General features: G+C 64.0%; 86 protein-coding genes and 2 tRNA genes (1 of these 88 running past the window's edge). 15 read left to right on the forward strand and 73 right to left on the reverse strand.

The genetic code is table 11. The features are described 5' to 3' along the window. Window positions 1–528: 528 nt before the first annotated feature. The 6 genes from ACW4LP_RS01755 to ilvD form a co-directional block, all read right to left on the reverse strand. Entirely contained in the window at window positions 529–2,286 is a 1,758-nt protein-coding gene (locus ACW4LP_RS01755; RefSeq protein ID WP_181815506.1) for an AAA family ATPase, read from the reverse strand. A gap of 96 nt (window positions 2,287–2,382) precedes the next feature. Continuing rightward, a complete protein-coding gene (gene tatA / locus ACW4LP_RS01760) occupies window positions 2,383–2,652 on the reverse strand; it encodes a twin-arginine translocase TatA/TatE family subunit (protein WP_455803410.1) in 270 nt (89 codons plus the stop codon). 262 nt (window positions 2,653–2,914) lie between these two features. Next, on the reverse strand, window positions 2,915–3,910 hold the full coding sequence (gene ilvC, locus ACW4LP_RS01765) for a ketol-acid reductoisomerase (RefSeq protein WP_114540279.1): 996 nt from the start codon (window positions 3,908–3,910) through the stop codon (window positions 2,915–2,917). 38 nt (window positions 3,911–3,948) lie between these two features. Beyond that, window positions 3,949–4,431 carry an acetolactate synthase small subunit gene (ilvN, locus tag ACW4LP_RS01770; RefSeq protein WP_022739987.1) on the reverse strand — a complete coding sequence of 161 codons (483 nt, stop codon included), beginning with the start codon at window positions 4,429–4,431 and terminating at the stop codon, window positions 3,949–3,951. Then, window positions 4,428–6,524 carry a biosynthetic-type acetolactate synthase large subunit gene (gene ilvB, locus ACW4LP_RS01775; protein ID WP_455803411.1) on the reverse strand — a complete coding sequence of 699 codons (2,097 nt, stop codon included), beginning with the start codon at window positions 6,522–6,524 and terminating at the stop codon, window positions 4,428–4,430. The genes ilvN and ilvB overlap by 4 nt, the downstream gene beginning before the upstream one ends. After that, a complete protein-coding gene (ilvD, locus tag ACW4LP_RS01780; protein ID WP_114540278.1) occupies window positions 6,521–8,191 on the reverse strand; it encodes a dihydroxy-acid dehydratase in 1,671 nt (556 codons plus the stop codon). Before ilvD ends, ilvB begins: the two co-directional genes overlap by 4 nt. Window positions 8,192–8,701: 510 nt before the next feature. On the opposite strand from ilvD, the gene ACW4LP_RS01785 reads away from it, so the two are divergent. Beyond that, window positions 8,702–9,727, forward strand: a complete 1,026-nt coding sequence (locus ACW4LP_RS01785; RefSeq protein ID WP_181815505.1) for a cysteine peptidase family C39 domain-containing protein — start codon at window positions 8,702–8,704, stop codon at window positions 9,725–9,727. A 69-nt stretch (window positions 9,728–9,796) separates the two neighbouring features. Beyond that, window positions 9,797–10,357: a gamma carbonic anhydrase family protein gene (locus tag ACW4LP_RS01790; RefSeq protein ID WP_114540276.1), complete on the forward strand. Its 561-nt coding sequence runs from the start codon at window positions 9,797–9,799 to the stop codon at window positions 10,355–10,357. Window positions 10,358–10,531: 174 nt separating this feature from the next. On the opposite strand, the gene ACW4LP_RS01795 is transcribed toward ACW4LP_RS01790, so the two are convergent. The 8 genes from ACW4LP_RS01795 to ACW4LP_RS01830 all read right to left on the reverse strand — a co-directional run bounded on the left by ACW4LP_RS01795 (window position 10,532) and on the right by ACW4LP_RS01830 (window position 19,028). After that, window positions 10,532–11,362, reverse strand: a complete 831-nt coding sequence (locus ACW4LP_RS01795) for a purine-nucleoside phosphorylase (protein WP_114540275.1) — start codon at window positions 11,360–11,362, stop codon at window positions 10,532–10,534. 14 nt (window positions 11,363–11,376) lie between these two features. Then, window positions 11,377–12,486 (reverse strand): N5-glutamine methyltransferase family protein, encoded by a 1,110-nt coding sequence (locus tag ACW4LP_RS01800; protein WP_114540274.1) that lies wholly within the window; start codon window positions 12,484–12,486, stop codon window positions 11,377–11,379. A 171-nt stretch (window positions 12,487–12,657) separates the two neighbouring features. After that, a complete protein-coding gene (gene prfA, locus ACW4LP_RS01805; RefSeq protein ID WP_241520733.1) occupies window positions 12,658–13,731 on the reverse strand; it encodes a peptide chain release factor 1 in 1,074 nt (357 codons plus the stop codon). A gap of 162 nt (window positions 13,732–13,893) precedes the next feature. Further along, window positions 13,894–14,289: a HepT-like ribonuclease domain-containing protein gene (locus tag ACW4LP_RS01810; protein ID WP_114540273.1), complete on the reverse strand. Its 396-nt coding sequence runs from the start codon at window positions 14,287–14,289 to the stop codon at window positions 13,894–13,896. Then, complete coding sequence (locus tag ACW4LP_RS01815) at window positions 14,286–14,582, reverse strand: nucleotidyltransferase family protein (protein ID WP_114540272.1); 297 nt, start codon at window positions 14,580–14,582, stop codon at window positions 14,286–14,288. Before ACW4LP_RS01815 ends, ACW4LP_RS01810 begins: the two co-directional genes overlap by 4 nt. A gap of 127 nt (window positions 14,583–14,709) precedes the next feature. Beyond that, window positions 14,710–15,561, reverse strand: coding sequence for a TorD/DmsD family molecular chaperone (locus ACW4LP_RS01820; protein WP_161127855.1), 852 nt, complete (start codon window positions 15,559–15,561; stop codon window positions 14,710–14,712). Between the two features lie 90 nt (window positions 15,562–15,651). Beyond that, on the reverse strand, window positions 15,652–16,230 hold the full coding sequence (locus ACW4LP_RS01825; protein WP_114540270.1) for a 4Fe-4S dicluster domain-containing protein: 579 nt from the start codon (window positions 16,228–16,230) through the stop codon (window positions 15,652–15,654). Between the two features lie 17 nt (window positions 16,231–16,247). Next, window positions 16,248–19,028, reverse strand: a complete 2,781-nt coding sequence (locus ACW4LP_RS01830) for a molybdopterin-containing oxidoreductase family protein (RefSeq protein ID WP_114540269.1) — start codon at window positions 19,026–19,028, stop codon at window positions 16,248–16,250. A gap of 411 nt (window positions 19,029–19,439) precedes the next feature. Between ACW4LP_RS01830 and ACW4LP_RS01835 the strand changes: the two genes are divergently transcribed. Continuing rightward, window positions 19,440–20,975, forward strand: coding sequence for a response regulator transcription factor (locus ACW4LP_RS01835; protein ID WP_114540268.1), 1,536 nt, complete (start codon window positions 19,440–19,442; stop codon window positions 20,973–20,975). 11 nt (window positions 20,976–20,986) lie between these two features. Here ACW4LP_RS01835 and ACW4LP_RS01840 read toward each other — a convergent pair whose 3' ends face one another. Then, entirely contained in the window at window positions 20,987–22,375 is a 1,389-nt protein-coding gene (locus ACW4LP_RS01840) for a cation:proton antiporter (protein WP_227069582.1), read from the reverse strand. A gap of 295 nt (window positions 22,376–22,670) precedes the next feature. Between ACW4LP_RS01840 and trxA the strand changes: the two genes are divergently transcribed. Both trxA and trxB read left to right on the forward strand, forming a co-directional pair. Then, entirely contained in the window at window positions 22,671–22,979 is a 309-nt protein-coding gene (gene trxA / locus ACW4LP_RS01845) for a thioredoxin (protein ID WP_114540266.1), read from the forward strand. 178 nt (window positions 22,980–23,157) lie between these two features. After that, window positions 23,158–24,168, forward strand: a complete 1,011-nt coding sequence (gene trxB, locus ACW4LP_RS01850; RefSeq protein ID WP_455803412.1) for a thioredoxin-disulfide reductase — start codon at window positions 23,158–23,160, stop codon at window positions 24,166–24,168. 90 nt (window positions 24,169–24,258) lie between these two features. Here the strand turns inward: trxB and panF are convergent, their stop codons facing one another. The 11 genes from panF to ACW4LP_RS01905 all read right to left on the reverse strand — a co-directional run bounded on the left by panF (window position 24,259) and on the right by ACW4LP_RS01905 (window position 37,847). Further along, window positions 24,259–25,743, reverse strand: a complete 1,485-nt coding sequence (gene panF, locus ACW4LP_RS01855; RefSeq protein ID WP_114540264.1) for a sodium/pantothenate symporter — start codon at window positions 25,741–25,743, stop codon at window positions 24,259–24,261. Then, window positions 25,736–26,062, reverse strand: coding sequence for a YhdT family protein (locus tag ACW4LP_RS01860; RefSeq protein WP_227069584.1), 327 nt, complete (start codon window positions 26,060–26,062; stop codon window positions 25,736–25,738). The genes panF and ACW4LP_RS01860 overlap by 8 nt, the downstream gene beginning before the upstream one ends. 155 nt (window positions 26,063–26,217) lie before the next feature. Next, window positions 26,218–28,137 carry a threonine--tRNA ligase gene (gene thrS, locus ACW4LP_RS01865; protein WP_114540263.1) on the reverse strand — a complete coding sequence of 640 codons (1,920 nt, stop codon included), beginning with the start codon at window positions 28,135–28,137 and terminating at the stop codon, window positions 26,218–26,220. 166 nt (window positions 28,138–28,303) lie between these two features. Next, window positions 28,304–28,807 carry a zinc ribbon domain-containing protein gene (locus tag ACW4LP_RS01870; RefSeq protein ID WP_022740006.1) on the reverse strand — a complete coding sequence of 168 codons (504 nt, stop codon included), beginning with the start codon at window positions 28,805–28,807 and terminating at the stop codon, window positions 28,304–28,306. A 153-nt stretch (window positions 28,808–28,960) separates the two neighbouring features. Beyond that, window positions 28,961–29,536 (reverse strand): hypothetical protein, encoded by a 576-nt coding sequence (locus tag ACW4LP_RS01875; RefSeq protein ID WP_415979157.1) that lies wholly within the window; start codon window positions 29,534–29,536, stop codon window positions 28,961–28,963. A 257-nt stretch (window positions 29,537–29,793) separates the two neighbouring features. Continuing rightward, complete coding sequence (locus tag ACW4LP_RS01880) at window positions 29,794–32,469, reverse strand: valine--tRNA ligase (RefSeq protein ID WP_455803413.1); 2,676 nt, start codon at window positions 32,467–32,469, stop codon at window positions 29,794–29,796. Window positions 32,470–32,581: 112 nt separating this feature from the next. Further along, window positions 32,582–33,979 (reverse strand): ATP-dependent Clp protease ATP-binding subunit ClpX, encoded by a 1,398-nt coding sequence (clpX, locus tag ACW4LP_RS01885; protein WP_022740009.1) that lies wholly within the window; start codon window positions 33,977–33,979, stop codon window positions 32,582–32,584. A gap of 6 nt (window positions 33,980–33,985) precedes the next feature. Beyond that, window positions 33,986–34,624 (reverse strand): ATP-dependent Clp endopeptidase proteolytic subunit ClpP, encoded by a 639-nt coding sequence (clpP, locus tag ACW4LP_RS01890; RefSeq protein WP_227069706.1) that lies wholly within the window; start codon window positions 34,622–34,624, stop codon window positions 33,986–33,988. A 166-nt stretch (window positions 34,625–34,790) separates the two neighbouring features. Beyond that, the gene (gene tig / locus ACW4LP_RS01895) at window positions 34,791–36,191 is read right to left on the reverse strand and encodes a trigger factor (RefSeq protein WP_227069597.1); all 1,401 of its coding nucleotides are present in this window, start codon (window positions 36,189–36,191) and stop codon (window positions 34,791–34,793) included. A gap of 264 nt (window positions 36,192–36,455) precedes the next feature. Next, window positions 36,456–36,992, reverse strand: a complete 537-nt coding sequence (locus ACW4LP_RS01900) for a hypothetical protein (RefSeq protein ID WP_022740012.1) — start codon at window positions 36,990–36,992, stop codon at window positions 36,456–36,458. 294 nt (window positions 36,993–37,286) lie between these two features. Beyond that, on the reverse strand, window positions 37,287–37,847 hold the full coding sequence (locus ACW4LP_RS01905; protein ID WP_161127847.1) for a hypothetical protein: 561 nt from the start codon (window positions 37,845–37,847) through the stop codon (window positions 37,287–37,289). A gap of 287 nt (window positions 37,848–38,134) precedes the next feature. Here ACW4LP_RS01905 and ACW4LP_RS01910 point away from each other — a divergent pair, with 287 nt between their 5' ends. Continuing rightward, complete coding sequence (locus tag ACW4LP_RS01910) at window positions 38,135–39,820, forward strand: MFS transporter (protein ID WP_415979151.1); 1,686 nt, start codon at window positions 38,135–38,137, stop codon at window positions 39,818–39,820. A 25-nt stretch (window positions 39,821–39,845) separates the two neighbouring features. Continuing rightward, complete coding sequence (locus tag ACW4LP_RS01915; RefSeq protein WP_302383247.1) at window positions 39,846–41,474, forward strand: amidohydrolase; 1,629 nt, start codon at window positions 39,846–39,848, stop codon at window positions 41,472–41,474. 168 nt (window positions 41,475–41,642) lie between these two features. On the opposite strand, the gene ACW4LP_RS01920 is transcribed toward ACW4LP_RS01915, so the two are convergent. After that, window positions 41,643–43,523, reverse strand: coding sequence for a BglG family transcription antiterminator (locus tag ACW4LP_RS01920; RefSeq protein WP_415979148.1), 1,881 nt, complete (start codon window positions 43,521–43,523; stop codon window positions 41,643–41,645). 221 nt (window positions 43,524–43,744) lie between these two features. Between ACW4LP_RS01920 and ACW4LP_RS01925 the strand changes: the two genes are divergently transcribed. Beyond that, entirely contained in the window at window positions 43,745–45,400 is a 1,656-nt protein-coding gene (locus ACW4LP_RS01925) for an MFS transporter (protein ID WP_302223215.1), read from the forward strand. A gap of 170 nt (window positions 45,401–45,570) precedes the next feature. Here the strand turns inward: ACW4LP_RS01925 and sstT are convergent, their stop codons facing one another. The 16 genes from sstT to ACW4LP_RS02005 all read right to left on the reverse strand — a co-directional run bounded on the left by sstT (window position 45,571) and on the right by ACW4LP_RS02005 (window position 61,471). Then, window positions 45,571–46,842, reverse strand: coding sequence for a serine/threonine transporter SstT (sstT, locus tag ACW4LP_RS01930; RefSeq protein WP_302223217.1), 1,272 nt, complete (start codon window positions 46,840–46,842; stop codon window positions 45,571–45,573). Window positions 46,843–46,922: 80 nt separating this feature from the next. Next, a tRNA-Leu gene (locus ACW4LP_RS01935) sits at window positions 46,923–47,008 on the reverse strand. A 163-nt stretch (window positions 47,009–47,171) separates the two neighbouring features. Beyond that, window positions 47,172–47,246, reverse strand: a tRNA-Asn gene (locus ACW4LP_RS01940). Window positions 47,247–47,340: 94 nt separating this feature from the next. Beyond that, window positions 47,341–49,512, reverse strand: coding sequence for a class I SAM-dependent methyltransferase (locus tag ACW4LP_RS01945; protein WP_455803414.1), 2,172 nt, complete (start codon window positions 49,510–49,512; stop codon window positions 47,341–47,343). A gap of 274 nt (window positions 49,513–49,786) precedes the next feature. After that, the gene (gene rpoD / locus ACW4LP_RS01950) at window positions 49,787–51,037 is read right to left on the reverse strand and encodes an RNA polymerase sigma factor RpoD (protein ID WP_442538807.1); all 1,251 of its coding nucleotides are present in this window, start codon (window positions 51,035–51,037) and stop codon (window positions 49,787–49,789) included. Between the two features lie 207 nt (window positions 51,038–51,244). After that, on the reverse strand, window positions 51,245–51,955 hold the full coding sequence (locus tag ACW4LP_RS01955) for a response regulator transcription factor (protein WP_227069605.1): 711 nt from the start codon (window positions 51,953–51,955) through the stop codon (window positions 51,245–51,247). After that, window positions 51,948–53,756: a c-type heme family protein gene (locus ACW4LP_RS01960; protein ID WP_455803415.1), complete on the reverse strand. Its 1,809-nt coding sequence runs from the start codon at window positions 53,754–53,756 to the stop codon at window positions 51,948–51,950. The genes ACW4LP_RS01955 and ACW4LP_RS01960 overlap by 8 nt, the downstream gene beginning before the upstream one ends. A gap of 144 nt (window positions 53,757–53,900) precedes the next feature. Further along, window positions 53,901–54,518: a 4Fe-4S dicluster domain-containing protein gene (locus ACW4LP_RS01965; RefSeq protein ID WP_114540515.1), complete on the reverse strand. Its 618-nt coding sequence runs from the start codon at window positions 54,516–54,518 to the stop codon at window positions 53,901–53,903. A gap of 11 nt (window positions 54,519–54,529) precedes the next feature. Then, the gene (locus ACW4LP_RS01970) at window positions 54,530–57,157 is read right to left on the reverse strand and encodes a DMSO/selenate family reductase complex A subunit (RefSeq protein WP_114540516.1); all 2,628 of its coding nucleotides are present in this window, start codon (window positions 57,155–57,157) and stop codon (window positions 54,530–54,532) included. Between the two features lie 166 nt (window positions 57,158–57,323). After that, window positions 57,324–57,779 carry a hypothetical protein gene (locus ACW4LP_RS01975; RefSeq protein ID WP_114540517.1) on the reverse strand — a complete coding sequence of 152 codons (456 nt, stop codon included), beginning with the start codon at window positions 57,777–57,779 and terminating at the stop codon, window positions 57,324–57,326. Continuing rightward, a complete protein-coding gene (locus ACW4LP_RS01980) occupies window positions 57,766–58,239 on the reverse strand; it encodes a DUF3990 domain-containing protein (protein ID WP_114540518.1) in 474 nt (157 codons plus the stop codon). The genes ACW4LP_RS01975 and ACW4LP_RS01980 overlap by 14 nt, the downstream gene beginning before the upstream one ends. Window positions 58,240–58,297: 58 nt before the next feature. Then, complete coding sequence (locus ACW4LP_RS01985) at window positions 58,298–59,032, reverse strand: hypothetical protein (RefSeq protein WP_147272723.1); 735 nt, start codon at window positions 59,030–59,032, stop codon at window positions 58,298–58,300. 96 nt (window positions 59,033–59,128) lie between these two features. Continuing rightward, window positions 59,129–59,911, reverse strand: a complete 783-nt coding sequence (locus ACW4LP_RS01990) for a hypothetical protein (protein ID WP_114540519.1) — start codon at window positions 59,909–59,911, stop codon at window positions 59,129–59,131. Beyond that, the gene (locus tag ACW4LP_RS01995; RefSeq protein ID WP_181869742.1) at window positions 59,863–60,624 is read right to left on the reverse strand and encodes a hypothetical protein; all 762 of its coding nucleotides are present in this window, start codon (window positions 60,622–60,624) and stop codon (window positions 59,863–59,865) included. Before ACW4LP_RS01995 ends, ACW4LP_RS01990 begins: the two co-directional genes overlap by 49 nt. Beyond that, on the reverse strand, window positions 60,603–61,199 hold the full coding sequence (locus tag ACW4LP_RS02000; RefSeq protein WP_181869747.1) for a leucine-rich repeat domain-containing protein: 597 nt from the start codon (window positions 61,197–61,199) through the stop codon (window positions 60,603–60,605). The genes ACW4LP_RS01995 and ACW4LP_RS02000 overlap by 22 nt, the downstream gene beginning before the upstream one ends. Then, window positions 61,154–61,471 (reverse strand): leucine-rich repeat domain-containing protein, encoded by a 318-nt coding sequence (locus ACW4LP_RS02005; protein WP_181869743.1) that lies wholly within the window; start codon window positions 61,469–61,471, stop codon window positions 61,154–61,156. Before ACW4LP_RS02005 ends, ACW4LP_RS02000 begins: the two co-directional genes overlap by 46 nt. 775 nt (window positions 61,472–62,246) lie before the next feature. Between ACW4LP_RS02005 and ACW4LP_RS02010 the strand changes: the two genes are divergently transcribed. Then, window positions 62,247–62,507, forward strand: a complete 261-nt coding sequence (locus tag ACW4LP_RS02010) for a hypothetical protein (RefSeq protein ID WP_114540523.1) — start codon at window positions 62,247–62,249, stop codon at window positions 62,505–62,507. A gap of 19 nt (window positions 62,508–62,526) precedes the next feature. Beyond that, a complete protein-coding gene (locus ACW4LP_RS02015; protein WP_114540524.1) occupies window positions 62,527–63,750 on the forward strand; it encodes a hypothetical protein in 1,224 nt (407 codons plus the stop codon). A 29-nt stretch (window positions 63,751–63,779) separates the two neighbouring features. Here ACW4LP_RS02015 and ACW4LP_RS02020 read toward each other — a convergent pair whose 3' ends face one another. From ACW4LP_RS02020 to ACW4LP_RS02050, 7 genes are all read right to left on the reverse strand, one after another. Then, window positions 63,780–64,760, reverse strand: a complete 981-nt coding sequence (locus ACW4LP_RS02020) for an FHA domain-containing protein (RefSeq protein ID WP_302012390.1) — start codon at window positions 64,758–64,760, stop codon at window positions 63,780–63,782. Further along, a complete protein-coding gene (locus ACW4LP_RS02025) occupies window positions 64,757–66,613 on the reverse strand; it encodes a protein kinase domain-containing protein (protein ID WP_227069629.1) in 1,857 nt (618 codons plus the stop codon). The genes ACW4LP_RS02020 and ACW4LP_RS02025 overlap by 4 nt, the downstream gene beginning before the upstream one ends. Next, a complete protein-coding gene (locus ACW4LP_RS02030) occupies window positions 66,610–67,767 on the reverse strand; it encodes a hypothetical protein (protein ID WP_455803416.1) in 1,158 nt (385 codons plus the stop codon). Before ACW4LP_RS02030 ends, ACW4LP_RS02025 begins: the two co-directional genes overlap by 4 nt. A 123-nt stretch (window positions 67,768–67,890) precedes the next feature. Continuing rightward, complete coding sequence (gene priA / locus ACW4LP_RS02035; RefSeq protein WP_114540527.1) at window positions 67,891–70,269, reverse strand: replication restart helicase PriA; 2,379 nt, start codon at window positions 70,267–70,269, stop codon at window positions 67,891–67,893. A 21-nt stretch (window positions 70,270–70,290) separates the two neighbouring features. Next, the gene (gene ybaK / locus ACW4LP_RS02040) at window positions 70,291–70,776 is read right to left on the reverse strand and encodes a Cys-tRNA(Pro) deacylase (protein WP_455803417.1); all 486 of its coding nucleotides are present in this window, start codon (window positions 70,774–70,776) and stop codon (window positions 70,291–70,293) included. Continuing rightward, on the reverse strand, window positions 70,776–71,702 hold the full coding sequence (locus ACW4LP_RS02045) for a lipoprotein intramolecular transacylase Lit (RefSeq protein ID WP_161128349.1): 927 nt from the start codon (window positions 71,700–71,702) through the stop codon (window positions 70,776–70,778). Before ACW4LP_RS02045 ends, ybaK begins: the two co-directional genes overlap by 1 nt. Next, entirely contained in the window at window positions 71,703–73,094 is a 1,392-nt protein-coding gene (locus tag ACW4LP_RS02050) for a circularly permuted type 2 ATP-grasp protein (RefSeq protein WP_114540530.1), read from the reverse strand. A gap of 288 nt (window positions 73,095–73,382) precedes the next feature. Here ACW4LP_RS02050 and ACW4LP_RS02055 point away from each other — a divergent pair, with 288 nt between their 5' ends. Further along, window positions 73,383–74,984, forward strand: a complete 1,602-nt coding sequence (locus ACW4LP_RS02055) for a radical SAM protein (protein WP_206604507.1) — start codon at window positions 73,383–73,385, stop codon at window positions 74,982–74,984. A gap of 190 nt (window positions 74,985–75,174) precedes the next feature. After that, window positions 75,175–76,443, forward strand: coding sequence for a methionine adenosyltransferase (gene metK / locus ACW4LP_RS02060; protein WP_455803418.1), 1,269 nt, complete (start codon window positions 75,175–75,177; stop codon window positions 76,441–76,443). 222 nt (window positions 76,444–76,665) lie between these two features. Here the strand turns inward: metK and ACW4LP_RS02065 are convergent, their stop codons facing one another. The 3 genes from ACW4LP_RS02065 to gltX all read right to left on the reverse strand — a co-directional run bounded on the left by ACW4LP_RS02065 (window position 76,666) and on the right by gltX (window position 80,163). Then, complete coding sequence (locus tag ACW4LP_RS02065; protein ID WP_455803419.1) at window positions 76,666–77,082, reverse strand: PaaI family thioesterase; 417 nt, start codon at window positions 77,080–77,082, stop codon at window positions 76,666–76,668. 144 nt (window positions 77,083–77,226) lie between these two features. Next, on the reverse strand, window positions 77,227–78,510 hold the full coding sequence (locus ACW4LP_RS02070; protein WP_455803420.1) for a hypothetical protein: 1,284 nt from the start codon (window positions 78,508–78,510) through the stop codon (window positions 77,227–77,229). A gap of 30 nt (window positions 78,511–78,540) precedes the next feature. Then, entirely contained in the window at window positions 78,541–80,163 is a 1,623-nt protein-coding gene (gltX, locus tag ACW4LP_RS02075) for a glutamate--tRNA ligase (RefSeq protein WP_455803421.1), read from the reverse strand. Window positions 80,164–80,479: 316 nt separating this feature from the next. Here gltX and ACW4LP_RS02080 point away from each other — a divergent pair, with 316 nt between their 5' ends. Then, the gene (locus tag ACW4LP_RS02080; RefSeq protein ID WP_455803422.1) at window positions 80,480–82,777 is read left to right on the forward strand and encodes a hypothetical protein; all 2,298 of its coding nucleotides are present in this window, start codon (window positions 80,480–80,482) and stop codon (window positions 82,775–82,777) included. 88 nt (window positions 82,778–82,865) lie between these two features. Here the strand turns inward: ACW4LP_RS02080 and ACW4LP_RS02085 are convergent, their stop codons facing one another. The 3 genes from ACW4LP_RS02085 to mfd all read right to left on the reverse strand — a co-directional run bounded on the left by ACW4LP_RS02085 (window position 82,866) and on the right by mfd (window position 88,628). Next, window positions 82,866–83,312, reverse strand: coding sequence for a hypothetical protein (locus ACW4LP_RS02085; RefSeq protein ID WP_161128343.1), 447 nt, complete (start codon window positions 83,310–83,312; stop codon window positions 82,866–82,868). Window positions 83,313–83,573: 261 nt separating this feature from the next. Continuing rightward, complete coding sequence (locus tag ACW4LP_RS02090) at window positions 83,574–84,593, reverse strand: EamA family transporter (RefSeq protein WP_302148455.1); 1,020 nt, start codon at window positions 84,591–84,593, stop codon at window positions 83,574–83,576. Window positions 84,594–84,752: 159 nt separating this feature from the next. Continuing rightward, complete coding sequence (gene mfd, locus ACW4LP_RS02095; RefSeq protein WP_451917797.1) at window positions 84,753–88,628, reverse strand: transcription-repair coupling factor; 3,876 nt, start codon at window positions 88,626–88,628, stop codon at window positions 84,753–84,755. 252 nt (window positions 88,629–88,880) lie between these two features. On the opposite strand from mfd, the gene nth reads away from it, so the two are divergent. Continuing rightward, complete coding sequence (nth, locus tag ACW4LP_RS02100) at window positions 88,881–89,543, forward strand: endonuclease III (RefSeq protein ID WP_278981949.1); 663 nt, start codon at window positions 88,881–88,883, stop codon at window positions 89,541–89,543. Window positions 89,544–89,613: 70 nt separating this feature from the next. On the opposite strand, the gene ACW4LP_RS02105 is transcribed toward nth, so the two are convergent. The 8 genes from ACW4LP_RS02105 to pheA form a co-directional block, all read right to left on the reverse strand. Beyond that, entirely contained in the window at window positions 89,614–90,114 is a 501-nt protein-coding gene (locus tag ACW4LP_RS02105; RefSeq protein ID WP_022740091.1) for a hydrogenase maturation protease, read from the reverse strand. 9 nt (window positions 90,115–90,123) lie between these two features. Continuing rightward, on the reverse strand, window positions 90,124–90,561 hold the full coding sequence (locus tag ACW4LP_RS02110) for a viscotoxin-A3 (RefSeq protein WP_161128455.1): 438 nt from the start codon (window positions 90,559–90,561) through the stop codon (window positions 90,124–90,126). Window positions 90,562–90,893: 332 nt separating this feature from the next. Continuing rightward, window positions 90,894–93,086 carry a YhgE/Pip domain-containing protein gene (locus ACW4LP_RS02115; protein ID WP_418911620.1) on the reverse strand — a complete coding sequence of 731 codons (2,193 nt, stop codon included), beginning with the start codon at window positions 93,084–93,086 and terminating at the stop codon, window positions 90,894–90,896. After that, window positions 93,079–95,730, reverse strand: a complete 2,652-nt coding sequence (locus tag ACW4LP_RS02120) for a YhgE/Pip domain-containing protein (RefSeq protein WP_173112714.1) — start codon at window positions 95,728–95,730, stop codon at window positions 93,079–93,081. The genes ACW4LP_RS02115 and ACW4LP_RS02120 overlap by 8 nt, the downstream gene beginning before the upstream one ends. A gap of 498 nt (window positions 95,731–96,228) precedes the next feature. After that, window positions 96,229–96,915 carry a cytochrome b/b6 domain-containing protein gene (locus ACW4LP_RS02125; protein ID WP_114540046.1) on the reverse strand — a complete coding sequence of 229 codons (687 nt, stop codon included), beginning with the start codon at window positions 96,913–96,915 and terminating at the stop codon, window positions 96,229–96,231. A 1-nt stretch (window position 96,916) separates the two neighbouring features. Further along, window positions 96,917–98,590: a nickel-dependent hydrogenase large subunit gene (locus tag ACW4LP_RS02130; RefSeq protein WP_022740096.1), complete on the reverse strand. Its 1,674-nt coding sequence runs from the start codon at window positions 98,588–98,590 to the stop codon at window positions 96,917–96,919. 17 nt (window positions 98,591–98,607) lie between these two features. Then, on the reverse strand, window positions 98,608–99,885 hold the full coding sequence (locus tag ACW4LP_RS02135; protein WP_455803423.1) for a hydrogenase small subunit: 1,278 nt from the start codon (window positions 99,883–99,885) through the stop codon (window positions 98,608–98,610). A 554-nt stretch (window positions 99,886–100,439) separates the two neighbouring features. After that, window positions 100,440–101,288: a prephenate dehydratase gene (pheA, locus tag ACW4LP_RS02140; RefSeq protein ID WP_114540044.1), complete on the reverse strand. Its 849-nt coding sequence runs from the start codon at window positions 101,286–101,288 to the stop codon at window positions 100,440–100,442. Between the two features lie 501 nt (window positions 101,289–101,789). On the opposite strand from pheA, the gene ACW4LP_RS02145 reads away from it, so the two are divergent. Next, the gene (locus ACW4LP_RS02145; RefSeq protein ID WP_161128419.1) at window positions 101,790–102,722 is read left to right on the forward strand and encodes a DUF559 domain-containing protein; all 933 of its coding nucleotides are present in this window, start codon (window positions 101,790–101,792) and stop codon (window positions 102,720–102,722) included. A gap of 330 nt (window positions 102,723–103,052) precedes the next feature. Here the strand turns inward: ACW4LP_RS02145 and ACW4LP_RS02150 are convergent, their stop codons facing one another. The 9 genes from ACW4LP_RS02150 to ACW4LP_RS02190 form a co-directional block, all read right to left on the reverse strand. Beyond that, window positions 103,053–103,694 carry a manganese efflux pump MntP gene (locus tag ACW4LP_RS02150; RefSeq protein ID WP_114548412.1) on the reverse strand — a complete coding sequence of 214 codons (642 nt, stop codon included), beginning with the start codon at window positions 103,692–103,694 and terminating at the stop codon, window positions 103,053–103,055. 18 nt (window positions 103,695–103,712) lie between these two features. Then, a complete protein-coding gene (locus ACW4LP_RS02155; RefSeq protein ID WP_331458085.1) occupies window positions 103,713–104,606 on the reverse strand; it encodes an HhH-GPD family protein in 894 nt (297 codons plus the stop codon). Between the two features lie 104 nt (window positions 104,607–104,710). Beyond that, entirely contained in the window at window positions 104,711–106,141 is a 1,431-nt protein-coding gene (locus ACW4LP_RS02160; protein WP_173112711.1) for an ATP-binding protein, read from the reverse strand. Between the two features lie 216 nt (window positions 106,142–106,357). Further along, window positions 106,358–107,215: an HAD family hydrolase gene (locus tag ACW4LP_RS02165; protein ID WP_225885456.1), complete on the reverse strand. Its 858-nt coding sequence runs from the start codon at window positions 107,213–107,215 to the stop codon at window positions 106,358–106,360. Between the two features lie 238 nt (window positions 107,216–107,453). Beyond that, window positions 107,454–109,253 carry an ABC transporter ATP-binding protein gene (locus tag ACW4LP_RS02170; RefSeq protein ID WP_231699619.1) on the reverse strand — a complete coding sequence of 600 codons (1,800 nt, stop codon included), beginning with the start codon at window positions 109,251–109,253 and terminating at the stop codon, window positions 107,454–107,456. Between the two features lie 104 nt (window positions 109,254–109,357). Next, window positions 109,358–111,163 carry an ABC transporter ATP-binding protein gene (locus ACW4LP_RS02175; protein WP_231699618.1) on the reverse strand — a complete coding sequence of 602 codons (1,806 nt, stop codon included), beginning with the start codon at window positions 111,161–111,163 and terminating at the stop codon, window positions 109,358–109,360. Window positions 111,164–111,182: 19 nt separating this feature from the next. Continuing rightward, entirely contained in the window at window positions 111,183–111,512 is a 330-nt protein-coding gene (locus tag ACW4LP_RS02180) for an AzlD domain-containing protein (protein WP_117285282.1), read from the reverse strand. Continuing rightward, a complete protein-coding gene (locus ACW4LP_RS02185) occupies window positions 111,509–112,297 on the reverse strand; it encodes an AzlC family ABC transporter permease (RefSeq protein WP_161128070.1) in 789 nt (262 codons plus the stop codon). The genes ACW4LP_RS02180 and ACW4LP_RS02185 overlap by 4 nt, the downstream gene beginning before the upstream one ends. A gap of 288 nt (window positions 112,298–112,585) precedes the next feature. After that, a protein-coding gene (locus ACW4LP_RS02190; RefSeq protein ID WP_455803424.1) for an SdrD B-like domain-containing protein crosses the window boundary here: on the reverse strand, window positions 112,586–115,343 show its final stretch. 9,305 nt of this gene lie beyond the right edge of the window; 2,758 of the gene's 12,063 nt are visible here — the last part of the coding sequence; the start codon falls outside the window, past its right edge; its stop codon occupies window positions 112,586–112,588.

Below are 115,343 nucleotides of genomic sequence, written 5' to 3' on the forward strand. Positions count from 1 at the left end.
CCTCCCGATTATCGGCGCTGCATGGAACAGGCATCGGCGCTGTGGACATACATCATCGGCGTAGCGTGGAACAGTCACCGCTCAGGCGTACCGTACGCAATCTTACGTGTTTTCAGAGTCACGCAAGATTCAATACTTCTAATGACATGTCGTATTTTAGTATAGTTGCGTCTTACTTTGACGCAGACGAATGATAACGGAAGCCAACATATCTGTTGATCTTCTAGTTTCTCGCATCAGATATCGCCCTGGCCTTTCCGACTGTGGTCCACAGACGACGCCACAAGGAAAACGAGCGATTTCGACTGATTGACTTTTCCAAGCCGTCACCCAACTACCACTTGCAGGATCAACGCATATGAACGAATCCTGCAGGCGGCTTCGTTCAACATTCACGCATTTGCATGGATTCTGCCTGGGAAACAGTGCCAATTCACCGTTTCTGAAATACCTGGTCGGAGCTACGGAAGATGCGCATGACAAAAAGGCTGACCAAGGTCAGCCCCTACGGGACAACTTCGAGAATTTTTAGTTGCGCATTTCCGCTACGGCGCGGGCGTGCTTACCGGAGAAGGCAACACCCCAGCGCACCGAAGGAACCCCAGCATCGATATATCCGCGGTCGGCAATTTGGACGAGGGCTTCTGCCGCCAGCGCTTCGAGCGTCTTTTTGTCTGCATCTTTCGCGTGCTTTACCTCTACGACGATAACGGGAGAGTCCGGCCGTTCAGGATTCACCACGATATCGGGACGGCCGTCGCCCGCTTCTCGGTTGGAGAGCGGATTGGCGTAGCCGGGCACGCCGAACAGGAGGCCCAGCATCAGCATGTGGTAACTGTTCTCGCGCACAAGATCGAAGAAGCTCGCCGAGTTCGCCAACACGCGCTCAAGCTCCGATTCCAGCACTTCCGCGTTCCCAGTCACCAGCGCCCGGTGCATATCCCGCAAATAGTCGCGGTTGCCCGCCATCTCGGCGAAGCGGTCGACGATCTCCTTGCGGTAGAGGCGCCCCACCTCGCGGTTGGGAATGCGGAGGCGCCGCATATACTCGGAGTCCCCGGGGAATGCCACGTCGTCGGTGGTGAGGTAGCCCGACAGGTACAGCATCGACCAGAGCGCCTCGGGCCGAATGCCCACATCGGGAAAGACCACGCCCAGATCGAGCGCCGCGTCCACAACGCCTCCCGGCTCGGCCAAGGCGAGCACTTGGGAAAAGGTGCGTCCGTCGGAGGCGCGCAGGGCGTCCCCCAGCACGCTGTTGCTGGAAGTGTTGCCCCAGTAGATATCCACGGCGCATCCACGGCTGAAGTAGTTCAACAGGCTCCAGGGGTTGTACACCTCGAGATTGCCGAAACGGTAGCCATCGTACCACTCCTTGGCCGCAGGCACTCCATCTTCTCGACCGAGGTAGCTCGCGAGCGCCTCCACATCGGCCTGGGTAAAGCCATAGCGCTCGTCAGAGGCCACGTTCAGGGAAGTGTTGACGTCCAAACTGTTCAGATCCGAGAAGATCGACTCCTTGGTGACGCGCTGCACGCCGGTGAGCACGGCGGCGAACAAAGCAGAATTATCTTTCAGCGCCCCAGTGAGCCAGCTCTTGAGAAAATCCACGATCTCCCGGTAATAGCCGTTGGTGTAACCGGCCATGACCGGAGCATCGTACTCGTCGATGAGCACGACCACCGGCGAATCGTGGTGCTTCATCAGAACTTGCGTGAGGAAAAGGAGGGAGGAACTCAATTCTCCTTCGGATGCCTCGCCTCGCGCCAAACACTCGAAAAGCTCTATCTCGTAGTCGCTTAGCGCTTCACTTTCTGCAAGATACCCGTGCCGTCTGCATTCAAGTCCCAGATTAGCCCGAATAGCTGACTCGAATTCCCGCCAGCTCGGGCTCTTCATATTGTTGAACGAGAAACGGATCACGGGATAAGCCTCGCAGTGGCGGCGATAGGCTCCCCCGTCGGCCTCCCAGATCTCAAGGCCCCGGAAGAGCCGCTCCGCATGCCCCGAGCCGATGTCGTTCGGGTTGGGGATCTCCAGGAAGCGCTGGAGCATGCTCAGGTTGAGCGACTTGCCGAAACGACGGGGCCGGCAGAACAGCGTCGCCACGGCCCCGCTGTCGAGCACATCGGCGATGAGCATCGACTTGTCGATGTAGACCTTGTTGCCCACCACGCTCTCGAACACGCTGTCGCCGATGGGCAGCCGCTTGCGACCGGCGAGGTCGGATACGCGCACATCGCCCACGCGGTAGATGCCGTCGTGCAAGATTCCTTCTTCAGCCATGGCGCTGCCCTTTCTCGTTTCCACTAGGGCCATTCTAGCGCAAAAGAAAGGGGCCGACGATGCGGCTCCCTTATCCATCAGGTATACGGGGTTTCCCTAGGCCTTCTTCTTGACGATCTTCTTGACCGTCTTCACCTCGGCCTCGCCGGCAGTGGCGTAGGCGACCTCGGGCTCGTCCTCGACGATCTCGATGATCTCCTCGACCTCTTCGTCGTCCTTCTTATCGAAGGCCATGCCCTCGCGCAGGCTCTTCACGGTCTTGCCGAGGGAGGCGCCGAGTTTGGGGAGGTTCTTCGGCCCGAAGATGAGCAGCACGACAACGAGGATGATAACGAGCTCAGGCACGCCCAGTCCGAGAATCTTCATAGTGGGTAATCTCCTTCTTTGCTTCGAAGCCGGCCGGGACACTCCTTGCGCCGCGCTTCACCGTTTTTTTCGTTTCGACGCCGCCCACTATGCCCCCTTCCAAGCCTCCTGCCTATCACGCAGACTCGTGATTTTGTCACGTGGCGAAGAAATTTCCCTGTCACACCTTTACGTGACAAAGCTCGTTTTCGCTGGTCAGAAGCTTACGCAAAAAAGGGCTGACCGAGGTCAGCCCCTACGGAACAACTATGGGAGATTTTTCCTACTCGTGGATCCAGCTGAACATGCCGCGGATGCGCTCGCCGGTCTTTTCGATCTCGTGGCTGTTGATGGCCTCGCGCTGCTCGATGAGCCACGCATGGCCGTTCTTGCAGTCGGCGACGAACTCCTCGGCGAAGGTGCCGTCCTGGATGCGGGCCAGAATCTCTCGCATGGCCTCGCGGCTCTGCTCGTTGATGACCTTCGGGCCCGCGTAGTACTCGCCGTACTCGGCGGTGTTGGAGATGGAGTAGTTCATGAAGTGGATGCCGCTCTCGTACATGAGGTCGACGATCATCTTCATCTCGTGGTAGCACTCGAAGTAGGCGAGCTCCGGCGGATAGCCCGCGTCCACCAAGGTCTCGAAGCCGGCCTTCACCAGCTCCACCAGGCCGCCGCAGAGCACGGCCTGCTCGCCGAAGAGGTCCTCCTCGGTCTCCTGGGCGAAGGTGGCCTTGATGACGCCGGCGCGCGCACCGCCCACGCCCCAGGCGTAGGACAGCGCGATATCCCACGCGTCGCCCGTGGCATCCTGGGCCACGCAGATGAGGTCCGGCACGCCGGAGCCCTCGGTGTACTGGCGGCGCACGATGTGACCGGGGCCCTTCGGCGCGCACATAATGACGTTCACGTCCTCAGGCGGGGTGATGTAGCCGTAGTGGACGTTGAAGCCGTGGGCGAAAGCGAGGGTGTCGCCGGTCTTCAAGTGCGGGGCGATGTAGGTCTCGTACACCTCGGGCTGCAGCTCGTCGGGCACGAGCACCATGATGAGGTCGGCCTCCTCGGCGGCCGTGGCCATGTCGGTGACGCGCAGGCCGGCCTCCTCGGCGGCCTCGATGGAGCGCGAGCCCTCGCGCAGGCCCACGCGCACGTCGCAGCCGGAGTCCTTGAGGTTCAGCGCGTGGGCATGACCCTGGGATCCGTAGCCGATGATGGCGATCTTCTTGTCCTTGATGATGTCGGGGTTGCAGTCCTGTTCGTAGTAGATGGTGACGGCCATGGGTTTTGGTTCCTTTCTCTTGTTGCCTTTTCTATTTCCTAATCGCGCGAGCTGCGGGAGAGGGCTACTTTGCCGGTGCGGACAGTTTCCTTGATGCCGTAGGCGCGCAGCAGATCCTCAAGGCCCCGAAGCTTCGCGTCGTCGCCGGTGGCCTCGATGGTGAGCGAGCTTTTGCCCACGTCCACGATCTTCGCGCGGAAGATGTTGGCGATCTCGATGATCTCACTGCGGCGCTCGGGCGCGGCATTCACCTTGAACAGCACCAGCTCGCGCTCGATGGCGCCCTCATCGGTGAGGTCGGTGATCTTGTGCACGCTGATGAGCTTGTGCAGCTGCTTGGTGATTTGCTCGTAGGCCACGTCGTCGGCGAGCACGATGGCGGTGACGCGCGAGAGGGTGGGGTCTTCGGTGGGGCCCACGGACAGCGATTCGATGTTGAAGCCGCGCCGGGAGATGAGGCCTGTCACACGGGACAGCACGCCGGGGCGGTTCTCAACCAGGACAGACAGAACGTGCTTCATCGCGCGCCCCCCTTCTCTTCGTCGCCGTCGCGGAACAGGGTCTTCCAGTCTTCGGGGCGCACGTCCACGGTGGAGCCGTCCTGACCCAAACGGGCGCCCGTGTCCTCGGGGTCTATCTCCCAGCGGCCGCCGAACTGGGCGTCCAGCTTGGCGCAGGGAGAGGTGGCGGCCGCCGCGCCGGCCGCGGCCGCCCGGGCCCGCAGAGAACCCGGGGCGGCGGGCACATCGGTGCGCACGGCGCCCACGGCCACGTCGATCGCCCCCATGACGTCGCCCAAGGCCGCCCCCGGCGCCACCATGGGATAGACGTTCTGATCGGGAGAAATGGCCACGTCCAAAAGGTAGGGCCCCGCTGCGGCCAGCATGCGCTCGATAGCAGCAGCGACCTCGCCGGGCGCCTCCACGCGCTCGCCCTCCCAGCCGTAGGCCTCCGCCAGCTTCACGAAGTCGGGCACGGGCGCAAGCAGCGTCTGAGAATAGCGCTTGTCGTAGAACAGCTTCTGCCATTGGTGGACCATGCCGAGGCAGCGGTTGTCCAGGATCATGACCTTCACGGGCACGCCGTTGATGGCGGCCGTGGCCATTTCCTGGGAGTTCATCTGGAACGACCCGTCGCCGGCGATGCAGACCACCGTGGCATCGGGGTTCGCCACCGCCGCTCCGATGGCGGCCGGGAAACCGAAGCCCATGGTGCCCAGACCCCCTGAGGAGAGGAAGGTGCGCGGGAACTCCCGGGGCAGGAACTGGTGCGCCCACATCTGGTGCTGGCCCACCTCGGTGGTGACGATGGAGGCCGCCGGATCCAGCTGGCGTCCCAGCTCGGCGATAACGAGCTCGGGGACGATCTCGTCGCTCTCCTCGTTCTCGGCCATGTTCGGGTGGTAGAACGGGTAGCGGGCGCGCCACGCGTCGATATCGGCGATCCACTGGTCGTCGCGCGGGGTGGCGCCGTCCTTCTCGAGCACCTCGAGCATGCCGGCGATGATGCCCTTCAAGTCGCCCACAATGGGCACATCGGCATCGCGGATCTTCCCGATCTCCGCCGGGTCGATGTCGATGTGCACGATCTTCGCGTTGGGGGCGAACTCGGTGACGCGCCCGGTGACCCGGTCGGAAAAGCGCGCGCCGGCGACGATGATGAGGTCGGCCTCGGTCATGGCCATGTTCGAGTACTTCGCCCCGTGCATGCCCACCGGCCCCAAATTCAGCGGATGGCTCGCGGGCACGCCGCCCTTGCCCATGAGGGTGACGACGGCGGGAATGCGCATCTTGTCCATGAGGGCCACAATCTCGTCGGTCGCCTCTGATGAAATGACGCCGCCGCCGACGTAGAGCAGAGGTTGTTCCGCCTCTTCCAGAAGGCGGCAGGCGGCGCGAATCTGCTTGGCGTTGCCGCGGTAGGTGGGCTTGTAGGAGGGCAGGTTCACCGCATCCGGGTACTCGAACACCATGGTCTCGCCAGCCACGTCGCTCGGGATGTCGATAAGCACGGGGCCTGGGCGCCCCGTGACGGCGATGTGGAAGGCCTCGCGGATGGTGCGGGTGAGCTCGTCGGTGGATTGCAGCAGATAGGAGTGCTTGACCACGGGCATCGTGATGCCCACGATGTCGGACTCTTGGAACGAGTCGGTGCCGATGACCCCCCGGCCCACCTGGCCGGTGATGACGACGAGGGGCACGGAGTCCATGTAGGCCGTGGCGATGCCGGTCACCGTGTTCGTGGCGCCCGGCCCCGAGGTGACGATGGCCACGCCGGCGCGCCCGGTGGAGCGGGCGTAGCCGTCGGCCATGTGCACGGCCCCCTGCTCGTGGCGGGCGAGCACGTGGGTGATCTGGTCGGAGTCGTACAGCGCGTCGTAGAGCTTGATGGCCTGGCCGCCCGGGTAGCCGAACACCGTCGTCACCCCCTCGGCCTCGAGGCTGGCGACGACGGCCTCGGCGCCAAGCATGGTGCGGCCCTGCTTGGCCGTGCGCGAGCCCGCACCCCGGGGCGCGCCTTGGGTGGCGGCGTTGCGCCGGACCGGCGTTGTCGGCTTGCCCTCGGCCGGCGTTGCCGCGCTTGCGGCTGCAGTGCTGTCGTTGATATCGCTCACAGGATGATCGCCCCCTTGTCAGCAGAAGTTACCAGTTTCGCGTACTTGGCCAACACGCCCGCATCGTGCTTGGGCGCCGGTGGCTCCCACGCCGCGCGCCGGCGCGCGAGCTCCTCGTCGCTCACGTTCAGCGTCAGCGCGCCGCCCTCGATGTCCACGGTGACGGAATCGCCCTCGCAGATGAGGGCGATGGGGCCGCCGGCCGCCGCCTCGGGGCTCACGTGCCCCACGGCCGGCCCCTTGGTGGCGCCGGAGAAGCGCCCGTCGGTGATCAGGGCCACCGAGGTGGAAAGCCCCATGCCGCAGATGGCCGAGGTGGGCGCGAGCATCTCGCGCATGCCCGGGCCTCCGGCCGGCCCCTCGTAGCGGATGACCACCACATCTCCCGGGACGATCGCGCCGCCGTTGATGGCCGCGCAGGCCGTCTCTTCCGAATCGAACACGCGGGCCGGCCCGGTGTGGCATAACATGGACGGATCCACCGCCGCCTTCTTCACCACCGAGCCGTCGGGCGCCAGGTTGCCGTAGAGCACCTTGAGGGCGCCCTGGGCGGAATAGGGGTTCTCGCCCGTGCGGCACACCTCGCCGTCGCCCGGGGGGCAGCATCTCGCCAGGTACTCGGGCAGAGGCCCCATGCAGGTGAGCGCGCTCTCGTCCAGCAGCCCCAACCGCCCCAGCTCCCCCATGACCGCCGGCACGCCGCCGGCACGGTACAGGTCGATGAGCGGGCGCGGGCCGGAGGGCGCGAGCTTCACCAAGTGCGGCGTGCGCGCGCTGGCTGCGTCCCAGTCGGCCATGGTGATGGGGCATCCCGCTGCGTTCGCGATGGCCGTCAGGTGCAGCACCGTGTTCGTGGAGCCGCCGAAGGCCATGTCGCATTCCATGGCGTTGCGCACGGCCGCCGCATTCAGAATGTCCTTGATGCGCACGTTATCGCGGAGCAGTTCCATCACCTTCATGCCCGCGCGCTTGGCCAGACGAATCCGCTCGGAGTAGACGGCCGGCACGGTGCCGTTGCCCGGAAGCGCGATGCCGAGCGCCTCGCACAGGCAGTTCATGGAGTTCGCCGTGAACATGCCCGAGCAGCTGCCGCAGGTGGGGCAGGCCGTGTCCTCGAGGGCGGCCAGCTCGTCTGCGGTCATGGTGCCGGCCGCCACCTTCCCCGCCCCGTCGAAGAGCGTGTTCAGATCGGTGGAGCCCTCCCCGTCCGGGCCCGTGCCGGGAAGCATGGGGCCGCCGGAGACGAACACCGTCGGCACGTTCGCCCGCAGCGCGCCCAAGATCATGCCGGGAACGATCTTGTCGCAGTTCGGGATGCACACCAGGCCATCGAAGGCGTGCCCCATGACGGCGCATTCCACGGAATCGGCGATGACCTCGCGCGATACGAGCGAGTAGTGCATGCCCTCATGGTTCATGGCGATACCGTCGCACACGCCGATGGTGGAAATTTCGAAGGGGACGCCACCGGCCATATAGATGCCGGCCTTCACGGCCTCGGCGATCTTGTCCAAGTGGGTGTGCCCGGGAATGACGTCGTTGCGCGAGCTCAGCACCGCGATGAAGGGGCGGTCCATCTCCTCGTCGGTGATGCCGTCCGCTTTGAGCAGGCTGCGGTGCGGCGCGCGCGCCACCCCTCGCTTGATCTGGTCGCTCCTCAGTTCCATAGGCCTCGCTTCCTCTCGCGCTGCGTCTCCAAATACACAAAAACCCGCTGCAAGATGCACCGGGCCGGAAAACGAGACAGCCGTGCGACGACGCGCACAGGGAGGCTCTACGACAGATAACGGTGTCGCCGGTCCGACGCTACTTGCCCCCTTCGGCCCGGCGGTAAGCCTGTCAACCGAAAGGTCGTTCGCACCGAACTGCTCAGAGGTGGCTGTTCGGGTCGCCCACCGCCTGCTCGCACCAACCGCAGGCTCTCTTCAGATGGGTTCGCCCCTACTTTTCCTCGTCAACGCATTTCATCGGTATTAACTTGGCTCGGGAGTTTAGCACTCCTGCGATCAATCGCAAGGCTTTTCGCTCATATTTCTACGGGAATCTGACGAAACGGGCACGGGCGGTGACAAATGGGCCGCGCCGCTGTGACGTTTGACGGTCCGTCATGGAAGCTGACCGGCCATTCCGTAGACTGTTCAGGAAAGGGAAACGTCTATTCAGGAGAGGATACGGCCATGAGCACCGCTACCGTCCATCGTCGCAAGCTGGCAACTACCGGGGCCGTCCCCTCGGGCGCCTCCGCAGCAAAGCCGAGGTCTCGCTCCCGCCGCCCTTCCATCATCGGCGACCCCCGAAGCACCGTTCCCGTTCGGTCGCAAGGTGCCGAGCAACCGACACGGGCCGTCCGCGCCGCTTCCCTGCACCCGCGCCCCGCTGCCGCGGGCAACTTCGTGCCCGATCCGGTCACCCTCGGGCTGACCGAGCGCGCCGAGCACCCCATGCTCACACCTTCGTTGCACGCCTTCCGCGCCTACGCCTCGAACCATCCGGAGTTCTCCGAGCTGAAGGCCCGGGGCCTCCTTCCCATGATGCGGGCCCACCAAGGATTGCGCCTGGCCATCTTCGGCGTCGCCGCCGCCTTGGTGCTGCTTCTCGTAGCGCTTCTGGTCTACTGGTGGCTCCTTCCGGCTCCCGCCGCCGCCGACTCCCCTTACGCCACCGCCGATGCCGGCGCGGCCCAGAGCACGGCCGTGGACCGGTGGGGGCAGGGCACGGTGCCCTCCCTGTACCAGAACGACGCCTCTTGGGCCGACGTCCCCTACGGCCAGGCCACGTTGGCTTCCACCGGGGCTGCTCCCGTGGCGCTGGCCATGGCTTACGTGGCCGCGACCGGTGACACCGAGTACACCCCCGTCGCGTTCGCCCAATGGGCCACCGATCACGACCTGACCGCCGCCGGCACCGACACCGTCGCCTCGTTCCTGCAACAGGCCGGCTCCGCGTTCGGCCTGGCCGTCGAGCCGGTGGAAGTTGACGCGCAGACGCTGCGGCGCGCCATCGTCTCGAATGTGCCCGTGCTCGTCGTCACCCAGCCCGGCACCTTCGCGCCGACAACCTCGGTGGTGGTGCTCGACGACATCGACAAGGACTCCCGCATCGTGCTGCACGACCCGACGAGCCCGAGCCGCTCGGCCAAGAGCTGGGCCTTCGACGACATCACCGACGCCGCCGCGCTCGCTTTCACGGTGCATGAGGCGTGATTTGTCCCTAGGAGAGCCGACGGCTATGGGCTAAAGTGGAAGGGAACAGCCCCTTCGAAAGGAAGCCCTATGGATTATCGTCAAGTTACCGTGCATCCCGAATCGCACATCGCCCCCAACGCCACATTGGTGGGCCATGTGGAAGTGGCCAAAGATGCCACGATCCTGTTCAATGCCACGCTGCGCGGCGATTACGGCAGCCGCATCGTCGTGGGCGAGGGCTCCAACGTGCAGGAGAACAGCTGCCTGCATCTCGATTACAACCAGGACTGCATCGTGGGCCGCGGCGTGACCATCGGCCACGGAGCTGTGGTGCATGGCTGCACCCTGGGCGACAACGTGCTCGTGGGCATGGGGGCCGTCGTCATGAACGGGGCCGTTATCGGCGCGAACTCGCTCGTGGCGGCCGGCGCCCTGGTGACCGAGGGCATGCAGGTGCCGGAAGGGTCGCTTGTGGTGGGCGTGCCGGCGAAGGTGCGCCGGGCGCTGACCGAGGAGGAAATCGCCGGCAACCGCGAGGCGGCCGAGGGCTACGCCGTCATCGGCCGCGACCTGGCCGAGCAGGGCATCCTCTACTGGGGCGCCGACATCCCCGCCGACGCGCGCACCATCGCCCTCGCGCGGGACTAGCTAGAGGCGGCGCACTGCCAGATGAGTCCGTAGGGGCTGACCTTGGTCAGCCCCTAATGCTCGAAAGCCGTAAAGGCTATCGCATTGGCGCCGATCATCTCGCGACAGGGGGGGGCGACCGAGGTCGCCCCCCTACAGATGGGCTTTCGCACTAGTTTTCACGAGCGAAACGCGCTATATCTCGCGAAGTATCCCTTCAATGAGCCGGCAGAAGTCGGCTTCTCTTGTTTGGGCCACCTCGTGCACCTCCTCGTCGGAGGGACTCGCGCCCTCCACCCCGCAGGCCATGTTGCTCACGAGCGAGATGCCGAGCACACGAAGGCCCACATGGCGCGCGGCGATGACCTCCTCGCATACGGACATGGCCACGGTGTCGGCGCCCCAAGAGCGGAACATCCGAATCTCCGCTGGCGTCTCGAAGGAGGGGCCGAGCAAGCCCAGGTACACGCCCTCCTGCACGGGAATGGCCAGCGCCTCGGCGGTCTGCCGGGCCAGCTGGCGCAGGGCCGGGTCGTAGGCATCCAACATCGAGAAGAACCGCGGGGCCATGGCGTCGGGCTCGGTGCCCGTGATGGGGTTGCGGCCCGTGAAATTCAGCTGGTCGGTCATGATGCAGAAATCGCCGACGCGGCAGCCCTCGTTGATGGCGCCGGCGGCATTGGTAGTGATGAGCATGTCCGCGCCGAGTGCCGCCATCAGCCACACGGGGAAGGCGACCTCTTGGGCGGTATAGCCCTCGTAGCCGTGGAGCCGCCCCTGCATGGCGAGCACCCGCCTGTCCCCGAGCGTGCCGGCCACGAAGCGCCCCACATGCCCGTTGGCCGTGGAGACGCCCATGCCGGGCACCTCGCCGAAGGGGACGAAGACGGGATCGGCGATGCGCTCGGCCAGAGGACCGAGCCCCGATCCCAAAATTAACCCGACTTCCGGCCGGAAAGCGCCCAGGCGCTCCTCCATCACCGCCTGGGCCTCATCCAGCGTCCCCCTCAGGTTTTCCAGAGCCATAGAGAATATCCTTCCTAGCGTTTCGCCACCAGTACGCGGGGTCTTCCCGTCAGATCGTCCACGATATGCACGTCGACGAATCCCGCTTGCTCGGCCACGGCACGGGCGGCGTCCATGTGCCCCTCGTACAGCTCGCAGGCGAGCACGCCGCCAGGCTTCAGGGCCCGGGCGGCCCACTGGGCGAGCGGCCGGAACAGATCGAGCCCGTCGGCGCCCCCGTTCAGGGCGAGCGTCGGCTCGAAATCGGCCACCTCGCGCGGAATGCCAGCCATAACGGCGGTGGGCACATAGGGCGGGTTGGAGACCACGGCGTCGAAGGTGCCCATGCGCTTCTCGCCGATGCCGGAGCCCAGCGAGCACTGCAGCACGGCCACGCGGTCGGCAAGCCCCAAGGCCTCGGTGTTTTCCTTGGCGAGCGCCACCGCCTCCGGCGCGACATCCGTGGCGATAACCCGCACATCCGGGTGCTCGTAGGCCAGCGAGCAGGCGATGCAACCGGATCCCGTGCACAGGTCGGCCACGAGAAGGCTTTTGCGAGTCTCATCCATGCCTGCAGACGAGGGGCGACCGAGGTCGCCCCCTACGGAGGAGTCCTCCGCAGCACCACTCGGTTCGGCTGCCGCATCAGCGTCGTCGTCATTCGCAGCCGAGGGGCGACCGAGGTCGCCCCCTACGGAGAGGGAAGCAGATTCCCCCGCCTCCTCCAGGGCCTTCTTCACGGCGGCGACAGCCTCGCGCTCCTGCTCGGCGGCCTCGGGGTTCCACGCCACGTCGCGGGGGCCGGGCGTCGGCAGCGCCGCAAGCACTTCGCTCACAAGCACCTCGGTCTCGGGCCGCGGGATGAGCACGCCGGGGCGCACCTTCACGGTGATGTGCCGAAAGGCCACTTCCCCGGTGATGTACTGCAGGGGCTCACCCGCGCCGCGCCGCCGCACATAGCCGCGCAGCACTCCCCGCTCGTCCTCCGAGAGCGGCCGGTCGAAATTGATGAACAGCTGGGTGCGCGAGAGCCCACAGGCCTCGGAGAGCAGCCACTGCGCCGAGAGCCGGGGATTCTCATCCCCTTTGTCGGCCAGGTACCCTTCAGTCCATTCCAGCGCTTTCTTTATCGTCCATTCAGACATCGGGTTAACGGCCTTTCAGTAGTGTAGAAGTCAGGCGCGGACAGGAGGCGATGGTGCCGCGCGCAGTTCATTCAATGGCATCCGTGAAAGCCGCAACCCTTTGCAAGCCCTGCCATTGAATGCTGTTTGAGCACGGTGCCGTCGCCTCCTGGCCGCGCCGTCAGGTTGAGGCTAAACAGCAGCTTCCAGCTTTTGCGCGCGGTCGGCGGCCTGCAAAGCCGTGATCACGTCCCCCAGGTTGTCGCCCAGAAGCACCCCGTTGTAGGTGGAGTTGAACCCGATGCGGTGGTCGGTCACGCGGTCCTGCGGCCCGTTGTAGGTGCGGATCTTCTCGGAGCGGTCGCCGGAGCCGATCTGCGCCACGCGCTCGGCGCCCTCGGCGGCCTGCTGCTCGGCGAGCATCTTCTCGTAGAGGCGGGCGCGCAGCACGGCCATAGCAGCGATCTTGTTCTGCAGCTGCGACTTCTGGTCCTGGGACTGCACCACGAGACCCGTGGGCAGGTGCGTGATGCGCACGGCGGAGTCGGTCGTATTCACGCACTGGCCACCCGGGCCGCCGGCGCGGTACACGTCGATGCGCAGGTCGCCCTCGTTGATCTCCACTTCCACCTCGTCGGCCTCGGGAAGGACGGCCACGGTGGCCGTGGAGGTGTGGATGCGCCCCTGGGACTCGGTCTTGGGCACGCGCTGCACGCGGTGCACGCCGGACTCGAACTTCATGACCGAGTACACGTGATCGCCCTTCACCTTGAACTGGATCTCCTTGAAGCCGCCGGCCTCGGAGGGCGAGGCGTCCATGGTCTCGGTCTTCCAGCCCTGGGCAGCGGCGAAGCGCTCGTACATCTTGTAGAGGTCGCCGGCGAAAATGGCGGCCTCGTCGCCGCCGGCCGCCGCGCGGATCTCCACGATGATGTCCTTTTCGTCGGCCGGATCGGCCGGGATGAGCATGAACTTGATGTCCTCCTCCAGCTGGGGCAACCGGCCCTCGATGGAGGCGATCTCCTCCTGGGCGAACTCCTTCATGTCGGCGTCGGAGAGCATCTCCTTGGCCGCTTCCAAATCGTCCATGGCCGCCACGTACTCGGCTGCCTTCTTGGCGAGCGGACCTTGGGAGGCGTATTCCTTGGCGAGCCGGTTGTACTCCTTCTGATCGGCGAGCACTGCCGGATCGCCCATCTTGGCCTGCAGCTCGTCATAAGCCTCGATGATCTTCTGGAGCTTCTCTTTCATATCAGTTTCCTGCATGGGTGCTTCCTTTGCGTGAAACGGTGTGGGTTAGAAAACGCCTTAAAGGCGCAACTTCGCATTGTAGCAGAAGGGACCGAAAGGGCCAGCCCTTCCCGTTCCAGCGTAACGCCCCGACAGCTCTTCGGCAGTCAAATTGCAACCAGCAGCCAATGTCGCGATTTAGCTGGTAACGTCTTCGTCGAAATCAGCTTCCTGGGGACCACTCTCCCCCTCGTCCAGCTCGGCAATAAGATCTCGCGCTTGAGCCACAAACGTCTCCAGCTCATCGAACAAAACAGAGGAGATGATCGACCAGTTGATTCCTTCATAATCATGAACAAGCCGATGACGCAATCCGGCAATTTGCGCGAACGGAACCTCTGGATGGGCATCGGCAAACTCGCGAGAGATGCAATTAGCCTGTTCACCGATGTTGTAGAGAGGCGTTGTCACCATCCATTGCATTTGGATGTCCGAGAGCAGCGTTTCAGGAGTTAGATCGCGTAGGGAGATCACGTTGAGAAGCTGATCCCCGACGGCTACGATGCGTTTCAGACGATAGCGGTCGGTTTTCATAAGAGCACCGCATCCCTCAGAACAGCGTCGCGGAAAGGGCCGGCATCGAGTTCAGAGAGCTCGAACACATCGACTTTTTTGCCCGAAAGCCGATGAAGATCCTCTGCCACGCCAAACACATTGAGGGGCCTGAAACCCGGGTTCCCTACAAGCAAGATGTCGATGTCGGAGGACGCATCTGCTTCATCGCGAGCATAGGACCCGAACAGGCTTGCCGAGCACATATCGTACTTCTCAAGCAAGGGTATGACCCACGAGCGAATTTGATCTGTTGTGAGCAAACCCGTTTCCATCGAAACATCCTCCTTTCGCTTGAGCCCCATTTTAGCAGATAAGAATACTTGGGACGTAACATCTCCGAACCAAAGAGAGGGACGGAGGCCATTCCGTCCCTCTCTTTAAGATGATGCTTGCAGCTATTTATGCGGTGGTTGGCACAAGCTCGTTGTCCTCCAGATGCGGCAAGCGCAAAGATTCCAAGCGATCCAATGCCCCTGTCCCATCTTCATGGGATGAGACCGCTGCGTTGCCATCCGTGCCACCCAAGGGCGCATCTCTATCCGTCGGAGCCACTTCCTCGGCAAGCCAGAGCGCGATGTTGTTCAAGCACTGACGGTCCGTCGAAACAAATGCCTCAGTAGTCTTGATCAGCTGCGGGTAAAGGCAAGGATCGCTCATTTTACGCACTTCTGCCGCAAATGAGGGGATCCATGCAAGCAGATGATCGTCGGCGAACTTCGCTTGCGCCTGCAGAAGCGTCACGAGCTCGCGCCAATCTCGCTTATCGAATGCCTCCATGGCATCTCGGGCAAGACACGACATGAAGGCCATTTCTAGCGCAATATGGTCGTCCGGCGTTCGCGGATAGCGCGCAGGAAGAACATTGAACCGACGGTAAAAGTCCCGAACGGCTAATGTCACTTCCGAAAGCAGGGAATGATCGCCAGAGCGATAGAAAGACTCAGACGGAACCACAAGCGCCTTCGGAAACCCGTAGAAGATTGCGACGTACTCGTCACCGCATAGCCCGAGAAAGCGTTGCCGCCTCTCATCATCTGCCAGCTCGCGACACAGTCTCTCAAGAAAGCCCTGGCATTTTTCGATCGTCTCGTCCTCTTGGGCGTAAATGCACAAGGCCTCCGAAGTATCAGAGCCGCCAAGCGCTTCCATCAACTCTTCAGTCGGCTCACCACCGTAAAGCTTGTGGAACAGCAGATAGAGATACGCCCTTGCAGATAGTATCTTTTCGCAAGAGTCCATTTCTTCCGTCATGGCACCTCCTGCCTCACTCATACCGAACATCAAATAACTCGCTCTCGACAGAGAGACGCGGGGCATAAAGACGCCCCGCGTCCGCGACTATTAGTAGGTCACCTCGCGATAACCGCTCTCGAGGGCAGCTTCACGCGACTTAATCAGCAGATTGGGTCCCGTCACGTCAGCGCTGGGAAGCACCGACACCTCCTGAACCAAATCGTCGCCATGGGCTAAACGCAGTTCATTCAAGTCACCGAACTCTAATGCGCGATAGGGACATGCGTCCACGCACACCGGCAAGTATCCGCCTTCCCGCAGAGCGTTGCAGGTATCGCACTTCACAACGAGGTTTTCTGCCTCGATGTACTGAGGTGCGCCATAGGGGCATACGTTCAGGCACGTTTGACAGCTGATGCACACATCATCGTCATGCAGCACAAGGCCGTCCTTGTTCTTGAACATAGCTCCCGTCGGACAATTTTCGACACATGCCGGTTTCTCGCAATGGTTGCAAGAAACGCTTGTGACGTACCCGGCCACCGAAGGAAAAGTGCCCGTTTGATAGCGATGCACCCTGCGAGGAGCGAACCCGACCTCGAAGAGGTCGAAACGATCTTGACACGCCGTGCGGCACGCGGCGCATCCGGAGCAACGCGTCATATCAAAGTAGAATCCCAGACTCATTTCCAGCCCTCCTTTCCTTACTGTTCCTCAATCTGGAAGATATCGCGCTCGCAATCGGGCGGCACGGGCTCTCCCTCGTACTTCTCAATATTGACGATACCGTTGTTGTAGCCGGACAATCCGGGCATGTAATTGCTACGAACTGCAGGGGTAAGGACATTGGCAGAACCGCCGCGGTCGATCCAATGCTCCGGATCCGACTCGTCGAGATCGAGGTTGCCAGCGCTCTCCGCCAGGCCCAGGCAACCGGGCATGACCCCCTCCATCAACGTGACGCGTCGCAAAATGCATCCGCCATCAGGATTCCAGATACGAGCCGTATCGCCTTCCTCCAACCCCTCCTTCTGAGCATCGACTGGATTGATGTAAAGGCTGTGGGGATACAGCTCCTTGCCGACAAGGCTCCAGTTGTCGGAGTGGCTGCCACGGGCCGGATGGAAAGTGAAGAACTGATAGGGATAATCGCCCTTGATCTGCTTGTCCCAATCGCTGAACGTCTTTTCGTACCCTATCGTAGGCTCGTAGTAGTTGGGGTAGGGCTTCATCGGTGTTTCAGGATCGACGAAGTCGGGCGTATTGAAATTGTCCGCTTTCAGCTGACTATAAATCTCCCACAGGCCACTTGCCGAAGGAAGAGGATTCGCGGCGGGGTCATCGATAAAGTCCTGATAGCAATAGCGCTTCGCGTAGGCATCGTCCTTCGAGCGAGGATATTGGTAACCGCCGTGCTCGACGAATTCCTCGAAATCGACCTCACCCTCTTGGGGCTCTAGTTCGACGCCGTGACGATCGATGGTGTCTTGAGTAATCGTCAGCAGCGTGTGCTCGGTCCCATCCTCATCTGTCGCGACACCACCGGCCATGCAATTGAAATAGCTCTGGATGGCATCCGTTGCAACAATCTCGTCGGGATCGAAACCCAGGCGCGCACCTATCTCCCTGGATATCCAATCGTCCGAGTGGCACTCCCACATGGGCTCGCACACGGGATAGTTGGCAGATACGAAGTCGACGCCATAGTAACGATTGACGGTGCCGCTCGGCCACGCATACTCCGCATGGTCGAAGCTGCCCTCCCATTTGGAAGGAACCGGCAGCACGATATCGCTGAATCGCGCGACCGTGGACGCATAAACGGCGTTGGTGAGAACGAACTCACAGTTCCTGTACACTTTCACCGCGTTGAACAAATCGATGCTCATCGAGAGGAAGTTGCGGCATCCGTTCCAGATGAATTTGACGTTGATGTCGTGCTCAACGCCACTGTTATAGGGATTCGGCGATTCCTGCTGGGAATGGGCACCGTAAGAGGTGTACTTCCCCTCAAGCATGTTGCGCCAATGCAGCGGCGCAGCGATCAAGTTGCGCCCAACCGAGGGGATGCCCGCGAGATTGACTCCTGGCTCGGCCTCGAACTTCAGGGGGTTCTGAATCGAAGACGCCGCGCGACCGCGTGCCCCAGTGTAGGCTTTAGTGACGTAGTTCATCGCTGTCAGGTTGTAGAACACGGCATTGCCCTGCTTGCCCATATGGCCGCCCATGAGCCCGATGGTATAGATCACCTGGGGATAGTTCTCCACACCGGTGCAACGCGCCGCAGCTGTGCCCGTCGCCAAAATTACGTTGTTCTGCTTGCTCATGATCGCGGCCATGTCCTTGATGTCCTGCTCAGGTGCACCGCAAATGAGGCTGGCCCACGCCGCTGTTTTGGGCGTGTCGTCGTACTCTCCCAACAGATATCCTTGGTAACATTCCTGGAGTTTGGCGTCGTCGGGCATGTTGTCCATCGTGAAGCCCTTGGTGTACTTGGCAAGGAACTCCCAATCGATGACATCGCCCGCGCTCTCGTCCAGCTTCACCATCTCGTAGGCGACACCGTTCCAAAACGCTGTATCAGTTCCGGGACGAACCGGGATCCACCGCGCTTCAAGTTGAGTAGCACCCTGGTTGTAGCAGGGCCCCACATAGACGAATTTCGCTCCCGCTTCTTTCGCAGCCGTCAGATAAGCGCCGGAGGCGTTCGCGGTAAACACGGGATCCGAGGACGCGAGAACGAAATAGTCGGCATATACCCAATCCTGGGGGTCGTCGCCCATGTAGTTTCCGTAAAAGGGCAGGCCCCACCAACTCGTATCCGCCTGCCATGTTCCACAGGAAATAGTGTCGTTGATCTCCACGTAACCACCCATGAGGTTCAGAACATTCTGAATCGAGCCGCCCATGCTGATAAAGCTGATGGTGCATGTGGGACCATAGGTTTCATATATACGTTTAATCTCCGAGGCGCAGAGGTCGAGCGCCTCATCCCAACTGATGCGCTCCCATTCGTCTTTGCCACGCATCTGGCCGTTCGAATTCTCTCCGCCGCCAGGCTGCCATCCCTTGCGCTTCATGGGATACTTGATGCGGCTGGGGCTGTATATCCACTCTCGAGCGACCTTGTAAGCGTGGCAGCTCCTCAGCTGGCGGTTGCAGTCATCCTCTTCAAAATAGTCAACGACCTTCCCCCGCACGGGGACGTTGTCGACCACATACTGGCACGGAGAACACGTGAGAGAGCAGCCCTTGGGGCAAGGAGCGCCCTGCCAACGGCCCCGGCCTTCTAGGATCGCCGTATCCGATTCGACGACATGCTCGTTCAAATCGGCGACATCTGCCTTTTCTCCCGTCGCGGATAAGCTTTCTGAACCACTTGGCGCGCAGCCGAAGGCCGCACCTGCCGCGGCCAATGCGGCCGCCGTGGCTCCGCTACGCAAGAAGCTGCGACGGCTGACGCTGGTACTACTTTTTGACGACATTGATCCTCCTCCTATTCGCACATTGACTTTCCCGGCAAAACATCTTCGAGCAAACGATCTCCTCTCTCTTGCGGCCGCCGCATCGTGAATGAGCGCCCGGCCTTGATCAAGGTTCGGAGCCGTCGGCGCACAGCACGCTTCAGGGCAATAAAAGGAGAAGGGAGGGGATTTGAGACTCAAAGCGGTATCTCCCGATGCGCCACTCGAACGATTTGCTCGTATCCGACAGCACCGAACTGGTTGGTCATGCTAAATCGAAACAGGAGGGCAGCCGGCCATGAAATTGGATACCTCGAGGTAAATCGCGTCTCGTGAAACATGGGATATTGCCCTTCGTGACGTCTTTCAGACACTTTGCGCAATCTCTTGCTGATCCCTTTCGTGCTAGGATAGCTTCAGAGGAGGATCCCGTTGAAACGCATCAAGTACATCACCGAAGCTTCTTTCAGCTTTGCTCTCATCATTGCTGCCAACTCTATGGCCGAATGGCATCCTTTTGTTCCGAATGCTGAAAGCGGTTTGCCCCATTTGCTCATGGAGCTTATAAGTCCTTTGACCTACTGCTTGACATGGATCCTATGCATGTTCATAGGCTTCTTCGCTCCTGCATCCGCAAAGGGCCCAGTTGCCTTCGGGGCGCTCGGTCTCATATATGCGAACATGGCCATCGTTCTCTTCCGGCAATGCGGATTCGAAATCCCCATTGAGGCAAACGTTGCGGGCACGATAGCGAACAACATTGGCGCGCCCCTGCTCTACCTATTGTGGGAACAATACTTTGCCAGCGAGGACGACGACCAGTGCATCGCCGACATACTGGTCGGTCGCGGACTTCCCGTTCTGCTCTTTGCTTTGCTAGGCCTTATATCGAGCAGCAGCCAAACGATGGGGCTGCGTGCGGTGATATTGCTTGTTGCGGCCGTCGCTTTGACCCGTTGCTACCGTTCGATGGACTGGAGCGCGCCGATGTACGCCGAGCGCCCGCTCGACCATCGGCGCACCTATCTCAATGTCATGGTCTTGTCATGGAAAAGCGCTTTGTGCATCGGCTCACTTGCCTTCCTGTACACGGTTTTAAGATCGGCGTTTACAAGTAGCAATAGCACCTTAAATGGAATATTGACTTATGCGCCACTGCTCGGAATGCTTGCAGCGTCCTTGGCCATCATGGCGCTATGGCAGCGCCGCTCCTTCTCTTTCAATGTCATACAGGTGTTCCGCTCGCTCTTTCCGTTCCTGCTCTGCCTATTTGCCGCCATTCCGCTATTCGCCACAGCGCTCCCTCAGATCACTTACGGCATCGCGTATGGAATCTTTTCTCTTCTGGTATCCATAGGAATGGTGCAGTGTTGCCAAACGTGCAAGAGAGATGGAGTAAGTCCTTTGTTTATGTTTGGATTCTATTTCGGCATTGTCAACGTTATACAGCTTCTCGGTTATGGCTTCAGCTCGATACTGAAGACCTATGCCTTCTTCGGACAATCGCATGGGTTCGTCATCGCTCTATCGGCCATGTTCGTCACGTCACTCGTTTTCTATTTAGTACGGGGCGATCTCGATTCGAAGACGACAGCATTCACGAATGCAGAGTTTATCGCCCTTAGCCATGTCCCCGATTCCGATTCTTGCCTGATCGTTTCAACCAATTCTCGGGACGCCTCCAGCAACCCCTATTGGGACAGGCTTGCGAAACAGTGCGCCAATACAGCAGCTCGTTTTCGTCTCACGGCGCGTGAAGCCGAGGTATTAGAACTGCTCGCCAGAGGGAACACCGTCCCTGCCATCGCCGAAAGTTTAGTCATATCCACCGGCACCGTGCAAACTCATTGCAAGCGGCTCTATGCGAAGATGGGCATTCATAAGAAGCAGGAGTTAATTGACATAGTCCGGTCCTCGACGGACTATGTCAAAGATCGATCGCCACAAAAGCCCCCGAAACCAAGGTAAATCAAAGACGATTAATGGCCGTCGTCCTCGGTGTCGGCTATGGTGCAGACGCCCCCGGGGCAGCGCTCGGTGAGGTCGAAGGTGTCGGCATGGCGCGCACCCGCTGCGGCCAGGCGCGCCTTCAGCTGGCGGTGCAGCTCGCGCTCGCGACGGCGGTGCTCGGCCAGAATATGGGCCACGGCGCGGGGCTGCTCGCGGATCTCATGCAGCGCCTCGCCCAGATCGGCATTAACCGAATGGGCCATGACGGAGGCGAGCAGCGGCATGAGGAACACCGTGACGCCGCCGGCGGCCACGAGCACGGAGGCGGTCTGCTGGCTCATGGCCTCGGCGGAGACGGCCACACTGGTGACGGCCACGATGATGGGAAGCGCCGTCGTGCAGTAGAAGGCGACGGTGAGCCGCTCGCGCACGTCCATGGTGCGCGACTCGCGTCCCGTGGAGAGGCCTACGAAGATGGGCAGCGCGCGCACGAACAGCAGAAGGAGGATGAACAGTCCCAAAAGCTCCGGCTCGGCACCGATAGCCCGCACGTCCACCTTCGCGCCGGAGACCACAAAGAACAGCGGCACGAGGAAGCCGTAGGCAATGGCGTTGTGCTTCATCTCCATGGTCTGGTCGCCCTGGGGGATGAGATAGCGCAGGATGAAGCCGGCGGCGAAGGCGCCGAGCACGATATCCAAATCGAAGACGGCGGAAACAGCCGTCAGGCCGATGAGCAGCAGATTCACCGAACGGATGACCATCTGCGTGTTGGTGTTGGCATTGGCAACGATGAACCGGTGCACGTAGCCGCCGATGCGCTCGGCGATCTTCGGCACGGCGGCGGCCGCCACGGCGATGGCGAGGAACGCGAGGAGGATGACCACTGTCTGCCAGGTGGCCCGGGTCGAGAGCAGAAGCGCCATGGCGATGATGGGAAGCAGCTCGCCCCAGGTGCCGTAGGCGATGATCTCGTTCCCCATCCGCGTGCCCAGGATGCCGCGCTCCTGCAGAATGGGCAGAAGCGTGCCCATGGCCGTGGTAGTGAGCGCGATGACCACGGCCAGGCCGTCCAGCTCGAAGGCCGACAGCGTCGGCCAAATGGCCACGACGACGAATGCGATGGCGAAGGTGACCGCCCAGGTAGCAGCTCCGCGCTTCCCCTCCGTACCGGTGAGGTTCTTCGGCGATATCTCGTAGCCGGCGAGAAGGAACAGGAAGACGAGACCCAAATCGGACAGCAGGTTGATGGCGTCGGTAGACTGAATGGCGCCGAGCCCGTGAGGGCCGAGCAGCGCCCCGGCCAGAAGAAGGAGCACCGTCTCGGGAATCGGCTTGCCCGGAATGAGCCCGGCGATGATGGGGCACGCGACGGACACCAGCGATATGAGGGCCAGCGAGACCAAATCGATCGCCATGACGCTTCCTTTCTCTCCCCTGCGCGAACGCGCGCGGTATTCGAGTCCACTATAGGCATTTTAGCGAATGTGGGCGGCATGCAGGGAGCGGCGATGACAGACTGTTGAAGACGTGAGCGGTTCGGCCGCAGATTATCTGCCGTCTGTGCCACGGTTTCGTGTCAGCCCCTTGACGCGGCGTCGCGTCGGCAGCGCCTTTGGCTAGAATACCAGGCGGAAGCGGATCCCAGCCGATGCGCGCCAAGGCGAGTTCGGCCCATTCCGCGCTATACGAACATCCATTTAGGAGGATATCATGGCTGAGGTAATCAAAACGGCTGACGAGTTCCAGACGAAGGTGCTCGAGGCGAAGACCCCGGTGCTCGTCGACTTCTTCGCCACCTGGTGCGGCCCGTGCCGTATGGTGGCGCCGGTCATCGACGAGATCGCGACCGAGAAGGCGGGGCAGGTGGCCGTCTACAAGGTGGACATCGATCAGAGTCCGGACTTGGCCTTCAAGTACCAGGTCTCCAGCGTGCCGACCCTTATCGTCTTCGAGAACGGCCAGATCAAAAATGAGCGCCTCGGCGCCCAGCCCAAGCAGAACATCCTGGCGATGCTCTAGTTTCGACAGAGGCAATGTTCAGCGGGAACACGGGGTGCCTTGACCGAGCGAGTTCCGCAGATGGCATCGAAGGCGCAAAGCTGCAGAGTACGCAAGATCGCCTCGCCTTCGATACCATCGAGGACTGTTTGAGCGAATCAAGGTACCCCGTGGTCCCGCCCGAGGGAGACCCACAACTATGACTGAACAAGTTACCGACAACCGCATGGGCGCGCCGGTGGGGCCCGATGAGGGCCAGGAGGTGTACGACCTCGCCATCATCGGCGCGGGCCCAGCCGGTCTCACGGCGGCGCTGTACGCGGCCCGCGCCGGACTCTCCACCGCGCTATTCGAGCGCCTCTCCCCCGGCGGCCAGTGCGCCCAAACCGAGCACTTGGAGAACTACCCCGGCTACACCCGATCCACCAGCGGCTTCGAGCTATCCATGGACATGTACGATCAGGCCCTCTCCTTCGGGGCGAAGGCCATCATGGAAGACGTCACCTCCGTGGACTTCTCCGCCGAGCCCAACAAGCTCGTCACGCCCTTCAACACCTACTTCGCCCGCACGGTCATCGTGGCCACGGGCGCGGTGGCCAGCCAACTCGGGCTGCCCCGCGAGGATGAGCTGCGCGGCCGCGGCGTATCCTATTGCGCCACCTGCGACGGCAACTTCTATCGCGACAAGGACGTGGTGGTCGTGGGCGGCGGCAACACGGCGGCGGCCGACGTCATCTACCTCGCGCGCATCTGCCGCAAGGTGTACCTGGTGCACCGGCGCGACAAGCTGCGGGCCACGGCCATCTACCATGAACGCCTACGCGAACTCGGCAACGTCGAGTTTTGCTGGGACAGCGTTGCCGAGGAGTTCATCACGGGCGAGAACGGGCGCGTGACGGGACTCAAGCTGCGCAACGTGAAGACTGACGACGAGCGAGTGCTTGCCGCCTCGGCCGTGTTCATCGCCATCGGCATGAGGCCCTACATCGCTTTTTTGGAGGGCGACCTGGAAACCGATGGCGGAGGCTATATCGTCGCCGACGCCATGGGCAGAACCACGATGCCCGGCGTGTTCGCCGCCGGCGACGTGCGCACCAAGGAGCTGCGTCAGGTGGTCACCGCCGTGGCCGACGGCGCCAACTGCGCCCAGTCCGCCTCAGAGTTTCTGGAGGCCAAGGAGGCCATTGAAGAGGCTCCCTCGGCGGTATAAAGACGTCCGAGCGTCGAAATCCCATTCATAAAAGAAGCGCGCCCGGATCCCGAAAAGGATCCGGGCGCGCCGTGTTGACCGACCGCGGCCCTAGTCCGTCGGGAAAAAGACGTCCATGCGGGCGTCTTCTTTCTGCTTGCCAGCGAGCGTTCCCACCACCATGAGGACGCCGGCTGCCGTCACGCCGATGACGATCTGGTGCAAATCGGCCACTTTGAAGCCCGCGGCCATGGCGGCGCAGTAGGCCAACGTGCCGCCGGCGAGCGAGAGCAGAGCGCCCGTGGCGTTGGCCCGCTTCCAGAACAACCCGCAGACAAGCACGAACAGAAACGCCGTCTCCAGGCCGCCGAAGGCGAACATGTTGATCTTCCAGATGACGTCTGGCGGCACGATGGAGAGCACGAACACGAGCAGGCCCACCGCCAGCGTCACCGCCTGGCTGGAAAGGGCGACGGAGCGCTGGGAGGGCGCGTGCCCGCGGTCGTCGCACCAGTGCAGATAGACGTCCTTGATGATGGCCGAGGACGACGAGATGAGCAGCGATGACACCGTGGAAATGGACGCGGCCACAGGTCCTATGATGGCGATGCCCGCCAACGCCGGCGGCAGCGAGGCCGTGATGACCGTCGGGATGATGTTGTCCACGCTGCCCCCGTAGGCGGCGAGGTCCTCCGTAAGAACACCGGCTGTAAGCACGCCGAGCGAGGTGACGCCGATCATCATGGCGCCGATGATGACGGTGCCCCAGATCATGGCGCGGTGCAGCGACTTCACGTCCTTGTAGCCCATGGTGCGCACCACCGATTGGGGCAGCACGAAGGTGAACACGCCCACGAGCAGCCACTGCGTGAAGTACAGAGACGGCGGCATGGCGCCCCCGGCGAAGGGCTCAAGCATCTCCGGGGAAGTCTCCTTGATGGAGGTCATGATGGCCTCGTAGCCGCCCCCGGCAGATAAAATGCCCCCGGCGAGTACCACGATGCCCGCGAGCATCATGATGCCGCACAGGGCATCGGTCACGGCCACGCCGCGAAAGCCGCCAATGGTGGTGAACAGGATGACCGCCACCCCGAACAGCGCCAGGCCCACCAGGTAGGAGTACCCGGTCACCGCCTCAAAGAGCTTCGCGCCGCCGACGAACTGGGCCACCATGGTGGCGGCGAAGAACAGCACGATGACGAGCGCCGATAAGTTCGCGAGTGCATTGGACCCGTAACGGGCGCGGATGACGTCCACTACCGTGACGGCGTCCAGCTTGCGGGAGATGAGCGCCATCTTCTTCCCGAAGATGCCGTAGAGCAAAACGAGCGCCGTCACCTGCACCACGGCCATGTACACCCAGCCGAAGCCGATCTGCCACGCCTGGCCGGGGCCGCCCACAAAGGAGCTCACCGAGCCGTAGGTGGCGATGGTGGTCATGGCCAGCACGAAGCCGCCAAGGGCACGGTTGCCGATGAAGTAGCTGTTGACGAAGCCGCCCCCGGCCGCATCAGCGCGGTGACGCACGACGATGCTCGCCGCCAGGGCAACGAGGAGGAAGAGGATAAGCGGGATGAGGGAGGCGAGACTAGCCACGGCGGGCCTCCTCCCCTTCAGCGTCCGTTGCGCCGGCAGTGGCTGCACCGACTACAGCCTCGGCATCATCGTCGAGGCTGAAATCCGCGAAGACGCAGCGGGCAAGCACGACGGCGCAGACGATAGCCGCGATCCATGGACCGATTGTGCCTCCGATGATCCACAGCGGCGTCGAGAACACCTCGATGCCGCAGCCGGCAAGCCCGATACCACCCACAAGCCACACAGCCACGATGACCGCCAGCGCGATGACGGTCGCCACCGCCTCCCGGTTGGCCTGGCGCATCTTGGCGCCATAGGTGGAAAACGTTCTCCTCATGCCCATCTCCTCTCGCCACCGGCCTTCCGCCCCCTTCGGCATCCGGCCCCTTCGATCCCGCATTCGTTCCTCCGGAACGCAAAAAGCTCCGAGGGCAGTGTACCCTCGGAGCCTTGCGTTTGACGCGGTGTTACCTATAGTTTCTGGCTATAGGTCTAGATGGCGGCATCCCTGATCACGTCGATGAACTTCTGACGATCCCACTGGCCCAAATCGCCCTCCGAGCGCTCGCGCACGCTGACGAGCTTCTCCTCGACCTCCTTGTCGCCCATGACGATCATGTAGGGGATCTTCTGGCTCTGGGCCTTCGCGATCTTCACCTTCATGGGCTCGTTCTGATCCATGACCTCCACGCGGCCGCCCACGGCCTTAAGCTCGCCGGCGAACTCGGCCGCCGCCTCCTTGTGGCGGTCGGCGATGGGGATGACGGCTACCTGTACCGGGGCCAGCCACAGCGGCAGCGCGCCGGCATAGTGCTCGATGAGGATGCCGAGGAAGCGCTCGATGGAGCCGAAGATGGCGCGGTGCAGCATCCAGGGGGTCTCCTCGGTGTTGTCCTCGGTGCGGTAGGTCAGCCCGAAGCGCATGGGCATGTTGAAGTCGATCTGCACCGTGGAGCACTGCCAGGTGCGCCCGATGGCGTCCTTCACCTTGATGTCGATCTTCGGCCCGTAGAAGGCGCCGTCGCCCTCGTTGATGTCGTAGGCGAGACCCCGGCGCGCGCAGGCCTCCTTCAGCGACTCGGTGGCGTGCTCCCACATGTCGTCGGTGCCGATGGACTTGTCCGGGCGCGTGGAGATCTCGGCCTCGTAGGTGAAGCCGAAGGTGCCCATGATGTAGTCGACCAGCTCCAGGATGGCGACTACCTCGTCGACCACCTGGTCTTTGGTGCAGAAGATGTGGGCGTCGTCCTGGGTGAAGCCGCGGGCGCGCAAGAGGCCGTGGACCACGCCGGACATCTCGTGGCGGTACACGGTGCCGAACTCGAAGTAGCGCAGCGGCAGATCGCGGTAGGAGTGCAGCTCGTTCTTGTAGATGATCACGTGCCCCGGGCAGTTCATGGGCTTCACGCCGTACTCGGAGTAGCGAGGCTCCTCATCGGTGCCCTCGTTGATCTGGAAGAAGTACATGTTCTCGTGGTAGAAGCCGTAATGGCCGGAGGTCTTCCACACATCCGCGTTGTAGATGTGCGGAGTGATGACCTCCTCGTAGCCGCGCTCGTACAGATCGCGGCGCAGCCACTCCTGCAGGGTGCGGATGACGCGCGCGCCCTTAGGGAGGTACAGCGGCAGGCCCACGCCGGCCATGGGCTCCATCATGTAGATGCCCAGCTCGCGCCCGAGCTTGCGGTGGTCGCGCTTCTCGGCCTCCTCCAGGTTGTGCAGGTACTCTTCCAGCTCCTTTTTGCTGAAGAACGCCGTGCCGTAGATGCGGGTGAGCATCTCGTTGTCCGAGTCGCCCTTCCAGTAGGCGCCGGCCACCTTGGTGAGCTTGTAGGCGCCGAGCTTGCCGGTGTCGGGCACGTGCGGCCCGCGGCACAGGTCGGTGAAGTCGCCGAGCTGGTAGATGGAGATGGTCTCGTCCTCGGGCAGCTCGTCGATGAGCTCGAGCTTGAGCGGCTGGTCGGCGAAGATCTCCCGCGCCTCGTCGCGGCTGACCTCGCGACGGACGATGGCGGCGCCGGACTTGGCGATCTCGGCCATGCGGGCCTCAATGGCGGCGAAGTCGTCCGGCGAGACGGTCACGCCCTCGGGCAGCTCGATGTCGTAGTAGAAGCCGTTCTCGATGGCCGGGCCGACGCCGAACTTCACACCGGGGTACATATCGGTGAGGGCGGCGGCCAGAAGATGGGCCGTGGAATGGCGCATGAGCCCGAGGCCCTCGTCGCTCTTGGCGGTGACGATGGCCACGGAATCGCCGTCGGAGACGACGGCGTCCAAGTCGACGGGGGTGTCGTTGACGATGCCGGCCAGCGCCGCGCGGGCGAGCCCCGCGCCGATGGAGGCGGCCACGTCGGCGACGGTGGCGCCCTCTTCCAGCTCCTTGACGGATCCGTCGGGCAGTACGATGTTCATGGAACTCCTTTCCTCGCGCCGGGCGCGCACAGAGCGCCTGCGCGGTTTCCGCCGGGGCGTTGACTACCCCGACTCCGTTTCGAAGCACCGGGATTCCGATGCTCCCCTATTAAAACAGAGCCGCACTGGGGCGGCTCTGCCTTTAGGCTAACTTGTTGAAAAAAACCTAGCCCTGGCTGGCCGGGCGGCTCTGACGCGCCTGGCCGGAGGGGCGACGCTGACGCGTGGCATGCGGAGCAGGGGCGCCCACGGGTGTGGCGCAGTAAGGGCAGACCGTCCAAGAGGGCTCAAGCGCGTGGTTGCAGCGCATGCAGAGGTTCTTCAGTTGCGTGTGGCAGTTCGGGCACAGGACAAAGTCCGCCTCTACGGGATAGCCGCAGTTGGCGCATTCGCCGTACTTCATGAGCTGGCGCTGTTTGAGCGCGATCTCCAGCTCCTGCTCGTCGCGATCGAGCTGGAGCAGTGGAGGGCGCAGCAAGCAGTAGGCCACCAAGCCCAGCACCGGCACGAGCGCCACCACGGCCCAGATGTACCAGGCGGTGCCGCGCAGATAGGCGTCGCGCACGACCCACACGATGGAAAGCACGTACAAAATGACCAGCAGAACCAAGACAACAGTAAAGGCCGCCTGCATCTCCGGCGTCCACAGCTGGGCAAGAAGCTCGCTCATATCAACCTCTTCTGATTCGAGTGCAATTGATGACGTGTCGGCCCATTATAGCAAACCTGCAAGCAAGTGAACCCCACCTGCACGAACGCACCGCATATTCCGCCGAGGGCGAGAGACGAAAGCACATTGGTTGCTGTTAGAGGATGAGCAACTTCAGACTCCCAGTTCCCGGAAGAGCTCGTCGCGACGAGCGGGATCGGACGCCGCTTGCGCAAGGTCGTCGACACGGCCGGCCTCTATGAGCCGGGATGCCAGGGCGGCGAATCGCGCGGAACCCTCCTCGCGACCTTCTTGGCGACCTTCTTGGCGACCTTCTTGGCGACCTTCCTCGCGCGCCTCCTCGCAGGCTATGCGGCCGTTTATGCGCTCGCGCCGCGCGGCGTTCTCCACGATCGTGCTCACCGACCACACCTTGTCCACCCACTCTCGATCCTCGTTGGCCCGCCCGACCGCTGCCTCTATCTTGCGCGAGAGCGATCCCAGGGCCTTGCCCGTCTGGGCATATCTTAACAGATCGAGCAGATCGCCGCCCGGCGCGTCCTCCCATGCCCGGGCGTTCAGCGCGAGCCAGTGCGAGGCATCCCCGAGCCGCAATTCGTGGACCTCGTCGCATCGGCGCTCGAGGTGGTAGACGGGCAGGTCGTACCCGAAGGGATCCTGGCTGCACAGGAAGACGACGAAGCTCTCGGGCAGCCGGTCGTAGTCGTCCCCAGCGGGAAGCTCCCTCACATCCAGGACAGCCTGGTAGTACCGGAAGCGCTTCCCGGCAGAGCCAAACCGCAGAAATGACGCGAGAATGTCCCGTTTCGCTCCCCGCGCTGACCGCAGTCGCGTCGCAGCGCATTCTCACCGCGCGAAGTTGCAAAACTCCGTAGGGGCGGCGCTTGCGCCGCCCTCCCAAAAAAGGGAGATTCACGAAACTGAAAAGGGGCGACCAAGGTCGCCCCCTACGGATCAAATCACGAGTAATGCGGAATTGAAAAAGCTTAGCCCAGCTCGGCGATTTGGGCATCCAGGCGGGCGAGCTTGTCGGTGAGGTCGGCTAGTTTGGCGCGGTCCTTCTCGACGATCTCGGGGGCCGCCTTCGTCAGGAAGCCGGGGTTGGAGAGCTTCTTCTCGAACTTGGCGGCATCCTTGGCCACGCCCTCGCGCTCCTTCACGAGGCGGGCGCGCTCGGCGGCGAAGTCCACATGCCCCGCCAGCACGATGTACACCTCCAGGCCGCTTCCCAGCACCACAGCGGACTCGGCGGGCTTGGAAGCCTCCACGGCCACGTCGAACTCCTCCACGTTGGCGAGCTGGCGCACCAGGTGCTCCTGGGCGATAAGCAGCGCGGCGTCGGCCTCGTCGGCCACCTTCACGGCCACGGGCAGCGCCGTCTTCGGGGAGATGCCGTAGCGCGCCCGGGTGGAACGCACGGCACCGACCACCTCGCACACCATGGCAATGGCCCGCTCGGCATCCTCGTCCACGTAGGCGGCGAGCTCGCCCGCATCGGGCCAGGCGGCCACGATGAGCATCGGCGCCGCATCATCCTCCTTGGGCATCTCGCCGTAGACCTGCTCGGTCACGAACGGCATGATGGGATGCAGAAGGCGCAGGATCTGCCCCAGCACGAACACGAGGTTACGTTGGCACGCGGCGCGGTCGGCCGGATCGGCATCCGCTCCCAAACGCGCCTTCGAGAACTCGATGTACCAGTCGCAGAACTCGTTCCACACGAAGCTGTACAGCTCGCGGGTGATCTCGCCGAACTCGAAGTTGTCGTAGGCCGCGTCCACCGCAGCGACGATCTTGGCCAGCCGCGAGAAGATCCAGCGGTCGGCCGGCGTGGTGGGCTCCGGAGCGCCGGGCTCGTACCCCTCAAGGTTCATGAGCACGAAGCGGCTCGCGTTCTTCACCTTGTTCGCGAAGTTGCGGGAGCTCTCCAGCTTCGCCTCGTTGAACTTCAGATCCTGGGCGCCGGTCACCTGCATGAGCAGGCCGAAGCGCATGCCGTCGGCGCCGTAGTCCTCCATGAGGCGCAGCGGATCGACGCCGTTGCCGCGGCTCTTCGACATGGGCTTGCCGTCGGCGGCCATGACCGTCGGGTGAATGATGACGTCGTCGAAGGGAATGGTCTCGTCGCAGCAGTACATAGAGGCCATGACCATGCGCGCCACCCAAAGTCCCATGATGTCGCGAGCCGTGGAGAGCACCTGAGTCGGGTAGGCGTCGCGCATCTGCGGGGCGTCCATGCCCTCCTCCGTCCAGCCCATGGTGGCAAAGGGCCACAGCTGGCTGGAGAACCAGGTGTCCAGCACGTCCTCGTCCTGGCGCACCGGCGCGCCGCAGACTGGGCAGACCTCGATCTCCTCCACCGAGGCATCCTCCCAGCCGCAGGTGTCGCAGTAGAACATGGGGATGCGGTGGCCCCACCACAGCTGGCGGGAGATGCACCAGTCCTTCAGGTTCGCGAGCCAGTCCAGGTACACCTGCTTCCAGCGAGCCGGATGGAACTGGATGGAGCCGTCCTCCACCACGCGGGCCGCCGGCTCCTTCAGGGCGTCCACGGCCACAAACCACTGCTCGGACTCCCAGGGCTCCAGCTTGGTATGGCAACGGTAGCAGGTCATGACGGAATGGTCGTGATCCTCCACGTGATCGAGCAGGCCCAGCTCGTCGAAGGCGGCCACGATGGCCTCGCGGGCCTCGTCGCGGTCCATGCCGGAGAACTTCCCGTAGCCTTCCACGACATGGGCCGTCTCGTCGAAGATGTTGATGCGCTCAAGCCCGGCGCGCTCCCCCATCGCCCAGTCATTGGGATCGTGCGAGGGGGTCACCTTCACGCAGCCCGTGCCGAACTCGGTATCCACGTGCCAGTCGGCGAAGATGGGGATCTCGCGGTCCACGAGCGGCAACTTCACCGTCTTGCCGACGAGATGTCCGAAGCGCTCGTCCTTGGGGTTCACGGCCACGCCGGTGTCGCCGAGCATCGTCTCGGGGCGCGTGGTGGCGACGACCAGGTACTCCAGGCCACACGCCGGCTCGGTAAGCGGGTAGCGCAGGTACCACAAATGCCCCGACTCGTCCACGTACTCGGCCTCATCGTCGGCGATGGCCGTGGTGCAGTGCGGGCACCAGTTCACGATGCGCTTGCCGCGGTAGATGATGCCCTCGTGGTACCAGTCGGTGAACAGCTTCCGCACGGCGCGCACGTAGGCCGGCTCCAGCGTGAAGTGCTCGTCGGAGTAGTCGCAGGAGCAGCCCATGCCCTTGATCTGGTTCACGATGGTAGTGCCGTACTCGTCGCGCCACTTGTAGCATTCCTCGACGAAGGCCTCGCGGCCGATTTCCAAACGCGAGATGCCCTGCTCGGCCAGGCGCTTGTCCACCTTGGTCTGGGTGGAGATGCCGGCATGGTCGGTGCCGATGATCCAGCGGGTTTGGAAACCGCGCATGCGGGCGCGGCGGATGCAAGCGTCCTGGATGGTGTCGTTCAGCGCGTGCCCCATGTGCAGCACGCCGGTGATGTTCGGCGGCGGGATGACGATGGTGTAGGACTCCCCCCCGTGCTCGCCGAAGCCCGGCGTGCGCTGGAAGTAGCCGGCGTCCTTCCACGCCTCGAAGATGGGCCGCTCCATGGCGGCGTAGTCGGTGGACTTCTTCTTGTCCTCGGACATAGGCCCTTGCCCTCGCTTTCCCTGATTGCTCGGTATAAAACAAGGCGGGCGGCACGCACGCGGCCGCCCGCCAGATTGCCTTGGGCGATTATCGCACAGAAGGCCCGCTGCCTTACGCAGAAAGAGCCACCTGAGCGCTTCCGTCGGCGATCTCGACGATCTCGGGGCGCGTCTCGCCGGCGATATCGCTCGCGCGCACCGTGACGGAGGTGGCGCCCTTGTGCTCCGGCAAGTCGTACATGACGTCCATGAGCACGCGCTCGCAGATGGAGCGCAGGCCGCGGGCGCCGGTGCCGTGTTCCACCGCCTCATGGGCGATGGCGGAAAGCGCCGCCGGCTCGAAGGTGAGGCGCGAGTCCTCGAACTCGAACATGCGGGTGTACTGCTTGACGAGCGCGTTCTTCGGCTCGACGAGGATGCGGACGAGATCCTCCTCCGACAGCTCGTTCAGCGACGTGATGACCGGGATGCGGCCCACGAACTCGGGGATCATGCCGTACTTGTTCAAGTCCTCCGGCAGCACCTTCTTCAGAAGCTCGGCCTCGGACTCCTTCTTGGAGGCGGGCAGCTCGCTGGCGAAGCCGAGGGACGTGGTTCCCACGCGCTGGGCCACGATGTCGGCCAGGCCCACGAAGGCACCGCCCAGAATGAACAGGATGTTCGTCGTGTCGATGGGGATGAGCTCCTGCTGGGGATGCTTGCGGCCGCCCTGGGGAGGCACGCTCGCCTCGCAGCCCTCGACGATCTTGAGGAGCGCCTGCTGGACGCCCTCGCCGGACACGTCGCGGGTGATGGAGAGGTTCTCGGCCTTGCGGGCGATCTTGTCGATCTCGTCGATGTAGATGATGCCGATCTCGGCCCGGGGCACCTCGAAGTCGGCGGCGGTGATGAGCTTGAGCAGGATGTTCTCCACGTCCTCGCCCACGTATCCCGCCTCGGTGAGCGTGGTGGCGTCAGCGATGGCGAAGGGCACCTTCAGCGTGCGGGCCAGCGTCTGGGCCAGAAGCGTCTTGCCCGAGCCGGTGGGGCCGATGAGCATGATGTTCGACTTGGCCAGCTCCACGTCGCCCTCCTGGGCGGCGGCGCCCATGGAGATTCGCTTGTAGTGGTTGTAGACGGCCACGGAAAGGGCGCGCTTGGCCTCCTCCTGGCCGACGACGTGCTCGGACAGGCGCGCGTACAGCTCGTGGGGCGTCGGCAAATCTCCCAGCACCTCGGCCGGCGAGGGGGCGTTGTCGACCACGGGACTGGCCTGGCGCTCGACCTGGGCGGCCGGCGGGTTCATCCAGCCCATGCGGCGGGGATCGTCCTCCAGCATCTCCACCTCCTGGGCCATGGCGTAGCCCATGTCCCGCATCATAGCGTCGGCGCACACCGAGATGCACTCGTCGCAGATGTAGATGCCGTTGGGGCCGGAGATCATGGCGTTGACCTGGTCTCCGGTCTTGCCGCAGAAGGCGCAGAAATAATTGGTGTCAGTGGGGCCGTAATTGTCGTGACGATGGTTCATGGGGTCTTATTCGCTCTTCTTCTCTCCGGGCATGGCGCCGTGATGGTAGATGATCTCGTCGACGAGGCCGTATTCCTTGGCCTCCTCCGCGGTCATGTAGTTGTCGCGCTCGGTATCGAGCTGAATCTTCTCGATGGATTGGCCGGTGTTCTCGGACAGGATCTTGTTCAGACGCTTGCGCGTCTTCAGCATGAAGTCGGCCACGATGGCGATTTCCGTCTGCTGGCCCTGGGCGCCGCCCAAGGGCTGGTGGATGAGCACCATGGAGTTCGGCAGCACGAAGCGCTTGCCCTTGGTGCCCGAGGAGAGGAGCACCGCGGCCATGGAGGCGCACTCGCCGATGCAGATGGTGGACACGTCGCACTTGATGAAGTTCATGGTGTCCAGAATGCCGAGGCCGGCCGTGACCGAGCCGCCGGGCGAGTTGATGTACAGGGAGATGTCCTTGTCCGGATCGGTGGCCTCCAGGTGCAAAAGCTGCGCCACGACCGAGTTGGCCACGTGGTCGTCGATCTGCTCGCCCAGGAAGATGATGCGGTCGTTGAGCAGGCGGCTGTAGATGTCGTAGCTGCGCTCGCCGCGCGGCGACTGCTCGATGACGTAGGGGATGAGGGCGTTGCTCGGGCGGACCAGGCCGCTCTGCATACGTTCGATGCCCATAGATACCTCGCTTTCGTAAATAGGGCCGCTCGCAGCGGCCTTCACATAGTTCAAGATCATATTGCTATACATCCGTTCGCAGCGCAAGACTCCTAGCGAAAATAGCAGAAGGGGCGGTGACCCGCCCCTTCGAAACCTGCTAGCTGGAAGGCTACTCGGCGGCCTCTTCGGCCTCGTCCTTCTTGGCGGCCTTCTTCTTCGCCGGCTTCTTGGCGGCCTTCTTCTCCTCGGCGGCCTTGGCGGCGAAGTCCACCTCGGTCACATTCGCGTTCTCCATGAGATCCTCGATGGCCTTCTGGCGCAAAAGACCGGTGCGGATGAGGTGCAGACGGCCGGCGTCGCGCCACTCCTGCTCCAGCGCCGCGGGATCCTCAACGCCGGTCTTGGCGAACTCGGCAGTGACGTCCTCGTCGGTGATCTCCATGTTGTTGTGGCGCGCCCACGCCTCGAGCGCCAGCTCTTCCTTCACCTGGTCGGCGGACTGGGCCTTCAGGTCGGCCTTGAACTGGTCGGGCGTGATGTTCTGGCTGGCCAGGTAGGCGTCGAAGGTCATGCCGGCCTGCTGCAGCTGGCCGAAGAAGTCCTGGAGCAGCGATGTCTCGGCCTGCTCGACGAGCGACTCGGGCACATCGCCCTCGACGCGGTCGCGCAGCTCGACCATGATGTTGTTCTCCTTGATGCGCGGCATCAGCGAGCCCTTCTGCGCATTCAGCGACTCCTTGATGCGCTCGCGCATGTCCTCGACGGACTCGAAGCCCATCTTCTCCTTGGCCCACTCGTCGGTGACCTCGGGCGTGACCTTCTTCTTCACCACGTTGCAGGTGACCTCGAAGGTGACAGGCTTGCCTGCCTGCCCGGCCAGAAGCACGGCCGTCTCGTCCTCGGGAATCTCGAGCGTGAACTCTTTGGTCTGGCCCTTCTTCATGCCGAGGATCTCCTCGTCGAAGGCCTCGGAGAACATGCCGGTGCCCGGGCCGTACAGACGGGACTCGCTCGCGAGCGCGGCGATCTCGTTGCCGTCGGCGTCGGTGGCCTTCATGGTGAGGTCGGCGTAGTTCTCCGGCTTCATCTTGGTAGCGGCGGAAGCGTCCTCGTAGTCGGTGTAGTGCTCGGCCATGGCCTCGACCTGCTCGTCGATCTCGGCATCGGTGGCCTCGGCGAAGGGCATCTCGATGGCCACGGGCTCGTAGCTGGTAAGCTCCACCTCGGGGCGCAGCTCGATGGTGAAGGAGTACTCGTAGGGCTCGCCGGCCTTCACGATCTCGTTGGTCTCCATGACCGGGCCGCCCACCGGGGCGAGCTTGGCCTCGTCGATCGCGGCCGTCCACGTGCCGTTCAGCAGCTCCTCGGTGACGGTGCCGACGACCGCCTCGGCGCCCAGCGCGTTGTCGATAACCGGGCGCGGGGCCTTGCCCTTGCGGAATCCCGGGAAGTTGTACTTGCGAGCGAAGTCCTTGTAGGTTTTCTTGATGCGGCCGTCGATATCGGCGGCGTCCACCGTGACGGTGACCTTGACCTTGTTGCCCTCCAGGGACTCAACCTTAGTTTCCACGAATAGTTCCTCCATCGTTTCCTGACACGGTACGGGCTTATCGCCCGCGCGAACACTTCCTCGGCGATCCGCCACGGGAATCCGCCGCGGAAGCGCACGGTTCGCTATTATGCCACAACCCTCCCACAGTGGCTACACGTCACCGAGACCATGACACAAAAAAGAGACGCAGGGCATCCTGCGTCTCCCTATGGCGTCGATTCGCCGCACTCTGCCGACCCCGCCCGTCCCAAGCAGGGCACCGCGGCTCTGCAGACCGGCCCCCTAGGCCTCGCTTTTGCCAGAGCGCACGACGTAGCAGATCGTGATGTACCCGGCGACGGCACCGGCGCAAGCGCACACAAGGCCCTTGAGCAGCATAAGACCCGTCACGGTAAGCGGCAGCGGCAGAAGCACGCAGGCGAAAGCACCGACGCCCATCAGCGAGACAGTGGCGGCAACCGTTGCCACGAGCAGCGCCGGAGCGTAGCTTGCTGGCACGAGAGACGCCGCGCCGCCGAGATTGGCGACATTCGGCCCGGAGAAAACGCCCTTGCGCAGATCCATGCGGGTGAGCGGCACCACGATGACGAACAGCAGAATGCCGAGCAGAACCCCCGTAAGCGCGAAGTCATGGAAGATGTCGGCCTCGCTGAAGAGGAGCTCGGGCTCAGACAGGTGCATAAGATAGAAAATGACCGCATTGATGATGCCGTTGATGATGCCGTAACCGACGATGCACTTATTCAGTAAGTATGAATTGAACGGCTTGGCGGACCGCGTCGGCGCCGCGGGCGCCGAGCCAGCCATTGACTTTGCCATGAGCATTCCTTTCATCGGGATCTTCGTCTGCCGGCACAACTTGCCGAAGTCGCCCGGCGCCTCTCAGTATGGGCGTCGCCCTGATGCCATCGGCGAAAACCCGGAGTGCCGTTACGGAAGGGTGGGCACGGAGGAACCTTAGGGGCAACCTTGCCATCGGCGGGCCACCGATTCGTTCCCGACCTGTTTCGACAAGCAGCCCCGCGCCTCGCTCGAAACAAAGCGCGCCCGCCGGGAACGGCCTTTCGCAAGACCGATCTCGACGGGCGCAAGCGCAGGACCGAGCAAGCTATCCTAGAGCGCAGCCCCGGCAGTCTTGGAGGCCATGGCGGCCGCCACCTCGTCGGCCTTCTGCTGGCCGCGCACCACGAAGCTGATGGTGAACCAGCCGGCGACCGCGCCGCCCAAAGCGCACACGAGGCCCTTGAGGAACATCATGCCGGTCACGGTAGCGCCGGCGGCCGGCAATGCCAAGGAAAGAAGGGCGCCGGCACCGGTCATGACCACCGCGGCGAGCGCGCCCACGCCGAGAATGGAGACCGCGTAGGACGAGGAGACGAGCGGAAAGGCACCGCCCGCCGCACCGGGCAGGGAGAAAACGCCCTTGCGCAGATCCATGCGGGTGAGCGGCACGACGCAGGCGAACAGCAGCATACCGAGGAGAAGGCCGGTGAAGGCGAGGTCGTGCACGATGTCGTGCATGCCGAACATCGCATCGGGAGCGCCGGCGTTGATGCCGGCGAAGATGGCCGCGTTGATGATGCCGTTCACCACGCCGTAGCCGATGAGGCACTTGTTCAGCGCGTAGGACTTGAAGGACTTGGGAGCCTTTGCGATCTTGGAGGTCTTTGCCATGAAGCATTCCTTTCTTCTTGTTGCGCTCACTCGCGACCGCGCGCCCGCTCGCAACGTTTCACTGGTTTGAGCTGCCGCGACAGCGGGCCACACGGAAATTGACCGACAAGCAGTATAGGAACCCGTGTTCCCTTTTCCCAAATGGAACATTTCCGTTGCAACGGAAAACGTTTCCCGATCGAAAAGGAAGCAGTCTTCCTACAATGAGCGCCGCCGAATTACGGAGGGAGCTTGCGAGACTACCCTTTTCGGCATAGGCATTCCATCCAAGATTAAAGGAGGACATAATGGCGAAGAGCAAAACGACGCATCCCGAGGGGGGTGTTGAGAAGTTCCTCGTGCTGCCCATTATCGTGCTGATTCTGGCGCAGATGGGAACGTCGGGCGACAATGGCGCGCTCGGCCTCGCCAACCAGCAGCTGGTCGACGTGCTCGGCGCGACGACTCCCGACATTCAGCTGGCGAACATGGTGTACTCGCTCATGGCCGGCGCCTTCATGGTGGCCGGAGGACTCGTGGGCACCATCATCGGCTGGCGCACCAACTTCCGCCTCGGCGCGGCTCTGTGCGCCGCCGGCGAGCTGGTCATGGCGCTGTCGCCGAACATGACGATCTTCATCTGGGGCGGCCGCATCCTTGTCGGCTTCGGCGCCAGCTTCATGATCCCCTCGGTGCTCGGCCTCATTCCGTTCATCTACCATGGCAAGAACCGCGTGCTGGCCTTCGGCTGCATCGGCGCGGCCTCGGGCCTGTCGGCATTTTTGCCGCTGTTCTTGGGCATCGTTATGCAGTTCGGCGGATTCCGCATCACCTTCGGCGCCCTGGCCGTGTACTTCGCCCTGGTGCTGCTTCTGTCCTTCAAGCTGCCGGCCATCGAGAAGCCCGCTGAGAAGCTGAAGTTCGACGGGCTGGGCACCGGCATCGCCGCCACGGGCCTGTTCCTGTTCCTCGTGGGCCTCTCCCGCATCTCCGCCTGGGGCCTCATCGAGCCCTTCGCCGAGTGCCCCTTCACCATCTTCGGCATCTCCCCGGCCCTGCCCATGGCCGTCCTCGGCCTGATCCTGCTCGTGATCTTGGTGCCGGTCGAGAAGCGCGTCGAGCAGAAGAACGGCATCGCCCTTCTGCCCCAGTCGTTCCTGAAGACCCCGCAGGTGCGCGCCGGCCTCGTGGCAAGCGCCATCACCTTCTTCTTCATGGGCGTCCAGGCGATTCTTTTGTCCCCCTACCTGCAGCTCGTGGCCGGCTGGTCGCCGGTGCTCATGGGCGTCATGGCGCTGGCCGTGGGCATCCCCACCTTCATCTTCTCGCTGGGCATCCCGAAGTTTATGCCCAACGCCAACCCGCGCCGCGTCATCCAGGTCGGCTACATCGTGATGGCCAGCGCGTTCATCCCCATGGCTTTCTCGCTGCACGGCTCTGAGGTCAACGGGCTCATGTGGGTGGGCCTGGCCGTGGCAGGCGCCGGCGCCGGTATCGTTTCCGCCCAGGCCAACAACATCGTGGCCCTGGCCGTAAACGAGCGCGACGCGTCGCAGTCCGGCGGCATCCAGACCACCATGCGCAACGTGGGCCAGGCCATCGGCGTGGCCGCCATCGGCGCGGTCCTGCTGTTCGGCATCACCGCCAACATCGACAACGCCATGGCCGACAGCCCCGTCATCACCCCCGAGGTTCGCACCGCCGTGGCCGAGCGCAACATCTCGCTCATGGGCGACGAGCAGTTCGAGCAGACCATCGCCGACATCCCCATGACCGACGAGCAGCGCACCGAGCTCGTGCAGTTGAACTCCGACGCCCGCATCGAGTCCACCATCACCTCGTACGTGGTGTCCGGCGTGCTGATCCTGCTCGGCCTGTTCACGACCCGCTGGATCACCATCTTCAAGAAGGATGAGGACGGCAAGGAGGAGACCATCGTGGCCGAGACGGCCGACGAGATGCCCTTCGAGCCGGTCGTCGACCGCGAGATGTAACTCGCGCGTGTTTGAAAGGAAATTCATGAAACGACTTTTCACCAATGCCACCTTCGTCACCATGGTTGACGACGTCGACACCGCCGACGCGCTCCTCGTCGATGACGACGGCCGCATCGCCTACGTCGGCACCTTGGAAGAGGCGCGCCGCCTCGCCGAGGGCGCCGAGGAGGTCGACCTGGGAGGCGCGGCCGTGCTGCCCGGGCTCATCGACCCGCACAGCCACTTCACCGGCGCGCTGCAGTACCTCCTGTACGCCGACCTTTCCGAGTGCACCTCCTTCGCCGAGATCACCGAGACGCTGAAGAAGTTCGCCGCCGAGCGAAACATCGGCCCGGACGGCGTCATCATGGGCAACGGCTACGACCAGAACAACCTCATCGAGCAGCGCCACCCCGACAAGTCCATCCTGAACGCCGTGTCCGAGGACGTCCCCGTGCTCATCACGCACGTGTCCAACCACATGGGCGTGGCCAACGACTGCCTGTTGAAGCTGGCCGGCATCACGCCCACCACCCCCGACCCCGAGGGCGGCCGCTACGGACGTATGAACGGCACCGGCGACTTGGACGGCTACGCCGAGGAGCCGGCGGCCATGAACCCCTTCTACGCCGTGACCACTCCCCGCTTGGGCCTGGACTTCGCGGCCATGGTTCCCGACATGCAGCGCATCTACCTGGAGCACGGCGTGACCACCTGCCAGGACGGCGCCACCGCGCCCGACATGGCCAAGGTGCTGGTGGGCCTCGCCCGCGCCGGCCTGCTGAAGATGGACATCGTGAGCTATCCCATGTGGGGCAGCGACGTGATGGCCACGCTCGCGGACAACGCCGAGTTCGACAGCCAGAGCTACACCGGGCACTTCCGCTTCGGCGGCCTGAAGATGTTCCTCGACGGCTCGCCCCAGGGACTGACCGCCTGGATGACCGAGCCCTACGTGGAAGGCCCCGACGGGGAGAAGGACTGGGTGGCCTACAGCACCATGACCGACGAGGACGCCATCGCCTTCGCGAAGATGGCCATCGACTCCAACCACCAGCTTCTGTGCCACTGCAACGGCGACGCGGCGGCCGACCAGCTTCTGCGCGTCTACGAGGCGGCGCGGGACGCATCGGACAACCCCGAGAAGATGGCCCTGCGCCCGGTGATGATCCACGCCCAGACGGCACGCACCGACCAGTACGAGAAGATGGCGGCAATCGGCATGATCCCCTCGATCTTCTCCTCGCACGTGTGGTACTGGGGCGACGCGCACCTGCGGAACTTGGGTCCCGTGCGCGGCGGCCGCGTGAGCGCCTGCGGCGATGCCGAGCGGGCCGGGCTGCCCTTCACCCTGCACACCGACACCCCGGTGCTGCGCCCGAACCTGCTGGAGGCCGCCTGGTGCGCCGTGAACCGCATCACCAAGGCCGGCGTCCAGCTGGACGAGGACCAGAAGGTGACGCCGTACGAGGCCATGCGCGCCATCACCTACAACGGCGCCTACCAGTACGGCGAGGAGGCCGACAAGGGTACCCTGGAGGCGGGAAAGCTGGCCGATCTCGTGGTGCTCGACCGCAATCCCTTGGCCGTCGATCCGCGCGAGATCCGCGACATCCAAGTGCTCGCCACCATCAAGGAGGGCGACACCCTCTACGAGCGCGACGCGAAATAGCGACGGCTCAGTCGCCTGAAAGAAGAAGGGAGGCCCGCGGGCTTCCCTTCTTTTTTCGCATTCTCGGCGCTGTTCGCGCTGTGTCCGGGCTTCGCACGCTGGTCGAGCTTTGCTCCCCTAGCGCCGCGCGCGTCCTGCCCGAGCTTCGCTTCCCCGACCTTTCGTCCCCTATTCGGGCTCCGGGAAGCAGACGAAAAATCCGTCGTCGCTGACGAGATCTGAGGTATCGGCATAGTCTTCCACCAGCCGCTTGAACCCCTGCGTGAGCGGCGTGAGATCGCCCCGCTCGGCGGGCGCCCCCACAAGAACGGCGGCCATCGTGCATTGGCCGCACTCGGCCTGATCGCCCTCCTCCAGGCGGAAGATGCGGATGCCCGTCTTGCAGACGCCCGACCCGCACCAGGCGAACACGAGCGTGCGATCCTTCACCACCGACAGAGTCCAGACGAGCCATTCGAAGCGCTCGAGGGACATGTCGATAAGGCCGTCGGCCGTAAGGCGCGCGTGCAGCGAGGCGAACATGCTCTCGGGCGAGGGGCCGGCGGGCAGGACGCCCCGCTCCCACGCCGTGTGAACCTCCTGGCCCCGTCGCCAAAGCGGCACGGAGGCGATGATGTGATCGATATCGGCGCGGCTGACGCCCGGCGAGATCGTCACGCAGGGGAAATCGACGTCCATCGGCTCGAAGGACACGAGGAAGTCGAAGCGCTCGAGCAGCGTCGAATTGGGACGGCTCGCGGCGGCGAGCACCTCGTTCTCCGTCAGGACATCGGTCACCTCAAGGCGGCTCGTCAGCTTCTCGATGCGATGCGCGCCCCAAAGGGCCAGATCGATTCCGCAGTTCACCACCAGACCCACCCGATAGCAGCGCAGCGCGCCGACCTGGTCGAGGTAATCGAGCAGCACGAGCACAATGCGAGCGTAGTCCGGGCTGAACAGGTCGGCCTCGACAAGCGAAGGCACCTCGCAGAGCACCGAGGACAGAAGACAGGCGCCGTCCATGGCCTCGTACTTCACCGACTCCTCGTTGGGATTCGCCGCCACCAACCCGCAGGTGCGTCGCGCCAGGCCGCTCTCGAACAGAATGGCCAAGGGCTTGCGTACATCCTCGGGCAAGGGCGCGCCGAACGCTTTCTTGAGGGCCTCTTCGACGTCGTCGGTGAACGCGCGGGCGCGCTCGCTCGGCTCGTAGGCGCTCATAGCGGCCAGACTCCATTGCCAGGTGCAGCAGTGGGCCATGTCGCTGAGCAGTCCCATCTCGGCATCGCTCACCGTCAGGGAGAAATGGCGCTCGAGCCGCTTCTTGAGGTAGGCGAAGAACGGCGTGGACCCGTCGGCGCCGCGCCACGCCATCAGGCCATGGCCGAGGCGAAGGCGGGTCACCATAATGCAGAGGTACACGCCGAACTGCCATTGCGCGTTGCTGGAGAACTCGAAGCCGAGGTCGCGCTGCATCTCGGCGATGCAGCGCTCCAGAAACTGGCGGTCGTAGGGCTCGATCGATCCGAACAGCGAGGGCAGGATGCGACGGCGCACCGCAGCCGAGGAGAACGAGAACAGCATGGACATGACGAAGCCCCGAATAGTCCACTCGGGGCCCTCGACGGTGATCTGGCGGCCGACGGACAGCGTGAGCCCGCTCACTTTCAATATCCCCTGCCACCAGCGCAAATCGGACTGAATCTGCTGCTTGTTGCGGAACATGCGGCGCGCGAGGCTGTCGGCGGTATGGGGCCCGGGATAGCACGTCAGCGCGATCATCTCCTGGCACAGGCGCTCGTAGCGAGGGTGCATCTCCGTCTCACTCTCCTCGAGCAAGCGCACGAGCCGGTTCTCCTCGCCGGGAGCCAGCGCAAGGCGCAGCCCGGCCCCGCGCTGGCGGCCCACCCGCGTGGCGAGTCCCTCGTGCTCGAAAAACGAGTTGAGGGCCTTGACGTCGGTGCGAATCGTGCGATCCGAGCAGCCGAATCGGCGAGCGTAATCGGCAGATGTCCGGTAGCCGCTGGCTTCGAGCAGCGCCCGCAGGAGCGCTCCTTGCCTGCTGTTCATAGCTCCTCCTCACCGCTTGGTCCCTCGGGGCGAACGACCCTGCTCCCAGTGTAGAGCGAGCCTAGCCTTTGAGGGCGACAATACCGTGGCAAGATGGCAACGATTGTACGAGATTCTGCGCAATACGACAGCATGGACGTGCATTTGGGAGAGAATTTCCCTGGGACAACAAGATAGTGGGGCGGCGCCATGGGGCGCCGCAAACAGTTGAGAGGCGCATCATGGCAACTACGACCATTACCGCCAACGCCACCACCCGGCGGCCGGCAGAAATCACGAAGGCAAGCTATGCGCCCTTGGCCGTTCTCGCCCTCGCGCAAATCGGCACCTCGAGCGACAGCGCAGCCATGAACCTCGCGACGGCGAGCCTCGTGGGCACGCTGGGCGCCACCCTCGACGATATCCAGATGGCCACCACGCTGTTCTCGCTCATCGCCGGTGCGTTCATGATAGCCGGAGGGCTCGTCGGCGTGACCATCGGCCTGCGCCGCGCACTGGCCATGGGGCTGTCCCTGGCCGTTGCTGGCGAGATGGTGGCGGCGCTCTCCCCCAACATCTTCGCCTTCACCTGGGGAGGACGCGTCATCATGGGACTTGGCGCCTGCCTTATCACGCCCTCGGTGCTCGGGCTGGTCGCGGCGCTCTACCAAGGGCGGCAGCGGGCCATCGCGTTCGGCACCATCGCCGGAGCGGCCGCGCTCTCGACACTCTCCCCGCTGATCTTGGGCATCGTCATGGACTCTTCGGGATTCCGCCTCACCTTCGCCATCATGGCCATCTATTTCGTGCTCGTGCTGTGCTGCACGCGGCTCGTTCCCCGCACCCCCCTCTCCGGCAATCACAGCCACTTCGATGTGGCCGGCACCATCGTGGCCGCTCTCGGCATGGGGCTCGCGCTGTTCGGAGTGGCGCACCTCTCGGACTGGGGCATCGTCAATCCGCAGAAGCTCTGCCCCTTCACCTTGTGCGGACTGCCCCCCACCCTGCCCGCCATCCTCATCGGGCTCGTGCTGCTCGGCCTGCTCGTACCCACCGAGCGACGCGCCCAACGTCGAGGCAACCCCCTCATTCCCGCCGCGTTCGTCACCTCGCCTAAGGTTCGCGCAGGGCTTTCCGCCGTCGCGCTTCCGTTTTTCTACATGGGCGCCGTCGGCATCTTGGCCACGCCGTACCTCCAGCTCGTCACCGGGTTCACGGCGCTGCAAACCGGCATGCTCTCCCTCCTGTCGGGCATCCCGATGTTCCTTCTGGCAACCTTTTTACCCAAGCTCGCCCCGCACCTTTCCTCGCGCCTCATCATCCGGACGGGGTTCATCGCCATCGCCTGCGCCTGCGCGCTCATGGCCTTCGGCGTCCATGCGCACGGCGTGACGGGAGCGCTGTTCGCCGGAATGGCCCTCGGCGGCTTCGGCGTGGGCGCCGTCAACTCCCAATCGAACAATGCCGTAGCCTGCGCTGTGACCCGCAAAGAGGCCGAGCAATCCGGCGGCATCCAGGGAGCCGCTCGCAGCATCGGGCTCGCCCTCGGCACGGCGCTCGCCGGAACCTTCCTTCTCCTCACCATGGCGGGCGGCTTCGCGGCCCAGGCCGCCTCGGCGGGCATCGACCAGAGCTATGTGGCTCCCGCTGCGGAGACCGCCTCGACGCTCATGAGCGACAGCGCCTTTTCCGACGAGGCGAGAACCTGGGGGGCCGACGCCGCGCAGGTCGACAAGCTCGTGGACGTGAAGGCCTCTGCGCAGGCCGACGCCATGCGCCTTTCCTTTGGCGCTCTCGGCCTCCTTATGGCAGCCGGCCTTCTCACCACTCGCCACCTCGTGGAAACCGCCGCGCCGCGCGCCGAGCAAGACAAGGCGAAGGCGAGACAATCCCACTGAGACCCCTCTTGGCCGGGGCCATCGAACGCAGCCGAATCCGACCTGCTGGTATGCTCGTTCCGGCAAGTCGACACTGCCTCAGGCCGTGGGAGACAAGCAAGGCAAACGAGAAGGGAGCCCGCAGGCTCCCTTCCGCAATGTGATTCAGAATGCGCGGTGCGCGCAGCTTGTTAGGAGAGCTCGTGGTAGGCGAAGGAGTCCTTGCCCAGGTGCACTTCCTTGCCCTCCTTGATGAGCTGCCGATACTCGGCGGTGGCCGTGAACACCACGTCGGAAGAGGAGTTCAGGCCCGTCTCGCAGGAATCCTGGATAACGCCGATGATGAAGCCGATGCCGACAACCTGCATGGCAACATCGTTGCTGATGCCGAACAGCGCGCAGCACATGGGGATGAGCAGAAGCGACCCGCCGGCCACGCCGGACGCGCCGCAGGCGGACACGGCGGCCAGCACGCACAGGATGACGGCCGTCACCGGGTCGACCGCCAGATCGATGGTCTGGCAGGCGGCCATGGTCATGACCGTGATGGTGACCGCCGCGCCGGCCATGTTGATAGTGGCGCCCAGCGGGATGGACACCGAGTAGTTGTCCTTGTTCAGGCCGAGCTTGCGGCACAGCTCCAAGTTCACCGGTATGTTGGCGGCAGAGCTGCGGGTGAAGAAGGCGGTGAGGCCGGAATCCTTCAGGCAGCGCAGGACGAGCGGATAGGGGTTCTTGCGGGTGCAGATCCACACGATGAGAGGGTTGGTGACCAGCGCGATGATGAGCATGCAGGCCACGAGCACCAAGATGAGATGGCCGTACTCGGTGAAGATCTCCAGGCCCGAGGTGCTGACCGAGGCGTACACCAGGCCGAGGATGCCGAAGGGAGCCAGATTGATGACCCAGCGCACCGCCTTGGAAACGGCGTCGGAGATGGCGGTGAACACTTCCTTGGTGCGCTCGCCGGCAGCGCGCAGGGCGACGCCGAGCACCACGGCCCAGGCGAGGATGCCTACGTAGTTGGCGTTCATGAGCGCGTCCACCGGATTGGCCACGATGTTCATGAGCAGCGTGGTGAGCACCTCCCCAATGCCCTCGGGGGCCGCCTGCTCAACCATGGAAGAGGTGTCCAGCGTGAGGGTTGTCGGGAAGATCTCGCTGCCGATGAGGGCCACGATAGCCGCCACCAGCGTGCTGATGACGTAGAGCACGACGACGGTTTTCATGGTACCGGCACCCTGGGCGTTGCAAAGGGCGCTGATGACCAGGAAGAACACGAGCACGGGAGCGACGGCCTTCAACGCGCCGACGAACAGCGAGCCCAGAAGCGTAATGATGTCGGTCCAAGGCTGCACATTCGGAATGAGCAGCGCCAAGACGATGCCGATGGCAAGGCCGACGAGAATGCGCTTGATAAGGCTGATCTCGTTGTACTTCCTGAATACTGCGGGGACTGCCAAGGTGATTCTCCTTTTCTCGCGCGCGCCCATACTTCGGCGCGCATCCCAGCCGCACGGTCCCGGCAGGACTCGAACGGGAATGGTGCGGGCGAAAGGACTTGAACCTTCACGGGGGTTGCCCACCAGAACCTAAATCTGGCGCGTCTGCCAATTCCGCCACGCCCGCACTTCTGCGGTTGCCGACAAAACAGCTTGTCGGATTGGTTAATAATAGCAAAGAAACCCAGAATGCGAGGTCACAATTCGGATGAGATGACGGTGCCGCGCCCCTAACCCGCAAATGCTGCCGAAAAAGAAACGAGCCCGCCGAAGCGGACTCGCGGAAATTCTGGCTCCCCGGGTAGGATTCGAACCTACAACCCTCCGGTTAACAGCCGGATGCTCTGCCGTTGAGCTACCGAGGAATGTCGCTTTCAGAACCTTTGCCCTGACGCGCAAGATAGTATTATAACGGAGGGGCTTCTCTTTGCAAGACCCTATTTTCCTCGAAGGCGAAAATTATTTTCGGCGCACCAGATAGCATTTGTGGATGCGGAGGTTTCGCTCGAAATCGTGCGGAATGGTCTGGGCGGTAATGTCCTCCAATTCCACGCCGCAGCGCGCCAGCTCCTCGTGATCGGGCTTGAAGGTTCGCAGGTTGCAGGAGAAGACCGCCACTCCCCCGTCGGCCAACAGACGCGAGACGCCGACGAGCAGCTCCACATGGTCGCGCTGCACGTCCCAGGTGCGTCGGCCCATGGCCTTCGAATTGGAGAAGGTCGGGGGATCCACGAAGATAAGGTCGTAGCGCTCATGGCGGCGGCGCGCTTCGGCGATCCAGCGAGTGACGTCGGCGCGAACGAGCTTGTTGGCCGCCCCTCCCCGCCGACCCCTCGCCGAACCTCCGTCCGTTCGATCCCTTCGATTCGGCTTGTCAACAACTTCGAAGGCGAACCCGTTGGCCGCAAGATTGCGGGCCGCCCAGTCCAGGTACGTCTGAGACAAGTCCACCGTCGTCGTCTCCTTCGCACCGCCGGCCGCAGCATGCAGCGTCGCCACGCCCGTATAGGCGAACAGGTTCAGGAAGCGTTTGCCGGCGGCCATCTTCCCTACCATCTCGCGGGTTACGCGGTGATCGAGGAAGATGCCCGTATCAAGATAGCCCCCCAAATCGATCTCGCAGATCAAGCCGTCCTCGCTCGTGTGGGTCACAAAACGGCGACCGCCGGCGTCGCGGTACTGCCCGCCGCCCTTCGCGCGCAGGCGGGACTTGGAGAACACGTGCTCCGGCGGAATGCCCAGCACGACGGGCACCAGGGCGAGCATGTCCTCGAAACGTGCGTGGGCCTGCTCAGGGTCGACGGATTTGGGCGGCGCGTATTCGGCCACATGGGCGTACAGCTCGCCCTCGGCCTCGGCCGCCCCCTCGTACAGGTCGATGGCGCAGGCGTACTCAGGCACATCGGCATCGTAGAGGCGATAGCAGGCCACCCCCTCGCGCGCCGCCCATTTGCGCCGCTCGCGGGCCACCTTGCGCAAACGACTCGCGAACTGGGCCGCCGCCGGGTCGTTCACCTCAACGGGAATGTCGGCGCCACCGGCGGGGTTGGCCACAGAGATAACCGAGGGGCGCCGGGGCGGCCTATCGAACACCTCGACTGTCGTCTCTGAACGGCCGCGGCCCAGCTTGAGGCGCACCGTCGGTTCCTCCTTGAACTTCGCAGCCATGCCCTCGAAACCTGCGAAGGCGAAACGGGAGCCGGCCGGCGCCTCGCGGGAAGCGGCCACGCACGCGGCTCGGGCAGCCACGGCCTCGGCATCGTCGTCGGCCCGAAAGACCGAGGCGACGCTGGTCACAAGCCGAGGGGCATCGGGACACGCCGGCGCGGTGGCAAGCAGCGCCATGCGCGCCTCGCAGCGTTCGTCCGCCTCGTCCAACAGGTCGCCCCAGGCTTTATCGGGAAACGCCGTCCATCCCGTGAACCCCCATCGTTCGCGCAAAAGGCCCGGCGCCCGATCCTCGCGCACTTCCGCCGCCTCGCGGGCGAGGATGCTGCCGCCATCGACAGGGTCGAGAAACGTCGTCCCCTCCGCAAACAGCTCGGCCGCACCAACCGCCGCGAGCAGCGTCGCCGCCTGCGACACCACCGAGGGCGCCTCCTCCCCAGCCTCATCGCCGAGGTACGCCCGACGTGTGAGGGAGCGGCCCGACAGATCAAGGGACAGGCTCGCCTTCTCCTCTCTAAGGCGCACCTCAACGAGAGCGTCGGGCTGCTGGGGCTTCACATCGGGCCGCGCGCCGCGAGTCTCGGCCAGGCGATCACAGATAGCATCCTTCACCTTCAAGGCGACGAACTGGGTGTTGCGCAGCTCCGCGTTGGTACCGCTCGCCCGCACGGCGATACTCGCACCATCGGCGATCACCGTTTCCCAGGGAAGTTCGCGCACGCCGGCGTACAGGGCATCGGCGTCCCGCGCCGCCACGCGACCTACCGTGAGATTAACGCGCCCCGCGAGCCGCGACCACAGGCACACCCGCAGGGCGTCTTCGGGCGCGCCGAAAAACGATGCGCCGCCGGACAGCGGACGCACCTTCTTCACGCCGAGTCCGTGCAGCTCGTCCGCCAGGAGCCTCTCGGCGCCCGGCAGGCACGTGGCAAAGAACTCGAAACTCTGCACTTGGTTGGTCATTATTCACTCCTATGAGGGCAGAATTGAAGAGTTTGGACAAAATGGGCCCCGAATGAGCTCCCACCGAACTGCTAGGGAGTCATCATCTGCCTTTTTACCCGATCAATTATCGCGATACGAGTAATTCATCGATAAGAAACTCATAAGCAGCGGCCAAATCATGCATCGTGAGCTCACTCGGGCCCATTTTGTCCACAAAAGAAAAAAGTGCTCGCGGCAAACTCTGGATTGCCAGAAAAAGCGCCCGCGGCCAAAAGTCGCGGGCGCTTGATCGCTAGTCCTCGAGATAGTCCTTAAGCTTGCTGGACCGGCTGGGGTGCCTCAGCTTCGCAAGCGTCTTGCTCTCGATCTGGCGGATGCGCTCGCGGGTGACACCGAACTCGCGGCCCACCTCCTCCAGCGTGCGCGGATGACCGTCCTCCAGGCCGAAACGGAGGCTGATAACCTTGCGCTCGCGCTCGGCCAGGCCCTCCAGCACCTTGGCCAGCTGCTCCTGCAGCATAGAGAACGAGGCGGCATCGGGGGGCACCACGGCGGCATCGTCCTCGATGAAGTCGCCGAGCTGGGAGTCCTCCTCCTCGCCGATGGGGGTCTCAAGGCTCACCGGCTCCTGGGAGATCTTCTGGATCTCGCGGACGCGCTCGGCAGTGAGTCCCATCTCCTCGCCGATCTCCTCGGGGGTTGGCTCGCGGCCGAGCTCCTGCAGAAGCTGGCGCTGGATGCGCACAAGCTTGTTGATGGTCTCCACCATGTGCACAGGAATGCGGATGGTGCGGGCCTGGTCGGCGATGGCGCGGGTGATGGCCTGGCGAATCCACCAGGTGGCGTAGGTGGAGAACTTGAAGCCCTTGGTGTAGTCGAACTTCTCCACCGCGCGGATGAGACCGAGGTTGCCCTCCTGAATGAGATCCAGAAACAGCATGCCGCGGCCCACATAGCGCTTGGCAATGGAGACCACCAGGCGCAAATTGGCCTCGATGAGCTGCTGCTTGGCGTCCAGGCCCACCTGCTCGATGCGGCCGAGGCGGCGCTTCTCGCGGCGATCCAGTTCCACGCCGTCGGCCTCGGCGCGCTCCAGCTCCTCGGTGGCGGCCACACCGGCCTCGATCTTCATGGCCAGATCGATTTCCTCGGCGGCGGTGAGCAGGGGCACCTTGCCGATCTCCTTGAGGTACATGCGCACCGGGTCGCCCGTGAGCATGGTCACGCCGGCATCGGCGTTGCGTTTGGCGCGGTTGCGCGCCCGGGCCTTGGTGCGAGGGGTGACCTTCGGAAGGGCGGCGGCCTCCACCGTGGCCTTCAGCTCCTCCTCGGGAATGCCGTCCAGCAGATCCTCCTCGGAGTCAATGCCGGCCTCGATCTTGTCCTCGGTCAGGCTGTCAGAAGTCGCGTCGTTCGCCGCGTTCGCGGGAGGCTCCGCGTTGTCCATGTCGTCGTCATCCAGGTCGTCCATCTCCTCGACGTCCTCAGCCACCACGACCTCTTCGGTTTCGTTCTCAGGATTCTTCTTTGCAGCATCAGCCACGCGATAGTCCTTTCTCTGGCGTCCGCGCCTGATTTTGGGCATGAAAATGCAATTCTGGCGCAGAGATACAGCAGAGAAGAATACTACAAAGAGAAGACCCCTTCAAGAGAAAACCGGCCAGAAGTTTACCCGCAACAACAATTGGTGATCTTCGCATAACCTCTACAAAAGAGGCACTCGAGCGCCTCGGCACCGGGCACTGCGAAGCTACAGCGACTCGGCCAACTTGTAGCCCACCCGCCAGACGGTAACAAGGTAGCGCGGCTTGGAGGGGTCATCCTCTATCTTCTCGCGAATCTTGCGCACCATGACGGTGATGGAATTAGGGTCAGCCGCCTCCTTGCTGCCCCAGAGCGTCTCGAGGATCTGATCGCGGGTGAACACGGCGCCCGGGTCGGAGGCGAGCAGCTCTATTAGCTCGATCTCACGAGAAGAAAGCGCCACGACCTCGCCACGCAACCGCACCTCGTACTTTCCGAAACGGATCTCCAAATCCCCCACCGAAAAGGCCTCAGAACGGTGGTCGCGCCCTTCGCGCTGGCGCTCGCGGTCACGCTCGCGGCGGCGTAAATGCGCGTTCAGACGCAGAAGCAGCTCTTCGGACTGGAAGGGCTTCACGAGGTAGTCGTCAGCGCCGGCTTTAAAGCCGATGGACTTATCCACGATGTCGCCCTTGGCAGTGAGAAACATGATCGGCACATTGCGACCCTCGCCTCGTACGATCTCGCAGATCTCGAAGCCATTGATATCAGGCAGCATTACGTCCAGAATAAGGAAGTCGGGACGCTCGGCTCTCAGCATTTCCAGGCCGTCGGTTCCATTGCCCGCGCAGCAGAAGTCGTAGCCGCCGCGGCGCACGATCTGCTCGATGAGCACCTGCATGGACGCGTCGTCATCGACGAGCATCACCTTAGTCATGGTCTTCCTCCTCTGCGGGCAGTTCAACCGCGAACGTCGAGCCGCATCCCGGCTCACTTGACACGGCCACGGTGCCACCCATCATGGCCACTAGGTCCTTTACCAACGAAAGCCCCAGCCCGCTACCGCCGTAACGACGCACGGTGGACATGTTCTCCTGTCGGAACCGCTCGAAGATGAGCTCCTGGGCCTCTTTCGGAATACCTATGCCGGTGTCCCTCACGCGCATCACCACGTTGCGAGCACCATCCTCTTTCGCCTCGCAACAGACGCGCACAGCCATCTCGCCGCCGGCGTCGGTGAACTTCACGGCATTGCTCGTAAGATTTGCGAGCACCCGGCGCAGCTTCTCCCAATCTCCCATAATGAGAGGCACGTCGAAATCGACACGAGTGGTGAAGGCCACGCCTTTCTTGGCAGCCACGGGCGCCATGGCCGACTCCACCATTCCCACGAGGTCGTTCAAATCAACCAGCTCCAGGTTCAGCGTCTCGGAGCCCGCCTGGATGCGGGCGCACTCCAGCACATTGTCCACCATTTCCAGCAAGATGGCGCCGTTTTTGCCAATCTCCTCCAATTGGCGGCGCGCCTCGGGCCGATCGGGGCCGATGGACTCACCCAAAAGCTCGGCAAAAGCCAAGATGGAGGTTAGCGGCGTGCGCAACTCGTGGCTGACAATGGCAAGGAAATCGGACTTGTATTGGTTGTCCCGGGCGAGCTGGGCGTTGATCTCCTCTACTCGGCGGCGCTGACACTCCAGCTCGGCGTTTGCACTGGAGAGCTGTTCTGTGCGCTCGGCTACCTGAGATTCCAAACTTCCGTAAAGCTCCTCCAGGCGCTGGGCCATAGAATGGTACTGCTCGATGAGGCCGTCTATCTCGCGGGACGAGTACAGCACGCCGCGCTCGGCCATGTCCAGGGAGCCTCGTGGCGGGAGGCCGCGCAGGCAACCGGAAGCGGACGCGGGCCCATGTCCAATGACGCCCGCTGGGCCAAAGACTCCTGGAGTACCCATCTCCCCCTCGGCCGTCCGCGCGCCGGGCTCGGCCACACGAGAGAACGAAGCACGCAGCTCCGTCAAAGGCTCAGTAATGAGTCGGTTGATGACGACATAGATGAGAAGCGCCATGGCAGCCACCACGGCCAGAAAGAACATCATGTTGCCGACGATGGCATCACGCATGTTGGCCATGGCGCCATCGGCGGGAACCACCACCGATACTGCTCCGGCCACATCTCCCACACTCCAGCCCTCTTTCGGGTAACCAGTCGCATCCAGCTCGCCGGCGGGCTGGCCGTGGCACTCGATGCAGTCGTCGGAGACGTCCATGGCCCGCACATAGCGGAAGACCTGATCACCTCCCTCGGTCTGGTAGCCCCAGACCTCATCGGTGTCCTCATCCGTCAAAAATGCCTCGATGGCGGCGGCCTCGTAGGCGTCCGGGATATTGTAAATGTTGCGCGGGTTCAAATTCGTGAAGCGGATGGAGTAGTCCGTCTTCTCGGAGAACAGAGCCGCCACCGACTTGCCCGCGATGGCGCAGTGCAGTCCCTTGTAGTCGTACTCCCCATCGGAGGTGTAGTTGATGACGTTCTGATTCAGGGAGATGAAATCCCACATGGCATCCATCTCGGTAACGAGCACCCGCGACTTTTCCAGAAGGTCGGTCTCGGCGCGGCGCGACTGATCGTCGTAGGTGAAGGCAAGGAACACCGCTGATATCAGCACGAGAACAACCGTGAGAAGCCCGATGAGCTTCGTCCGCAGTCCGATCTTCCTCTGTCGCCCGACTCTCGCCACAGCTCTACCGCACCCACTTCCAGGCAGTGCGCGGCCGGCTCGTCTTCTTATCCATGCACCCTCCCTAACCCCCGATGCGGCTGGTAGGAGTTATACCCTACCAGCCGCCGTAAAGCTAGTGTCCCGTTCTTAAGCCGTCGGCGCTTAGGCCTCGTGGCTCACTTCCTGCGGGTTGCGCAGCACGCCGCCCTTGGCCGCGTCACGATGGGGCGCGAACACCACAGCGGGGCCCGTCTCATCGGTCAGCTCGCCCAAAGCGCTCACGCCCTCGGGATGGCGCTCCCGCAGCTCGGAAAGCGTGCCGAACTCCAGAGCGCGCACCGGACAGGCTTTGGCGCAGGTGGGATCCGGCGTGCCCTCCGGGTTCTCGTCGGAGCAGAGCACGCACTTGTGGGACAGCCCGTCGTCCAGCTGCACCGGATGCCCGTAGGGGCAGCTTTTCTCACAGGTCATGCAGCCGATGCACTTCTCCTTGTCGTTGTTGACGATGCCCGTCTCCGGATCCTTCTGCATGGCGCCGGTGGGGCAGTTGGCCACACAGGCCGGGTTCTCGCAATGTCCGCAGGTCATCGAGACGTAGTAGGTGAATGCCGTGGCGGTAAAGGCGCCGGCCTCGTCGGCCTTCCACTCGCCGCCGCCGAACTCGAACACCTTGCGGAACTTCTGCGGCACCTCCAAGTTATTGCGATCGAAGCACGAGGTCATGCAGGCCTTGCAGCCGGTGCAGATGTCGGTGTTGACGAAAAATCCGTACTGTTCCATGGTCTATCCCCCTAGGCCTTCTCGATCTTGCACAGGTTGGAGTGGACGCCGTTGCCCTTGGAGATGGGCGTCGGGCGCGAGGACGTCAGCACCGAGATGCAGCCGCCCAAATCGAGCACGCTGGGATCGCCGATGGTGGCGCCGTCGCGGGTCTCCGGGTCGTACCACGCGCCCTGGGGCACGCTCACCACGCCGGGCATGATGCGGTTCGTCACCTTCGCCGTCATCTGGGAGCGGCCGCGCTCGGTGGACACGATGACGGTGTCGTCCTGCTTGATGCCGAGCGTGGCGGCATCGCCCTCGTTGATCCAGCACTGCTGCGGGGCCACCGAGCTCATCCACGGCACGTTGCCGTAGGAGGAGTGGGTGCGCGTCTTAGTGTGGTGGCCGATGAGCTGGAAGGGGTACTCCTCGCGCAGCGGGTCGCCGTAGCCCTCGAAGTTCTCGTACCAGATGGGCAGGCCCGTGATCTGGTCGCGGCCGTCGTCGGGCACGTACCCGCCGCCGGTGAGGTCCCACTGGCGCGACAGGTTGTAAGCCTGCTTCGAGAACACCTCGTACTTGCCCGAGGGCGTGGCGAGCGGGCCTTCCGGCGCGGCGATGGCCGGCTCATGGTCGTCGGTCTGCTTGATGAGGCCGGCGGCGCGGAACTCCTCGAAGGTGTCGGGCAAGTCGTCGCCGGCCACCTTCCCCTCGTTGTAGCACCACTCGACCCAGTCGAGCTGGGTCTTGCCCTCGGTGAACTCGTCCTTGATGCCGAGCGCATCGGCCAGAAGGGTGCAGATCTCGTAGACGGGCTTGGCCTCGAACAGAGGCTCGATGGCCTTCGACTCGCAGCAGATGAAGCCGGTCCAAGCGGTGCCGCCGGTGGTGAGGTCGTCCTCCTCGAAGGGCGTGGTGCCGGGCAGGATGATGTCGGAGGCCATGGCCGTCGGTGTCATCCACGGATCAACCGTGACGATCATGCGCACACCGGAATCTTTCTCGTCCGGAAGATTGTAGATGCGCAGCGAGTCGTTGATGTCGGCGTGCTGGCCCATCATGACGTTGGAGCCGTAGTTCCAGATGAACTTGATGGGGGCCTTCAGCTTCAGGGTGCCGGGCTCCTCGGCGTAGCTGGTGACACCGGTCTCGTCGATGGCGCGGATGCCCCAGGTGGCGTCGTTCATGACCGTGTAGTCCTCGATGGCCTGGTACCAGTCGAAGAACGACACGCACACCCCCACCGTGTTCTTCTCGGGGAAGCACGGGATGGCCGTGGGGGTAGCGAACGGAACGCCGCCCACGCCCTCACGGGCGCCGGTGCCGCCGCCGGAAATACCCACGTTGCCGGTGATGGCGGCGATCATCGCGATGGCGCGGGAGTTGTTGCCGCCGTTGGAGTGACGCTGCGGGCCCCAGCCCTGAATGGTGGCCGTCGGACCGTCCATGTACAGGTCGGCCAACTCGCGGATAGTGTCGGCCGGGATTCCGGTAATGCCGGCGGCCCACTCGGGGGTCTTCTCGCCGGTGCCCTTGTAGGCGCCGGTGCCGGCGAGGTAGGCCTCGTAGGACATGTCCTCCTTGATGGTGAGCTTGCCGGACTTGTCGAGCCCCATGAAGGCGGTGCTCGTGGGCTCGGCGGCTTTCACGTCGTCGGCGAAGCTGTCGGAGAAGAAGCCGACGAACTTGTCGCGGATGAGCTGCTCGTCCAGCTTGCCGGCGCTGAACAGGTACTGGATCATGCCGGCCACGAGCGCCATGTCGGTACCGGGGCGGATGGGGATCCAGCGGTTGGCCACGCCCACGGCGGTATCCGACAGGTGCGGATCCACCACCACGATGGTGGCCTCGGGGTTCTGCAGGCGCACCTGGGTGAGCAGGTACTGCATGGCCGAGCCGGACATGCGGGTGTTGGCCGGGTTGTTGCCGAACAGCACGATGTTCTTGGAGTTCACGAGGTCGGTCACCTCGTTGTTCGACCAGGCGTCGCCGTTAAAGAGCGGCATCTCCCAGGTGATCTGTCCGGTGGAGTAGTCGGCGTACTGGCGCAGGTAGCCGCCCCACAAATTCATGAGGCGTGCGAACATGGTCTGATCGGGATGCCACGACTTCGACACCGTGCCGCCCAGCACGCCGGTGCCGTACTGGATATAGAAGGCGTCGTTGCCGTACTCCTCCTTGATCTCCTTCATGGTGGTGGCGATGAGATCGATGGCCTCGTCCCAGGTGATCTCCTCGTACTTGCCCTCGCCGCGCTTAGTGCCCTCGACGCGCTTGAGCGGCTTCTGAATGCGGTCGGGGCTGTAGATGCGCTGGCGGTTGGTGCGGCCGCGCACGCAGGAGCGCATCTGGTAGATCTTGCCAGGGCCGAACTCGTCATCGCCGTCGGAATCGATGTCGATGCGCACGACCTGGCCTTCCTTCACGTAGGCCTTCAGCGGACAGCGGCTGCCGCAGTTCACGTGGCACGACGACCAGCTAACGGTGTCGTAGTCAAGCGGATCCCCGCCGGTGACGGGCAGGCTGTCTGCGGCCGGCTCCTCCTGCTTGGCGGCCGGCGCGCAGCCGGTCAGCGCCACACCGACTCCCGTTGCCCCGGCCAGGCCGAGAAACGACCGGCGGCTGATCTTGCCGAAGGTTTGCGCAGTCTTTCCCATAGACTCCCCTTTCCTCTTCTTGTTCGGGGCCCGAAATGGAAGCCGGGCCCTCGCTCGGAAAGTAAGTCTACGCGCGCGAGCATGGAACCTCCATGGGTATTTGGTTCATTTTTCCTTAGAGAATTCTTATCGAAATATTGCATCCCAGGTGAAAGCCGCAAAACCGCTACTCCAGCTCTCCCGTGGCGTAGGCATCGTAGATGGCCTCGGGCGAATCGTAGTAAAAACTGCCGTTGTAATTGTCGATGAGAGCGCTGACCGGCGAACGGTAGGCGCGCAGGATCGCCCCAACATCGGTCGTTCCCTCGCGGTCGGCGATGGCGAGGACGAGCCGCTTGTACACCTTGCCTATATCCCAGTGGGAGGGAACGGCGTAGCGGGCGGCGGCGACGTTGTCGAAAACGCCTTCGCCGATGCCGGCCTCCTCGATGAAGCGGTCGCTCACCGCGTCGATGTTGTCGCTATGGTACACATCGGCCAACTCCACAATGCGCCCCAGACGCTGCGGCCCGAGCGCCTCCACGACATCCGACCGGCGGTTCTTCGTCTTGCGCGCGATATAATCGACCAGGCTGCAAACGAAGAATATATCGTTCGCACGGCGGCTCTCACGCCCTTCCATCTCCGACCTCCTCGCAATTGACGAACTCCAGTGATTCAAGTGCCCTGTCGGTGCAGAAGGCGATCTGGTGCGTTGGATACTTGAACTTCGCTAAAGCCCAGAACTGCTCGCGCGTGATGGCACCCTCGATGTACTCGGAAACGTAGTTGTATATCTGGTCGTCCGCCATGGCGCCTATGACCACGTCGTGGGAATGGGACTCGCCGTGGCGGCACGCGACGATGAAGTCGAGCCACTCCTCACTCATCTCCGGAAACTCCAGGATGTCGAGGCCTTGGGCGAAGCGGACCACGTAGGTGTTCACGCGCGGCACCGGCATGCGCTGCGCCCAGCGCTCGGCCTGCTCACGGATGACGGTGCAGTAAAACCCCGGTCCGAAGTCTTTCGTGTAGCGCCCGACTCGAATCTCGGGCGCGGCAACGACGTCTCCGCTACCGTGGTACACCGTCATAAGTGCCATAGCCCGCGCTCCTTTCTTTGGTCGAGGCCATTATACCGCCAACCATACAAAGGAACGGTTAGTCTTTCAGCACCTTCTGAGGCCCAAGCGGTTGAACGAATATTTGTCGCTCGGCCCCGAGAGCGTGTGAATCGACCATATCCCTAACCACACTAAGTCGGCAGGTCATTCTGAATTGTTGCCGGTACTTGCATCCCAGTATGTTCTCGTATTCCAGACTTTTCACTACATTCACTACAACATCGTTGCCCTGAGGCACACGGACCATCTGGGACTTCGAGCAGGCTGACGGAACGCAACTAAGTTCCAACTCGGCATCGGGAGATACGCCAAAACCATCCAACTCCCAATGGTAATTATTTGCGGGGCCATCGCCGACATTTTGCAATACTATCTCAATACTATGGACGGCTTTCGAAGCGGAGCACTCGAAAGCACCGTTTGCATTGAACGCTTCTGCTTTTTCGTCTCCACATTTAACAGACGCAATAACAAAAAATGGACGTTTAGTATTCTCCTGTTCGCGCCTTTCTTGATCTTCGTAGGCCCATTTCGTCTGAACGTAGGACACCGTTGCCAATGCGACGGTAGCAACGGCAGCAACGCATGATCCGAGATAGCCGAGAAATTCACCGAAGTCGCAATTTGCCCTCATCCATTCTGAAGGAGCCTCCTGTTTGAACGCGCAATTAAAGGCGATAAAAGCGAGGATCGTCGCCACAACTACAACGACAGATGTAATGATTGCCGTACAAGCAATGGTTCGTTTTCTATTCGTGCTACTCAAGCCCAAAACTTCAGCCTCCTATAGCGCTGAACATCCTGCTCGGCGCTTTTCTCACCCATCTCGCCTCCACCGATCCTTCCCAGGAGGTACCCGACAGCAAACCTACGAGAACGCTATCAAGTACCCGAGGGAGTTAAGCAGTTCGTTATTTTTAGCCGCAAGAGCAACAGAGGCCCTCGATGCTTCAGCCGTCGATTGAGTCGCTTCAGCGGTTGCTGCGGAGTCTATCGCAATCTCCTCGACCCTCTCAGCAATAGATGCCGTGTTTTTCGCAATGCCCCACATTGCGTTCAGCGCATTAGTTTCCAGCGACTTTATCTGCTCGGATACTTTCTCGAGGGCAGCGTTCGCCTTCTTAAGTTCGCTGTAGAGAAGATGCTGTCCCTCTTTGATTTTCTCGAGAGACCCCAAAACATCATCAAGTTTAGTGATAATCAAATCGGCGCGGCGCTCCGATTCGTAGAGATTGTATGCCCCATCAGGCCCCGAAAGAGCTTCGCAGCGTCCTGATTCAAGATACTCGAGAATAGATGCAATCGCAGGCAACGTCCTATATTTTGAGAAGATGACGTTGCAAGAGTACAAATCGCTGCGTATCTGAAGAGCCCGTTCCAGCTCTTTTCGAGCTATTCGCTCCTCTTCCGCATAAACCTTTTCCAGCTCCTCAGCTTCTTCTCTTGTCCTTTGAAGCGGATTATCATCTGCTATGAGCCGTTCTATCTTTTCGTTGAGCTTATTAATCTCCAAGTTTCTGAGTTTGTCGAGAGCGGCCTCGCGAAGCTTGCACGCACGTTCGTATTCATCGAAAGCTTTTTCCGACTTCTTTTTTGCTAAGGCTATTTCCTTCGCTCGCCCTTCAACCTCTTGCTCATATTTCGCGCGCAATATCCCATTAGCTTGCTCAGCTTTTTTCTTGTTGAAAAACCCACCTTAAAATAGTTAGGTTGCTCGATTGGAAGGAGGCTATCCGCAAAGGCTTTCATGGAAAACGCCTCTGGCTTATCCGGAACCGGGGGCACCTCGGCCGCATGCTCCAAGGTGATAACAGGTTTCGCCCCCGCCTTGAGGGCGTCAACTCTGCCCTGAAGGGCCATTGCCATTTCCAAGAAGGGCGTTTCGACCATCTGGCGAACCGATTGAGATTGAGGCGTCACCGATCTTGCCACTTGGTTGTATCTTAATCGCGCTTCTTCAAACTGGCATACTACCCTTGCAGCCAAGTAAACTTGCGTCTCGCAATCAAGCACCGTTCGCAAATAATTCACCAGCGAGGTTGTACGATCCGCATCAACTTGCGGGGAACTATCTCGCGTCTCTGGCTCAAATTTCTCTATTTCGACGTCGGGATTCGGCAGATCTGATAGAGGGAAGATGCTCGCCAGCTCACTGGCGCTCTCCGACTCGAAGGGAACGAGCCACACTGTCGTTCCGTTAGCTCGCCAGCCGGGAATAGAGGAGTCGAAGACGGGAGGGGTTGAATCTGGAGACGAATCCGCAAAGGGCAGTATCTCGTACAGCAATTCGGGCGTCTCCCCCTTGCTGAGCGCTGTCCGAACCGATTCAAGCGAAGCGTTAATCACAATATCGCGCTTTTCCACAGCTCCGAATAATGTGCCCTGGCCCACTCCCCCCAACTTTCCTTCGCGAAGCGTCTTAAAACGGCCGCAGCCCCCACTCGAACCACCTCCGCAAAAGCCAATATGGATTCGAGATTGGCGCAACCACGAAATACACGCGAATCGCGCGTACACGCATCTTTCAAAAAAGTGACGGTGCGAAGTGCGCCACATGAATGGAAAGGGTCGTCACTGAGCCAGAGGGTTGATGACGCTTTACCTTTACCGAGGAAAAGAATTGCCTCCAACGATGAACAATACGCAAAGGCATTGCCATCAATACCACTCACGCTTTCGGGCACTACCAGCGATTCGAGCGAAGAGCACCCCTCAAATGCGCTGTCGCTTATATATTTGAGTCCCTCGGTGAGGGTGAGAGACCGCAACGCCGAACAGCCTTGAAAAGCGCCTTGCTGTATCTCTTCAACACCTTTGGGGACGATCACAGATTCGAGAGCCTTACATCCCTTAAACGCTTCGCGGCCAATGGAGACAACACTGCTGGGAATCCTTACCGATCGAAGGTTGATGCACCCCTTGAACGTAAACCAGGATATTTTTTTACGCCTTCAGGAATAACCACTGACCTTAGAGAGCAGCATTCTTCAAACGCCCAATCCCCTATTTCCTTTACACTCTTCGGAATATCAACAGATTGAAGCGACGAGCAACCATTGAAGGCATTATGTCCGATGTACTCAATACCTTTGGGTAAGATAACTTTCTGAAGAGAGGTCCATCCCTCAAACGCTCTATCGGCAATACCCGTGAATTCTCGCGGAATTGTAATAACCTTAGGCCTCTCGGCACCGAAGGACGGTTTGTACAAAGTCATCGCCTCAAACCAACCTTTCCCGTAGACGCTCTTTTAACTGCAGAGACGAAAGCCGTCGCTCGCTTCGTGACGTCTCTCTTTCGCTGATGCTGACGTATCAAAGGGTAACGCGTTATTCGGAAGGTTTGTTGCGCAACAAACCTAACGGCATCGGCTAGATCCCTCCCCGCGCAAATGTCCAATCACCAGATACGACTTCGCTTCGTGGCCATGGATGTCGCCCAGCCGCCTTCGTCCTCTTCGAGAGTTAGGACGTTGATGGTACAATGCCGGGTACCACACTGTGTCGTTGTCCTTGAGGGCAAGGCGCTTACAACAGAATATGCGGCAGGCGAGCTTTAGCGCTCGCTGTCGGTATGCGCGTCTTGCTCTTTGCGGTTGAACCATTGATAAGGAGGGTATCTGCCTGTCTGGTGGTTCGCCGTGTTACGAGCGCCCCGACACAGTGCGGTAACTGCGGTGGATACCCTCCTTACCTCTGTATGGGGCCGTCGCCGCGGTTGCACGCAACCGTCGTCGGAAGGACGCGCCCTTGCCTCGCTCGGAACGCCGCATTCCCGCAACAACTTCAGATCGGATGACCATTGTCGAGGGGGGCCATGTTCTGCGTCGGCCCCCCTTCCATGAGAAACCCAGGCGATTACCCCCATAGCATCTATCATTATCGCAGGTCATTTATGCAATTTGTTGCGCAACATATTTCGATTACTGTCGAATACTATATCCACACCCCATCAATTCAGAACATTTTGAAACGAGAGGATTTACCATGTTTACACCAAACACACTGCCGCTTATCTTAGTTGTACTCCTGATTTACTTCATTCTGCTCATAGCACCCACAAGCCTCTATGTCGAAGCCGCCCGCGAGAAGGGATACTACCAAAACAAGAGCACTGCGTACTTATACGTCATTGCTGCCTTTTTCACTCCTTTTACTGTGGGGTTATATGTCGCCGGACTGCCTGATCGCAGAATACTTCCCGAAGCCCCTAAACAAAACCTAACTGATGATCTGCCGGCCATTTAAGTAATACGAGGAGACGGATGTGGCAAACTTCAAGGTCGTATTTCGCAGCGACAATCAGGGCGCAGACACCTCTCCAGGCTGGGAGCCAGGCTGTCCGCTGCTTGTAAATGCGGTACAGGTATCGCGCAACACCGATACGGGCCAATGCTATCTGCAGCTGAAGCTGTCGAACATCTCCGGAGCTACAGTAGACAGTTTCAAGCTGCAAGCCGATGTGAGCTATGTCGACGGCGCTTCCGAAACCGTGGAGCTCAACCCCCTCGACGCCGACGTCCAGCCAGCCAAGACGCATCGTCCCGAACCGGTTTCACTTGCTGGTTCGCAAATCACCAACGTTATCGTCCGCGTTCTCTCTGTCTCTCAACCTGAAATAGAGTGGCACGCTGAAGCTGGATCCGAGCCCGGGCCCATTCCTGTGGGAACTGAGCTTGTGCTTGACAAAAAAGCGACCGCAGAACGCGCTAAATCACTGGAAGAACTTTACAAAGACTCTTCCAAATACCGCCATGCGGTAACACTTGACAATACATGGTGGGTATGTTCCTGCGGCATGCCCAATGTCGATCGGGATCGGTGCTGCAGATGCGATCTCTCCAAAGATTATCTTGTCGCCCTCGAGGACGAACAGTCCCTTATCGCGCGATGCGAAGAACGCAGGATCCGTACTGCCAAACGAAAGAGAAAGAGATTGATCGCAAGCGCCTCTTTCATCATTGCCGTAGTTGCTGCTTTAGCCATTTTGTTCTTCACAACGGATGTCATCGTTCCGAACGCCTCTTACAATGCCGCAGCCCGTCTCTTGAGTGAGAAAAACTACGACAGCGCATATTCCGCCTTTCTCAAGCTCGGAACTTATCGAGGCTCCGACCAGGCAGCACAAGAATGTGCGTTGCAGGCAGCACAAAGCGCTCTTGACTCTGAAGAGTTCGCAACACTGGAACGCTGGTATTCTAGAATAGACCGCAAGAACGAGATCGATGGCTCCATCCGTGAAAAAGCCAGCCAGCTCAGCTCAGAAAGCAAGCTCGGCTCAGCTGCGGGGCTTTATCAGATCATAGGCGATGAGGAAGCCGAGAACCAAACGCTCTACCAGTACGTCCAGAACAACTACGACGGCGATTACAACGAATTTGTGGCCAAGTTCCTCGGGCAGTTAGCACAGGATAATTACGAGGACTCCAAAGACTTGAGAAATAGCTATATCGAAAGATGGAAGAGTGAGTATCCTGATGTAGCGGAGTGAATCAATACGGTGCGGTCGCACTCAGTTACTTACCCCGGGTAGCCCTCTATGAGGAGGAAGGTGGTGGAGGCGGCGAGGCGGAGTTGGTCTCCCGGGGCCACGGGCGCGGGAGAGGCTTGCCAGCCATCGCGCTGGCCGCGGGGCGGCTCCACCACCGTCTCCTCGCCAGTGAGACCGTTCACGAGCACCGTGCCGTGACGGGAATCGCAACCTTGCACCCACCACGCGCCCGCATCGTCGCGCCAGAGGCGCGCGTGGCGGCCGGACACATCGGGGCCGACTTCGCTTACGGCCCCTTCCGTTAGCGCGAGCGCACCTACCTCCGCGCCTGTCGCCGTGGGTTCCACCCATTGGGGCGCGCCAGCGACGATGCCGTCGACGATGCGCAGAAGCCCCAACCAGCGCGGGCGATCGTCGGCGCCGGCTGTCACCGCCTCGCGCGCAGCGCCCTGAGACATCGGCGCCAAGGGCGGTGTGGCAAGACCGCCTCCGTGCATCTTCTCGGAGAATTCGCGCGCCTCGGCCACGGCGCGTCGCACGTCGGCCGTGCAAGCGGCCGTCACCAGCAGCACCAGGGCCACCTCGGCGCGCTCGTCGGCCGTGAGCGATCCCTCGCAGGCGATGCGTTCCATCATGTTGCGGTACAGCGTGGGGCTCTGCCCGCATGCCTTCAGGGCGTCGTCCATGGCGCGGCCGGCCTCTCCGCAGACAATCTCGAGAATGGCGTTGCCCGTGAGAGCGCGCTTGCTGCGCGACTTCATGCGCGCCGCGAACCGGAGTGCGCCGACGGCGTAGTCGCAGAAGTAGCTGTCTGAGAGCGTTCCAGCCGGCGCGTGCACGATGAACCGCGACACCCAGGTACGATCGCCCAGGCGGCTCTGGGGGCTGCGCCCGTCGGAGAGCGGGCGGCCCGACAGCAGCAAGCCCGCCAGCTCCTTGTGGCTCACGCCGCAATGGCGCTTCGCCAAATCGAACAGCACGGAAGTGGGTGTGGCATCGATGGGGGTCATACGCCCTCCTCATTGGTCTCATCAGCTAATTCGTAAATTGCCTCGGACGTTGTCTCTAACGCCAAGGCCTCGCGGCTCGCAGTCGAGATGGCACGATCCTCGGAAGGCACCGCACCCCAGGGCAAGACGGGCCGCGCCAACGGGGCGGTGGAGGACGCAGACGACAACGGAGGCAGCGCCAAGGCCCAATCGGCGACCAATCCCGGTAAAGGAGCGACGACGGCGAGAAACAGCGCCGCATAGAGAGCGTCCGAGACCGACTCGCTCGGCCATGCCGTGAGCGAGGCCAGAAGACCCGCCACCGTGCCGCCCAGAAGCGACCCGAGAAGCCCTCGCACGAAACCGAAGCCAGTGTCTCTCTCGCTGCCGCGGGCGATAAGGGCGCCCGCAAGGGGCAGCAGAAGCGCCGCGGAGACCGCAAGCCCCGGCATCGGTCCCGACCATAGCGGCTGACCGGCTGGGAAAGCCACCGCCACGTCCTGAGTGAGAAGCCCTGCAGCCACAGCTCCTCCGACGGCCACGGCCGCCGAGAGCGCGTCGACGGCCACGCGGGTCGCCCGACGCAAACGTCGACGACGCCGGGCTGCCGTTGCCGCCGCCCCGCCCAAAGGGCACGGCGCCAAGGGCTCGCCGCGCAGAGAGCGGGCCACGTTGTCAGCGTACTGGGAGCAGAACAGGGCGAGCGCCTCCCGTACCTCCCTTGCCTGGGGACGTCGACTCTGCTCAGGGACGAGGCAGGCCATGAGCACTTCTGCGAGCTGGTCGTCCACCGCAGACAAGGCCGCTCGAACGCGATGCGGCGCCGGGGCGCCATCCAACTCTGCAGCGGCACGCCCCACTGCTACGGCTACCTCGGGCTCCGAAGCGAGCACCGCGCGAACATCTGCGGCGCTCCCGTGGGCACCGGCGGGCGTCTCGGCCGAGAACTCCGTCTTGATGCGGTAGGCAGACCGGCCTTCGCGCTGGCTGCGACCGGCAAAGCTGAGGTCGTAGGGCGAATGCCCCTCCATCAACTGGTACAGCACGCTGGCAGCCGCGTACACATCGACAGCGGGAGACCGGCGCCGAGCCACCGCCCCCAATACATCGTCGGTCAGCATCTCGGGGGCGGCGAAATCGGCTGTCGCCCCCAAGGGCGCCCCCCATCGCGCCGTCAGCGAGGAATCCGCGCTTTCCAGCGGAACAGCCGATCCGAAATCGACGAGAACGAGCTGGAAGGCGCCCTCCTCCACCTGATCGGCCGCGGAAAGCTGTCCCGTATCGATCATGATATTGCGCGGGGCCACATCACGATGGGCCAGGCCGCCCTCAACATAGGCCATACGAGCCAGAAGATCGAACAGGTCGCGTCCGATGCGGGCCACCGTAAGCGGCGAGAGCCGCCCCTCGTCGTCCACGGCCAGAGCGCGAGCCGCCTCTTCGAGCGTGACCCCCTCCACCCATTCCATCACGATGACCGAATCCTCACCGACGCGGCCGCGTCCGTAGAGGCGGGGGAAGCCGCGCAACGGGGACAAGGCGCGATGGGCGTCGTATTCGGCATCGAATGCGGCTCGACGGGCCTCGGCGAGCCCATCGTCCGCTCCCTTGCCATCAGGCTGTCGCAAACGTTTGAGTGCGAACCGCTCGCCACGGGGATTGCGAGCACGGAACACTTCCCCTACACCGCCTCGGCGGCAGGAGGCCTCGTCCACCAGCAGCGTGACGAAGCGTCGCTCGTAGGCGTCGCGATGCTCAGGGGCGACATAGACTGCAGGCTCGAACGCCTCCACCCGAACAAGGCGTACGGAAGCGCCGCAGGCGTCATCGGCCAGCGCACCGCCAACGGGGCGCGCCTCTAGCACCGCCGTCACGGACGCGCTCCGCCCACATGGGCCTCGTAGGCCTCCAGATACGCCATGCGCCCCGTCGCTGCGCTTCTTGTCACACGGCCCGACCAATAATCGGCATTCGCGGCGGGATCTTCGAAATAGCAATTCCCCGACCAGGCATTATCCAACTCGTACAGTAGGTTGATCAGGTCGCCGTAAGACTGATGCATCTGCGAGAAGTTTCCGCTATAGCGCGAGGCGCCGTACATGGTTCCGTCATCGCGATTGCACGCGTAGCCCACTTCCATCATCATGTCGGAATCCGCCAACTGCACTTCTCTCAGCAGGCTCGAAACCGTCCGGGCCGCTTCGATGCGCGACTGCTGCGGGCGCGTCATGCAAAGGCGCTCGTAATCGTCGGCGCATTGGTACACCTTCGCGGCCTCCGCCTTGAGCACGTCGTGTTCGCTGCGCAAGGTGCTGCATATGCGCTGCTCCATATCCTCGGGAACCGGGCCTCCGGCCTCAACGGGGATGGTCGGCTCCGGGTCGGGCTCCGGTTCGCTCGGTGTCGGCGCAACAGCATTGCCGCCCGATGAGCCACCTGAAGACGAACCGCCGCCCGAAGAATTCCCCGAAGAAGCGCCGCCGCCTCCGTTCGCGGAACCTGAGCCGGTCGCGTTCGAGCCTGAAGTATTCGGATTGCCCGAGGACGCCGGCGCCTCGACGTGTGCCGAGTTCGAGGATCCGCGCTCAGCGCCCGCGCCCGTACTCGTCGGAGCAGCAAAGCCGGAACCGCCGAGTAGCGACACGCTCCGTCCTCCCAGCAGCAGAAGATCCGCAGGGTCGGACAGTGCGCCCGCATCAGTTGTCGAAGCCGTATCGTCCGATGTGGCGCTCGTTGCCCCCGGGCCATTCGCGTCTCCGGCTCCGGAAGGACCGCCGCCGGTGCCGGAAAGGCCATGCACGCCCATAAGCGGCGCATCAGGACCGAGCGCTCGTGCGCGATCGGCGCCCGCCCACTGTCTCACAAGAGGGCTCTGTTCCGCCAGAGACGGGACGGCACCGGCGTACACGACAATGCCCACTGCCATAAGCGAGAGCGAAAACGTGAGAAGCCCGCCCAGCAAAGGGGGTACGGACGCGCGCCGAAAGGCACGCCCCGCATAGGGCCAGCGATGAAGGGACAATTCCACCGTTCGCGCTCCTTTTCGCATAAGACCTGGTCTTATGTACGTCGTCAAGATAATGGCACAGTGTGGTGTTGCCAGTATAGCACGCGTCGCGGAAGCGAGCTTCAGAGGGGTCTCTGTTCGGCTCTACAGCAGATCCATGGGATCGATGTCGACGGCGGCGTTGACGGCGGGGGTTACCTTACGCGTGCGGAACAGGCGCACCAGCGGCGCCGAGATATCGTCGTCCAAAGGCGCCTTCACCACGATGTGGTAGCGGTAGGTGTTGCGCAGCTTCGCCAGCACGCAGGGCACTGCCGGCAGCACCTGCCAGCGCTCCCCCACCTCGTTGCGGACAAGCTCGGCCAGCTGGGCGTGCAGGAGCTCGGCCTCGGTGGCCACGGCGTGCTCGTCGGCGCCCCACAGAAGCACGTTGGCCATTCGCACGTAGGGCGGGTAGCCCAAAAGCTTGCGCTTGGGCAGCTCGGCGCGCAGGAACATCCCGCGGTTGTAGGTGGCGGCGGCGCGGATGGCCACGTCGTCGGCCTCGTAGGTCTGCACCATGACGCGCCCGTCCAGCTCGGCGCGGCCGGCGCGGCCCGCCACCTGCTCGATGAGCTGGAAGGTGCGCTCGCCGGCGCGGTAGTCGGGCAGATGCAGCTGGGTGTCGGCGTTGATGACGCCCACCAGCGTGACGTCGTCGAAATCGAGTCCCTTGGCGATCATCTGGGTGCCGAGCAGCACCGCGGCATCGGCGGCGGCGAATTCCTCGAGAAGGGCCTGATGCGCACCCTTGGCCTGGGTGGTGTCGGCGTCCATGCGGATGATGGGAACGGTTGGCCCCACGTCGGGCAGCCCGTCCAAGAGCTGGCGCAGCTCGGTTTCCACCCGCTGGGTGCCGGCGCCGAACTTCTTCAGGTAGGGGCTGCCGCATTCCGGACACACGGGAGGGGCGCCCACGGTGTAGCCGCAGTGGTGGCAGATGAGCTTGGCGCCCTGCTCGTGGTAGGTGAGCGAGGTGGAGCAGTGCGGACACTCGGGCACGAAACCGCAGTCGCGACACAGAAGGAACTTCGCGAAGCCGCGCTGGTTCAGCAGAAGCACCGCCTTGCGGCCCTGTGCGAGCTCCTCGCCCAGCGCCCGGGCGAGGCGTCCGGAGAACATGGCCCGGGAACCGGAGGCGAACTCGGCGGCCATGTCCACCACCTCGATGGCGGGCATGGGTCGCCCGTTGGCGCGCTCGGGCAGCGCCGCCGTCGTCCAGCGCGGGTTCTTGTTCACTTGGTAGAGGGACTCGATGGAAGGGGTGGCCGAGCCGAGCACCAGCGCACCGCCGGCCCGGGCCATCATCCATTCGGCCACGTCGCGCGCGTGGTAGCGCGGCGAGGAATCCTGCTTGTAGGAGCCCTCGTGCTCCTCGTCGATGACGATGAGCCCCACGTTGGCCGCAGGCGTGAACAGCGCGCTGCGGGCGCCCACGACGACTTTGGCCGCGCCGCTTTTGATGAAGTCCCACTGGTCGTAGCGCTCGCCGTCGCTCATGCGGGAGTGCATGACGGCCACGGCGTCGCCGAAGCGGCCGCGGAAACGGGCGACGGTCTGAGGGGTGAGCGAGATTTCCGGCACGAGCACGATGGCGCGGCGCCCCTCGGCGAGCGTGCGCTCGATGGCCTGCAGGTACACCTCGGTCTTGCCGGAACCGGTGACGCCGTCCACGAGCACCACACGCCCGTCGCCCGCGGCCCGGGCGGCCTCGATGGCGGCGACGGCAGCCTTTTGGCCCTCGGTGAGCTGCGGGGCCGCAGAGGGGGCCGCCCGGTTGGCCGGGGCAGCGGCCGCGTCGAGAGCGGCGCCCGGGGCCGAACCCGCACCTTCCATGCCGCGCATGCGCCGTCGGCGTTCCACCACCACAGCCCCCTTGGCGGCCAGCGCCTTCAACGTGGAACCCACGGCGCCGAACTCCCGCGACAGCTCGGCCACGCGCACGTCGCCGGCGCCCACCGCAGCCAGCACCTCCTGCTGCTTCACGGCGTTCTTGCGGGGAACGAACGCGTCGAAGTCCGGCCCGCGCGTGACCCAGCGGTCGTCCACTTCCCCGATGGCCGGCTCCTCGACGCGCCAACGGCCGTCGCGGCCCCGCACGATGCGCGGCACGGCCCGCGGCGGCGTGAACAAGCGCGCGCATTCGGAAAGCGGCGCGGCGTAGCGTTCGGCGAGCCAGAGCGCGCAGGCCGCCCCCTCCTCGTCGAAAAACGGCGCCGAGAGCACCGCTTCCACCTGCTTGAGATCGGCCGCCGACTGGGGCGTCCCCCACAAGTCGGTGCCCTCGTCCGGAGAGGGAGCGACCTCTTCCAGGCCCACAATGTAGCCCACGGCCTTGCGGCCGCCGAGCGTCACGAGCACGGCGCAACCCACCGCGGCCGGACGCCCCCCTTCCCCGACGAGCATCTCGTCGGGAACCGCGTAGGAATAGGGGGTGTCGAGAGCTTGGGTAGGAATGTCGACTATGACCGAGGCAATGTTCATGCCCGCCAGTATACCGCAAGCCTACACCGTGAGGTCGGCGTATTGGAAGGGGATGAGGCGGACGAGGTCGTCGGGGTTCATGCGGATTTGGCAGCCCACCTTGCCGCCCGAGAAGTGAATCGTATCGAAGAGTTGGGCCGTCTCATCCACGAAGGTGGGAAAGCGCTTCTTCATGCCGATGGGCGAGCAGCCGCCGTGCACATAGCCGGTGAGCGGCAGAAGCTCGCGGGCCTTGATCATGGCGATGGCCTTCTCGCCGGCCGCCGCGGCCGCCTTCTTCAGGTCGAGCTCGGCGGCCACGGGCACGAGGAACACGTAGTAGCCGCCGGACTTGCCCTGGGTGACGAGGGTCTTGAAGACGGCGTCGGGATCCTCCCCCTGCGAGCGCGCGATCTCCTCGCCGGTCATCGTGGGCTCGGCGTCGAAGAACAGCTCCTCGTGGGGAATGCCCGCCGCGTCCAGCTCGCGCAGGGCGTTGGTCTTGTGGTCCTTGGGGGCGCGCGCCATCAGCGACGGCCCTTCTTGCGGCGCTTCTTGGAGCGGGCGGCGTCGGCCGCGGCGGCCTCTTCCAGCTCGCGGTGCTGCACCTGGGCCTTCCACGCGAACAGGCAGCCGGCGGCGAAGCAGAGCAGCCCGACGCCGATGGCCGAGCCGACCCAGACCGCCCCCATGCCCATCCAGAAGTCGATCGGATACATGGAGATGAGCAGCGAGTCGTAATTGAACGTCCAGGTGCCGTCCACGAAGAACAGCGAGTGGAAGGCCGCGAACAGGCCGTTGAAGTCGATGACGCCCCACAGCCCCAGCACGACGAGCACCGCCAGAAGCAGCGCCGGCCCCATGCGCAGCATGAAGGCGAGCGCCGCGAACTGCTTGCGAAAACCGAGCACCAGCGCGATGATGAGCGCCGCCACGCCGATCATGCCCAGATAGGAGCTCAAGCCCGTGATGAGCCCGTTGCAGTCCTCCAAGTGGCTCACCGCATCGGCGTCCAGGGCGTAGCGGTCGGACACCTTCGCCAGCGCATCCATGGTCTCAAGCGCCGAACCGTCGCCAGCGGCCGCGCCATCGTCCGCGGCCACCGCGCCGCCCTCCCCTTCCGCATCGCCAAGAACCTGCTTGGCCTGCTGCGTCCACTGGGAGTACTTGGGAGCCCCCTCAGCCGAGGCCTCCCGCGCCGCCGCCACCACGTCGGCGGCCAAAGACTCGCGGGCCTCTTCCATGCTCGAGTGGGCGTCCACGGTGAACGCGCGGGTCTCCTGCGCCAGCGATACCAGCTGCTCGTGGGTGTAGGGCGAATCCGCCCCCGTGCTCACGGCGCCGGCAAGTGAGGCGGTGGTCACCGGCAAGCAGCAGGCGGCGAACCCGCACACGAGCAGGGTGACGGCGAGCACCGTGGCGCCGATGCCGGCGAGAATGCTATCGGATCCCATTTACAGCTCCAGCCCATCGGGCACGTCGCAATCGACCCAGATAGTGGCCGCGGTCATGCCGTCGTTGGTCTTCGAAATCGTCGGATGCGGCCCCAGCCGGCTGAAGACGCCTTGGAAGTGGCCGTTGTACAGGTACAGCCCGTTCAGATTGTTGTAAGGTACCGGCTCGCTTTCTACGGCGCCGTCGGGCGCCTCGTTGATGCCGCGGTCCGGCGGCAGCGTGTCGGTCTTGAAGGGGCGGATGTAGCGCTGCACAATGAAGGGGTAGCCGGCGCGCTCGTTGGCGAACTCGTCGATGACGCGCTCCCACTCCTCCTGACTCACCTCGCAGCCGGCGTACACGTTGTCGGCGCCGTAGTGGTCGGTGGGCTTGATGATCCACTCCTCGCGGTTGGCGCGGATCTGGTCGATGTTCACCTGATCGTCGTTGAGGAAGGCCGTCATGGGCACGGTCTCCTCCACAAACGCGATCTCCTCTTCGGTGAGGAAGGCCTGGGTCTCCGGCGCAAAGAGCACCTCGAACAGCTGCTTGTCGTGGACGATGTGCCCGGAGAACGCCCCGATGAGCGCCACCTTCCGCGCCCGCACGGCGTTGATGAGGTCCTGCGAGTCGTCCCAGAACTCCAGCACGTCGTTGGTGACCGAGCGCCGCCAGATGGCGTTCACGGGCAGCCCGTCGGGTGTCGTCAGCACCTCGCCGTCGAAGGACAGCTCGCGCACGTCGGCCACGACGCATTCCACGCCGGCCTCGCGGAACTTCTCGGCGAAGATGTGGAACTCGTCCACCACGCCGTTCTCCAGGTAATCGCAGATGGCCACGCGGGGGTTCTCCACCTTGAAGCGGTAGGTGCCGTAGATGTCCATGAAGGCGCGCACCCAGGGCATGAACAAGTCGCAGCCCTGGACGGCGTGGTTCTCGGCGAAGGTGCGGAAGGTGTCGGAGCCCACGATGGAGTTCGTGATCTCGCGGTTCTCGTTCATGCCCGCGCTGCCGTCGCCGTTGAACTCGCAGAAGTGGATGCGGTAGTCGTTCTCGTTCAAGAACGTGTCCACGCGGGCGAAGGGCAGCACGGAATCGTAGTCGCGGGGCAGCAGTATGAGCTCCACGAGACGCTCGTCGAAATCGAACAGCTTGCGGTACTCCTCGTCAGCCCGGTAGCGCTCGATGACCTTGCAGAGGATGCGGTGGCTCGTCTCGGCCGTGCGCTTCATGACCTCGTAGGTTTTGCGGTTGAACAGGCGCGGCACGAAGGAGGAGGCCACCACCTGGTGGTGCACGATGGCCGTGGAGTCCTGCATATAGTTGAACGCGGCGCGGCGGCTCTCGATGTCGCCGTCCAGCTCGTCGATGATCTGGAAGTACTCGCGGGTGTAATCGGCATTGCTTGGCATGAGGGCTCCGTCCCTTGGGCTTTTGTGCGTTTGGATAAGTGTAGCACGACCGCCGCGAAGCGCGGGCAACGCGTTGGAAAGCCGTTGGCGGGCAGCGCGCAACGCCCGCACAGGATGGGCCCGCGTGACCTCGAAGTTTGAAGCCACAGCGTTAGATGACATGCAAGCGACAACTTAGAAACGGCAAGCGATCAAGGCCGTGACAGTAATCATGACTCGAACGCTCACGGAATGCAATTTTGCCACAATGACGCTATGCCAAAGGAAGCCCGTGCAAAGGAGAAGCCCATGAAACCCACCGAGAGAGCGAAGCAAGCGCTGGCCTACAAGCTCGTCGATTATCTGTGCGACGACCCCGAGAACAACATGGCGAACATCATGGGCAAAATCGACGCCCTCGCTCCGGCCAGCCTGTTCGCCGAGCAGCGCGCCGCCTTCTCGGACGCCATCAAGAACAAGACGAATATGTACCAGCTCATCATGCGCGTCATGGACTTGAACCCCGAGGTGCGGGCCGATCTGCTGAAGACCTTCGTCATGGACGCGAACTTCCTCGCCTGGGGCAGGCAAGAGAAGATGCGCGAGCGCCATCAGTGCAACATCCCCTGGGCCATCCTGCTGGATCCGACGAGCGCCTGCAACCTCCACTGCACCGGCTGCTGGGCCGCCGAGTACGGGCACGCCCTGAACCTCGCCTACGACGAGATCGACTCCATCATCCGCCAGGGCAAGGAACTCGGCGTGCACGTGTACATCTATACTGGCGGCGAGCCCCTCGTGCGCAAGCGCGATCTCATTCGGCTGTGCGAGGCCCATCCGGACTGCGCGTTTCTGTGCTTCACGAACTCCACGCTCATCGACGAGGAGTTCTGCCAGGAGATGATCCGCGTGAAGAACTTCGTGCCGGCCATCTCCGCCGAGGGCGACGAAGCGGCCACCGACGGGCGGCGCGGCGCGGGCACCTACGCCAAGGTGGACGCGGCCATGGATCTTCTCGCGAGCCACGGGCTGCCCTTCGGCGTGTCCATCTGCTACACCCACGACAACGCGCACTCCGTGGCCTCCGACGCGTACTTCGACTGGCTCACCGACAAAGGGGCGCTCTTCGCCTGGATCTTCACCTACATGCCCGTGGGCAAGGGCGCGCCGACCGAGCTCATGCCCACGCCGGACGACCGCAAACTGCTCTACCATTTCAACCGCCGCGTGCGGGCGGAGAAGCCCATCCTGACGCTCGACTTCCAACACGACGGCGAGTTCGTCGGCGGCTGCATCGCCGGAGGCCGCCGCTATCTGCACATCAACGCGGCAGGCGATGTGGAGCCCTGCGTGTTCATCCACTACTCCAATGCCAACATCCGCGAGCAACCACTGCTGGAATGCCTGAAGAGCCCGCTGTTCATGGCCTACTACGAGGGGCAGCCCTTCAACGACAACTTGCTGCGGCCCTGTCCGATGCTCGAGAATCCCGACCGCCTGGAGGAGATGGTCGAGAAGAGCGGCGCCCGCGGCACCGACCTCGTAGAAACGGAAAGCGCCCACGATCTGGCCGAGAAATGCCGCCCGGCGGCCCGGGCATGGGCGCCCGAGGCCGAGCGCCTGTGGACGAACGGCGCCGACAAGCGCGCACCCTACCGAGCACGCCAGTTCTGCGGCATGGCCGAAACCGACAAGGCGAAGTTTGCGCGGCTCGGCCGCACCATGCACGGGGCCTTCGATCCGGACCGCCCCGTGGACGAGATGGCACTGGAGCCGGCGCTGGCCGATGAGCTGAGATGTGCCCTAGACGAGGGAGCCCTGCTCTCTCAGGCCGACGCCGCCGTGACGGAGCAGGCCGCAGGTGGCGCCGCCGAGAGGGCCGAGAAGGCCGCCGATGAAGTTACCGCGTAGGCCGACTCCTCCCCTTGCGCCCGCTCCTTCGAACCGTTAGCATACTTGATCGCGCGCCCGCATCGGACGCGCGATCTGCATTATCCAGAGTCGGGGTAGAGAGTTGGCTCGATGATCCCGACACCAACCTGACGCGTCCCTCACCTGAGCGCCAAGGTGGTCCGGCCAACACCGATAAGAGAGGACTCTTATGGCTGAAAAGCACTCATCGTACCTGTTCACGTCCGAATCCGTCACGGAGGGACATCCGGACAAGATCTGCGACCAGATTTCCGACGCCATTCTGGACGCCATTCTCGCCAAGGAGATCGCCCTGGCTGCAGAGGGCTACATCGCGCCCGACGGCAACCCGGCCGACCCGGCGAAGATGCGCTGCGCCTGCGAGACGCTCGTCACCACGGGCACCGTCTTCGTCACCGGCGAGATTCGCACCCAGGCCTACGTGGACGTGCAGTCCATCGCGCGCGACGTGGTGTGCTCCATCGGCTACGACCGCGCGAAGTACGGCTTCGACGGCAACACCTGCGCCGTCATGAGCTCCATCCACGAGCAGTCCTCCGACATCGCCCAGGGCGTGGACTCATCCTTCGAGGCCCAGCGCGACGAGGCGGCCGCGGCCGACCCCTACGAGACGATTGGCGCGGGCGACCAGGGCATGATGTTCGGCTATGCCTGCAACGAGACGAGCACGCTCATGCCCATGCCCATTTACCTGGCCCATCGCCTCTCCGAGCGCCTGACCGAGGTACGCAAGAACGGCACGCTTGAGTTTCTGCGCCCCGACGGCAAGACCCAGGTGTCCGTGCGCTATATCGACGGGGCGCCCACGGCGGTTGAGAAGGTGGTCGTGTCCACCCAGCATTCCGAGGACATCGAACAGGACGCGCTGCGCGAGGCCGTCATCGAGACGGTCATCCGCCCGGTCTTCGAGGCCGAAGGGGTGGCGCTCGCCGACGACTGCGAGATCTACGTGAACCCCACAGGCCGCTTCGTCATCGGCGGCCCCATGGGCGACGCCGGTCTTACCGGCCGCAAGATCATCGTGGACACCTACGGCGGCATGGGACGCCACGGCGGCGGGGCGTTCTCCGGCAAGGACTGCACCAAGGTGGATCGCTCGGCGGCCTACGCGGCGCGCTGGGTGGCCAAAAACGTCGTGGCCGCGGGGCTGGCCGACCGCTGCGAGGTGCAGATCGCCTATGCTATCGGCGTGGCGAAGCCGGTGAGCGTCATGGTGGAGACCTTCGGCACGAACCATGTGCCGGAAGAGGATATCGAGCGCGCCGTGTCCGAGGTGTTCGACCTGCGCCCTGGCGCCATCATCGACGAGCTGGACTTGCGCCGCCCCATCTACCGGAAGACGGCCGCCTACGGCCACTTCGGCCGCGAGCTGCCCGAGTTCACCTGGGAGAAGACCGACCGCGCCGACGCCCTGCGGGCGGCCTGCGGGGTCGAGTAACCTGGCTGCGGCTCTCCCGGCGGGGAGACGCGCGGCATTCTGATTCGCTCAGACAGTCCTCGCTGGCCGCTCCTTCGGTAGGGGGCGACCTTGGTCGCCCCTCCCAACCCGGGAACGTCATTCCGCTCGAGAGGGCTGACCAAGGTCAGCCCCTACGGGTCGTCCAGCAAGACCCCATCTTTCATAAGTGAAAGGACCCCGACCGGGGCCCTTTTGCTGTCCTCACTCGCTTTCGCGAAAGACGGTGGTGGTGACGCGCGCTATGCGGCGCCCTGTGTCGTCGGTGACATCGGTGGTGTAGAAGCCGAGGCGGCGGCCGGACTTATCCGCGTTGCACGTCGCAATGAGGCAGGTGCCCTTCGAGGCGCTGAGATATTCGATGGTGCTCGATACCGACACGCTCGGGTTCCCGCCGGTATTGCTGGCAATGGCCAAGGCGAAATCGGCCAAGGTGAAGATGGCGCCGCCCATGACGTTGCCCAGCGCGTTGCGGTGGTGGTCCTGGATGTCCGGCTCGCGCACGGCGTGGTCGCGCGATCCTTCCACGATACGGCAGCCCGCGTGCTCGGCGAACCGGTCGTGACCGAAGAAGTCGTTCAGCTCTTCCAACGTGGGGTGATCGCTTAGCTGCTTCGCCATAGGAATCCTTTCCCTCCGGTCAACCTTCGTAGGGGGCGACCTCGGTCGCCCCTCATCAGCAAGAAAAATCTCTCTGGTTGGAAGGGGCGACCGAGGTCGCCCCCTACGGATCTAATGCACTGGCGTCCACGCAGGTGGTTGCCCTTACCCCTGAGCGACGGGGGTGGCGGTGGCGGCGAAGAGTTCCAAGTACTGGCCGTTGCTGACCGTGACCGTCTGCTCGCCGCCGGGAATGACGTACTTGGTGTCCACAATGGAGTCGTCGTCGAAGTCGAGGTTCTTCATGACGAAGGCCGCCGAGTCCTCGTCGGTCTCGCCCTCGCCCACGGTAGCCGCAGTGATGGTGTAGCTGCCGGCGGGAATGTCGATGCCCACGCGGTAGCAGCCGTTGGTGTAGGGCGCCGTCGGATCCGTGGAGGTAGAGGGGGCCGGATACATGGTCGCCTCGTCGCCAGGATCGAACACGATGAGATCGCCCTCGTCCAAATCGACGAAGTAGTTGCCGAAGTACTGCACAGAGTCATCGACAGAATAGCGGCCGTCGTCCCCGTCGAACACGTAGTAGTGGGAGAGCTTCTCGTTGGAACCTTCCAAGTAATACAGGCCGGCGGGAATCTGGCCGGCGGGCCCTACGGTGTAAAAGCCCTTGGTGCAGACGTCACCCTCCCCCGGTTCGCCCTGGGAGATGCCGTCGGCCTCGAACACCGAGGCGATCTCGTCCAAGGTGAAGGTGCCGTAGGGCGAGGCGTCCTCGTCGGTGCCGTAGCTGTCCTCCGGAGCCCACATATCGGTGTCGCCGAAGTCGTAATCGTAGTTATAGTCGTAGCCGTCATCGTAGCTGTTGTAGCTGTCGTAGCTGCTATCGTAGTCGGCCAGGGCCATGATCCCCACGCAGCTGGCGCAACCGCCCATGCCGACGACGAGTCCCACGGCCAGGCCCAGCAGAAACCACGGCCAGCGCCGCTTCTGGTTGGGGTTGGGCGGCTCGTAGCCCGGATAGATGTTCTGTGCGGGCGCCGGGGGCACCGGCGGCTGGCTGCCCGCGCCGTAGGAGCCGTAGCCGGCGCCGTCATAGGGCGCGTAGGTCGGCTGCTGGGCCGTAGCTTGAGTGTAGGCATACGACTGCCCAGCGCCGGCGGACTGTCCGTAGGGGGCGTAGGGCTGCTGGGCGGCCTGTGCCGCCGTGGCGTCGTAGTAGGGCTGCGTCGGCGCCGTGGGCGCGTGTTGCGCTATTTCGGGAGCCGGAGCGGCTGCGGCAGGCGCCGGCTGCACAGCATCGGAGGGCGCCGCGGGCGCAGGCTGAGAGCCGGGACCGGGCGCTCCGAAGGCAGCGAAGGGGTTCTCAGGCACGGCGCTTGGCGCCGGCTCCGGCGCCGGCTGCTGAGGCTCCACGCCGGAAGCGCCTGGGATGTTGCTGTTCTCGTCCATGGTCTTCGACCTTTCTGGTTGACGCGGCCGCTAGTTGGCGCGCTCGCTGAACACGGTTTCGGTGACGCCGTCGATGCGGGCGACGATGTCGGCGGGATCCATCAGCATCATGGCCTCGAACAAAGGCGGCGACACCATGTTGCCGCACACGGCCACGCGCAAGGGCTGGAACAGAAGCTTCGGCTTGAGCCCGGCCTCCTCACCGGCGGCGCGGCAGAGCTCCTCGAGCGCCTCGGCGTCCCACGGGTTGTCGTCGTCGGCGAGGATGGCCCGACAAATGGCGAGCGCCTCGTCGGCTCGCGCGCCCTCCTTCAACAGCACCTTCTGGACGCTCTTCTCGTCGAGCACCACCGAGTCGCCCCAGAACAGAAACGCCAGCTTGGCGGGGATCTCGTCCAAATGCGCCAGCCGCTCGGCCACGAGCGGGTACATGGCCTCGTAGAACTCGCGATCGTCGTCCACGTCGGCCAGGCACGCCTCCCAGGTGTCGGCGTCCACGTCGGCTCCGGGAAGGCGCAACTCGCGGGCGGCCGCCTCCGCCTCCTCCTTGGTGAGCGTCGGCACGACGGTGATGCCGTCCGGCACGTTCGACCCGTCCAGGTTGGTCTGGGCGAGCCAGGGCTTGGCGGCGTCGACCCAGGCAGCAGCGCCCATGTCGCGGATGTAGACACCGTTCATCCAGTCGAGCTTCTTCTCGTCGAAGATGGAGTGCTTCTTTGTGATGCGATCGAGCGAGAAGGTGCGGCAGAGCTCCGCCGGCGGGATGATGGTGGTCTCGCCGTCGAGCGACCAGCCGAGCAGCGCGAGGAAGTTCACGAGGGCATCGGGCAGATAGCCCCGGTCGCGGTACTCCTCCACGTTAGTGGCGCCGTGGCGCTTCGAGAGCTTCTTGCCGTCGGGTCCGAGAATCATGGACAGGTGCGCGAACAGCGGCACCTCGGCGCCGAGGGCCTCGTAGATGAGCACCTGGCGCGGAGTGTTAGAGAGGTGGTCGTCGCCGCGGATGACGTGGGTGATGCCCATGTTCACGTCGTCGCAGACCACGGCGAAGTTGTAAGTGAACGTGCCGTCGGTGCGGCGCAGGATCATGTCGTCCATCACATCGATGGGGAAGCTCATGTCGCCGTAGACGGCATCTTTGAACGTGACCGGACCGTGGTCGTCGGGCACTTTCAGGCGCCAGACATGGGGCTCGCCGGCTGCAACGCGCGCGGCGGCCTCGTCGGCTGGAATGGCGCGACAGGTGCGATCGTAGCCCGCGTAACCTCCCTCGGTTTTCTCGGCGGCCTCGCGCTTGGCATCCAGCTCCTCCTTGGTGCAGAAACACGGGTAGGCGGCGCCGGCATCGATGAGCTTCTGCAGCGCTGCCTCGTACGTGTCGGTGCGCTGGGTTTGGAAGTAGGGGCCGCAGGGGCCGCCCACCTCGGGGCCCTCGTCCCAATCGAGTCCCATCCAGCGGAGGGCCCGCAGGATGATCTGGGTGTTCTCCTCGGTGGAGCGCTCCGGGTCGGTGTCCTCGATGCGCAGGACGAAGGTGCCGCCGGTAGCACGGGCGAAGGCCCAGTTGTAGATGGCGGTGCGGGCGCCGCCGATGTGCAGCTTGCCGGTGGGAGAAGGCGCGAAGCGGACGCGCACGGGCTTGGTCGTGGTCATGGGTTTCCTTCAGTCCTCGGGGTCGTTTCAGGTAATAGCGCCAGTATAGCACGGGGGCAGACCCATCATTCATTGACCACATCCGGCTCGGCGACGGTTCGGTGCAGGGCTCGTGTCCGCAGCGCAACGGTGCCGTGACGCTCCGTGACAGTTCGGCGGTGGAGCCATATCGGTTGGACGGCAACCCGAAGAGAGGGCAACGGCGCGCCTAGACTGGAAGCGTCGCTGCAGGGGCTTCGCACGGCCATCCTCGAGGGATGCGCCTGCCATGTCCCTTTTCGCATGCCCGCACGACGCCGTAAGAGAGGAAACCACCATGGCCCCGCACCGTTCCGTACACGCCTTCACCGCCCGCTTCTTTCCGCATTCGTCGGTGTCCCTCCGCTGGGCCGTTGCCGCGTTCGCCCTTCTCGCCGCTCTCTGCTGGGCATCCCCGGCCTGGGCCGCGGACAGCGCTGTCTTCGCCTCGGGCGCGGGCACCGAGGCCGACCCCTACCTCATCGAGAATGCAAGTCAGCTAGCGGCCTTCCGCGATGCCGTGAACGCAGGCGACGACTACGACGGCAAATACGTGGCCCTCGGCGCCGACATAGATCTTGAGAGCGCCGAATGGACGCCCATCGGCGTCGGCACGCGCAAGAGCAGCGGTATCGCCGAGGGCAGCACGCCTTTCGCCGGCACCTTCGACGGCGCGGGCCACGTCATCAGCGGTCTGAAGATCGCTTCGACCCAGGGCGCCGACTTCGCCATCGGCCTCTTCGGCATTCTGGACGGGGCCACCGTGAAGAACCTCACCGTGGCCGATGCGGAAGTCACCGTGCCCCAAAGCGAGCTGGCGGGCATCCTCTGCGGCATGATGGCGAACGATGCCACCGCATCCGGCGTAAGCGTCTCCGGATCCGTTTCAGGCAAGGCGGGCGTGGGCGGCATCGCGGGGCGCATGACGCTGTCCGGAACCATCGAGAACTGCGAGAACAGCGCTTCGGTCGCCGCCGTGGGCGGCGTGGGCAACGCCGGCGGCATCGTGGGCGCCGCCTACTACACCACCCCCACCGGCCGCATGGCCATCACCGGATGCCGCAACAGCGGGAGCATTTCCGGCACCGACTGCATCGGCGGCATCGCCGGCCTCAGCGCGACCTTCGTGTCGAATTGCGAGAACAGCGGCGCCATTGCCGGCACGAGCTACTCTGTCGGCGGCATCGTCGGCGAGCAGAAGAACTACGGCGCCGTGAGCGGCTGCACCAATTCCGGGGCGGTTTCCACGAGTAACGCCAGTGCCTACGGCATCGGGGGCATCGTGGGATGGGCCCGCTACGACGGCGCCGCGCCCGCCTACGCCGCCAGCGCGCCCATCACGGTGACCGGCTGCGCCAACAGCGCCTCCGTGCAAGGCGGCAGCTGCGCCGGCGGCATCGTCGGCACGTTCTACAACGCGGGCACCGTAAGCGGAAACACCAATACGGCCGCGTCCATCACCAGCTCGAGCTTCGCCGGGGGCATCGTGGGCAACCTGCAGAACGCCGACATCTCGTCGCTGCCCTCCACGGTGCCCGAGGGCATCCTCGTGGAGAACAACGTGAGCGCCACCCCGCTCAATGCCATCACGGCTCCCTTGAAGGGCCCCTACGCCTACAACAACACGCCGAGCGATTTCACCGTGCGCGACAACGGGAGCGCCTGGGTGGCCCAGACCGGAGCGACGCGCTACGCCACGCTCGCGGGCGCCTTCGCAACGGCCCCCGATCACAGCACCATCAAGCTCGTCAGCAGCGTGAGCGAACAGCCGACCCTCTCCGTTTCCGACGGCCGCGAGCTCACGCTGGATCTGGCCGGCTTCAACCTCTTCTTCGCCACGGACGGCGGCCTGTCCCTTCGGGATGGAGCCCTGACGGTAACCGGACAGGGCGACGTGGCGACCGCCGAGGGAGCCGACGGCAAGCCCGAGCCTTTGGCCACCGTGAGCGGCACGGGGTCACTCGCGCTTAAGGGCGGCAGTTACAACCAGGACGTAGCGCCCTATGTGGCCGATTCCTACGCCGAGTTCGTCCCCGCCGACGCTCACGCGACGGCCCCCTTTTCCGTCGTGCCCGCCTCAACGGCCAAGCACAACGCCCAGGCCGTCGTTCACGATGGAGGCAAGACCGTTTACTATGGTGACGCCGGCGCAGCCCGAACAGCAGCGGCCGCTGCCCCTGGCGCCACCGTGGAGGAGCTGAACGCCCCGAGCACGCCATCGGGCAACGAGGGCGGCGAGGGCAACCCGAGCGACGGACAGACGGGAACGGCAAACGACGGGCAGCCGAGCGGAGACGCCAACGCGAATGCCGGGGACAAGACAGATGGCAGCACCGCAGCCGACGACCAGACCGACGGCAACGGGACGAAGGGCGCGGACAAGGATGACGCCTCTAAGGCGACAGCCAAACCCAGCACATCCAGCGCGGCGTCTGGCACGCATACTTACCGCAGCAGCTCGATCGCCTACCGCGGCGTTCCACAGACTGGAGACGCGGCCACCGATGCGCTGCTCGCCGTGGGAGCTCTGGCCGTCGTCTCGGGCGGCGCCGCGGCCCTCGCCCGCGCCCGCATGAAGCGTGCCCGGGCCAAGTAGCGTAGCTCGGCATCGCCCGCACCGTAAGCCGCAATCGCCGTGGCTCCTCTTTACCTGAGAGCGCACATCGAGGCCGTCGCCCTGACCACTACCTCCTTGTCGGCCTCCTCACGGAAACGGGCAACTCCCGCAGGGCCTCCATTACCTCAGCGGCGGCTTCCTCGGCTTGCAACTGCCGAGGCATGTCGAGGCCCGCGCGCTCGAAGGCCTCGGCCAGCGCGGCAGCGTAGTCGCGCTTGTGGGCATCGTTGAGCGCCTTCCACGGAATGCCCTTGAACCAAGCGGCCACCTCCCCATTGAAGGGCACGCGTCCTTGCAGCATGAGCGCCATGATGACAGGGTATCCCGCATACCCCTGCCAGAACGTCGCGTTGTCGTTGGAGCGGTAGCGTCCCTCGTCGTCCCAGGTCACCCGGTACTCCTTCGACCCGTCCGACGATCGCACGATAAGCGCTTCCGGACTCAAATCGTAGCGATCGTCGACCAGCGCCGTCCACGCCTCGTACACTTTCTCAACCGGCGGCAATTTTTCCATTAGACACTCCTTTATCACGCTTCCTCGCTCTACCCATTATGACTCCACCGCTTCGGCACAACGCAAACTGCCACTCATCAGTTATGTTGCAAGCCTTCCAGTTGTGGTCATTTCATGTGTGCCTATTTACAAAGTGCCTGCTCATAGAGTTGTCCACAGCGAAAACGAGACACTGCCGCGACATAACTGCGGTTTGACGCTGCTACGATCCCCGCCCTACTTCGATCCATCTAAAAAACAAGGGGCACCATGGCGGTACTTTTAGCGGGCGCCTGAGCGCTTCCTTTTGCCTTCGGAATTCTGCCCGGAGAGGGAGACGAGGGCGATCATGGCGGCCATGAGGACAAGGCCGATCCAATCCCAGGCAGAGAACGGAGTGTGCAGCCACAAGGCAGCGATGACCATGGCACCGGCCGGCTCAGCCACGCCCAGAAGGCTCCCCTTCACCGAGCCCACGAGCGACACGCCGTAGAGGAACAGCCCGAAAGCAGCAAAGGTACCAAGAACGCCCACGCCACCGACAAGAGCGAGCCAGCCTGTAGCGTCCATGTCGGGAACGAAACTGCCGGCGGTGCCGAAAAGGTCGGCGAGAATCGAGCCCGCAGCGCCGAGGGCGACAGAAGGGGCGGCGAGCAGCGAAACGATCATCTCTCCGATGAGCCACACGAGAACGGCGACAATACCGCTAATGACCATCCCGCAGGCGATGATGGTGGGGCGATCCCATCGGCCGTAGAGCCGTTGGGGCGCCATGATGTAGAGCGTCTCGGACAAGGCGTTGGCAATGCCCCAAGCCAAGCCCGCCACCGGCAGCACGATGACGCCCCAGTCTCCCTGGGTGGCGATGAGCGTCGCGGCGGCCATCGCGCACATCAGCCCGACAAAGTCGGCGACGCGCGGCAGACGGCGCGCTCGGGCGCAGGTGATAAGCATGACGAACACCGTGCAGGTGGCCTGGAGCACCGTGGCCGTGCCGGCGTTGGTGAGGGCCACCGACACCGCATAGGTGATCTGCGAGAGGTACAGCCCCACGCCGAACAGAACGAGCGTCGGACGGGCGGCGGGGCTCCCCAGCAGCGAGAGCAGAGCCTCGCGACGCGTAACGAATACGAAGACGGCGAACAGCAGGGCCGCCACGCCGGCACGTACGGCGGAGATGAAGGCGGAGCTTACCTCGTAACTCTCCGCGAGAAACTGGATACAGGCTCCTGAGAATCCCCACAGCGTCGCACCCGCCAGGGCACATACCACCCCTCGCCAGAAGACCTTAGAAGCGTTCACCGCCGTCTCACCTCCGTGCAATCCATCGAAATCCGTTGCCGCAGAGGCAGCATACACCATCCCATGCACAAGGAGCCAGAGAGGACGCACCTTCGACCGCTGCGGGCAAAGCGACCTCCCTACTGCCGCCCTCGGCACTTGGCGGCGCGGGCGGCGCGGCTATCGCCCCTCTTCGCGCTTGGCGGCACGGGCGGCGCGCTTGGCGGCCAAACGCTCGCGGGCGGCATCGCCCTTGGCGAGGTTGTTGGCGCGCCGTTCGCTGCGCCCCGTGGGGCGAGTGGGAGCGGGAGCGGCTGACGCTGAGCCCTTGGCCGGGTCCTGGCCCAGGGCGGACCTCGGTCCGCCCCTGCGGGAATCGGTCGGGGCATTTTGCGAAACAGCCTTAGCAGAGCCTGTCCGAGCATTTTTGGAAACGCCCGCAGCGGGATCTGTTGCGATACCCCGGGGGACAGAAGAGGCAGGATCGGAGGCAGAGCCGGAAGCGCCGCCCTCCATCTCCGCGAAAGGAGCCCCCTCTTCGGCGTCGGTCTCGCCGAAGAGTTTCTCCAGGAAGTGCACGATAGCCGGAAGCAGGTTGTCGCGTTCCTCCTCCGAGAAGTAGCGCAAAGGCAGCGTCAGTTTGCGCTTGTCCGTCTGGTAGCGGCCGGCCGCGCGGCGCAGGGGCTTCATGGCAGCAGCGGGGATGTCGATGGGCTCCACGATGAGCTTGCCCGCCGCCACGGAGATGAGCTTGACCCCGTGCTCGTTGGCGAAGGCCTTCAGCCATGCGCGCTCGAAGAGGTTGGCCGCCGCCTCGGGCATCTCGGGGGCCTCCGCGAGCATATCCTCGCGGAGGGCGGCCACCTCCTCCACCGTGGAGGCCGAAGCCAGCTTGCGGTACCACAGCACCCGGGCGTCGGCGTCGGGAATGTACTCCTCGGGCAGGTAGGCGTGACCGGGGATGTTCACGGTGATGTCGGAAAGCGCCGGCGGCAGCTCGCCTGAGGCGCCCACGCCCTCGCGGGTCTCGTTCACGGCCTGGTTGAGCATCTGGGCGAACAGGTCGAAGCCCACGGCTGACATATTGCCGGACTGCTCGGCGCCCAGCATAGAACCGGCGCCGCGGATCTCCAGATCGCGCATGGCGATGCGCATGCCGCTGCCCAGATCCTGGTGCTCGTTGATGGCGGTGAGGCGCGCGGCGGCCTCCTCGGTCAAAGGCACGTTCTCGGGGAACATGAAGTAGGCGTAGGCCTGGGTGGACGAGCGGCCCACGCGGCCCTTCAGCTGGTACATCTGGGCGAGGCCCAGACGCTGGGCGTCCTCGATGATGAGCGTGTTGGTGTGGGGGTTGTCGATGCCGCTCTCGATGATGGTGGTGGCCACGAGCACGTCCAGCTCGCCGGCGGCGAACTCCTCCATCACCTGCTCCAGCTCCTCCTTGGTCATCTGCCCGTGGGCCACGCCGACCCGCGCCTCCCCGGCGGCGGCATGCACGCGGTCCACGGCCTCGTCGATGGAGCGCACGCGGTTGGACACGTAGTACACCTGGCCGCCCCGCGCCAACTCGTAGCGGATGGCGGCCGATACGACGTCGGGATCCCACTCCCCCACGTGCACCTCTACGGGGCGCCGCTCGTCGGGCGGCGTTAGGATGAGCGACATATCGCGCACCCCCGACAGCGACATCTGCATGGTGCGCGGGATGGGGGTGGCCGACAACGTCAGCACGTCGATGGACTCGCGCAAGTTCTTCAGCTGCTCTTTGTGCTGCACGCCAAAGCGCTGCTCCTCGTCGATGATGACCAGTCCCAGATCGTGCGGGTTCACATCGCGCGAGAGCAGCCGGTGCGTGCCCACGAGCACCTGCACGTCGCCTTTGGCGAAGCCCTCCAGCGCTGCTTTCTGCTGCTCGGGCGTGCGGAAGCGCGAGAGCACTTCCACGGTGACGTCGAAGGGGTCGAAGCGGTCTTTGAAGGAGGTGTAGTGCTGCTGGGCCAGAATGGTGGTCGGACAGAGCACCATCACCTGCTTGCCGTCCTGAGTGGCCTTGAAGGCGGCGCGCAGGGCCACCTCGGTCTTGCCGAAGCCGACGTCTCCGCAGATGAGACGGTCCATCGGTCGCGGCGATTCCATGTCGTGCTTCACATCGGCGATGGCGGCGAGCTGGTCGCGGGTCTCGGTGTAAGGGAAGGCCTCCTCCATCTCGCGCTGCCAGGGGGTGTCCGGCGAGAAGCGGAAGCCCTGGGTGGCGGCGCGGCGGGCGTACACGTCCACGAGGTCGAAGGCGAGCTTCTTGGTGGCCTTGCGGGCGCGGTTCATGGCCCGAGCCCAGTCGCTCGTGTTCAGGCGGGTAAGACGGGGGCTGCCGCCTTCCGGCCCCACGTAACGGGTCACGCGGTCGAGCTGCTCCACGGGGACGAACAGCTTGTCGCCCTCGGCGTATTCCAGCTGCAGGTAGTCGCGCTCGGTGCCGTCCACCTCGCGGCGCACCAGATCGCGGAAAAAAGCGATGCCGTGGGCCGCGTGCACCACGTAGTCGCCGGGCTTGAACGGAAAGGTGACCTCGGTGGCATCCACGCGGGAGCGCACGCGGCGGCTGGCGGCGCGCGAACCCTGGGTGTCGGCGGCCGACACCAGCGCGAGATGCGCCTTCGGGATGATCATGCCGAGCGGGATGTCGTTGTCCACGATGTTGACGACCCCCCGCCGCAGGCGGCGTTTGGCCTGGGCCGGGGTGTCGGCCTCTGTGCTTTCGGGTTGCGACTCGCCATCGTCCAAATTTTCCGGTTGCACAATCTGGATGGGAATACCGTGATCGACGAAGGCGTGGCGCATGGTCTCGCGGGCGCGCAAGTTCGGAGCCGAGAAGACGATGGTGTAGCGGTCGGCGGCGAGGCTCTTCAGCTTGCCGAATATTTTGTCGGGCATCCCGGCCACATCGACGCGCTTCACCGGCAGCTCGTCGTCCAGCGCGCCGCCGACCCGCATGATGGAGACATAAGTGGCCCGCACCTCGCCCCCGAAGTCCAACGCCGCCGGCTCGGCGAACAGGCCCGCGAGCGCGATGTTGGTACCCCGGGCGCGCTCGGCGATGTCATCTGCGGCGTGGGCCGCATCATCGAAGAGCGAACGCGGCTCGATGAGGGCCGCACACGTGCCCGCTCCGGCGTAGGCGCCCAGCGTCACCGGCTTCTTGTACAGAAACGGCAGCACCACATCGGCGCCGTCGAAGCGAAGCCCCCCTTCCAGCTTCTCCAGCACATCGCGCAGAGCCGGGTTGGTGAGCGCCGGCTTTTCCAGGGCGCGCCGCGCGTCGGCCAGCGCCCGGGGGGAGGTGGGGAACTCAGAGACGGGGTAAATCTCCACGGAGGGCAGCGAAGAGATGGTCTGCCCCGTGGCGGGCACGATGCGGCGAATCTCGTCCAGCTCGTCGCCGAAGAAGTCGAGCCGCACCGGAAAGGACAGGTTGCCGGGGAACACATCCACGGTGCCGCCGCGCACGGCGAAGGTGCCCGGGCCGTCCAGCTCGCCGGTGTTGGCGTAGCCGGCGGCCTCCAGGGCGCGGGGCAGGTCGCCCAGCTCCTCGACGCCCTCGACGCCCATATCCTCGAGCTCCTCGCCGGCCGTAAGCGCGATCGGCCGCGCAGCATTCGCCTCTACCGGCGGCAACAGGCGCAGCAGCGCCCGGGCGCTCGCCACCACCACGACTTCGCGGCCGCTCTTGAGCGCCCAGGCGGCCTCCATGCGCTGGGCGATGACGCGACGATCGGCCGGCTTCGGGTCGAAGGGGTAATCGTCGCGCTCCGGGAAGCGCAGCACGCGCTCCTCCCCCACATAGGCGGCCACGTTGCGGGCGAAGGCGACGGCGGCGTCCTCGCCGGCCACGACGACGAGCGTGGGCTGGGGCGCATGGGCGAAGCGGGCCGCCACGAGGAAGGGCCGCGCCGAGGCGGCCACACCCAAGGTGGCGTCCTCGCCGGCATCGAGCTTTCCCCAGAACGTATCCAGACAGCCGGATTTCTCCAGCGTGAAGGCGAGCGAATCGATGAGCACAGCGGTCTCTTTTCCAGTAGGGCAAACGGCAAAAGCCGCCCGAGCGGGCGGTCGGCGCCCGGGATGAGCGCCTCGCACAGTGTAGCGCACTGGGGCGCGCAGCGACGCGAACGGGGGGCCAATAGTAGCAAAGAAGTAAACCGTCCCGCCGCGATTCCCCTAACTATTCCTCGAGAAGGAGCCCGCGCTGTGCGACAATAGCGAAAACGACACAGCGGCGACGCAGGCCGGCGCAAAAGGTAAGGAGGCAGCATGGCACGGGAATCCCTGGCGAGCAAGCGGGAGCGGGCGGCGGCCATCGAGGAGCGCATGTTCGAGCACTACGGCCCTGGGAAGGCGTCGCTCGACTATCGCACGCCCTTCGAGCTCACCGTGGCCGTGGTGCTGTCGGCCCAGTGCACCGACGCCGCCGTGAACAAGGTGACGCCGCGCCTGTTCGCGGCCTTCCCTACCCCAGCGGCCATGGCGGCCGCCTCATCGGACGAAGTGGCGGAGATCATCCACTCGCTGGGGTTCTTCCGAAGCAAGGCGAAGAACCTCGTGGCACTCGCACAAATGGTGACGGCGGATTTCGGCGGCGAGGTGCCCGCCGACGTAGATGAGCTGCAGAAGCTGCCCGGCGTGGGCCGCAAGACCGCCAACTGCGTCATGTGCGAAGCCTTCAAGGATCCCCAGGGCATCGCCGTGGACACCCACGTCTTCCGCATCGCCCACCGGCTGAAGCTGGCCGGGCCCTCAGCTGACACGCCGCAGAAGGTGGAGGACATCCTTCTGAAGGTGTACCCGCGCGAGCAGTGGTTGTTCATCAACCACCAGTGGGTGCATTTCGGCCGCGAGTTCTGCCGCGCCCGCAACCCCCGCTGCGCCGACTGCATCGTCGGCGATCTGTGCCCCACCCGAGGCCAGTGGGAGTAGGACCCTTCCCGCTTCCATAGCGGATAGTCGCCGTCTCACCCCCCGTAGGGGGCGACCTTGGTCGCCCCTTCTATTTCTTCTGCAAGGGGAAGCCGCGGCGGTGCAGCTCGGCCACGACGGTTTCCACCAGCAGGGGCAGGGCGGCGGCGCATTCGGGGGTGAGCCCCACAACGAACTGCTCCGGGGAGGGATTGCCCACCTGCATGCCCAGGCAGAAGCCCTCGGCCTCGTAGCCCATGAGCGATGCGGCGTCGAACAGGTCGACGAGCTTCAAATCGTGCAGCGACGCCTCGGGGCCGGAATGGCGCGCCATGGCATCCGGCTCAAACCGGTACACGGTGCCCGGCGCGTCGCCCGTGCCGTCCACGGCGTCCACCGTGAGGATAAGGTCGCAACGTTCCACGTAGGGCAGCATGTCCAGCGACATGCAGCCGACGTCCACCAGCGTCACGTTCTCGGGGATGTCATAGCCGGCAAGTATCTCGTCGTAGGCCGCCGGCCCCACGCCATCGTCCAGCATGAGTCGGTTCCCGACGAAGAACACCGCCGCCGTGCGCTCGCTCGCTTCCATGCCTTCTCCTTAGGCCCAGGTATCCAGCGTCGGGCGCAGATCCAAGTTGTACCAGGTGGCAAACGCCACGATGGCCACGGCGATGATCGCGCCAACAACGGCCCAGATGCGCTGCCGCCGCAGGTAGGTCTCGCGACTCACCCCCATGTTCTCGGCCCGATGCGCCGCGAAAGGCTGCGCCACGATGGCGAACACCGCGGTTGCGCCCACCAGCCCCGCGGCCATGAGAATGGCCAGCACCACGTTCATCGCTGTCGGCTCCACCGTGGCCGCGTAAATCACGTTGTCCGCGAACAGCCATGCGACGAAGAAGAGGAACGCCGCCCACATCCCATGGGCCGGCCCCCACACGGGTGCCAAAAACAGCGCCCCCAGGTTCACCCGGGGCAGCCCCGCGAGAAACTTCTCCTCTTCGGCAATCTGCTCGTCGGTCAATGGCTCGCCCATGTCGCCTATCTTTCCTCTCTTTGATCGGCGGCACGTCGGGTGGCCCCTTCGTGTGCTCGCCGTTATTTCCAATCCCGCCCTATCATTGGCAGGACGTCCCATCCAGGTCCCAGTTTCATTCAACAAGACCATCTCGATTCTCGTTTTCCAATTTTCGGGGATAAATGCCACTTCAACCCCGAAATGGTCGATTTTTCGGCAACATACCAGAGTTTTTTCGACCATTTCTACCCTCAACTGGCATTTGGCTTGCCATTTCGGGGTCAAAGTGGCATTCACTGCCAAAAAGGGAAGCATGGGGGATGGGGTCGGATACGGTCGCGCAGCGCGCGCTAGCTGATGAGCTTCGAGCTCTCCACCTTTTCCACGTACCATTCCATGAACTTCTCCAGGGGCTTGCGAAGCACGAGGCCCAAAAGCGCCGCCGGGATGAGGAACAGGGCGAGCGTGCCCATCTGCACCCAGAAGTCGTTGCCGTAGGTGCCCATCATGGCGCTTCGCATGGCGTTCACCACGTGGGTGGCGGGAAGCCACGGCGAGAGGGCCTGCACGAAATCGGGCATGATCTGCAGCGGGAACGAGCCGCCGCAGCCGGTCACCTGCACGATGAGCAGAAGCACGGCGATGGCCTTGCCGAGGTTGGCGAAGGACACCACCAGCGCGTAGATGATGAAGGTGAACACAAGTCCCGCGCCCCAGAAACACACCATGAACAGCCATGGCGAGGTCACCTGCACATCGAGGAAGAACAGGTTGCCCAGCGCCATGACCGTCGACTGGGCCAGCGACACCACGGCCATGACGGCGAAGCGACCGAAGAACAGCTGCCGCGGCTTCGGATTCACAAGCCCCGCCTCCTTCTGGATGCGGAGGTCCGCCTTCGGCTTGAACACCACGAGAATGAGCAGCGACCCGATGAAGAGGGCCAGCGTCGTGTAGAGCGGCGCCATGGCGCTGCCGAAGTTCTCCACCGGGAACACCGCGATGCGCTCGACGCCCACCGGGCTCGCCAGCGCCTTCGAAAGGGCCGATACATCGGAGCCGAGCACGGCGCGCAGGGCGTCGCGGTCGCCCGAGGCGATGGCGCCGTCGATATCGGAGGCCATCTCCCGCAGCCCCGAGGAGACGCCCTTGAGCTTCTCGGTGGTCTCGGCTATCTTGTCGGCGGTGCCGGCCATGACATCGGCCGCCGAGGTGGCCGAGGCGGACAGCTCGCCGCCGACGCCCTTCAGGTCGTCGGAAACGCCGGAGAGCGCATCGGCCATGGAGGCGGCCTGCTCTGCCAGCGAGGCGAGCCCCGGCGCCACATTCGCCTCGTAATCGTCCTTGATGGAATTGATGGAGGCGGCGGCCTCGGCCGCCTTGGCCTTCGCGGCATCGCGCTCGGCGGAAAGATCGGTGTCGCCCGCCTCCAGCTTATCGGCGGCCGTCCGCAGGCTCGCGGCCATGGAATCCGCCTGGGACGCCACCGCTCTCGCACGGCCGGCCAGGGCGGTCACTTGGGGCCGGAGGCTCTCGGGCAGCGACGGGGCGGCGCCTTCCAAGCTGTCGGCCACCTGGCGGTACACCGTCGCATGGGACGCAAGCGCATCGGCCTGGGCGCGCAGATCCTTGGCAATGCCCTGACTGTCCCCGGAAGCCGCATCGAACAGCGCGTCGACGGAATCGGATACCGCCCCGAAGGCGGCGGCGCTGTCAGCCAGCGAGCTCTTGAGCGTATCCGCCGAGCTCTTCAGAGCGTCCACCGTGGCCGGCACCGCGTCGGCCCGCCCCGTCGCGGCGGACAGCGTCTCGTCCAGAGCCGTGGAGGCCTGGGTGGCCAGGTCGGCCGAATGGCGCGAGAGATCCTCGCAGGAGCGAGCGAGCGAGCCGTAGAGCGAAAGCACCCCGGACGCGTCGTCGAAGGCATCGGCCATCTCGCGCACATGATCGGCCACCACCGCGATGCGGCCGTCCCAGTCGTCCTCGTCGGCGAAGCTGGAAAGCGATTCGGCCAGCGAGAGCGACACCTCGGAGAGCGTCTGGGCGAACACGGCATTCACCTGGTAGGACACCGTGTCGGCTCCCTGATCGGTGATCTTCGGCGCGATGGCGCTCTTCTTCTCGTTGGCGTAGTAGACGATATCGGCGTGGCCCGCGTCGCCCGTGTAGAAGGTGAGCATGTCGCGGCTGAAGCTCTTCGGGATCACCACGGCGGCGTAGTAGCGCCCCGACTTCGCGCCGTCGATGGCGTCCTCCTCGTCGGTGATGTGCCAATCGATCTGGTCGTTGGCCCGCAGGGCGGAGACCACCTGGTCGCCGATGTTGATGCGCAGCGGGATGAGGTCGCTCTGGTAGCCCTCGTCGGTGTTGGCCACGGCCACCGTGAGGTTGCCCGTGTTGTCGAAGACGTTCCAGCAGGCGATGATGTTGTACCAGGCGAACAGCGAGGGCACGAGAACGAGGCCCAGCGTGATGATGATGGACATGACGTTGGCCTTCAAGCGGCCCAAATCGAAGCGGAACAGGCGCCAGACGTTATTCATGACGAGCCTCCTCCCCTTCCGCACCATCGCGCGCGCCATCGCGGTCACTCTCGTGCTCTCGACCGCCGAAGCCCGCATCGCGCGCATCCATGCAGGCGGCCCGCTCCACGTCCGCCGTGGCGCCGTACAGGTCGATCAGGCTCGCGTCGGAGAGGCTCTCTAGCTTCAGCTGCCGCTCGAAGCTGAAGCGCAGGCTCTCGATGACCACGAGCGCCACGAAAATGACGATGATCCAAATGAGCCAGCCCGTGAGCAGCCACACCTTCTCGGTCGGCGTCAGGGCGAAGATGACCGCAAGGACCACCGGCACCGCCACGCCCAAAACGAGCGCGCCCTTCATGAGCCGCGGGTACCAGCGGTTGAACGTCGCATAGCGCTGCTGCAGGGCCGTGGCGTAGGTGTCCTTGTCGGAGAGCGCACGCATGATCTGGGAGATGCGGTAGGGGCGCACGGGAATGTCGACGTCCTCGCCGTTGAACAGGCCGCCGTCGCGCACCTGGCGGGCCACCATGCGGTTCACGTTCGCCATGAGCGGGCGGATGAGGAGCCCGAGCGCCATGAACAGCACGAGGAACAGCGCGAGCACGAGCAGGTCGGAGACGTACTGGCCGCCGTAGAAGCCGCAGATGGCCTCGCGCATGGCCCCGATGCCGTAGGTGAAGGGGAACAGCGGGTAGATGGATTGGAAGAACGGCGAGGTCATCTCAATCGGATAGAGGCCCGTGGCGCCGGGGATCTGGGCGAACACGAGGATGACGCAGATGCCCTTGCCGATATGCTGCAGCGTGACGGAGAAGGCGTAGATGATGGAGAGGTAGGCAAGCGACGCCAGCGCCGCGGCGAAGATGAGCGCCGGCGCCGAGACGGTTTGCACGCCGAGCGCGAGCACCCCGACACAGCAGATGACCGCCTGCATCACGGCGATGGCCGCAAGGAACAAATACCGACCCCAGTAGCGCTGGGCCAACGTCAGGCCGGGGATGCCCTCGCCGTCCGCCTCCTGGCGCATGATGACGAGCAGCATGAAGGCGCCGATCCAGAACGTGAGGTTCATGAACAAAGGTGCCATGGCGCTGCCGTAGGCGTTCAGCGGATAGAGCTGCTCGGTGACCACCTCGGTGGGCGACGCCATGAACGCCGCGATCTTGTCGGCGTCAAGACCGCCCTCGCCCACGAGCCGGGAAAGCGCGTCGGAGGTGCCGAAGGCGAGCACGTCGTTGCAGACGATGCCCAGCTCGCTTTCCAGGCCGGCGAAGAGCCGGTCGGTCTCGGCCACCGTTGAGGCGGCCGTGTCCATGGTGGCGTCCAGCTGGTCGATGACGAGCCCGGTCTGGGCCACGAGGAGCCGCTGGGTCTCAAGGGCCCCGGAAAGGGCCGACGAAGTTTCGGCCAGCGCGTCCAGCGCATCGTTCACGGCGGGCAGCGTGGTGCCGAACAACGTCGTGGAATAGGCTGACGCGCCGCTGGTCGCCTGGCGCACCGCGCCATCGAGGGCCGATGTCGCATCCGAGAGCGCGGCCGCCGAGGACTGCGCGCGGTCGTTGGCAGCCGTCAGCGCGTCCAGGGCCGTCGAGGCCGCCCGGGTCCGCTCGTCCAGGGAGTCGGCCAGAGCCTCCAGGGCGGCGCGCTCGCTGCTGCCGGCGGGAAGGGAGCCCGCCGCCGCGCGCACGGAGGACGCCAGCTGGCCGCTCTCCTGCACGGCGGCGCTTCCCTGGGCCAGCGCCGCCTGAATGCCTCCCTGGGCCTCGCCGAAGGCGGCAGTGAGGCGCGCGGCGGCCGAGGTGGCGTCGTTCGACGCCTGGGTGATGTCGTCGAGACCGGCGGTGACGGCCGGCAGCGCGAAGGCGGAGAAGTCGCTCAAGGTCTTCTGCATGGCCGTCGCGGTCTCCCCCATCTGGCCTAAGGACTCATCGGCCGCGTCGATGCCGGCACTCGCTTTGGAGAGCGTCTCTTTGGCCGAGGCCGCCTTGTCCTTGGCCGCCTTCGACGCATCCCCCAAATCGGCGAGCACGCGGCGCACCTCGCCGGTGGCGGCGACGGCCTCCGATATCTTCTGCGCGGCCTTCGACTGCATCTCCTTGGTGTTCTCGCGACCCTCGTTCACCTTCTCGTCGATGGTCTTGACCACCACGTCGCTTACCGTGGCGACGAAAGTGGAGTTGATGGTCTCGTCCAGCGTGGTGGCGCCCGTGTCGGTGATCTTGGGGGCGACCGGCCCCGACTTCTCGTTCACGTAGTACTCGATCTTGGGCTGCGTGAAATCGCCGGTGGTCAGCGTGAGCAGATCGGCGGTGAAATGCTCGGGGATGACATAGGCCGCATAGGCGCGTCCGCTCTTCAGCTCGTTCATGGCCGCGTCGTAGTCGGTGAATTCCCAGTGCAACTGGTCGTTCTCATGCAGCTGGTCCACGATGCGCTCCCCCACGTTCAGCTCGCCGGTGAGCTCGGAGGAACCGCCCGCATCCTGGTTCACCACGCAGACCGTGAGGTTGCCGGTGTTGTCGTAGGGGTTCCAGAACCCGATGACGTTGTACCAGGTGTACAGCGAGGGAATCACCATGAGGGCGAACACGACCACGAGCGCCTGCGGCGTTTTCAAAAGACGCAGAAGATCGCGCTTAAGTATCTTCAGAACATTCCGCACGAAACGGATCCTTTCCGCCTGCAGTCGGTAAGCGAACAGAGTTGCCGATAATCATAGCGCAACCCCGGCAAATTTGCTTCCCCTTGTTGACGGACTGAAGCGATCAGTCAAGCAACTATCTTGGCTGCGTCTCCTCCGGAGAGGAGCCGTCGGGTATTCTGATTCGCTCAAACAGTCCTCGCTGGTATCGAAGGCGATGAGATTGCCCTATCCCGTTCCTGCCTCGCCTTCGATACCATCTGCGGAACTCGCTCGGTCAGAACACCCGACGTCTCCTCTTAACTTGCACTCAATTGTGTATAACTCGCGAAGGGACACGGGGTGGTGCTCACCAAGCGAGTTCCGCAGCGACGAGAACAGGACTCAATGTCCTGTTCTCCAAAGTGAGGACTGTCTGAGCGACTGAGCATTACCCCGTGGCCCGTCAACGGGAGACGCGCAACAAAAAGGGGCGGCCCCTTGCGAGACCGCCCCTTTCGACTTCGACGTGCGCGACCCTTAGTGGAGGTCGGCGTCCTCCCCGACGATGTTGTGCAGATCGGGGTCGTACACCAGGCCGCCATGCTCCTTGTGGATGAACATGAGCTTGGTGGGGGCGAAGCCCTCGACATTGGCTAGGTAGATATGGATGAACATGAAGATGATGAACACGTACATGCCGAAGTAGTGGATGATGCGCATGGACATGAGACCGCCCACGAGGTTCGTCGTCGCGGCGAACACGGGCACGTTCATGGTCACGCCCCACAGGCAGAGTCCCGTCCAGAACATCAGCACGATGAGGATCGGGATCAGCAAGTAGCTGATCTTCTGCGGCACGCCAAGCTTGGCGCCCAGGGGATGATCCTTCTTCAGGAACAGGTAGTACTTGATCCACTCCAGGGCCTGATGACGGTTGTCCTTCTGGGGCAGCCAGGTCTTGAAGTCGGTCACCTGCTGGCGCGTGCCGCCGGTCGGCGCGGTCTTCACGAAGAAGGCCATGATGACGCGGGCCACGCAGTTGATGAACAGCACGAAACCGAAGAAGAGATGGCAGCCGCGGGCGATGCCCGTGAGGAACGGCAGCACCGGGAAGTGGATGATGATGCCCGACAGGATGAGCATGATCATGGCGATCAGGTTGATCCAGTGGGTCACCACGAAGATAAGAGGATGGGCCTCTTTGTAGTGAGCGAGATGGGCCATCTTACTTCACCCCCCAAGGGCTGGTGACGGTCTCGAAGTGCTTGCCGGTACCGCGCTCCGTGACGTGCACGGCGCAAGCGGTGCAGGGGTCGAAGGAGTGAACCGTGCGCAGGGCGTTGATGGGCTTCTCGATGTCGGCCACCGGAACGCCGATGAGCGCCTGCTCGAGCGGGCCGTGCTCGCCGTCGCCGTTGATGGGCGCCAGGTTCCACGTGGACGGGATGATGATCTGGTAGCCCTCGATCTTGCCGTCGACCACCTTCTCGGAGTGGTAGAGCGCGCCGCGGGGGGCCTCCCAGAAGCCCGTGCCCTCGCCGGTGAGGCGGGCAGGCTCGCGGAAGTACTCGGAGTCGCCGCCCTTGATGGCCTCGGCGAGCTCGTTGACCCATTCCACCATGAGGTTGGCGATGTAGATGGTCTCGATCTGGCGGATGGCGGTGCGTCCCAAGGTGGACTGGAAAGCGGCCAGGTCGCCCGGCTTGGCGCCGAGGATGCCGAGAACGGCGTCGACCTGCTCCTTGATGAAGGGCACGCCGCGCACGTAGGCCGCGAAGATGCGGGCCATGGAGCCGGCCTCCATGGGCTTGCCGTCGTAGGCGGGGGCCTTCACCCAGCTGTAGCGGTCGTCGACGTTGTACTCGGTGAAGTCCGGATCGGTGACGAAGTACGGCGAGGTGTAGGTCTCGCTGCCCTTGTACCAGGAGCGGCCCATGTACTCGGTGATGAGGTTCTCCTGCACGTCCGACGCCTGGAACTGCTCGTCCAGGACGGCCATGGGCAGGTAGCGGTTGAGCATCTGCTCGGTGTAGTTGTCGCCGTAGGGCCAGTCGGGGCCTTCGAAGACGCCCCAGGCGATGTAGCGGCCGCAGCCCTTGCCGAAGGTGAGCACCTCGGGATAGAGCTTGGCGAGCATCACGGTGTCGGCGAGAACGGTGTCGTTGACCCAGTCGCGGACCTCGGTGGCCATGGCGAGCAGATCGTCGAGCTTGCTCTCGGTGGGCACCCACATGTTGCCGCCGGGAATGGAGGTCATGACGTGGGGCATCTTGCCGCCGAGCAGCGCCGCCATCTCGGAGGAGCGGGCCTGCATCTTCAGGGCCTCCAGGTAATGGGAGGTGAGGATCAGGTTCGCCTCAGGGTTGTCGACGTAGGCCTCGCCGCCGTCGGCATCGAACCAGTTGCCCGAGAAGATGGACAGCTGGCCGTTGTCGGCAAAGGCCGCCAGCTTCTCGTAGAGCTGGTTGAGGTCGGAGTGCAGCGCCAGGCCGTTCTCCAGGGCCACAGCGTAGGCGTCGTCGACGTTGGCCTGAAGCGCATTCAGCGGGTTCACGTAATCGAGAGCCGCCAGGTTGTACAGCCACAGGATATGGCTGTGCAGGAACTGAGCGCCCTCCAGCAGGTTACGCACGATACGGGCGTTGTTCGAAATGGTGATGCCGTAGGCCTTGTCACCGGCGATCGAGGAGGCATGCGCGTGCGAAACGGGGCACACGCCGCAGATACGCTCGACGATTTGGGCCGCATCCTCGGGGGTGCGGTTCTGCACGACGAGCTCCATGCCGCGGAAGCAGCCGCCGGACACCCAGGCGTCGGCGACCACGCCGTTCTCGACCTCCATCTCGACGCGGAGATGGCCCTCGATACGGGTAATGGGATCAATAACAGAACGTGTCAAGTCAGCTCACCTCCTTCTTAATCGTTGTTACGGGGTTCGGCGTTCTTCTGCAGCAGCTCGTCGTCGAGAACCGGGCCGCCGGCGACCGGGTCGGCGTAGGTGCCGATCTCCTGGTCGGGATGCTTGGCATCCCACTTGCGGATCTTCTCGAACGGAGCGCCGCCGTCCATGCGGCCGGAGAGCTTCATGCCGAAGCCGTGCACCACGAGCGCCGCCGCCACGATGCCGGTGATGGTCACGGCGATGGTGGTGGGCTGCAGGCTCAGAGGACCGATGCGCAGGTCGCGCATGCGCTTGTAGAACGGGGTGTTCACCTCGGCCCAGTTGTCGCCCGGGTTGTTCGGGTTGGCCTCGCAGCAGCCGATGCAGGGGGCGCCGGACTGCACGCACCAGCTGCGGCGGTTGTTCCACAGCGTGACGCCGCACAGGGCACGGGTCTGCGGGCCCTTGCAGCCGACGGGATACAGGCAGTAGCCCATCTCCTCTTCCTTCGAGCCGAATTCGTAGACGAACTCGCCATTCTCGAAGTGGCCGCGACGCTCGCAGTTGTCATGGATGGTCTGGTTGAACAGATCGCCCGGCATGTTGAACTCGTTCAGACGGTTCACCAGCAGGTCCATGTCCTTCATGACCACGACGTCCACGAGCACGGACATGACCCACTCGGGGTTCACGGGGCAGCCCGGAACGTTGACGACCGGCGTGGCGACGCCGACCTTCTTCAGGTACTGCTGGACGCCAAGGGCCTGGGCCGGGTTGGGGGCAGCGGCCATCCAGCCGCCGTTCACGGCGCAGGAGCCGACCGCCACAACGGCGTTGGCCGACTCGGCAGCCTCCACAAGGGCCGTGATGCCGTCCTCGCCGGCCACGCGCAGAGCGTTGCCGTCGAAGGCCTCGAGCACGGCGCCCTCGTAGATGAGAATGTAGTTGCCTGCCGCGATGGTCTGGGCCTTGGCCTCCTCCATGGAGTGGCCAGCGGCGGCCGACAGGGTCTCCGAGTAGTTCAGGGAGATCATGTCGAGCACGACCGATGCGACATCGGGAGTCTCCACCTGGGCGAAGGACTCCGTGCAACCGGTGCAGGAAGCACCCTCGATCCAGATGACCGGATACAGGTTGCCGGACGTCGCGCCGATAACAGACTCTTCCAGAGCTTGCGCCACGCGCGGAACCGCGAGCTGGGAGAGCCCGGCTGCGGCGGCGATGCCGGCGCACAGCTTCATGAAGCTGCGACGGGTAACGCCACGCGAGGCAAGGATGCTGTCAAAGTCTGACATCGTTGCCTGATTTTCCATGCGTACACCTCCTTATAGGTGTCTCGTCTCTCTTACATGCAGGGGTTAGATTATCCGTTCGATCGCCACAAAAGCTGCACAATGGGTCACAAACGGTCAAATCATCTACCAGCGGCGAGAAAATGTTACGCGCTCCCCTGCTGGTAACAAGGCATTTTCGGCGCCGCGCCGTTCGCGCCCGATTTGCGCCGTCGGCGGGAAGGCCCTGCTCGCGCGGCCCTGGCGAGCTGTCGGCCGCAATCCCCTTGCATGCCCGAATTCGCCAGCGGCGGCAGACGACTGCGCGACCAACACATGCCGCTTGCGATAGCGCCCTCAGCCGCAACTCCGCTTTGCCGCACGAAAGAATCGCGGGTCGCCCGCTCTCTCGTCTTCGGTATTTGCCGCGTAGATGCCACTTCGACCCAGAAATGGTCGACGGGCCAAAGAAAAAGCACGCGAAAATGCCACTTCGACCTAGAAATGGCCAAAAAGGAAGGTGGGCTCCCGTCCATTTCGGGGTCGAAGTGGCATCTACCGACCACTTGCTCGAAACAGAGAGCAGGGAACGGCCGCTACTCCACCGGATAGCTACCGAACACCTTAACCTCACGCAACTTCAGCCGCAGGCAATCGAGGGCAGTCTGAACGTCGATATCATGCATTGACCCGTCAAGCTCAACGAAGAACATGTAATCTCCCAGCTGCTTTTTTGTCGGACGCGACTGCAGCATCGTCAGGTTGATGCCCGCGTAGGCGAATTCGGAAAGAATCATCTGTAGGGCACCGGGCTTGTCCGCGCGCAAAAAGAGCGCCAGCGACGTCTTGTAGCGCGAACCCCGCAAAAGCTCGGCATCGACCAGGCGACCCACCAATGCGAAAGCGGTCTGGTTCTCGGGGTTGTCCTGTATCGACTCCGCGACCACGCGCGCGCCGTGCAACCGAGCGGCAAGGGGGTTGCAGATACCCGCCGTGGCAGGATCGCCGGCCGCCATCCGCGCGCTTTCGGCCGTTGAGGCCACGGAAAGCGTTGAAACGCCCTTAAAATGCTCCGCCAGAAAGCGGCGGCACTGCGCGATGCCCTGCGGATGGGAGGCGATCCTGCGAATGTCGGATCGAGCGGCCTCGGGATGCATCGCCAGACAATGGCGCACATCGATCACCTCCTCGGCCAGGATAACCGAGTCGGTGCGGAAGGCGAAGTTGTCGAGCGTCGCCGTGACGGGACCTTCCAGCGAATTCTCCTTGCCGACGACGCCGAAGCGCACCGTCCCATCGTCGACGCAATCGAAAACCTCGTCGAAAGAAGCGCACTCCACCAGATCGGGGTCGTCGATGCCGAGACGGGCGGCGAAACGCAAAGCCGCTTCGTTGCAGTACGTTCCGGCAGGACCCAAAAAAGCGATGGAGTTCTCGTAGCTCATGTTAAACCAATCTGTTGTGCGTCATTTGCGATGTCGCGCGCCAATCACTGCGCCACTAATCGCGAGCCGCGTCGCACGTCGCTCGCGATGCTGCATGCCAGAACGCGACGTCGCGTGTTGTCTGCGATCATCATAGCGCGTCGGCGCCCGAACGGCTTTGAAACAGCCCCGTTCCGATCTCTTTCACGTGCTCTTCGGTTGCTGAGCCTTGGGCGAACACGACAGCATCAACAAAGCGTTTCCGGGATGCTTTTCCGGCAAAGCATCCTTCAGGGTACGTTATCCACCATCTCGAAACGACTTTCCACTCTTTCGTCATCTCGTCTACTCTCATTCTCGCCAAATTCGCGTTGAAACCGCATTGATGTCTCGTTAAATTCCCGATTTACCAAGAGTTTTGCACATTATTTCAAATCGTATTGACACGGAATTGAGACCTGGTATCGTGGGCTCATGGAATGCACGCTAGCACATAAAAGCTCCCTTGAACTATGGTCACATATGGCCGAAACCAATGCTGCGCCCACATGCTACGACCGGACGCTCAAGTCCAAGAAGGGCGCCGTCGGCGTTGCGGCGAAGGACGTTGATTTCTGGCTGAATCGAGGAAGCTTCTTCACCGAACCGCTTCACATTGCCGTCGGGTCTCCATCCGAGCGCTGCCGCGTCTTGCGCTGCGTTTCCCACATCGATCGCCAACTCGGCAACAAAGGCACGGTATGGGGAATTGCCCCTAAGCTTGCCACAGTTTCACCGGCAATGTGCCTGGCGCAGTTCGCCGGCGAGCTGCCTCTCGCGCAACTCACTGAGCTCGCATGCGCCCTGAGCGGCAACTACCGCTTCGCCTCCAAACCCGAAGACGTTGTCACCTCGGCAGTACCGCTCACATCGTTGCGAGAGATGCGTGCGTTCCTTCACGCTCATCAACAAATTCGTGGAGCATCGAAGGCGCTCAGGGCCATCGATCTCGCCATCGACCACCTAGGCTCCCCCTATGAGACCATTCTCTACCTGTTTCTCTGCCTGCCCCGCAAGCTTGGAGGCTACGGCCTCCCCAAGCCCGTTGCCAACCAACCGATCGCGCCCAAGTCCCGCGAAGCGCACCTTGTCGCCCAGCACAATTTCTACCCGGATTTATTCTGGCCCGACAAGCAGCTCATCGTCGAATACGACAGCTTCAAGCACCACAGCACGCCGAAAAAGACAGAGCATGACGCCCGGAGGCGTAACGATCTCGAGTCCATCGGCTATCGCGTCATGATCGCCAATCGTTCCATCGTTTCTTCCGCCGCACTGTTTTCCCAATTCGCAGATAACGTCCGCCGTGAACTTGGCGTGCGAAGCCGTCCGGAGACGGCGCATTGCCGAGATAGCCGAATGCAGCTTCGCAGGTTGCTTCTTGCACCCGATTCGATTGCGGAGTTCTGGAGGTAAGTTTCGGAATTCGACAAGTATGCATCGCGTCAATCGCCGAGAACGAATGCAAGCGGGTACGTATCGGAAACATGGCAGGTAGATGCCACTTCGACCCCGAAATGGCTCATCCCCCTCCTATCTTTCTGGCCATTTCTAGGTTAAAGTGGCATTTTCGAGGGATTTCCCCTCAGCAAGTCGACCATTTCGGAGTCGAAGCGGCATTCACCTGCGGATTTTAAAAAGTGCAGGATCGGACGCGTCGGCTGGTGAGGGCGATTGGGCGACTGCGGGGATCGGACGGCTGCGAGAGCGCACCGATCGGCTAGGGGCGCGGCGCGCAGGAACGCGTTAGCCGGCGAGGTGCTCGATGAGGATTTTCAGGCCGATGAGGATGAGGACGATGCCGCCGGCGATGGTGGCGGGCTTCTCGAAACGCGAGCCGAACTGGTTGCCGACCACTACGCCGACAAGCGACAGCACGAAAGTGGTGACACCGATGATCGTGATGGCGACCCAAATGTTCACTCCGAGGAAGGCAAACGTGATGCCCACAGCCAAGGCATCGATGCTCGTGGCGATGGCGAGCATGACAAGCTCGCGATAATCGAGGGGCGGGGCGATCGGCGCCTGCCGCGCCGCCTCGGGATCGTCGCAATCGGCGCCTCCGCGGCGTTGGCACGTCGCGCAATCGCGCCCGCACACGCACGGGGAGTCCTCCTCGTGGAAGGCGTCCCAGAGCATCTTGCCGCCGATGAAGGCGAGAAGCCCGAAAGCAATCCAGTGATCGACGGCGGTGATGGTGCTGGCGAACAGCGAGCCTGCGGCCCAACCGATAAGCGGCATGAGCGCCTGAAAGCCCCCGAAGAACAGGGCGATCACCAGCGCATCGCGCCAACGTATCTTCCGCATGCCGAGGCCTTTGCAGATGGCCACGGCGAACGCGTCCATGGAAAGCCCGACGCCCGTCAGGAACAACTCGATGAAACCCACAGCGAACCCTTTCTTCCCTCAGGGGGTCAACGTATCGTTTTCCTCGCGGAAGAAGCCCTCGGCGAGGAGGTCGGCGACGATGGAATCGAAGAGCGGAGGCTCCACCTCGGGACGACCGGCAGCGGCCTCGGCCGTGTTCAGGTCGGCGAGCACGGCCGCGCGGGAGACGCCCTCGGGAGCGGCGAGCACGCGGCGGGTGATCCAGGCCCGCTTCTGGCGGCGGGAGCCCTCGAAAGCCGACTGGCGGCTGTGACCGGCGCTGCGCCGGGAGGGATTCGGCACCGTGGCCTTCAGATGCGCGCCGTAGTCGAGCAGGCCGTAGTACCAGCGGCGCGGATCGGCTGCCGCGGCCGGGTGGAAAGCGGCGGCCTCGACCAGGGGCAAAAGCACCTTGTCGCTTACGGCCTCCTCTTCGGGAAAGAGCTCGTGCAAAAACACCGAGCGCACGTTGGTCTCCAGATAGACGGCCGGCCGCTGATAGGCGAAGGCCACCACCCCCGCCGCCGTAGCCGGACCGATGCCGGGCAGCGCCAGCAGCCCCTCGTAGGTTTCCGGAAGCCGACCGGCCCCCTCGGCGGCGCACCTGTCGGCCGTGCGCTTGAGCGCCAGGGCGCGGCGGTTGTAGCCGAGGCCCTGCCACAGCTCGAGCACATCGGGCACAGCGGCGGCCGCCAGGGCATCCACCGTGGGAAACGCCGACAGGAACCGCTCCCAGAAGCGTCCGACGCGCGCCACCTGGGTCTGCTGAAGCATGATCTCCGAGACGAGCACCGCATAGGGGTCGTCCACATGGCGCCAAGGCAGATCGCGGTACAGCTCGTCTCCCCTGGCGAGCATCGAGGTCACAAAGTCATCGAGGGCCGGCCCCTCGCAGGGCCAATCTATCGGTTCTGCATTCTTACGGCGAACCACAGATCCCGTCCTCCTTCATCGGTCGTCTTCACACGGAAGCAGAGCTCCCGACAGAAAACGGGCGGGTCCGCGCCCGCCCGTTCAATTCGGCAAACAACCACCGGCTATCCCACCAAGTCGTTCAAATCGCCCAAGGAGGCGGAGAAGTCGGAGACGACGAGGCGCTCGAGCTCGGCGTACTCGGCGGAATCGAGCGGCTGGTAGGCGGCGAGCTTGTCGAAGAGGTTCTCCCGGGACACCGGAATGTAGCGGCGCTCCACAAGGCCCTGCTTGTAGGCTTCCTCGATGGCCTCGCGGGCCGCCATGTAGATGTCGTAGCGCGGCAGGTTCGCCGAAAGGCGCACCAGCTCGTCGCGGCTCACCGATCGGATGGAGGGATGGTCGCGAGCGATATCCATCCAAATGTCGGCGCGCTCCTCAGCGGTGGGATAGTCGATATCGACGCAGGTGAGGGGGAACAAAAGCTCCGTGAAGAACGGATCGATGGCCTCGAGCGACGAGGCGGAGGCCAGCACGTAGACGTCGGGGTTCTCCACCGCCTGGCGGATGAGGCTCACCGCCTCCCGTGCGCCCCGGGACATGGCGGCCATGAAGAAGCCCGCCATATCGTCGGCGGCATCGATGACCGGCGCTCCCCACAGATCGAGATCCTCCAGCACCAGGATGCCCGGGCCCGCAAAGCCGTGGCGCAGGCTAGCGAGCTTCTCGGCATCGGTGGCCTGGGCGCTGACGCAGAGCATGGGTACGCCTTGGAAGGTCTCCTCCATGCGCATGCGGATGGCCGGTAGTCCCAGCTCCCCCACCGTGGCCAGCATGAAGCGGCTCGCATCCTCCCGGGCCGGCGAGCAGAACAGGAGGCTGTCGACGACCGGCATGGCGTCCAGCCCGTGGCGGGAGTTCAGCATAGCGACGAAATCGTCGAACTCGGGAGTGCCGGCCAGGCCCACGCCCAGAGAGCGCATGCGCGCCACGGCGGCGCCGTAGCCGGAGATGCTGTCGTAGGAGAAGATATCGACGGGCTGGGAGGCCTCCTCCCCCGCCGGAGCGGCCCCCGACGGCGCCGCCAGCGCCTCGGCCTGGGCCATGGCCGCGTCCTCGCCGTGAACGGCGGCGGCCATCATCGGCCCCACCATTTCCATGAAGTCGCCGGAAAGGGCCTCCGTCATTTCCATGAGATCGTCGCCGGAAAGACCGATGCCCTCGAGACGCTCCATGGCGAGCACCTGTAGCTGCTCAACACAAGCCTGCACCTCGTCGTCGGACAGGTAGGGCTCGAGCCGCTCGAAAATGTACTCGGCCAGAGCGCGCTCCTTGGTGGAGCAGGCCACGCGCCATGCCTGCTTGAGACCCATGATAGCGTCCTCGGAGGGGGCGTCACTTTGCTCGGCGGCCTGCTCGAAGGCGGCCAGGTACAGATGGAGTCCGAGGCGCGCGTCGCCGGCCTCGCAGGCGGCCACCGCGCGGGACAGGTAGTTTTCCGGAGTGCCCGCGCCGTCGTCGCGGGAGTTAGGGGATGTGTTGATATTCTCTAACATGGCCGTTACCTCTCAAATGCTGGGGGCTTTCAGGGCCCCGATCGTGTTCTGCCGCCATTTTATCGTACATAAGTACGATTGCCAAGAGTATTTTCGTATTTCGCGGGAGAAAATTTATCGGCCGCCGCGCCACCATTGCGCCCCGCTACCGCGCACCACCGCCGCTGCCGCCGCGCGACCGCTGCCATCGCCGCTTCGCAACTATCCTCGCGCGCCCTACCATTCCAAGATATCGTAGCCCTGGGCGTTGGCCGTGCGCGTAAGGGGCCGATCCGGCGTGACCGCGTAGGCGCTCTTTGCAGCGGCCAGCATGGCCCTATCGGAATGATGATCGCCGTAGGCCCAGGCGAGCTCCCAGCCGTCCGCGCCGAACAGCTCGTCGCACAGGCGACGGAGCACCACCACCTTCTCGGGGCCCTCGATGGGCTCGCCCTCCACCTCGTCGGTGTAGTTGCCCTGGAAGTCGACCCTCATGCGCGTGGCGATGGCGTACTGGATGGGGCGGCGCTCCATGGCCGCGGCGATGATGGGCTCGAAGGTGGCCGACACGCACACCACGGCATGCCCCGCCTCCTCGTGGGCCGCCATCTCAGCCTCGGCATCGGCGCGAAAACGCCGGTCGATGACCTGGTCGTAGAAGTCGCGCAGAAACCCGTTCACCTCCGCGACCGGCCGCCCCGCGAACGCGCGGAACACCAGCCCCCGCACCCAGGCCTCGTTCTGGGGCAGGCGCGTCTTGTAGGCGAAGGCCCAGCTGAGAATGCGGGCCACCACCGAGGGCGACAGCATGCGCCGGCGCACCAGATAGCGCACGAGCATGACCGGCGAGTTGCCCTGGATGCACGTGCCATCGAAATCGAAGGCCGCCACCTGGACTTTCCCCTCGGCGTTGCGCGCAATCGGGCCGTCCATGAGTCGGACGGCGCCCAAGGCGTCGGGGGTCACGCGGCGCACCCCGGCGGGAAGCGGCCCGGCCTCGCCGCGAAAAGCCGCGTCGTCGGGAATTCTCACATAGGTGCTCGCCTGGGGCATAATCACTCGCTCGTCCTCCAGCTGTGCGGTCAGGTTCGTCAAAATTTGCCTCGCCTATGATAGCCGACCCGGCACGACCCCGCCTGTCCTGCGACGTTTCTGCAGGAAACTTTTACGGAATTGAAGGAATGGAGTCGCCTCACCGAAAAACGGCTTCGCGCCTGTTCCCGCAAAGGGCGACCATGATCGTCCCTGTTCAGGTGCGGTGGCCTCGTTTGCGGAGGGCAGACCAAGGTCTGCCCCTACGGATGGGGTTTGCGAGAAAAGCGCGGAATGCGCACTACTCCTCGAAGCGGTCGTTGCAGGAGGCGAACTGGGAGTTGTACAGCTCGGCGTAGAAACCGCCCGCAGCGAGCAGCTCCTCGTGGCTGCCCTGCTCCACGATGTCACCGTCGCGCATGACCAAGATGAGGTCGGCCGCACGGATGGTGGAGAGCCGATGGGCGATGACGAAGGACGTGCGCCCCGCCATGAGCCGGTCCATGGCCTCTTGGATGCGCAGCTCGGTGCGCGTGTCCACCGAAGAGGTGGCCTCGTCCAGAATGAGCATGCGGCGGTCGGCCAGAAGGGCCCGGGCGATGGTGATGAGCTGGCGTTGGCCCTGGCTCAAGTTGCTCGCGTCCTCGTTGATCTCGAAGTCGTAGCCACCGGGCAGCATGCGGATGAAATGGTCGGCGCAGGCCTCGCGCGCGGCCGCTTCCACGTCCCCATCGGTGGCATTAAGCCGCCCGTAGCGGATGTTCTCGCGCACGGTGCCGGAGAACAGCCACGTATCCTGCAGCACCATGGCGAACAGATTCCGCACATCGGGGCGGGAAAGCTCGCGGATGTCGGCGCCGCCGATGCGGATGGCGCCCGCGTCCACGTCGTAGAAGCGCATGAGCAGCTTCACCATGGTGGTCTTGCCGGCGCCCGTGGGGCCGACGATGGCCACGGTTTGCCCGGCAGCCACGCGAGCGGAGAAGTTGCGGATGACGGGCACATCGGGCGTGTAGCCGAAGCGCACGCCGTCGAATTCCACGTCGGTGGAAAGCGCCGCAGGATCCACGGCGGAGGCCTCTTTCGGCACCTCGGGCAGATCGAGGAAGGCGAAGATGCGCTCGGCCGCCGCGGCCAGGGACTGCAGCACGTTGGAGATCTGGGCCAGCTGGGTGATGGGCTGCGTGAAGTTCTTCACGTACTGGACGAAGGCCTGGATGTCGCCCACGGTGATGGTGCCTGCCACGGCGAAGAACGCCCCGGTGACGGCGACGGCCACGTACCCCAGATTCCCCACGAACCCGAGCACCGGCATCATGAGGCCCGAGAGGAACTGCGCCTTCCAGCCGGCGTTGTACAGCGCCTCGTTGTCGGCCTCGTAGGCGCGCACGGTCTCGTCCTCCCGCCCGAAGGCGCGCACGACGGCATGGCCCGAGAACGTCTCCTCCACGCGGCCGTTCAGCGCGCCGAGCAGGCGCTGCTGGGCCACGAAGTGCTTCTGGGAGAGCCTCACCACCACCGCCACGAGCGCCATGGAGACCGGCACCATGACCAGGGCCACGAGCGTCATGATCCAGTTGATGGAGAGCATCATGACAAGCACGCCCACCACCGTGACCGCCGAGGTGATGGCCTGGGTGATGCCTTGGTTGAGGCTCTGGCCCAGCGTGTCCACGTCGTTGGTGATGCGCGAGAGGGTGTCGCCCGTGGAGGTCTTCTCGAAATACCCGAAGGGCACGCGGTCGATCTTTTTCGCAATGGCGTCGCGCAGCCGGTAGCACGTCTGCTGCGAGATGTAGCTCATGACCCAGGACTGCACCCACGAGCACGCCGCCGACAGCAGGTACAGGGCCAGCGTCGCCAGAAGGATGCGGCCGATGGCGTCGAAATCGATCGAGCCGGTGCCGGCTGCGGAGGCCACAGCGCCGTCGAAGAGCACCGTGGTGGCCTCGGAGAGCACCTTGGGCCCCACGATGGAAAACGCAGTGGAAGCGATGGCGAACAGGAGCACGAGCAGAAGCCGGCCCTTGAACTGCCCCATGAAGGCGAGCATCCGCTTCATGGTGGGGCCGAAGGCCAGCGCCTTCTCGCCGCCCATCATGCGGGCCGCCGGGCCATGGCCGCCGGGGCCGTGCCCGTGGCCGTGGCCGCCGGGGCTCCGCCGAGAGCCGCTGCCGGCCTTGGGAATGAAGGAGGGATGCCCGCTCATCGCGCACCCCCTTCGGCAAGTTCTTCCTCGGAAAGCTGCGACAGGGCGATTTCGCGGTACTCGGGGCAACTCTCCATAAGCTCGGCATGGGTGCCCACGCCGGCGACGCGCCCCTCGTCGAGCACCACGATGCGATCGGCCGCAAGCACCGTGGAGATGCGCTGGGCCACGAGGATCACGGTGGAACCGGCGGCCCAGGCGGGCAGCGCGGCGCGCACGCGGGCGTCCGTGGCGTAGTCGAGCGCCGAGAAGCAGTCGTCGAACAGGTAGGCGCGCGGCCGCCGCACGAGGGCGCGGGCCATGGAAAGCCGCTGGCGCTGGCCGCCGGAGACGTTGTCGCCTCCCTGGGCAATGGGAGCGGAAAGGCCTCCCTCGCGCGCTTCCACGAAATCCAGGGCGCAGGCCACCTCAAGGGCGCCGCGGATGGCCGCCTCGTCGGCGCTCTCGTCTCCGTAGGCGATGTTGCTTTCCACCGTGCCCTCGAACAGGAAGGCCTTCTGGGGCACATAGCCGAAGCACGCCCGCAGGTCGGCCTGGGAAAGCGCGCGCAGATCGGCGCCGTCGAGGGTGACGGAGCCCTCCGTCGGGTCGTAGAAGCGCTCGATGAGCTTCACGATGGTGGATTTGCCCGAACCGGTGGGGCCTACGATGGCCAGCGTGGTGCCGGGCTCGGCCGTGAACGACACATGGGAGAGCGCCGGATCGCCGTCGTCGGTGTAGCGGAAGGAGACGTCGTCGAAAGTGATGCGCACGCCCGCTGCGGCATCGGATCGCACGCGAGTCGGCGCCTCGGGATCGCGGACGGTGGGCTCGGTCGCGAGCACCTCGCTCAGGCGCTGGGCGGCCACGTCGGCGCGGGGCAGCATGATGGACACCATCCCCATGATGAGGCAGCCCATGATGATGACCATGGCGTAGGTGATGAACGCGATGAGATCGCCGGTCTGCATGGTGCCCGCGGCCACGCCCTGAGCGCCGAACCACACGATGGCCACCGAGGTGAGGTTCATCACAAGCATCATGGTGGGCATCATGAAGGCCATGGCGCGGTTGGTGAACAGCTGGGTATCACGCAGCTTGCGCGAGGCGGCGTCGAAGCGGTTCTCCTCGAAGCCCTCGCGGTTGAAGGCGCGCACCACCGACAGGCCGTTCAGCATCTCGCGGGCCACGAGGTTCACGCGATCGATGAGCGTCTGCATGATTTTGAACCGCGGCAGCGTGAAGCGGAACAGAACGGCGATGACCGCGAAGACCATGGCCACGGCGAGCACGACGATCCACCCCAACTGGGGGTTGGTGACCATGACCATGACCACGCCGCCGATGGCGAGGATGGGGGCGTAGAGCACCATGCGCATCACCATGGTGCACACGTTCTGGATGAGGGTGACATCGTTGGTGCCGCGCGTGATGAGCGAGGCCGCCGAGAACTGGTTGATCTCGGCATCGGAGAAGGCCACCACCCGCGCGAACAGGCGCCGGCGCAAGTCGCGGCCGATCTTGGCGCCGGTGCGGGCCGACACGAAGCCGGCGGCCACATCGAGCACCATGGAGCCGGCGGCGGCGAGCAGCATGAGGCCGCCGATGCGCAGGAGATAGGCCATCTGAATGGGGAACAGATCGACGCCGGCCGCCTTGTAGCCCGCAAGAACGTCGAGATCCTCCACGCCCGACTGGGCGATGCCCACATCGACGATCTGCGAGGTGAGCACCGGGATGGCCAGCTCGCAGCCGGCCTTCAGGAGCAGAAGCAGCATAACGAGCGCCACCGCCCCCTTGTGCTGCCCGAGAAACCGGATCACGCCCAAGGCTGCCCCTCCCCTACACAGCGAAGAAGGCGAGCGCCGCGTAAACGGCCACGCCAGCCACGGCGGTCCACAGAAGCGACTTGGTCTTCACGGCCACGAGCGCCGATGCCACAGCGGCCACGAGCGGGATGGCCGCCGGCCACACGCCCGCGTCGAACATGCCGGGGTTCAGAAGGTCGTTGGCCACAAGCGCCGCGAACGCCGCGGGCGGGATGAAGCCGAGGGCCTGGGCGAGGCGCGGGGGCAGCTCGCGGCCCTTCAGCAGAAACAGCGGGATGACGCGACAGGCCCACATGGCCAGCACGCACCCGATGAGAACGAACCAGAACTGCTCCCAGCTCATCGGCGCTCACCGCCCTCATCAGGCGAGGAGTCCCCACTCGAGGAGGGGCGACCAAGGTCGCCCCCTACGGGATCAGTACCGGGAGCGCTTGCCGTGACGGGACGGCGCGGGAACAGCGCCGAGAACGCCAGGGCGCACACGACACCGGCAACAGCGCCGATGAGAATGGCCGGCCCGGTAAGCCCGAGCGCCTTGCACAGGTACACGCCGAGCATCGCCACAATCATGGCGACGATATTGGCGGAGGTGAACTTCTGGGTGACGAGCAGGCAGATGAAGATGGCCGTCATGGCGAAGGCGGCGATGGGCACGGGGATGTCGACGGCCGCCCCCACCGCGCAGCCCACGATGTTCGAGATCGTCCAGGAGCTTTGGGAGAACAGGTTCACCATGAGCGCCCGATCCACCGACCAGTTGCCCTCGGCGAAGCGCGCCGTGTTCACGCCGTAGGACTCGTCAGTCACCGATGCGGCGAACAGGGCCGCAAGCCAACGGGGGCTTGCAGCGCACTGGGGCGCGAAGGAGGCGGCGTAGAGCATCTGGCGCGTGTTCACGAGGGACACCGACGCCGTGATGGCCGCCACCGAAGAGCCGGCGAGGAACATGTTGGGAATCATGAACTGGCCGGCGCCCGAGTACAGAAGGATGGACAGAAGCGCCACCTGCAAGGGATTCAGCCCGATGGTGTTCCCCAAAATGCCGCAGGGAAGGCCAATGGCCACATAGCCCAGCATGATGGGAACGGCGGCGGAGAACGCCGAAAGTATGTGCTCGCGAGAAAACATGACGCCTATGATAATCGACTCGCAGATTTTTGAAAGACCCTTCCCCCGATTTCACAACCCCTAAATAGCAGGTGGCCCCGCGGGTAATCAGGATTCCGCGGGGCCGTCTGCTTCATCGGAGATGGCATATATGATGTGCCGGCTGCCGCCGCGCGCATAAGCGGCGGCAGCCGGCGGGCTTCGGCAGGTGACTTCGCGGGTAATCAGGGTTCCGCGAAGCAGTCTGCCTACTCGGAAAGGTCTCAGGTGCCGGGGCGGAGGGCGCTCCGTCCGCCCCGGCGGTCTCCCCTACTCCTCAGGGGTCTCTTCTTCCTCCTCGTCGTCATCGTCGCGCCGGCGGGCGGCCACGGCGAGAACGAGGCCGAGGGCCGCGACCAGGGCCAGCCCCACCATCCACGGCAGGAGCTCGTCGCCGGTCTGCGGGAGCTTCACGTAGAACAGGCGGGTGCCCCACGGCGTCGTGAACACGAGGGTGCGCCACGCGTCGGCGTCGCCGGTCATGCCGAGGTCGACCGACCGTCCGTCCTCCGGCACCCAGTTGTAGGGAACCAGCAGGTTGAACTTCTGGCCGTAGGCGTTGGGCGTCGTGCGCACCGTTTGGAACGCGCCGAGCACCGACATGGCCGGCGTGATGCCGACCCGGCCGCCGGCGCCGACCACGGAGTTGGCCGCCTCGCCCCAGTCGGAGTCGTTGTTCTCGTCGGAGCCGACGTTGATGGCCACCCACTCCTTGCCGTCGGGCATGTAGGAGCGCACCCGGTACAGGTAGGGCTTGTCGTTGCCGTCCACCATGGGCAGGCCGTCGAAGCGGTAGGCGCCGTCGACGTCGGTCTCCATGGAGGCCACCTCGGCCCAGCCGTCCTCGGAGCGCACCTTCTGGCCCTCTATGGCCGCAAGGGCCGTCGGGGCGTAGGAGGCGCCGTTGAAGCCGACGGCGTCCACGTCGATGACCATGCGGTCGAGGTAGACCTTCTGCCCGGGCACCGCCACGGCCGTCTCGCCCTGCAGGCCGTCGGCCTCGGGATCGTCGAAGACCACGCCGGCGATGGCCGCGAGCGCGTAGGGCACCAGGCCCGTGTCGTTGTAGTCGGAATCCTCGGACAGCGAGATCACCCACACGGTGCCATTCGGCCCCAGGATGTAGGCGGCGCCGTTGCCCACCAGATCGCGACGGTCGGAGGGCTGGGCCAGCACGATGAGGCCGCCCTGCGGATCGCCCGGCTCGATGAGCTTGGTGTCCTCGTTCAGGTCGGAGTCGGTGGTGGCGGTTCCGCGGTTCATATGGGTGACGCCGTAACCCTTCGGCAGGTCGTCCACCGTCACCTCGAAGCCGTAGAGCACCGTGGTCTCCTTGCCGTTCACCATGCGCTTGCCGGCGACGTCCAGGTTGTCGAAGATCCAGTGGCCCTGGCCATCGGAGGTAGTAGTCTGGTTGAACGTCTCGTCCAGATGCCAGCCGGTGCCGGTCGCGTCGGTGCCGAACCAGTAGCGCTTCAGGCTCACCGGCACATTCGGGATGCGCACGTTCTCGCCGGCATCCTGGATGCCGTTGTAGTTTTCGTCCTGCCACACCACACCGGCGATGTGCGCCTGGGCGATGCGGAACAGGCCGTAGCCGTGGGCCAGGGAGCTGAACCAGTTCAGGTCGAACCACTGGTTGTCGCCGACGAGCGACGCCATGCGGGCCTGGTAGGCCTCGTAGAGACGCTGGCTACCGGTGTTGTCGTAGTAGGGCAGGTTCGGTTCGCCGGTGACGGAGTTGGTCGCGTTGGTGCTGACCTTCTCAACCTCCTTGCCGTCCTCGATCACGGTATCCAGGTACAGCAGCTTGCCGTTCTTGTCGGTCTGGTGCTTGCCGAAGATGGCGTCGTGGCGCTGCTGATCCATCTTCTCCAGATCCTCCTGGGTGGCCGTGGCGATCCAGGCGAGCATCTCGGTCACGTAGTCGTCGCTGTAGCTGCCGTTGCTGCTGCCATCGCTGGCACCGGCGTCGGCCCGGGCACCCGAGGCGCTGGCGGTCATGACGCGAGTGGTGAAGGTCTCGGACTCGCCGCCGTCGCCCTCGCCCGGCTGGGTGGTGTCGCCGCCCTCGGGCTTGGTGACGTCGATGACGGGCTTGTCGCCCTCGTCGGAGTCGGCCGGGCCGGTGGCGGTGCCGCAGCACTCCATGCCGACATGGCTGCAATCCTCCACCGTGCACAGGCCGTTCTCGTCCTTCTCGTGCAGGCACAGACCGCACTTATCGCACAGGCCGTCTGCCGCCGCGGCGACGGTATCCTCGTCCACGTGGTCGCAGCTCACGTCCTCGTCGCCGCCCGGCTGGGAGGCGTAGGTGGCGTAGGCGCCGGAGGTCGTGGAGGACTCGGAGCCATCGGCCAAACGGGTCAGCACGATGAGGTCGCCGGCCTTCGCCAGAGCCGTGTTCAGGTTGTCCGTGGCCGGCAAGGTGTAGTCGCCGTCGTGGCCGGCGGAATCTTCCACGTTCGGCGCCAGGGCCTGGGTCTCGTCGTCGAAGTCGGAGTTGACCCAGTCGTTGTCCTCGGTGCCGATGTGCTGCAGCGTGGGCGCCCACACGTCCTCATCCGGGTAGCTCACGATTTCGGCGCGGTAGGAGAACAGCACCTTGAAGGCGGCGGAATCGGACGAGGCCTGGTGCAGGCCGGTGCCATAGGCCAGGAACTGCCAGTGGCCGTTCTCGTCGGTCACGTCGAAGCCGGCGCCGGGCACGTACTCGTAGCCGTTCTGATCGAAGAACTTCTCGTCGTCATCGGCCACGTCCAGCGCCTGAGTGGCAGTCAGCGGCAGATACGGGTAGTTCGTGCCCAGGCCGTCCTTGGACAGGTCGTGGCGGCCGGTCAGATCCTCCAGCATATCCTGAGTGAAGGTCCAGTCGCGGCGCCACACGCCCTTCTCGTCCTCCGGCGTCTCGGCGCCCACGAGGATGGTCAGGTCGCGCTCGGCGTTGGTCCAAGCGCTGTAGATGACCAGCTCCTCGACGCCGGCCGGCTCGTCGCCGTTGCCAGTGCCGCCGCCAGCGGCATCGTCG

Source organism: Adlercreutzia sp. CNCM I-6215 (genome assembly GCF_977072315.1).

Bases quoted from the DNA above. Each gene is read 5' to 3' on its own strand.
- ACW4LP_RS01755 (WP_181815506.1), bottom strand. From the start codon at position 2,286: ATGGCTGAAGAAGGAATCTTGCACGACGGCATCTACCGCGTGGGCGAT.
- tatA (WP_455803410.1), bottom strand. From the start codon at position 2,652: ATGAAGATTCTCGGACTGGGCGTGCCTGAGCTCGTTATCATCCTCGTT.
- ilvC (WP_114540279.1), bottom strand. From the start codon at position 3,910: ATGGCCGTCACCATCTACTACGAACAGGACTGCAACCCCGACATCATC.
- ilvN (WP_022739987.1), bottom strand. From the start codon at position 4,431: ATGAAGCACGTTCTGTCTGTCCTGGTTGAGAACCGCCCCGGCGTGCTG.
- ilvD (WP_114540278.1), bottom strand. From the start codon at position 8,191: ATGGAACTGAGGAGCGACCAGATCAAGCGAGGGGTGGCGCGCGCGCCG.
- ACW4LP_RS01785 (WP_181815505.1), top strand. From the start codon at position 8,702: ATGAGCACCGCTACCGTCCATCGTCGCAAGCTGGCAACTACCGGGGCC.
- ACW4LP_RS01790 (WP_114540276.1), top strand. From the start codon at position 9,797: ATGGATTATCGTCAAGTTACCGTGCATCCCGAATCGCACATCGCCCCC.
- ACW4LP_RS01795 (WP_114540275.1), bottom strand. From the start codon at position 11,362: ATGGCTCTGGAAAACCTGAGGGGGACGCTGGATGAGGCCCAGGCGGTG.
- ACW4LP_RS01800 (WP_114540274.1), bottom strand. From the start codon at position 12,486: ATGTCTGAATGGACGATAAAGAAAGCGCTGGAATGGACTGAAGGGTAC.
- prfA (WP_241520733.1), bottom strand. From the start codon at position 13,731: ATGCAGGAAACTGATATGAAAGAGAAGCTCCAGAAGATCATCGAGGCT.
- ACW4LP_RS01810 (WP_114540273.1), bottom strand. From the start codon at position 14,289: ATGAAAACCGACCGCTATCGTCTGAAACGCATCGTAGCCGTCGGGGAT.
- ACW4LP_RS01815 (WP_114540272.1), bottom strand. From the start codon at position 14,582: ATGGAAACGGGTTTGCTCACAACAGATCAAATTCGCTCGTGGGTCATA.
- ACW4LP_RS01820 (WP_161127855.1), bottom strand. From the start codon at position 15,561: ATGACGGAAGAAATGGACTCTTGCGAAAAGATACTATCTGCAAGGGCG.
- ACW4LP_RS01825 (WP_114540270.1), bottom strand. From the start codon at position 16,230: ATGAGTCTGGGATTCTACTTTGATATGACGCGTTGCTCCGGATGCGCC.
- ACW4LP_RS01830 (WP_114540269.1), bottom strand. From the start codon at position 19,028: ATGTCGTCAAAAAGTAGTACCAGCGTCAGCCGTCGCAGCTTCTTGCGT.
- ACW4LP_RS01840 (WP_227069582.1), bottom strand. From the start codon at position 22,375: ATGGCGATCGATTTGGTCTCGCTGGCCCTCATATCGCTGGTGTCCGTC.
- trxA (WP_114540266.1), top strand. From the start codon at position 22,671: ATGGCTGAGGTAATCAAAACGGCTGACGAGTTCCAGACGAAGGTGCTC.
- trxB (WP_455803412.1), top strand. From the start codon at position 23,158: ATGACTGAACAAGTTACCGACAACCGCATGGGCGCGCCGGTGGGGCCC.
- ACW4LP_RS01860 (WP_227069584.1), bottom strand. From the start codon at position 26,062: ATGAGGAGAACGTTTTCCACCTATGGCGCCAAGATGCGCCAGGCCAAC.
- thrS (WP_114540263.1), bottom strand. From the start codon at position 28,137: ATGAACATCGTACTGCCCGACGGATCCGTCAAGGAGCTGGAAGAGGGC.
- ACW4LP_RS01870 (WP_022740006.1), bottom strand. From the start codon at position 28,807: ATGAGCGAGCTTCTTGCCCAGCTGTGGACGCCGGAGATGCAGGCGGCC.
- ACW4LP_RS01880 (WP_455803413.1), bottom strand. From the start codon at position 32,469: ATGTCCGAGGACAAGAAGAAGTCCACCGACTACGCCGCCATGGAGCGG.
- clpX (WP_022740009.1), bottom strand. From the start codon at position 33,979: ATGAACCATCGTCACGACAATTACGGCCCCACTGACACCAATTATTTC.
- clpP (WP_227069706.1), bottom strand. From the start codon at position 34,624: ATGCAGAGCGGCCTGGTCCGCCCGAGCAACGCCCTCATCCCCTACGTC.
- ACW4LP_RS01900 (WP_022740012.1), bottom strand. From the start codon at position 36,992: ATGGCAAAGTCAATGGCTGGCTCGGCGCCCGCGGCGCCGACGCGGTCC.
- ACW4LP_RS01905 (WP_161127847.1), bottom strand. From the start codon at position 37,847: ATGGCAAAGACCTCCAAGATCGCAAAGGCTCCCAAGTCCTTCAAGTCC.
- ACW4LP_RS01910 (WP_415979151.1), top strand. From the start codon at position 38,135: ATGGCGAAGAGCAAAACGACGCATCCCGAGGGGGGTGTTGAGAAGTTC.
- ACW4LP_RS01915 (WP_302383247.1), top strand. From the start codon at position 39,846: ATGAAACGACTTTTCACCAATGCCACCTTCGTCACCATGGTTGACGAC.
- ACW4LP_RS01920 (WP_415979148.1), bottom strand. From the start codon at position 43,523: ATGAACAGCAGGCAAGGAGCGCTCCTGCGGGCGCTGCTCGAAGCCAGC.
- ACW4LP_RS01925 (WP_302223215.1), top strand. From the start codon at position 43,745: ATGGCAACTACGACCATTACCGCCAACGCCACCACCCGGCGGCCGGCA.
- ACW4LP_RS01945 (WP_455803414.1), bottom strand. From the start codon at position 49,512: ATGACCAACCAAGTGCAGAGTTTCGAGTTCTTTGCCACGTGCCTGCCG.
- ACW4LP_RS01955 (WP_227069605.1), bottom strand. From the start codon at position 51,955: ATGACTAAGGTGATGCTCGTCGATGACGACGCGTCCATGCAGGTGCTC.
- ACW4LP_RS01965 (WP_114540515.1), bottom strand. From the start codon at position 54,518: ATGGAACAGTACGGATTTTTCGTCAACACCGACATCTGCACCGGCTGC.
- ACW4LP_RS01970 (WP_114540516.1), bottom strand. From the start codon at position 57,157: ATGGGAAAGACTGCGCAAACCTTCGGCAAGATCAGCCGCCGGTCGTTT.
- ACW4LP_RS01975 (WP_114540517.1), bottom strand. From the start codon at position 57,779: ATGGAAGGGCGTGAGAGCCGCCGTGCGAACGATATATTCTTCGTTTGC.
- ACW4LP_RS01980 (WP_114540518.1), bottom strand. From the start codon at position 58,239: ATGGCACTTATGACGGTGTACCACGGTAGCGGAGACGTCGTTGCCGCG.
- ACW4LP_RS02010 (WP_114540523.1), top strand. From the start codon at position 62,247: ATGTTTACACCAAACACACTGCCGCTTATCTTAGTTGTACTCCTGATT.
- ACW4LP_RS02020 (WP_302012390.1), bottom strand. From the start codon at position 64,760: ATGACCCCCATCGATGCCACACCCACTTCCGTGCTGTTCGATTTGGCG.
- priA (WP_114540527.1), bottom strand. From the start codon at position 70,269: ATGAACATTGCCTCGGTCATAGTCGACATTCCTACCCAAGCTCTCGAC.
- ybaK (WP_455803417.1), bottom strand. From the start codon at position 70,776: ATGGCGCGCGCCCCCAAGGACCACAAGACCAACGCCCTGCGCGAGCTG.
- ACW4LP_RS02045 (WP_161128349.1), bottom strand. From the start codon at position 71,702: ATGGGATCCGATAGCATTCTCGCCGGCATCGGCGCCACGGTGCTCGCC.
- ACW4LP_RS02050 (WP_114540530.1), bottom strand. From the start codon at position 73,094: ATGCCAAGCAATGCCGATTACACCCGCGAGTACTTCCAGATCATCGAC.
- ACW4LP_RS02055 (WP_206604507.1), top strand. From the start codon at position 73,383: ATGAAACCCACCGAGAGAGCGAAGCAAGCGCTGGCCTACAAGCTCGTC.
- metK (WP_455803418.1), top strand. From the start codon at position 75,175: ATGGCTGAAAAGCACTCATCGTACCTGTTCACGTCCGAATCCGTCACG.
- ACW4LP_RS02065 (WP_455803419.1), bottom strand. From the start codon at position 77,082: ATGGCGAAGCAGCTAAGCGATCACCCCACGTTGGAAGAGCTGAACGAC.
- ACW4LP_RS02070 (WP_455803420.1), bottom strand. From the start codon at position 78,510: ATGGACGAGAACAGCAACATCCCAGGCGCTTCCGGCGTGGAGCCTCAG.
- gltX (WP_455803421.1), bottom strand. From the start codon at position 80,163: ATGACCACGACCAAGCCCGTGCGCGTCCGCTTCGCGCCTTCTCCCACC.
- ACW4LP_RS02080 (WP_455803422.1), top strand. From the start codon at position 80,480: ATGGCCCCGCACCGTTCCGTACACGCCTTCACCGCCCGCTTCTTTCCG.
- ACW4LP_RS02085 (WP_161128343.1), bottom strand. From the start codon at position 83,312: ATGGAAAAATTGCCGCCGGTTGAGAAAGTGTACGAGGCGTGGACGGCG.
- nth (WP_278981949.1), top strand. From the start codon at position 88,881: ATGGCACGGGAATCCCTGGCGAGCAAGCGGGAGCGGGCGGCGGCCATC.
- ACW4LP_RS02105 (WP_022740091.1), bottom strand. From the start codon at position 90,114: ATGGAAGCGAGCGAGCGCACGGCGGCGGTGTTCTTCGTCGGGAACCGA.
- ACW4LP_RS02110 (WP_161128455.1), bottom strand. From the start codon at position 90,561: ATGGGCGAGCCATTGACCGACGAGCAGATTGCCGAAGAGGAGAAGTTT.
- ACW4LP_RS02115 (WP_418911620.1), bottom strand. From the start codon at position 93,086: ATGAATAACGTCTGGCGCCTGTTCCGCTTCGATTTGGGCCGCTTGAAG.
- ACW4LP_RS02125 (WP_114540046.1), bottom strand. From the start codon at position 96,915: ATGGCCCATCTCGCTCACTACAAAGAGGCCCATCCTCTTATCTTCGTG.
- ACW4LP_RS02135 (WP_455803423.1), bottom strand. From the start codon at position 99,885: ATGGAAAATCAGGCAACGATGTCAGACTTTGACAGCATCCTTGCCTCG.
- pheA (WP_114540044.1), bottom strand. From the start codon at position 101,288: ATGAGCTACGAGAACTCCATCGCTTTTTTGGGTCCTGCCGGAACGTAC.
- ACW4LP_RS02145 (WP_161128419.1), top strand. From the start codon at position 101,790: ATGGCCGAAACCAATGCTGCGCCCACATGCTACGACCGGACGCTCAAG.
- ACW4LP_RS02160 (WP_173112711.1), bottom strand. From the start codon at position 106,141: ATGTTAGAGAATATCAACACATCCCCTAACTCCCGCGACGACGGCGCG.
- ACW4LP_RS02170 (WP_231699619.1), bottom strand. From the start codon at position 109,253: ATGATGGGCGGCGAGAAGGCGCTGGCCTTCGGCCCCACCATGAAGCGG.
- ACW4LP_RS02180 (WP_117285282.1), bottom strand. From the start codon at position 111,512: ATGAGCTGGGAGCAGTTCTGGTTCGTTCTCATCGGGTGCGTGCTGGCC.
- ACW4LP_RS02185 (WP_161128070.1), bottom strand. From the start codon at position 112,297: ATGTTTTCTCGCGAGCACATACTTTCGGCGTTCTCCGCCGCCGTTCCC.